100 protein-coding genes (2 of these 100 running past the window's edge) are annotated in these 115,343 nt (G+C 56.6%); 62 read left to right on the top strand and 38 right to left on the bottom strand.

From position 1 onward, the window contains the following. The 4 genes from gyrB to FDK21_RS09475 form a co-directional block, all read left to right on the top strand. Positions 1-590, top strand: the final stretch of a protein-coding gene (gene gyrB, locus FDK21_RS09490) for a DNA topoisomerase (ATP-hydrolyzing) subunit B (protein WP_114008078.1). It extends 1,840 nt beyond the left edge of the window; 590 of the gene's 2,430 nt are visible here — the last part of the coding sequence; its start codon lies off the left edge, out of view; the stop codon is at positions 588-590. A gap of 12 nt (positions 591-602) precedes the next feature. Continuing rightward, complete coding sequence (locus FDK21_RS09485; RefSeq protein ID WP_138148304.1) at positions 603-1,028, top strand: cupin domain-containing protein; 426 nt, start codon at positions 603-605, stop codon at positions 1,026-1,028. 362 nt (positions 1,029-1,390) lie between these two features. Further along, positions 1,391-2,488 (top strand): ribosome small subunit-dependent GTPase A, encoded by a 1,098-nt coding sequence (gene rsgA / locus FDK21_RS09480; protein WP_246657536.1) that lies wholly within the window; start codon positions 1,391-1,393, stop codon positions 2,486-2,488. Beyond that, entirely contained in the window at positions 2,478-3,056 is a 579-nt protein-coding gene (locus FDK21_RS09475; protein WP_138148303.1) for an AAA family ATPase, read from the top strand. The genes rsgA and FDK21_RS09475 overlap by 11 nt, the downstream gene beginning before the upstream one ends. Before the next feature lie 50 nt (positions 3,057-3,106). On the opposite strand, the gene FDK21_RS09470 is transcribed toward FDK21_RS09475, so the two are convergent. Next, a complete protein-coding gene (locus FDK21_RS09470; protein WP_138148367.1) occupies positions 3,107-4,081 on the bottom strand; it encodes a quinone oxidoreductase in 975 nt (324 codons plus the stop codon). 224 nt (positions 4,082-4,305) lie between these two features. On the opposite strand from FDK21_RS09470, the gene FDK21_RS09465 reads away from it, so the two are divergent. Together FDK21_RS09465 and FDK21_RS09460 are read left to right on the top strand one after the other, a co-directional pair. Beyond that, a complete protein-coding gene (locus FDK21_RS09465; protein WP_138148302.1) occupies positions 4,306-6,633 on the top strand; it encodes a PAS domain-containing hybrid sensor histidine kinase/response regulator in 2,328 nt (775 codons plus the stop codon). A gap of 179 nt (positions 6,634-6,812) precedes the next feature. Beyond that, complete coding sequence (locus FDK21_RS09460; RefSeq protein ID WP_246657535.1) at positions 6,813-7,784, top strand: GNAT family N-acyltransferase; 972 nt, start codon at positions 6,813-6,815, stop codon at positions 7,782-7,784. 93 nt (positions 7,785-7,877) lie between these two features. Here the strand turns inward: FDK21_RS09460 and FDK21_RS09455 are convergent, their stop codons facing one another. Then, positions 7,878-10,157 (bottom strand): NADP-dependent malic enzyme, encoded by a 2,280-nt coding sequence (locus FDK21_RS09455; protein WP_245418336.1) that lies wholly within the window; start codon positions 10,155-10,157, stop codon positions 7,878-7,880. 264 nt (positions 10,158-10,421) lie between these two features. Here FDK21_RS09455 and mutS point away from each other — a divergent pair, with 264 nt between their 5' ends. From mutS to FDK21_RS09425, 6 genes are all read left to right on the top strand, one after another. Further along, on the top strand, positions 10,422-13,136 hold the full coding sequence (gene mutS, locus FDK21_RS09450) for a DNA mismatch repair protein MutS (protein WP_138148301.1): 2,715 nt from the start codon (positions 10,422-10,424) through the stop codon (positions 13,134-13,136). Between the two features lie 147 nt (positions 13,137-13,283). Beyond that, positions 13,284-16,112, top strand: coding sequence for a [protein-PII] uridylyltransferase (locus FDK21_RS09445; protein WP_138148365.1), 2,829 nt, complete (start codon positions 13,284-13,286; stop codon positions 16,110-16,112). A 160-nt stretch (positions 16,113-16,272) separates the two neighbouring features. Next, positions 16,273-17,829 (top strand): murein biosynthesis integral membrane protein MurJ, encoded by a 1,557-nt coding sequence (murJ, locus tag FDK21_RS09440; RefSeq protein ID WP_138148300.1) that lies wholly within the window; start codon positions 16,273-16,275, stop codon positions 17,827-17,829. A gap of 141 nt (positions 17,830-17,970) precedes the next feature. Next, positions 17,971-19,050 (top strand): tryptophan--tRNA ligase, encoded by a 1,080-nt coding sequence (gene trpS / locus FDK21_RS09435; protein ID WP_138148299.1) that lies wholly within the window; start codon positions 17,971-17,973, stop codon positions 19,048-19,050. A gap of 211 nt (positions 19,051-19,261) precedes the next feature. Then, positions 19,262-19,759, top strand: a complete 498-nt coding sequence (locus FDK21_RS09430; RefSeq protein ID WP_138148298.1) for a universal stress protein — start codon at positions 19,262-19,264, stop codon at positions 19,757-19,759. 150 nt (positions 19,760-19,909) lie between these two features. Beyond that, a complete protein-coding gene (locus FDK21_RS09425) occupies positions 19,910-20,467 on the top strand; it encodes a NifU family protein (protein WP_114008088.1) in 558 nt (185 codons plus the stop codon). Between the two features lie 117 nt (positions 20,468-20,584). On the opposite strand, the gene FDK21_RS09420 is transcribed toward FDK21_RS09425, so the two are convergent. Further along, positions 20,585-20,890 (bottom strand): SHOCT domain-containing protein, encoded by a 306-nt coding sequence (locus FDK21_RS09420; RefSeq protein WP_138148297.1) that lies wholly within the window; start codon positions 20,888-20,890, stop codon positions 20,585-20,587. Between the two features lie 125 nt (positions 20,891-21,015). On the opposite strand from FDK21_RS09420, the gene tsaB reads away from it, so the two are divergent. The 20 genes from tsaB (at position 21,016) to pnp (ending at position 44,157) form a co-directional block, all read left to right on the top strand. Next, on the top strand, positions 21,016-21,720 hold the full coding sequence (tsaB, locus tag FDK21_RS09415) for a tRNA (adenosine(37)-N6)-threonylcarbamoyltransferase complex dimerization subunit type 1 TsaB (RefSeq protein WP_138148296.1): 705 nt from the start codon (positions 21,016-21,018) through the stop codon (positions 21,718-21,720). A gap of 160 nt (positions 21,721-21,880) precedes the next feature. After that, a complete protein-coding gene (gene rimI / locus FDK21_RS09410; RefSeq protein WP_171022014.1) occupies positions 21,881-22,372 on the top strand; it encodes a ribosomal protein S18-alanine N-acetyltransferase in 492 nt (163 codons plus the stop codon). Between the two features lie 45 nt (positions 22,373-22,417). Further along, a complete protein-coding gene (locus FDK21_RS09405) occupies positions 22,418-22,849 on the top strand; it encodes a Fur family transcriptional regulator (protein WP_114008092.1) in 432 nt (143 codons plus the stop codon). 63 nt (positions 22,850-22,912) lie between these two features. Further along, a complete protein-coding gene (locus FDK21_RS09400) occupies positions 22,913-23,770 on the top strand; it encodes a lysophospholipid acyltransferase family protein (protein WP_198662799.1) in 858 nt (285 codons plus the stop codon). 204 nt (positions 23,771-23,974) lie between these two features. Further along, positions 23,975-25,342, top strand: a complete 1,368-nt coding sequence (gene miaB, locus FDK21_RS09395; protein WP_138148294.1) for a tRNA (N6-isopentenyl adenosine(37)-C2)-methylthiotransferase MiaB — start codon at positions 23,975-23,977, stop codon at positions 25,340-25,342. Between the two features lie 194 nt (positions 25,343-25,536). Continuing rightward, on the top strand, positions 25,537-26,643 hold the full coding sequence (locus FDK21_RS09390) for a PhoH family protein (protein ID WP_114008603.1): 1,107 nt from the start codon (positions 25,537-25,539) through the stop codon (positions 26,641-26,643). Beyond that, a complete protein-coding gene (gene ybeY, locus FDK21_RS09385; RefSeq protein ID WP_138148293.1) occupies positions 26,640-27,170 on the top strand; it encodes an rRNA maturation RNase YbeY in 531 nt (176 codons plus the stop codon). The genes FDK21_RS09390 and ybeY overlap by 4 nt, the downstream gene beginning before the upstream one ends. Before the next feature lie 184 nt (positions 27,171-27,354). Continuing rightward, entirely contained in the window at positions 27,355-28,503 is a 1,149-nt protein-coding gene (locus FDK21_RS09380; RefSeq protein WP_171022013.1) for a transporter associated domain-containing protein, read from the top strand. A 141-nt stretch (positions 28,504-28,644) separates the two neighbouring features. Then, a complete protein-coding gene (gene lnt, locus FDK21_RS09375; protein ID WP_138148291.1) occupies positions 28,645-30,252 on the top strand; it encodes an apolipoprotein N-acyltransferase in 1,608 nt (535 codons plus the stop codon). A 182-nt stretch (positions 30,253-30,434) separates the two neighbouring features. Continuing rightward, on the top strand, positions 30,435-30,848 hold the full coding sequence (locus tag FDK21_RS09370; protein ID WP_114008097.1) for a helix-turn-helix transcriptional regulator: 414 nt from the start codon (positions 30,435-30,437) through the stop codon (positions 30,846-30,848). 315 nt (positions 30,849-31,163) lie between these two features. Next, the gene (gene metK / locus FDK21_RS09365) at positions 31,164-32,336 is read left to right on the top strand and encodes a methionine adenosyltransferase (protein ID WP_138148290.1); all 1,173 of its coding nucleotides are present in this window, start codon (positions 31,164-31,166) and stop codon (positions 32,334-32,336) included. A gap of 121 nt (positions 32,337-32,457) precedes the next feature. Then, positions 32,458-33,195 (top strand): tRNA (guanosine(46)-N7)-methyltransferase TrmB, encoded by a 738-nt coding sequence (trmB, locus tag FDK21_RS09360; RefSeq protein WP_114008604.1) that lies wholly within the window; start codon positions 32,458-32,460, stop codon positions 33,193-33,195. 329 nt (positions 33,196-33,524) lie between these two features. After that, complete coding sequence (gene rimP, locus FDK21_RS09355) at positions 33,525-34,130, top strand: ribosome maturation factor RimP (protein ID WP_114008099.1); 606 nt, start codon at positions 33,525-33,527, stop codon at positions 34,128-34,130. Positions 34,131-34,142: 12 nt separating this feature from the next. Continuing rightward, positions 34,143-35,885: a transcription termination factor NusA gene (nusA, locus tag FDK21_RS09350; RefSeq protein ID WP_138148289.1), complete on the top strand. Its 1,743-nt coding sequence runs from the start codon at positions 34,143-34,145 to the stop codon at positions 35,883-35,885. Between the two features lie 181 nt (positions 35,886-36,066). Further along, positions 36,067-36,720: an RNA-binding protein gene (locus tag FDK21_RS09345; protein ID WP_171022011.1), complete on the top strand. Its 654-nt coding sequence runs from the start codon at positions 36,067-36,069 to the stop codon at positions 36,718-36,720. A gap of 26 nt (positions 36,721-36,746) precedes the next feature. Next, complete coding sequence (gene infB / locus FDK21_RS09340; protein ID WP_138148287.1) at positions 36,747-39,707, top strand: translation initiation factor IF-2; 2,961 nt, start codon at positions 36,747-36,749, stop codon at positions 39,705-39,707. A 194-nt stretch (positions 39,708-39,901) separates the two neighbouring features. After that, positions 39,902-40,324: a 30S ribosome-binding factor RbfA gene (gene rbfA, locus FDK21_RS09335; protein ID WP_114008103.1), complete on the top strand. Its 423-nt coding sequence runs from the start codon at positions 39,902-39,904 to the stop codon at positions 40,322-40,324. Beyond that, the gene (gene truB / locus FDK21_RS09330; protein WP_114008104.1) at positions 40,305-41,414 is read left to right on the top strand and encodes a tRNA pseudouridine(55) synthase TruB; all 1,110 of its coding nucleotides are present in this window, start codon (positions 40,305-40,307) and stop codon (positions 41,412-41,414) included. The genes rbfA and truB overlap by 20 nt, the downstream gene beginning before the upstream one ends. After that, a complete protein-coding gene (gene rpsO / locus FDK21_RS09325) occupies positions 41,398-41,667 on the top strand; it encodes a 30S ribosomal protein S15 (protein ID WP_114008105.1) in 270 nt (89 codons plus the stop codon). Before truB ends, rpsO begins: the two co-directional genes overlap by 17 nt. A gap of 363 nt (positions 41,668-42,030) precedes the next feature. Next, positions 42,031-44,157, top strand: a complete 2,127-nt coding sequence (gene pnp, locus FDK21_RS09320) for a polyribonucleotide nucleotidyltransferase (RefSeq protein WP_114008107.1) — start codon at positions 42,031-42,033, stop codon at positions 44,155-44,157. A 170-nt stretch (positions 44,158-44,327) separates the two neighbouring features. On the opposite strand, the gene FDK21_RS09315 is transcribed toward pnp, so the two are convergent. The 4 genes from FDK21_RS09315 to fabA all read right to left on the bottom strand — a co-directional run bounded on the left by FDK21_RS09315 (position 44,328) and on the right by fabA (position 49,069). Then, positions 44,328-45,899, bottom strand: coding sequence for a bifunctional diguanylate cyclase/phosphodiesterase (locus FDK21_RS09315; RefSeq protein WP_138148286.1), 1,572 nt, complete (start codon positions 45,897-45,899; stop codon positions 44,328-44,330). A gap of 315 nt (positions 45,900-46,214) precedes the next feature. Next, positions 46,215-47,027 carry an enoyl-ACP reductase FabI gene (gene fabI, locus FDK21_RS09310; RefSeq protein ID WP_114008109.1) on the bottom strand — a complete coding sequence of 271 codons (813 nt, stop codon included), beginning with the start codon at positions 47,025-47,027 and terminating at the stop codon, positions 46,215-46,217. A 14-nt stretch (positions 47,028-47,041) separates the two neighbouring features. Continuing rightward, positions 47,042-48,259: a beta-ketoacyl-ACP synthase I gene (fabB, locus tag FDK21_RS09305; RefSeq protein ID WP_114008110.1), complete on the bottom strand. Its 1,218-nt coding sequence runs from the start codon at positions 48,257-48,259 to the stop codon at positions 47,042-47,044. Between the two features lie 300 nt (positions 48,260-48,559). Further along, on the bottom strand, positions 48,560-49,069 hold the full coding sequence (gene fabA, locus FDK21_RS09300) for a bifunctional 3-hydroxydecanoyl-ACP dehydratase/trans-2-decenoyl-ACP isomerase (RefSeq protein ID WP_114008111.1): 510 nt from the start codon (positions 49,067-49,069) through the stop codon (positions 48,560-48,562). A 598-nt stretch (positions 49,070-49,667) separates the two neighbouring features. Here fabA and irrA point away from each other — a divergent pair. Further along, on the top strand, positions 49,668-50,102 hold the full coding sequence (gene irrA, locus FDK21_RS09295) for an iron response transcriptional regulator IrrA (RefSeq protein WP_114008112.1): 435 nt from the start codon (positions 49,668-49,670) through the stop codon (positions 50,100-50,102). 117 nt (positions 50,103-50,219) lie between these two features. On the opposite strand, the gene FDK21_RS09290 is transcribed toward irrA, so the two are convergent. Then, on the bottom strand, positions 50,220-50,741 hold the full coding sequence (locus tag FDK21_RS09290) for an SH3 domain-containing protein (protein ID WP_114008605.1): 522 nt from the start codon (positions 50,739-50,741) through the stop codon (positions 50,220-50,222). A gap of 343 nt (positions 50,742-51,084) precedes the next feature. Between FDK21_RS09290 and FDK21_RS09285 the strand changes: the two genes are divergently transcribed. Next, positions 51,085-52,074, top strand: a complete 990-nt coding sequence (locus tag FDK21_RS09285; protein WP_114008114.1) for a D-glycerate dehydrogenase — start codon at positions 51,085-51,087, stop codon at positions 52,072-52,074. A 99-nt stretch (positions 52,075-52,173) separates the two neighbouring features. Here the strand turns inward: FDK21_RS09285 and moeB are convergent, their stop codons facing one another. The 3 genes from moeB to cysK form a co-directional block, all read right to left on the bottom strand. Then, on the bottom strand, positions 52,174-52,923 hold the full coding sequence (gene moeB / locus FDK21_RS09280) for a molybdopterin-synthase adenylyltransferase MoeB (RefSeq protein ID WP_138148285.1): 750 nt from the start codon (positions 52,921-52,923) through the stop codon (positions 52,174-52,176). Positions 52,924-52,952: 29 nt separating this feature from the next. Beyond that, on the bottom strand, positions 52,953-53,696 hold the full coding sequence (locus FDK21_RS09275; protein WP_157967538.1) for a DUF2259 domain-containing protein: 744 nt from the start codon (positions 53,694-53,696) through the stop codon (positions 52,953-52,955). 217 nt (positions 53,697-53,913) lie between these two features. Further along, entirely contained in the window at positions 53,914-54,882 is a 969-nt protein-coding gene (gene cysK / locus FDK21_RS09270) for a cysteine synthase A (protein WP_138148284.1), read from the bottom strand. A gap of 662 nt (positions 54,883-55,544) precedes the next feature. Here cysK and FDK21_RS09265 point away from each other — a divergent pair. Next, the gene (locus tag FDK21_RS09265; RefSeq protein ID WP_157967539.1) at positions 55,545-56,126 is read left to right on the top strand and encodes a response regulator transcription factor; all 582 of its coding nucleotides are present in this window, start codon (positions 55,545-55,547) and stop codon (positions 56,124-56,126) included. 229 nt (positions 56,127-56,355) lie between these two features. Here the strand turns inward: FDK21_RS09265 and FDK21_RS09260 are convergent, their stop codons facing one another. Next, the gene (locus FDK21_RS09260; protein ID WP_138148283.1) at positions 56,356-56,538 is read right to left on the bottom strand and encodes a hypothetical protein; all 183 of its coding nucleotides are present in this window, start codon (positions 56,536-56,538) and stop codon (positions 56,356-56,358) included. A 232-nt stretch (positions 56,539-56,770) separates the two neighbouring features. On the opposite strand from FDK21_RS09260, the gene FDK21_RS20620 reads away from it, so the two are divergent. From FDK21_RS20620 to FDK21_RS09185, 16 genes are all read left to right on the top strand, one after another. Beyond that, on the top strand, positions 56,771-57,382 hold the full coding sequence (locus FDK21_RS20620) for a hypothetical protein (protein ID WP_171022010.1): 612 nt from the start codon (positions 56,771-56,773) through the stop codon (positions 57,380-57,382). Continuing rightward, positions 57,301-58,623: a nucleotide sugar dehydrogenase gene (locus FDK21_RS09255; RefSeq protein ID WP_138148282.1), complete on the top strand. Its 1,323-nt coding sequence runs from the start codon at positions 57,301-57,303 to the stop codon at positions 58,621-58,623. Before FDK21_RS20620 ends, FDK21_RS09255 begins: the two co-directional genes overlap by 82 nt. 11 nt (positions 58,624-58,634) lie before the next feature. Further along, positions 58,635-60,098, top strand: a complete 1,464-nt coding sequence (locus FDK21_RS09250) for a glycosyltransferase (RefSeq protein ID WP_114008121.1) — start codon at positions 58,635-58,637, stop codon at positions 60,096-60,098. Positions 60,099-60,114: 16 nt separating this feature from the next. Then, the gene (locus FDK21_RS09245) at positions 60,115-61,245 is read left to right on the top strand and encodes a hypothetical protein (protein WP_138148281.1); all 1,131 of its coding nucleotides are present in this window, start codon (positions 60,115-60,117) and stop codon (positions 61,243-61,245) included. Between the two features lie 57 nt (positions 61,246-61,302). After that, entirely contained in the window at positions 61,303-62,742 is a 1,440-nt protein-coding gene (locus FDK21_RS09240; protein WP_138148280.1) for a sugar phosphate nucleotidyltransferase, read from the top strand. Between the two features lie 314 nt (positions 62,743-63,056). Continuing rightward, the gene (locus FDK21_RS09235; protein WP_171022009.1) at positions 63,057-64,412 is read left to right on the top strand and encodes a right-handed parallel beta-helix repeat-containing protein; all 1,356 of its coding nucleotides are present in this window, start codon (positions 63,057-63,059) and stop codon (positions 64,410-64,412) included. A 5-nt stretch (positions 64,413-64,417) separates the two neighbouring features. Next, positions 64,418-65,884: an MBOAT family protein gene (locus FDK21_RS09230; protein ID WP_114008125.1), complete on the top strand. Its 1,467-nt coding sequence runs from the start codon at positions 64,418-64,420 to the stop codon at positions 65,882-65,884. Between the two features lie 9 nt (positions 65,885-65,893). Further along, the gene (locus FDK21_RS09225) at positions 65,894-67,054 is read left to right on the top strand and encodes a hypothetical protein (protein ID WP_138148278.1); all 1,161 of its coding nucleotides are present in this window, start codon (positions 65,894-65,896) and stop codon (positions 67,052-67,054) included. Continuing rightward, positions 67,041-67,811, top strand: coding sequence for a hypothetical protein (locus FDK21_RS09220; RefSeq protein ID WP_114008127.1), 771 nt, complete (start codon positions 67,041-67,043; stop codon positions 67,809-67,811). Before FDK21_RS09225 ends, FDK21_RS09220 begins: the two co-directional genes overlap by 14 nt. A 24-nt stretch (positions 67,812-67,835) precedes the next feature. After that, positions 67,836-69,161, top strand: coding sequence for an alginate O-acetyltransferase (locus FDK21_RS09215; protein ID WP_138148277.1), 1,326 nt, complete (start codon positions 67,836-67,838; stop codon positions 69,159-69,161). Positions 69,162-69,173: 12 nt separating this feature from the next. Then, positions 69,174-69,803: an alginate O-acetyltransferase AlgF gene (locus FDK21_RS09210; RefSeq protein ID WP_114008129.1), complete on the top strand. Its 630-nt coding sequence runs from the start codon at positions 69,174-69,176 to the stop codon at positions 69,801-69,803. A gap of 16 nt (positions 69,804-69,819) precedes the next feature. Then, positions 69,820-72,606 (top strand): SEL1-like repeat protein, encoded by a 2,787-nt coding sequence (locus FDK21_RS09205; protein WP_138148276.1) that lies wholly within the window; start codon positions 69,820-69,822, stop codon positions 72,604-72,606. Beyond that, positions 72,603-73,853 (top strand): alginate lyase family protein, encoded by a 1,251-nt coding sequence (locus tag FDK21_RS09200; protein WP_138148275.1) that lies wholly within the window; start codon positions 72,603-72,605, stop codon positions 73,851-73,853. The genes FDK21_RS09205 and FDK21_RS09200 overlap by 4 nt, the downstream gene beginning before the upstream one ends. A 205-nt stretch (positions 73,854-74,058) precedes the next feature. Continuing rightward, entirely contained in the window at positions 74,059-75,843 is a 1,785-nt protein-coding gene (locus FDK21_RS09195) for a polysaccharide lyase family 7 protein (RefSeq protein ID WP_138148274.1), read from the top strand. Between the two features lie 166 nt (positions 75,844-76,009). After that, entirely contained in the window at positions 76,010-77,755 is a 1,746-nt protein-coding gene (locus tag FDK21_RS09190; protein WP_171022008.1) for a type I secretion system permease/ATPase, read from the top strand. A 21-nt stretch (positions 77,756-77,776) separates the two neighbouring features. Continuing rightward, positions 77,777-79,090 carry an HlyD family type I secretion periplasmic adaptor subunit gene (locus FDK21_RS09185; RefSeq protein WP_171022007.1) on the top strand — a complete coding sequence of 438 codons (1,314 nt, stop codon included), beginning with the start codon at positions 77,777-77,779 and terminating at the stop codon, positions 79,088-79,090. Here the strand turns inward: FDK21_RS09185 and dut are convergent. The 4 genes from dut to ubiE all read right to left on the bottom strand — a co-directional run bounded on the left by dut (position 79,087) and on the right by ubiE (position 83,267). Next, positions 79,087-79,545 carry a dUTP diphosphatase gene (gene dut / locus FDK21_RS09180; protein ID WP_114008135.1) on the bottom strand — a complete coding sequence of 153 codons (459 nt, stop codon included), beginning with the start codon at positions 79,543-79,545 and terminating at the stop codon, positions 79,087-79,089. The two genes, FDK21_RS09185 and dut, sit on opposite strands and share 4 nt — an antisense overlap. A gap of 47 nt (positions 79,546-79,592) precedes the next feature. Next, the gene (gene coaBC / locus FDK21_RS09175; RefSeq protein WP_138148271.1) at positions 79,593-80,810 is read right to left on the bottom strand and encodes a bifunctional phosphopantothenoylcysteine decarboxylase/phosphopantothenate--cysteine ligase CoaBC; all 1,218 of its coding nucleotides are present in this window, start codon (positions 80,808-80,810) and stop codon (positions 79,593-79,595) included. Between the two features lie 61 nt (positions 80,811-80,871). After that, on the bottom strand, positions 80,872-82,458 hold the full coding sequence (ubiB, locus tag FDK21_RS09170) for a 2-polyprenylphenol 6-hydroxylase (RefSeq protein WP_138148270.1): 1,587 nt from the start codon (positions 82,456-82,458) through the stop codon (positions 80,872-80,874). A gap of 17 nt (positions 82,459-82,475) precedes the next feature. After that, positions 82,476-83,267: a bifunctional demethylmenaquinone methyltransferase/2-methoxy-6-polyprenyl-1,4-benzoquinol methylase UbiE gene (gene ubiE / locus FDK21_RS09165; RefSeq protein WP_138148269.1), complete on the bottom strand. Its 792-nt coding sequence runs from the start codon at positions 83,265-83,267 to the stop codon at positions 82,476-82,478. Between the two features lie 261 nt (positions 83,268-83,528). Between ubiE and FDK21_RS09160 the strand changes: the two genes are divergently transcribed. Both FDK21_RS09160 and mutM read left to right on the top strand, forming a co-directional pair. Continuing rightward, the gene (locus FDK21_RS09160) at positions 83,529-84,722 is read left to right on the top strand and encodes an aminotransferase class V-fold PLP-dependent enzyme (RefSeq protein ID WP_245418339.1); all 1,194 of its coding nucleotides are present in this window, start codon (positions 83,529-83,531) and stop codon (positions 84,720-84,722) included. 9 nt (positions 84,723-84,731) lie between these two features. Beyond that, positions 84,732-85,619: a bifunctional DNA-formamidopyrimidine glycosylase/DNA-(apurinic or apyrimidinic site) lyase gene (gene mutM, locus FDK21_RS09155; protein ID WP_138148268.1), complete on the top strand. Its 888-nt coding sequence runs from the start codon at positions 84,732-84,734 to the stop codon at positions 85,617-85,619. A gap of 4 nt (positions 85,620-85,623) precedes the next feature. Here the strand turns inward: mutM and FDK21_RS09150 are convergent, their stop codons facing one another. The 8 genes from FDK21_RS09150 to rpmH all read right to left on the bottom strand — a co-directional run bounded on the left by FDK21_RS09150 (position 85,624) and on the right by rpmH (position 94,420). After that, positions 85,624-86,532 carry a LysR substrate-binding domain-containing protein gene (locus tag FDK21_RS09150; RefSeq protein WP_138148267.1) on the bottom strand — a complete coding sequence of 303 codons (909 nt, stop codon included), beginning with the start codon at positions 86,530-86,532 and terminating at the stop codon, positions 85,624-85,626. A 321-nt stretch (positions 86,533-86,853) separates the two neighbouring features. Continuing rightward, positions 86,854-88,437 carry a bifunctional GNAT family N-acetyltransferase/carbon-nitrogen hydrolase family protein gene (locus FDK21_RS09145; RefSeq protein WP_114008142.1) on the bottom strand — a complete coding sequence of 528 codons (1,584 nt, stop codon included), beginning with the start codon at positions 88,435-88,437 and terminating at the stop codon, positions 86,854-86,856. A gap of 224 nt (positions 88,438-88,661) precedes the next feature. Next, positions 88,662-89,570 (bottom strand): acetylglutamate kinase, encoded by a 909-nt coding sequence (gene argB / locus FDK21_RS09140; RefSeq protein ID WP_114008143.1) that lies wholly within the window; start codon positions 89,568-89,570, stop codon positions 88,662-88,664. Between the two features lie 131 nt (positions 89,571-89,701). Further along, positions 89,702-90,280: a ribosome biogenesis GTP-binding protein YihA/YsxC gene (yihA, locus tag FDK21_RS09135; RefSeq protein ID WP_246657542.1), complete on the bottom strand. Its 579-nt coding sequence runs from the start codon at positions 90,278-90,280 to the stop codon at positions 89,702-89,704. Positions 90,281-90,525: 245 nt separating this feature from the next. Continuing rightward, positions 90,526-91,221: a CatB-related O-acetyltransferase gene (locus FDK21_RS09130; protein ID WP_138148266.1), complete on the bottom strand. Its 696-nt coding sequence runs from the start codon at positions 91,219-91,221 to the stop codon at positions 90,526-90,528. 329 nt (positions 91,222-91,550) lie between these two features. Then, positions 91,551-93,359: a membrane protein insertase YidC gene (gene yidC / locus FDK21_RS09125; protein ID WP_138148265.1), complete on the bottom strand. Its 1,809-nt coding sequence runs from the start codon at positions 93,357-93,359 to the stop codon at positions 91,551-91,553. Between the two features lie 345 nt (positions 93,360-93,704). Further along, positions 93,705-94,160, bottom strand: coding sequence for a ribonuclease P protein component (rnpA, locus tag FDK21_RS09120; RefSeq protein WP_138148264.1), 456 nt, complete (start codon positions 94,158-94,160; stop codon positions 93,705-93,707). A 125-nt stretch (positions 94,161-94,285) separates the two neighbouring features. After that, on the bottom strand, positions 94,286-94,420 hold the full coding sequence (gene rpmH, locus FDK21_RS09115; RefSeq protein ID WP_114008147.1) for a 50S ribosomal protein L34: 135 nt from the start codon (positions 94,418-94,420) through the stop codon (positions 94,286-94,288). A gap of 406 nt (positions 94,421-94,826) precedes the next feature. Between rpmH and FDK21_RS09110 the strand changes: the two genes are divergently transcribed. The 5 genes from FDK21_RS09110 to arfB all read left to right on the top strand — a co-directional run bounded on the left by FDK21_RS09110 (position 94,827) and on the right by arfB (position 99,422). After that, entirely contained in the window at positions 94,827-95,699 is an 873-nt protein-coding gene (locus FDK21_RS09110) for a DUF547 domain-containing protein (RefSeq protein ID WP_138148263.1), read from the top strand. A 2-nt stretch (positions 95,700-95,701) separates the two neighbouring features. Continuing rightward, positions 95,702-96,511 (top strand): TVP38/TMEM64 family protein, encoded by an 810-nt coding sequence (locus tag FDK21_RS09105; RefSeq protein WP_246657533.1) that lies wholly within the window; start codon positions 95,702-95,704, stop codon positions 96,509-96,511. A gap of 70 nt (positions 96,512-96,581) precedes the next feature. Continuing rightward, positions 96,582-98,042 (top strand): FAD-dependent oxidoreductase, encoded by a 1,461-nt coding sequence (locus FDK21_RS09100; protein ID WP_114008149.1) that lies wholly within the window; start codon positions 96,582-96,584, stop codon positions 98,040-98,042. Between the two features lie 87 nt (positions 98,043-98,129). Continuing rightward, positions 98,130-98,939 (top strand): tellurium resistance protein TerC, encoded by an 810-nt coding sequence (locus FDK21_RS09095; RefSeq protein ID WP_138148261.1) that lies wholly within the window; start codon positions 98,130-98,132, stop codon positions 98,937-98,939. 54 nt (positions 98,940-98,993) lie between these two features. Then, positions 98,994-99,422, top strand: a complete 429-nt coding sequence (gene arfB / locus FDK21_RS09090) for an alternative ribosome rescue aminoacyl-tRNA hydrolase ArfB (RefSeq protein WP_114008151.1) — start codon at positions 98,994-98,996, stop codon at positions 99,420-99,422. A gap of 11 nt (positions 99,423-99,433) precedes the next feature. On the opposite strand, the gene FDK21_RS09085 is transcribed toward arfB, so the two are convergent. Continuing rightward, a complete protein-coding gene (locus FDK21_RS09085) occupies positions 99,434-100,963 on the bottom strand; it encodes a YifB family Mg chelatase-like AAA ATPase (RefSeq protein ID WP_138148260.1) in 1,530 nt (509 codons plus the stop codon). A 217-nt stretch (positions 100,964-101,180) separates the two neighbouring features. Between FDK21_RS09085 and FDK21_RS09080 the strand changes: the two genes are divergently transcribed. Further along, on the top strand, positions 101,181-101,693 hold the full coding sequence (locus FDK21_RS09080; RefSeq protein ID WP_138148259.1) for a methylated-DNA--[protein]-cysteine S-methyltransferase: 513 nt from the start codon (positions 101,181-101,183) through the stop codon (positions 101,691-101,693). A 77-nt stretch (positions 101,694-101,770) separates the two neighbouring features. Here the strand turns inward: FDK21_RS09080 and FDK21_RS09075 are convergent, their stop codons facing one another. The 4 genes from FDK21_RS09075 to rsmI all read right to left on the bottom strand — a co-directional run bounded on the left by FDK21_RS09075 (position 101,771) and on the right by rsmI (position 105,648). Then, on the bottom strand, positions 101,771-102,967 hold the full coding sequence (locus tag FDK21_RS09075; protein ID WP_138148258.1) for a cytochrome c peroxidase: 1,197 nt from the start codon (positions 102,965-102,967) through the stop codon (positions 101,771-101,773). Between the two features lie 176 nt (positions 102,968-103,143). Next, entirely contained in the window at positions 103,144-104,106 is a 963-nt protein-coding gene (gshB, locus tag FDK21_RS09070; protein WP_114008154.1) for a glutathione synthase, read from the bottom strand. A gap of 112 nt (positions 104,107-104,218) precedes the next feature. Continuing rightward, on the bottom strand, positions 104,219-104,608 hold the full coding sequence (locus FDK21_RS09065) for a YraN family protein (RefSeq protein ID WP_138148257.1): 390 nt from the start codon (positions 104,606-104,608) through the stop codon (positions 104,219-104,221). 5 nt (positions 104,609-104,613) lie between these two features. Next, the gene (rsmI, locus tag FDK21_RS09060) at positions 104,614-105,648 is read right to left on the bottom strand and encodes a 16S rRNA (cytidine(1402)-2'-O)-methyltransferase (protein WP_138148256.1); all 1,035 of its coding nucleotides are present in this window, start codon (positions 105,646-105,648) and stop codon (positions 104,614-104,616) included. Positions 105,649-105,921: 273 nt separating this feature from the next. On the opposite strand from rsmI, the gene FDK21_RS09055 reads away from it, so the two are divergent. Further along, positions 105,922-107,205 (top strand): penicillin-binding protein activator, encoded by a 1,284-nt coding sequence (locus tag FDK21_RS09055; RefSeq protein ID WP_138148255.1) that lies wholly within the window; start codon positions 105,922-105,924, stop codon positions 107,203-107,205. A gap of 65 nt (positions 107,206-107,270) precedes the next feature. On the opposite strand, the gene FDK21_RS09050 is transcribed toward FDK21_RS09055, so the two are convergent. Both FDK21_RS09050 and FDK21_RS09045 read right to left on the bottom strand, forming a co-directional pair. Continuing rightward, a complete protein-coding gene (locus FDK21_RS09050; RefSeq protein ID WP_171022006.1) occupies positions 107,271-108,185 on the bottom strand; it encodes an MliC family protein in 915 nt (304 codons plus the stop codon). 297 nt (positions 108,186-108,482) lie between these two features. Beyond that, a complete protein-coding gene (locus FDK21_RS09045; RefSeq protein WP_171022005.1) occupies positions 108,483-108,977 on the bottom strand; it encodes an Lrp/AsnC family transcriptional regulator in 495 nt (164 codons plus the stop codon). Between the two features lie 263 nt (positions 108,978-109,240). On the opposite strand from FDK21_RS09045, the gene FDK21_RS09040 reads away from it, so the two are divergent. After that, complete coding sequence (locus FDK21_RS09040) at positions 109,241-109,648, top strand: DUF2000 family protein (protein ID WP_114008160.1); 408 nt, start codon at positions 109,241-109,243, stop codon at positions 109,646-109,648. A 48-nt stretch (positions 109,649-109,696) separates the two neighbouring features. On the opposite strand, the gene FDK21_RS09035 is transcribed toward FDK21_RS09040, so the two are convergent. The 6 genes from FDK21_RS09035 to FDK21_RS09010 form a co-directional block, all read right to left on the bottom strand. Then, on the bottom strand, positions 109,697-110,329 hold the full coding sequence (locus tag FDK21_RS09035) for a glutathione S-transferase N-terminal domain-containing protein (RefSeq protein ID WP_171022004.1): 633 nt from the start codon (positions 110,327-110,329) through the stop codon (positions 109,697-109,699). Positions 110,330-110,463: 134 nt separating this feature from the next. Continuing rightward, positions 110,464-110,883 (bottom strand): DUF4345 domain-containing protein, encoded by a 420-nt coding sequence (locus FDK21_RS09030; RefSeq protein WP_138148251.1) that lies wholly within the window; start codon positions 110,881-110,883, stop codon positions 110,464-110,466. Between the two features lie 146 nt (positions 110,884-111,029). Further along, the gene (locus tag FDK21_RS09025; RefSeq protein ID WP_210238720.1) at positions 111,030-112,001 is read right to left on the bottom strand and encodes an AraC family transcriptional regulator; all 972 of its coding nucleotides are present in this window, start codon (positions 111,999-112,001) and stop codon (positions 111,030-111,032) included. 58 nt (positions 112,002-112,059) lie between these two features. Beyond that, positions 112,060-112,275, bottom strand: coding sequence for a glutathione S-transferase N-terminal domain-containing protein (locus tag FDK21_RS09020; protein WP_281405408.1), 216 nt, complete (start codon positions 112,273-112,275; stop codon positions 112,060-112,062). Positions 112,276-112,474: 199 nt separating this feature from the next. Then, on the bottom strand, positions 112,475-113,134 hold the full coding sequence (locus FDK21_RS09015; RefSeq protein WP_138148248.1) for an outer membrane protein: 660 nt from the start codon (positions 113,132-113,134) through the stop codon (positions 112,475-112,477). Between the two features lie 349 nt (positions 113,135-113,483). Then, positions 113,484-114,104 carry a LysE family translocator gene (locus FDK21_RS09010; RefSeq protein WP_138148247.1) on the bottom strand — a complete coding sequence of 207 codons (621 nt, stop codon included), beginning with the start codon at positions 114,102-114,104 and terminating at the stop codon, positions 113,484-113,486. Between the two features lie 139 nt (positions 114,105-114,243). Here FDK21_RS09010 and FDK21_RS09005 point away from each other — a divergent pair, with 139 nt between their 5' ends. Next, a complete protein-coding gene (locus tag FDK21_RS09005) occupies positions 114,244-114,708 on the top strand; it encodes an Lrp/AsnC family transcriptional regulator (RefSeq protein WP_114008166.1) in 465 nt (154 codons plus the stop codon). Here FDK21_RS09005 and hemW read toward each other — a convergent pair. Further along, a protein-coding gene (hemW, locus tag FDK21_RS09000) for a radical SAM family heme chaperone HemW (RefSeq protein WP_138148246.1) crosses the window boundary here: on the bottom strand, positions 114,705-115,343 show its 3' portion. 573 nt of this gene lie beyond the right edge of the window; only the last 639 of its 1,212 coding nucleotides appear in the window; its start codon lies beyond the right edge, outside the window; its stop codon occupies positions 114,705-114,707. The genes FDK21_RS09005 and hemW overlap by 4 nt on opposite strands.

Genomic DNA, 115,343 nt, shown 5'->3' with positions numbered 1-115,343 from the left:
TCGTCGAGCAGGCGGCGATCAGCGGCCTGTTTGACAGCTCTACCTCGGAAAGCCCTGAAACCACCCAGGAAGCACTGGCCCGAGTCTCGCGTCGCCTTGACCGGGTGGCCGAGGAAACCGAACAGGGATGGAGCGGCCATGTCGAAGAGGATGGCAGCTATCGCTTCGAGCGCGAAGTGCGCGGCGTCAAGGAAGTGGCCTTCCTCGATACGGCGTTGTTGCAATCTGCCGATGCCATCAAACTCAACAGGCTGGGCAGTGAGCTCAAAGAGAATTTCGACTATGGCACCGTCATGCGTCGCCGCGACAAAGAATATGTGATTTATGGTCCGATGTCGCTGCTCAATGAAGTCTATACCCTCGGGCGCAAGGGCATTTCCATGCAGCGCTACAAGGGTCTTGGCGAGATGAATGCCGAGCAGCTTTGGGAAACAACGCTCGATCCGGAAGTTCGCACCCTGTTGCAAGTCCGCGTGCAGGAAGCCGACGATGCGGATGACATTTTTGCCAAACTGATGGGCGACGATGTCGAACCACGCCGCAACTTCATTCAGGACAATGCCCTGAATGTTGCCAACCTCGATATCTGACGGGGCTCGGGCGTGACCAATGCCAAGGACATCATAGCCGCCCTTGAGATGCAACCGCATCCCGAGGGCGGCTATTTTTCTGAGACCTTCCGGGATGGTGACGGTCCGGAAGGACGCGGCCATTCCACCGCCATCTATTATCTGCTGGAAGCGGGCGACCGGTCCCACTGGCACCGGGTGGATGCCACCGAGATCTGGTTCTGGCATGGGGGCGGGCCCCTGTTGCTGCGGCAATCAGCGGATGGCAAAGGGTCGGAAAGCCGGACATTGGGGCCGAATATTCTGGCCGGTGAACGCCCCCAAATCATCGTGCCGCGCCACCATTGGCAATCGGCTGAAAGCCTTGGGGACTGGACGCTGGTCAGCTGCACGGTCGCGCCGGGTTTCGTATTTGACGGCTTTGAGATGGCATCTCCCGATTGGCAACCGGGCCAATAGAAGCCCGGCTTAACTTCGAGCCGCCCGCAGGACCGTTCCTTGTCCTTCACGCCACAGTGTGTCCCCACCTATAGACGGCAGAATGGTGCATAAGCGGACGGGGCTTGAACGGAACAATCTTGTCAAAAGCCACGCAAGCTGCCTAAGATGCGCTGTCCCGATGGTCATCCATGCCTAAGATCGGCAAACCGTCCGGTCCAACAGATCGACACAGCAACCCAACCCAACAAGGAGGAAGATTATGGATCGCTTAACTTACCTCCGGGCAATGGCTGTCTGATGATAGTCCTGATCTTGCCTGGACCCACCGGCCCTGCCGAAAGGCTTGCGCCGTCGATGATCTTTTACCCATAGGCAAGACAATGATGTCTTTTGAAGACTTTCTGGGCAAGGCACCTGCCCCCAAGGCCGGTCGGAGCTTGTCCGATCTGGGCTTTGGCAGCCATTTCACACGCCAACTCGAACTTGACGAGTTGGAGACTCTGACCCCCTATCGCATCAGTGAAATTCAACGCTCCGTCGTGGTTGGCATGGGGGCAGCAGAGACCCGCACCCTGCGCACACCGCACAAAGTGCCGACCTCGGCCTTTGGTGTCGGGGACTGGGTGCTGGCGGATCATACCGACCAGATCACCCGTCGCCTTGATCCCTATAGTGCGCTCATTCGCCGGGCGGCAGGCACCGATGTGTCTGAACAGATCATGGCGACCAATGTCGACGTGCTGTTCATCGTCACCTCCTGCAATGACGATTTCAATCTGGCGCGTCTGGAGCGGTTTCTGGCGCTGGCCAAGGATGCCGAGGTGGATCCGGTGATCCTGATCACCAAGGTGGATCTATGTGACGAGCCTGACAGCTATCTCGATCAGGCCCGTGGCCTGATGAAGGGACTGGAGGTCATGGGGTTGAATGCCAAGGACGAGCATGCGGTGGAGCAATTGTCGCCCTGGTGTCGCCGAGGCAAGACCATCGCCATGGTCGGCTCCTCCGGTGTTGGCAAAACCACCTTGCTGAACGGTCTGACCGGTCGGGAAGATGCCACCCGGGCCATTCGCGAAGACGATGCCAAGGGGCGGCATACCACCACCTACCGGTCACTGCATCCGACACTCAACGGTGCATGGCTGGTGGATACGCCGGGCATTCGCGCCCTGCGGCTGCATGAAAAAAGCACCGGCATCGAGCAGGTATTCGACGATATTGTTGACCTGGCCAGCCGCTGTAAGTTCAATGATTGCCAGCATGAATCCGAGCCGAAATGCGCGGTTCAGGCGGCCATTGAAGCAGGAGAGCTGGAACCGGAACGGCTCGATCGCTGGCGCAAATTGCAGGCCGAGGACAATCGCAACAGCGAAAGCATCGCTGAAAGCCGCAAACGCACCCGCGCCTTTGGCAAGATGGTGAAATCGGCAATTCAGGAAAGCGAACGGGCCAAGGGACGGCATCGGGATGGCGACTGAGACAGAGACAACACCAAGCCAGATCCTGTTTCTGCATGGTGCGTCTTCCTCAGGCAAATCGACATTGGCAAGGGCGCTGCAAAGCGCCCTTCCTTTGCCTTTCTGGCATATTTCCATCGACCATTTGCGGGATTCCGGCGTTCTGCCCAGCGCCCGCTTCAAGGCTGGCGATTTTGACTGGCGGGCCGCCAAGCCGAAATTTTTCGATGGCTATCACCGCAGCCTCGCCGCCTATGCCGAAGCGGGCAATCATTTGATAGTCGAGCATATTCTTGATCAGGAGGGCATGTTCGAGCAGCTGGTGAAGCTGTTCGCGCCCTTTGATGTCTATTTCGTCGCACTCCATTGTCCGCCCAATCTGCTGGCCGAGCGGGAGCGTTTGCGTGGAGACCGCCCTATTGGCAGCGCGGTCGCCGACTATCACAGCATCCATCAGGGTCGGGACTATGATTTACAGGTCGAGGCCCTTTGGCCGCTTGATCAACAGGTGATTGCGGTGATGGAAAGTTGGGCAACGCAAAAAGGCCCATCGGTGTTTCGACGGGCCTTTCAAATGCGGTCTCAATAGCCAATATGTGGCCAAAATCGGCGATCGTTACGACAACGACATGATTTCCCTTATGGGATCAGGATCAATGATCCGGTGGTCTTGCGGGCTTCGAGATCCGCATGGGCCTTGGCAGCATCGGCCAGCGCATATTCAGTTGGCGGGGTGATCTTGATGCCACCTGAGGCCAATGCCTCAAAGAAATCACCGCTGGCGGCAGCCAGGTCTTCCGGCGTGGAAATGAAATCATAAAGGGTCGGGCGGGTGACCATCAGCGAGCCCTTGGCCCCGAGAATACCAAGATTGACCCCTTCCACCGGCCCAGACGCATTGCCATAGGAAATCAGGAGGCCTCGTGGTCGCAGGCACTCGAGGCCGTCCATGAAGGTATCCTTGCCAACCCCATCAAAGACCACGGGCAGTTTTTCACCACCCGTATAGTCCAGAACCCGTTCCGGAACCGATTCGGTGCGGTAATTGATGACGCAATCGCAGCCCAAGCTCTTGGCCAGTTCGGCTTTTTCCTCTGAACCGACCGTGCCGATGACTTTGGCTCCGAGCGCCTTGAGCCACTGGACCGCCAGGGAGCCGACCCCACCGGCAGCAGCATGAAACAGCACGGTCTCCCCCGCTTTGACCGGATAGATCTGACGGATAAGATATTGCACTGTTAGGCCCTTCAGCAGGGAGGCTGCCGCATCCTTGGAGGAAATCGAGGTGGGCAACAGCACGGCCACCTTTGCGTCGATCACGTGATGGGTGGCATAAGAGCCCATCGCACCGGAGCAATAGGCAACCCGGTCGCCTGCCTTGATATGAGAGACCCCTTCACCGACCGACTGGACAATGCCCGCAGCCTCGCGGCCCAACCCAGAAGGCCATTGTGGGACTGGATAAAGGCCGGAGCGGAAATAGACGTCGATGAAATTGACACCAATGGCATCATGACGGACCAGAATCTGGCCCGGCGCGAGCGCAGGAATGTCCCGTTCGACCAGCTTCATCTGGTCCGGTCCACCGGTGGCTTCGATTTCAATGCGGGACATTGTGCTCATGGCTTCCTCCATTGGCTTCGTGACAGAGCGGTTCACTAACCTATGCAGCCTGACAGAAAATGCAATGGTAGAATCCAGCAGCCGGTCCTTTTCAGACCGTTCGTTCCACTTGCCGCTACGATCAGCAGGCATAGCGGGCCAATTCGCACAACTGGAAAGACTTTGGTCACCGCCTTGTGCTAGAAAGTTCGAAACGTCACCATCGGTAAGAATTCATGCGTGCCCAGCCTTCTCACTCCCGACAGGATCGGCCCAAGCCATCAAGTCGCCTGCGTCCCGTGCTGCTTGCATCTGGCTTTCTGGCGCTGGCCATCGGGGCCTTTGCCTTGACCCTGACGGGTCCTTGGATCTGGCTGGGAGCAAGCCTCTGGGCGCTGGCTGGGATGATATTCATTGTGCATCTGGTCGGCACAGTGGGCAATCCAACACGACAACCGGACAAAGAAGCCCATCTTCAGCAGCAATTGAAGGAAATCGACCTACAATGCGAGCATTTGCAGGACCAGAATTGGGAATTGCGCGAGGCGGAGCAGAAATATCGCACCCTGCTGGATCGGCAGGACGATATCCTGCTGCATCTCGATGACAACGGGCATATTCGCTATGCCAATGATGCTTTTGAGCGGTATTTTGAGGCCAATCTCAGCCATTCACCGTTTCTTCCCGATCCCGCCAGCGGCCAATTGGTGACAGACGAGGGGGATGACCCTCACACCGGGGGACGGCATGAAGGGGAACCCTTATGGGAGCGGCAAATGCCGACCAAACAGGGCGACACCTGGTTCCGCTGGACCGAGACCCTGATGCGCACCAGTTTGCGTCAAGGGGGTGGAGACGGATTGCGCCTGCTGATTGCCCGCGACATCACCGCCTACAAACGGATGGAAGCGGCGAGCGAGGCCAAGTCGCGCTTTCTGGCGACCATCAGTCACGAAATGCGTACCCCGCTGAATGGCATTATCGGCATGGCCAATCTGCTGGATTCGACACCATTGTCTGCCGAGCAAAGCAATTACAATCAGGCTCTGCGTCAATCGGGTACCGCATTGCTGGCGCTGGTCAATGATGTGCTGGATCTGTCGCGGATCGAGGCGGGAAAGCTCACCTTGCGGTCTGAATGGACCTCGCCGGCCCGGCTGATGGAGGACGTGCTGGAGCTGCTGGCCCCGGATGCGCAGGAGAAGGGCTTGTCGGTCGCTTCCTGGGTCGGACAATCGGTGCCCGACAAGATGCTGATCGACCCGGTGCGGGTGCGGCAGATATTGGTCAATCTGCTTGGCAATGCGATCAAGTTCACGAACGAGGGCGCAATCAACCTGTCGCTCGACTGCGAAGGTCCCTTGTTGGACGGGGAGCAGGCAACGCTGCTTTTGTCGGTCCGCGATACCGGCCCCGGCATCAGCGAATCCATGATTTCACGGCTGTTCGAGGAATTCGAGCAGGCGGATCAGTCCACCACCCGCCCCCATGATGGAGCGGGGCTGGGTCTGGCGATTTCCCGGCGTCTGGCCCGGCTGATGGACGGTGATATTGATCTGGTCAGCCGGGTCGGCAAAGGATCCACCTTCACCCTGCGGCTGAAGGGTGACTGGCTGACAGGCGACGAACAGGATGCGGTCACCACGGACACCGGCGATGGTCACCCCCCTGTTGCGCCGCAGGAGGCGGTGTCTCTGCGCGGCCATCAATTGGTCGGCATTGACCTGACACAGGCCGACAGCCGTGCGCTCTATGCCTATTGTCAGGATTGGGGCATCGATTTTCATCCCTTCAGCCTTGAAGACTGGCAGCAAACCGGCACTGACATGACCCCGGACCACCTGCTGATCAATGGGGCCGAGCCGGACAAGGTTGCCTGCATATTGGCAGGATTCGATCCTTTGCGGGGCGGCAGCCTGACACGGCCCTTGCCGCAAAGCCGGATCATCCTGCTGGAGCCGGGAGAGCGGCGTGTCATTCCGCAAATGCGCGACAGTGGCATCACCGCCTATCTGGTCAAGCCAGTGCGGCAAAGCTCGCTATATCAGGCTCTGCTGGGGCATCCTGCCTTGCGGGCCCATCCCGATTTTCCTGACCAAACGGACCAGACCAAACGGACCGACCAGGCTGGAGGGGAAGAGACTCTTGCCCCTCCAGCCGCAGCGGCGCACATATTGTTGGTCGAGGACAATGAAATCAACGCCTTGCTCGCCAGCACGGCGCTGCAAAAGGCTGGCATGACCATTTCCATGGCCAAGTCCGGGGAGGCGGCCCTTGAGCTATATGCCTCGGGGGCACAGTTTGATCTGGCACTGCTTGACCTGCATATGCCGGATATGGATGGCATCACCCTGTTTGATGCGCTTGAATGTCGGGACGCGGCGCTTGGCCGCTCGATCCCAAAACTGGCTTTCACTGCTGACGCGCTGGAGGAAACCCGACAACAATGCCTCAACCATGGCTTTGGCGACTTCATCGTCAAACCCGTCGAGCCGGACACCCTTGTCGAGATCATCCGCAAAAGCCTTGGTCAGGGCGGAAACCGTCACAATTCTGTGCTTTAGGGATGCTATCGCTCCGCGAAAAGCAGCAACAACCAGTTTGCTTGCCTCGGTGACGGACATGGGCGACCATTTTGACACAAATAGTTGCAGACATCCCGAAAACAAGGCACAAATCTGATAGCGAAGCGCCGTCACCGCGAATCAAAAATGAAATGACGGAATGAAGGGGAAACGACCCAATGGCGATGCTGGACAAAGAGCCCTCAGCCTTCCCTAATGGTGCGCAGAATGGCAAATCCTCGTTTATGACGCCCGACTTGCCAAAGAAGATTCTCGCAGCCCTCAGGCGCAATCGCCTGCGTGATGGTCGACCAATCAGCTCGATGCCGATCACGCTGGGACGGGTTGGCTCGCTGGAAATTCGCCTCGCACAGACCGAGGGGGAAATCCGCAAGGCCCAACGCCTGCGTTACAAGGTCTTCTACAAGGAAATGGCGGCCAAGCCCGACAGTCACACCAAATTCACCCGTCGGGATGCGGATGCGTTTGACGCCATTTGCGATCATCTTCTGGTGCTCGATCATGAACCACCAAAGAAGAAGTTCCGACGCCAGGAACCACGTATCGTTGGCACCTATCGCCTGCTGCGACAGGAAATGGCCAATCTCTATGGTGGCTTCTATTCGGCCAACGAGTTCAACATCCAGCCAATTCTTGATGCCCATCCCGAGCATCGTTTTCTGGAGCTTGGCCGTTCCTGCGTGCTGAAGGACTATCGCACCAAACGCACCATTGAACTGCTCTGGCAGGGCATTTGGGCCTATGTCCAGATCCACAAGATCGATGTGATGATCGGCTGCGCTTCCCTGTCCGGAACGGATCCGAAAGAACTGGCCGAGCCGCTGACTTTCCTGTCCAAGGTGGGCAAACCTCCCAAAGACTGGAAAGTGGAAGCCTGGCCGCATATCCGCGTGCCACTGGCTCAGGCAGACCCGGACGCAATCAATGACAAGCAGGCGTTGCGTCAGCTGCCGCCGTTGCTCAAGGCCTATATGCGCATTGGCTGCTACTTTGGTGAAAGCGCCATGGTGGATCACCAGTTTGGCACCACCGATGTCTTCATCATCATGCCTATCGAGAATATCGATCCGAAATATGTGCAGCATTACAGCACATCCCATGTGCAGGATGCGGTTGCGCAACATAACTGAGGGCATGCCTCAATCCGGTGCTACGACACACAAAAGGCCGCTCGAACGAGCGGCCTTTTTTATTTTTGATCTCATGGACCGGTATGCCTGACATCAGGATCCGAGATTGTAGGCGGCAAGGGCTGCCATATTGACAATCTCGACGTCGGTCGCACCAAGCGGCAAGATCTGCACCGGCTTGTCGAGGCCGACCAGCAGCGGACCGAGAAGGGTCGCACCGCCCAACTCCTGCAGCATCTTGGTGGAGATGGAGGCTGCGTGGAAAGCAGGCATGACCAGCACGTTGGCCGGTTCCGACAGACGACAGAACGGATAGGCGGCCATCAAGTCGCCATTCAGAGCGACATCGGCAGCCATTTCTCCATCATACTCAAAATCGACGCGGCGACGATCGAGGATACGCACCGCATCGCGCAGATTGTCCGAGCGCTCCCCTTCCGGATGACCAAAGGTGGAATAGGCCAGCATGGCGACGCGCGGCTCAATGCCGAGCTTGCGGGCAACACCGGAGGCTTCCTCGGCAATGTCGGCCAGCTCTTCAGCGGTCGGCATGTCGTGGACGGCCGTGTCGGTCACCAGCACCGTGCGATCCTTGCAAAGCGCAATCGTCACACCGACCACCCGATGGCCGGGCCGCGGATCAATAACCTTCTGGACATCCTCGAGCACGACGGAATAGTTCCTCGTGACACCGGAGACCATGGCATCGGCATCGCCCATGGCAACGATGGACGCAGCAAAGATGTTGCGGTCACTGTTCACCATGCGCAGACAGTCGCGATAGAGATAGCCCTTGCGCTGCAGGCGACGATAGAGATTGTCGGCATAATCCTCGACGCGGGTCGACAGGCGGGCATTGACCAGTTCGATCCCCGGACGGTTGATTTCGATGCCCGCTTCCTCGGCTCGTCTGCGAATTTTGTCGTCACGCCCGACCAGCACCGCTGTGCCGAGCTCTTCATTGACGAAGGACACCGCTGCGCGGATGACCTGCTCCTCCTCACCCTCGGTGAAGACCACCCGGCGCGGATTGCGGCGCACCCGGCTATAGACGCGCTGGAGCGTGGAGGCGAGCGGGTCCCGACGGGCACTCAATTGCTGGGCATAGGATTGCAGATCGACCAATGGGCGGCGCGCCACACCGCTTTCCATGGCAGCGCGGGCCACCGCTGGTGGAATCGAAGAGATCAACCGCGGATCGAACGGCACCGGAATGATATAGTCCGGGCCAAATTTCGGCCGATTGCCCTGATAGGCGTGAGCGACTTCGTCGGGCACATCCTCACGGGCGAGATCTGCCAAGGCACGGGCAGCGGCGATCTTCATCGCGTCGTTGATTTCGGTCGCCCGCACATCAAGTGCACCGCGGAAGATGTAAGGGAAGCCAAGCACATTGTTGACCTGGTTGGGATAGTCCGAGCGACCGGTGGCGACAATCGCGTCATCGCGCACGGCCTGTACTTCTTCCGGGGTGATTTCCGGATCCGGGTTGGCCATGGCAAAGATGATCGGATTGGGTCCCATGACGGCAACCATCTCCGGCGTCAGCGCGCCCTTGACGGAGACGCCGAAGAAGACGTCGGCCCCTTTCAGGGCCTCTTCCAGAGAGCGGGCATCGGTCTTGACCGCGTGCGCCGACTTCCACTGATTCATGCCTTCCTTGCGGCCCTGATAGATGGGACCCTTGGTATCACACAGAATGACATTTTCGTGGGGCACACCCATCGCCTTGATCAGCTCGATGCAGGCGATGCCAGCGGCACCGGCGCCGTTACAGACCAGCTTGATATCCTTGATGTTGCGGTTGGTCAGGTGCAGCGCGTTGAACAGACCGGCGGCGGCAATGATGGCCGTGCCATGCTGATCGTCATGGAAGACCGGAATATCCATGACTTCCTTCAGCTTCTGTTCGATGATGAAGCATTCCGGCGCCTTGATGTCTTCAAGGTTGATGCCACCGAAGGACGGTCCAAGATGGCGAACCGCTTCGATAAAGACATCCGCGTCCTGAGCATCCACTTCCAGATCGATGGAATCAATGTCGGCGAAGCGCTTGAACAAAACGGCCTTGCCTTCCATCACCGGCTTGGAGGCCAGCGCCCCCAGATTGCCTAGGCCAAGAATTGCAGACCCGTTGGAAATCACGGCCACAAGATTGCCGCGCGCGGTATAGTCAAAGGCGGTTGAGGGATCTTCGGCAATCGCGCGAACGGGGGCCGCCACGCCGGGCGAATAGGCCAGCGACAGATCGCGCTGAGTCGCCATCGGCTTTGAGGCCACGATTTCGATTTTGCCGGGACGGCCTTTTTGGTGAAAAATCAGCGCTTCTTCGTCGGTTACGGAAACGCCTGCCTTTACATTGTCATCACCCACTGTGTACTCCTCCGGTCTTGATGCACCCGTTGTGCAAGCGGGCACTGGTCCTCCCATTTTCGAGATTCTACTTGCAGATTTTCGAAAATAGTATCACTGGCAGTTATGCACATTAACGCGTCATGGCCAACTAACAATCTGGCTATTTGGCCCAGTCTGTGGTCTCGGTCCTTGAGGATTGTTAAGTTGCCGCAATCCGTACAAAACAGAGTCGCCCTGACAACCACATTATTGAAAGCCTCAAACAGGAAGTCCAGTAAGTAGATGTCCGAAGAGACGCACAACAAAGCCGCCAGCGCCGAGACTAGCAAGTCTACCCACAAGCCAACGCCGATGATGGAGCAGTTTCTCGAAATCAAAACGGCCAATCCGGAAAGCCTACTCTTCTATCGCATGGGCGATTTCTATGAGTTGTTCTTTGAGGATGCGGTTGAAGCCTCCAAGGCACTCGGTATTACCCTGACCAAGCGCGGCAAGCATCTGGGTGATGATATCCCGATGTGCGGCGTACCGGTTCATGCGGCCGAAGGCTATCTCGAGCGACTGATTGCCCTTGGCTACAAGGTGGCCGTCTGCGAGCAGACCGAAGATCCGGCAGAAGCCAAGAAGCGCGGGTCAAAATCGGTGGTGCGCCGGGATGTGGTGCGGCTGGTGACGCCGGGCACCCTGACTGAGGACAGTCTGCTGGATGCGTCCAGCTCGAACTATCTGGCAGCCATCGCCCGCGTGAAAAAGGGGGAGGATGGACATCTTTATGGCCTTTCCTGGCTGGAAATGTCGACCGGCGATTATGGCGTTCTGGAGCTTGATCAACTGCGACTGGGGGCCGAACTGGCGCGGCTTGATCCACGCGAGGTGATTGTCGCTGACCATATGCTGGGCGAAGAGGATATCCGGCCGTTGCAGGATATGCTGCGGGCGAGCTTCTCGCCGGTGCCTCGAGCCTTTTTTGACGGGGCGAGCGCCGAACGCCGCCTGCTGGACTATTTTGGCCTGTCGACCCTTGATGGCCATGGGCACTTCGAGCGGGTCGAGCTGATGGCGGCGAGTGCCGTGCTGGCCTATGTCGAGAAGACCCAGTTGGGGGCACGACCGCCCCTGTCGCCGCCGGAGCGGGACTTGTCCAACCGGACCATGTCGATCGATGCGGCCACCCGCGCCAATCTGGAGCTGGTGCGCACCTTGTCCGGCGACAAGAAAGGCAGTCTTCTGTCGGTCATCGACCGGACGGTGACGGGTGGCGGGTCACGCCTCTTGGCGGCGCGCCTTGCTGCCCCTCTGGCGCAACTTGATGAGATCCTGGCGCGACAGGACTCTGTCGCCTGGTGTCTGGAACAGACGGGCCTGAGGGACGACTTGCGCGACGCGCTGAAAGCCACGCCGGATATGCCACGATCCCTGTCCCGTCTGTCGCTTGATCGCGGCGGGCCGCGGGATCTGGGGACCATACGCAGTGGTTTCGGGGCGATTTTCACCATTCTGTCGCAGATCGCCAGCCATGTGGGGGCTGAAGCCCTGCCCACTGAGCTGGCTGAGGCGCGCGAGGCGCTTGGCGCCATGCCGGAAAAGCTGGGTCTGCTCTTGTCCGCAGCTTTGGTCGACGAATTGCCCTTGCAAAAGCGTGATGGCGGCTTCGTTCGTGAAGGCTATGATGCCAGCCTTGATGAATTGCGCGCTTTGCGTGACCAAAGCCGGCGGGTGATTGCCTCCCTGCAGGCCCAGTATGCGGAGCAGACCGGGATCAAGGCACTGAAGGTCAAGCACAACAATGTGCTGGGCTATTTTGTCGAGGTGACCGCCAACCATGCGGACAAGATGATGTCCGAGCCAATCAACAAGTCCTATATCCATCGCCAGACACTGGCCAATGTGGTGCGTTTCACCACCACCGAGCTGGCCGATCTGGAGGCACGGATCGCATCTGCCGGGGCAAAGGCAATCGCCATTGAGCTGTCGATCTTTGAGCGCCTGCGCGATGACATTCTGGCGGCCTCGCCGATGATCCAGCAGGCAGCCCAAGCGCTGGCGGTGCTTGATGTGTCTGCGGCGCTGGCGACCCTTGCGGACGAGCAGAATTATAGCCGCCCGAAAATGGACAATAGCCTTGCCTTTCGGGTGGAACGCGGACGTCATCCGGTGGTTGAACTGGCTTTGGCGCGGGATGGGGGCGAGCAGTTTGTCGCCAATGATTGCGATCTCGGGCCCGATGACAGCCAGCAGAATGGCCGGATTTGGCTGATGACTGGCCCCAACATGGCCGGTAAGTCGACCTTCCTGAGACAAAATGCGCTGATTGCCATTCTGGCCCAGATGGGGGCCTTCGTGCCCGCAGACGAGGCCCATATCGGGCTGATCGACCGGCTGTTTTCCCGTGTGGGTGCTGCGGACGATCTGGCGCGTGGGCGCTCGACCTTCATGGTGGAAATGGTCGAGACCGCAGCCATTCTCAATCAGGCCGGGGAACGGTCCCTTGTCATTCTGGATGAAATTGGCCGTGGCACGGCAACGTTCGATGGCCTGTCCATCGCCTGGGCAACAATCGAAAGCCTGCATGAGGTTAATCGCTCGCGGGCCCTGTTCGCCACCCATTATCATGAATTGACGGTGCTGCATGAGAAGCTCGATCGGCTGATGAATGCCACCGTACGGGTGAAGGAATGGCAGGGAGACGTGGTCTTTCTGCATGAAATCGTGCCCGGCGCTGCAGACCGCTCCTATGGCATTCAGGTGGCCAAGCTTGCCGGTTTGCCCGATACGGTGATCCATCGGGCGCGCGATGTGCTGGAGCATCTGGAAGAAGGGGACCGGCAATCACCCGCCATGACCATTGATGATCTGCCTCTTTTTTCGGCACCTGCCCAAGAAGTGGTCAAGCCTCAGGTGGATGCCTTGCGGGAGCAACTGGAGACCATTGACCCGGACGATCTTAGTCCGCGCGAAGCCCATGAAGCGCTCTATCGGCTGAAAGCCCTCATCTGAGGGGATCTGACGTCCAGATCAAGGCTCCTTGCGGCTGGGAGCCTTGACGATGGTGCACGGGCGGCGCACATTGGCGCAAGACTTGCTTGACTGCACAGCTCGAAGAGAAGCGTGCAAAACCAGCCCCGCTCCGAGCCCTGTTCGGACATGCCCGCTGAAGACAAAGCCAATAAAGAGAAGGCCAAGACCATGACAGTCTCCCCCCAAAATGACGGTTTGATCGACAGTGAGGCCGCGCGCGCGCAAATGGAACAGATCGTCGCCGATGGCGGGGGAAATGCAGCCGATTTCAAGGTCCGGGGGCAAATTCTGCTGCTGCTGAAAGATATCCTCCAGACCGGCCGTCAACGCGCCGAGCAGCTTCTGAGCGAAGACGGGATGGGGATCTATTGCGCCATCCGCCTGTCCTATCTGGAAGACGAGATCATTCGGTTGATTTATCGCTTTGCGATTGAACGGGTGTTTCCGGTGGAAAATCCATCTTCGTCCGAACGGTTGGCCATTGCTGCGGTGGGAGGCTATGGTCGCTCGACGCTGGCGCCCCATTCCGATATCGATTTGCTGTTTCTGCTGCCCTACAAGCAGACCCCCTGGGGGGAAAGCGTCGTTGAATATATCCTCTATATGCTGTGGGATCTGGGCCAGAAGGTCGGCCATGCGACGCGGACACTGGAAGAATGTGTCCGGCTGGCCAAGTCGGACATCACCATCCGCACCGCAATGCTGGAAGCCCGCTATCTGGATGGCGAGAAGGCCCTGTTCGATGAGCTGATCGAGAAGTTTGACAAGTCCGTGATGCGCGGCACCAGTGCCGAATTCATCGCCGCCAAACTGGCCGAGCGGGATGCCCGCCATGATCAGCAGGGCGATTCGCGCTACATGGTCGAGCCCAATATCAAAGAGGGCAAAGGCGGGCTTCGGGACATCCATACCTTGTTCTGGATCGGCCAATATGCCTATCGGGTGCGTCGGGCCCGCCACCTGATTGAGGCCGGGGTCTTCACCGATGAGGAATATCGCCGCTTTCGCAAGGTCAACAATCACCTCTGGACCGTTCGTTGCCATTTGCACTTCGTCGCCAACCGACCCGAGGAACGGGTGTCGTTCGACGTCCAGCGGGAGTTGGCCGAGCGGATGGGCTACAAGAGCCATCCGGGCCAGAGTGCGGTCGAGCGCTTCATGAAGCACTATTTTCTGGTGGTCAAGGAAGTGGGGGAAATCACCCGCATCTTCTGTGCCGCTCTGGAAGAGGACTTTGGCAAGCAGGCGCCGGGCATCAACCGCTTCTTCGCAGCCATTCCCTTTCGTCGTCGCAAGATCCGCGATGCCCACGGCTTTATCGTGGATCATGGCCGCCTGTCCGTGGTCGGTGAAGAGGTCTTCAAGGACAATCCGGTCAATATGCTGAGGATCTTCGAGCTAGCGGACCGGGAGAATCTCTCCTTCCACCCTGATGCAATGCATGCGATTCGCCACAATTTGCGACTGATCGATCAGGACTTGCGCACCAACAAGGAAGCCAATGCAATCTTCCTGCGGATCCTGACCTCGCGCGGCGACCCGGAAAATGTCCTCCGGCGGATGACCGAGGCCGGGGTTCTGGGGCGTTTCATCCCTGAATTCGGGCGCATCGTGGCGATGATGCAATTCAACATGTATCACCATTATACGGTCGATGAACATTTGCTGCGTGCGGTCGGCATCCTGTCGGAAATCGAGAAGCAACGGCTGAATGACGAGCATCCACTGGCCAGCGAGCTGGTCCCCAACATCTATGACCGTGTGGTGCTTTATGTCGCGGTGTTCCTGCATGACATTGCCAAAGGCCGCCCGGAAAGCCACTCGCCCGCCGGAGCACGCGTGGCACAAGAGCTGTGCCCCCGTCTGGGGCTGAATGAAGAGCAGACCGAACAGGTGGCATGGCTGGTGATGGAACATCTGACCATGAGCCAGGTCTCCCAATCCCGAGATTTGGCGGATCGCAAGACAATCCTCGATTTCTGCAACGTCGTTCAGACAATGGAGCAGATGCGGATGCTGCTGATCCTGACCGTCGTCGACATCAAGGCCGTCGGTCCGGGCGTCTGGAACGGCTGGAAAGGCCAGTTGCTGCGCACGCTCTATTCCGAAGCCGAGCCGATCCTGACCGGAGGTCATTCGCAGCAAAGCCGTGATGCGCGGGAAGCCCGTGCCAAGGAAAAACTGCGTCACCGGATGGAAAGCCGGGATCCTGCGACCATCGAGGCCTATCTCAATCTGCATTACTCGGCCTATTGGCTTCGCACCGACGCGGACAGCGCCGCAGAGCATGCGGACCTGATCCTGAAGGCTGACGCAAATGGGGACAAGGTGGCCACTGCCATCAAAACTTACGAGTTCGAGGGCATCACCGAAATCACCATTCTGGCACCGGACCATCCGCGTCTGTTGTCGATGATTGCCGGGGCCTGTTCAGCCGCCGGAGCCAACATCGTCGATGCAATGGTCTTTACCACCACCGACGGGCGGGCGCTGGATACGATCCTGCTCGAACGGGAGTTTGAAGAGGACCGGGATGAGCGTCGCCGCGCCAACCGGGTGGTTGATCTTCTGGTTCAGGTCTTGAAGGGCGAAACCCGCCTGCCGCCCTTGGTCAGCCAGAAGGAAAGCCACAAGAATCGCTTCCAGACCTTCCGGCCACGCAAGAAGGTGACGGTCAACAATGACCTGTCCAACCAGTCGACCGTGATCGAGGTGGAGGGTTTGGACCGTCCGGGCCTGTTGTCGGCGCTGACCCGCACCCTGTCGGCGCTCAATCTCGACATCCAGTCGGCTCATATCACCACCTTTGGGGAGCGCGTGGTCGATGCCTTCTATGTCACCGACCTGACGGGAGCGAAAATCACCAACCCGGACCGGCGATTGATGATCGAAACCCAGATGCGCGAAGCGCTGACGGGTGAGGCAGACCCGAAAAATCCGGTCCAGCCACGTTAAGCTGTCAAGAGAGGCTCTTTCTCACTGAAAGAGCCTGAATATTGCCATCCTTGCGCGAAAGCTTCGCAGAAGCCGATTGATCCCGCCCGTCAACAGCGATAAGTCAGTCGTGGTCGGATGCGATTGCATGTTCGACACTCTGCGGAAGGAAGGGCACCCCATGTCCATGCTTAAGAATTTTGCCACCGTCGGTGTGGCGACGCTTGCCAGTCGCGTGCTTGGTTTCGCGCGCGATATCCTGATGGCAGCCAGTCTGGGGTCCGGACCGGTGGCCGACGCCTTTTTTGTCGCCTTCCGTTTGCCCAACCTGTTCCGGCGCCTGTTTGCCGAAGGGGCCTTCAATTCTGCCTTCGTGCCGATCTTTGCCGGGTCTCTGGAGACCGATGGCGAGACGGGTGCCCGCAAGGTGGCCGAGGAAATTCTCGCCGGTCTGCTGTTCGTGCTGCTGATTTTTAGCGCCTTGGCTGAGCTGGCGATGCCGCTGATGATCCACTTGCTGGCGCCGGGCTTTCAGGAAGATCCATCCAAGTTTGATCTTGCCGTGGTGCTGACACGGATCACCTTTCCCTATTTGCTCTGCATGTCGGTGATTGCCTTCCTGTCCGGCATTCTCAATTCGCTGGGTAAGTTTGCCGTGGCTGCCTTCGCACCCGTGCTGCTCAATGTGGTGCTGATTTCGACGCTGGTGCTCGTGCTCGTGAGCGGGGCGGACAACAGCCCACTTGCCGGCCACTTTCTGGCCTGGGGCGTGTTCGTGGCCGGTTTCGTACAGCTGGCAGCCCTGATTTGGGCGACGCGTCGCGCAGGCTTTCCCGTGCGCTTGAAGCGCCCACGCCACACGGACAATACCCGCAAGCTGATCCACCTTGGCATTCCGGGCATTGTGGCGGGTGGCGTCACCCAGCTCAATATCATGATCGGCACGATCATTGCCTCCTTTCAGGCGGGGGCGGTGTCCTATCTCTATTATGCGGATCGGATTTATCAATTGCCGCTCGGCGTGGTCGGCATTGCCATTGGTGTGGTGCTGCTGCCGGACCTGACGCGCCGGGTGCGGGCCGGGGATCAGGCCTCTGTTGATCAGGCGCAGAACAGGGCGATGGAATTTGCCATGTTCCTGACCTTGCCAGCCGCTGTGGCCTTGGCCGTGGTGCCCGGACCAATCATCGCGGTTTTGTTCGAGCGGGGGCAGTTTACCGCTCAGGATACCCAAATGACCGCATGGGCGCTGGCAGCCTTTGCGCTCGGGTTGCCTGCTTTTGTGCTCAACAAGGTTTTGTCTCCGGGCTTTTTTGCGCGGGAAGACACCAAGACGCCGATGCAATTTGCTGCCATCGCCATGGTGATCAATGTTGGCGGCTCGCTGTTGCTGTTTCCGTTCCTTCAACATGTGGGCATAGCGGTGGCGACCTCTTTGTCAGGCTGGGTCAATGCGCTGTTGCTTTGGTATGTTTTGTGGCGGCGGGGCAATTTCCATGCGGACCGGCTGCTGATGCGCCGCTTGGCTCTGTTCCTCTTTTCGGCCCTGTTGATGGGAGCGGGTATCTGGCTGCTGCTGGGCTGGCTGACACCTTTCCTTGCCGCCGAGCTGCTGGTCAGCCGTATAATCGGGCTTTCCCTGCTGGTGGGGGCTGGCATGATGCTGTTCCTTGGGGCGACCTTGCTCACCGGGGCCTTTTCGCTTGCTGAACTGAAGGCGCGGCTGCGCCGTCGCTAAACCTGTCTGACTGTTTGGCTTTCTGGCAAAAATCTGGCGAATCAACTTGCATATGGGGCAGGCTTGTTCGATAACCCCCTTCTAATCTCAACCCTCCCCCTTGCGCTTCCACCCGCTTGGGCAACATCATGAGGCAAAGTTATGGCCAATTTCGAGCCACGCGTTTTCTCCGGCATCCAGCCATCGGGCAATCTGCATCTGGGCAACTATCTGGGTGCGATCACCAAATTTGTCGATCTGCAATCTTCCTACAATTGCGTTTTTTGTGTTGTCGACATGCATGCCATCACCGTCTGGCAAGACCCCGAAGGGCTGCTGCGCCGCACCCGTGAAGTGACGGCAGGCTTTCTTGCATCGGGCATCGACCCTGAAAAGAATATCGTCTTCAACCAAAGCCAGGTCGCGGCCCATGCCCAACTGGCTTGGGTGTTCAATTGCGTGGCCCGGATGGGGTGGCTCAATCGCATGACCCAGTTCAAGGACAAGGCAGGCAAGAACCGTGAGAATGTGTCCTCAGGTCTGTTTGCCTATCCGAACCTGATGTCTGCCGACATTCTCGTCTACAAGGCGACCCATGTGCCAGTTGGCGAGGACCAGAAGCAGCATCTGGAACTGGCCCGTGACACGGCGCAGAAGTTCAACATTGACTATGCCGAGCGCATCGCGTCGCTGGGATATGGTGTCGAGAATATCGGCCGTGATGTGACGACCGATCCCGAACTGGTTTTCTTCCCGCAGCCAGAACCACTGATTGGCGGCCCGGCTCCGCGTGTGATGTCCCTGCGTGATGGCTCGAAGAAAATGTCGTCGTCCGACGCCTCGGACAAGGCCCGCATCAACATGACCGACGATGCAGACACGATCGCACTGAAGATCCGCAAAGCAAAGACGGACCCCGAAGCGTTGCCTAGCGAAGTTGAGGGTCTTGAAGGTCGGCCGGAAGCCTCCAATCTGGTTGGCATCTATGCTGCCCTGTCCGGCAAGGCAAAAGCCGACGTGCTGGCCGAGCATGGGGGCTCTGAATTCTCGAAGTTCAAGCCAGCCCTGATCGAGCTGTCCGTCGACAAGCTGTCGCCGATCACCAACGAAATGCGCCGTCTGATGGATGATGAAGCCTATATTGACGGGGTTCTGTGCAAGGGGGCCGAACGAGCCGCCGCCATTGCCAACCCAGTCCTCGATCAGGTCAAGGATATTGTTGGCTTCGTCCGCAAGCGCTGAAGCGAATCACAATGGCTTTTGACATTGTGGAACGGCAGAGATGCATAATTCACAACAAACCCGGCGGACCGTCTGCCGGGTTTTCTTTTGGCTGCCGCTTGTCCAATCCACCTTTGCGCCGCTGCGTTGATACGTTGCAACTGTCCCGCATACCTGAACTGGCACATGGAAGCTCTTGCTCAATGGGGCGCGGCATGGCAGGCTCTTTTCCATGATTATCAAACGCACAATTCATGACGAAGGTCACTTTCGGAAATTTCTCGTTGTCGTTGACGATACCGAGGAATGCGATCGCGCCATCACCTATGCGGCCCATCGGGCGTCGGCGACCGGTGGTGGGTTGACCATGATGGTTTCCATCGAGCCGACCCATTTTCAGCATTGGCTCGGGGTGAAGGAAATCATGCATGCCGAGGCGCATGATGCGGCGCAGGATCGGCTTGAACGCTTCAAGGAGCGGGTCGAGAAGACCATTTCGGTTCCGATTGAATGCGTTATTCGCGAGGGCAAGGTGGCCGAACAAATTGTTCAGCTGATCGACGAAGACAAGGATATCGGTATTCTCGTGCTGGCCTCGGCCGTGGGCTCGAGCGAAGGTCCCGGCCCGCTGGTCGCATCCATTTCCAGTCAGTCCGGCAACAGCTTCCCCATTCCGGTGACCATCGTGCCGGGCAATCTGGGGGATGAGGACATCAAGGCCCTGTGCTGAGCCCTTTGGGTTTGACCCTTGGCTCTGATTGTCCCCGCTTTTCATCTTGATCTTTGTCGCAGAAGCGTTATCTGACATAGTAAAGGCAGAAATGTGCATATCGCGGCTGAGAGAACAGCCTCTCGCGCGATGGCTTGAAAAGGATCACATATGTTCATTCAGACAGAAGCAACCCCCAATCCCGCGACCCTGAAATTCCTTCCGGGCAAGGTTGTGCTGGAAGATGGCACAATGGATTTCCGTTCGGCAGCAGAAGCCGAGCAGTCGCCTCTGGCGGAAAAACTCTTCACCATTGACGGGGTTGAAGGGGTTTTCTTCGGATTTGACTTCGTTTCCATCACCAAGGGCGACACCGACTGGCAGCATATCAAGCCGGCCATTCTGGGTGCGATCATGGAACATTTCATGTCCGGCGCATCCATCGTCAAGCAGAGCAGCGAGACCGGTTCTGTGGGCGAGGATTTCGATGAAGAGGACGCGGAAACCGTCGCGACCATCAAGGAATTGCTGGAGACCCGTGTGCGTCCGGCCGTGGCTCAGGATGGCGGTGACATCACCTTCCACGGCTTCCGGGATGGTGTGGTCTTCCTGCAGATGCGTGGCGCCTGCGCTGGTTGCCCGTCTTCGACGGCAACCCTGAAGCATGGCATCGAGAATCTGCTGCGTCATTTCTTGCCAGACGTTCAGGAAGTGCGCGCGGTGCAATAAGCCGACGCGCGACCCGTAAAGACATGCAAAAGCCGCCGCTGGAGATATCCGGCGGCGGCTTTTTTTGTTGCCTACGCTTTGCACGATGTCCCTGCCCCCACAGGGATCCGAACCCGGTCAACCGGGAGCGGAACCGATCAGTTCGGTCTTCTTGCGAGAAAATTCCGCTTCGGAAATGATGCCTTCCTTATGCAGATCACTCAGCTTGCGCAACTCGTCGGCGACATCGGTTTTCGCTGGAGCTACAAACTGAATGCCCGGACTTGTCGCCGTTTTTCCCGGCACGATCAGAGCGATGATCAGGCCGACAATCGGACTCAGTACCAGAGAAACCAAAAAATAGAGAATGAAGGAATTGCCCTTCCCACTGGCGACGAAACCGGGGATCAGGGCAAAGAGCAACCAGAGCACCACCAAAATCATTTTGACCTCGACCAATTCTTACCTATCAATTCAACACTTATTGCATTTATTTTTATTTTATGCAACCTCAAGTTTATTTCGATTAATCGATTGACAAAATCGCCGCAATTGGGGAAAGGACAGCCATGACCCAATTGCCTGAAATTTGCCTCGCGCTCGATACCGCTCTTGATGCCTGTTCCGTTGGCCTTGCCATCCGGGAGGGCGGCAAGACACGCCTTGTTGGCCGCTCGCTGGTGCTTGGGCGCGGCCATGCGGAACATTTGATGACCGAGCTTGGCCATTTGCTGGCCGACGCTGATCTGACCTATCAGGATCTCACCCGGCTGGCGGTGACGGTTGGACCGGGCAGTTTCACCGGCCTCAGGGTCGGGTTGGCGACAGCGCGATCGCTGGCGCTGGCGCTCGATATCCCGCTGGTCGGGGCTTCGACCCTCGAAGCGTTGGCGCTTACGGCCATGCCGGAGACAAAGAAGCCACTGGCAGTGCTGGTCGATGCACGACGCAATCAGGTCTATGGTCAGCTGTTTGCCATGAAGGCGCACAGGCCGCATCCCCTGACAGAAGCCGCTGCGCTGAGCGCTGAAGACTTTGCCGCGCTGTGCATCGACCATCAGGTGGCGGGTTTGATCGGATCAGGTGCCGCTCTGGTCAAGGAAGAGGATCGACAGCTGGCTGCCCTGCCCATTGCCGCGGCAACGGCACCGGACATGCGCGAGCTTGCCCGTTGGGCATTGGATCAGCCAGAGCCCCGGACCAGCCCCGCCCCGCTCTATTTGAGAGGACCGGATGCCAAACCGCAAGCAGCCAAGGCCATTGCCAGACGCTGACCCCCTTTGGATTGCCTTTCCTTTTGCCGCTGGTCTTTTTCCACCCAACGCACATCTTCGACAATAGACCATCTGGTCCTGCAACCCGATAGATGGAACGATGACTTGTTTCGGGAGAGAATCAAACAGTGGATGTGGCAGTGGATTTGGGAGGCACATGGTGTTTTTTTCGAAGAAAGCCTCTTCGATCGTCGAAGAGGCAAGTATGGAGGATCTGTCGAACCTGACAGATATCCACCGCCGGTCCTTCACCCATAGCTGGAACGAAGGCGACTTTCAGAAATTGTTGCAGGACGAAACCGTTCAGACGCTGGTACTCAAGCGCTCCTCCCTGCTGGCCAAGGAACAGGTGGTGGGCTTTGTTCTGGTGCGTATCGTGGTGGATGAGGCCGAGATCCTGACCATTGCAGTGGACCCGGATAGTCGCAAATCGGGTGCAGGCCGTATGCTGATGGAGGAAGTCTTGCGCCGTCTTTATCGAGATCGGATTGCAAAACTCTTTCTTGAGGTGGACGCGACCAACAAACCTGCGCTATCTCTGTATCAATCACTGGGCTTTCGGAAGGTTGGCGAACGCAAGGGATATTATCGCACTGCGTCCGACGCCGCTTCTCTGGCCTGGATCATGCAGATCGACGTCGCCGGATCCTGAGCATCCGTCAGGCGACCCCGGAAAGAAGTGTGGGGATTCATCGCAATGGCATTGACCAAGAAAACAAAAATTGAGGATCTGTGCACCGATGCGGGCATGCGCATGACGGAGCAGCGCCGGATCATTGCGCGCGTTCTTGATGATGCTGAAGATCATCCCGATGTCGAGGAGCTGTATCGGCGCGCCTCGCGGATTGATGGCAACATTTCCATTTCCACGGTCTATCGAACCGTCAAGCTGTTCGAGGATGCAGGCATCATTGAACGCCACGATTTCCGTGATGGCCGATCACGTTATGAGACCATCAATGAAGAACATCACGACCATCTGATTGATCTGAGAAGCGGCAATGTCATCGAATTCCGTGACGAGGAAATTGAACGGCTGCAAGTCGAGGTCGCCCGTCGTCTGGGCTTCAAGCTGGTCGATCATCGACTGGAACTCTACGGCATTCCACTCGATGACAAGGATAACTGATCCGCAACGGCACGGGATCCGGGGCGTGCCACGTGTATATGCATAACAGTTCGGGGTCCTTTCATGGAACCATTGTCTTCAAAGAACACTTTGGCATCAATCCGCGCCAGTTTGGCCACAGCACTGATCACAGTGGTTGCTCTGATCCTGATCCCTGTCCAGTATCTCTCGGTCACCTTGTCTCTGCCGACCAAGCGCTGGATTCCGGTGCTGTTTCACCGCATTGTCTGCTTCGCGCTTGGGGTGCGTGTCACCGTGCATGGAGCATGCGTACGCGACGGGTCTGTCCTGATTACCGCAAACCATTGCTCATGGCTGGACATTTCGGTGCTGAGCCGGGTGCAGCCCCTATCCTTCATCGCCAAGTCGGAAGTGGCCTCTTGGCCGATTTTCGGCCTGTTTGCCAAGCTGCAACGTTCGATCTTCGTCAATCGCACCAAGCGGACCGAAACCGGCGATATCGCCAAGGAAATCGCCAAGCGCCTCAAGGAAGGCGACGCGATGGTGCTGTTTGCCGAGGGCACGTCATCGGATGGCAATCGGGTCCTACCGTTCCGCACCGCGCTGATTGGTGCGGCCAAGGCGGCGATGGTGGCCGACATGCGCGACGCCCGCAAGAAAGGCATCGAGCAAGAGGAGCAACCGGTCTGGATCCAGCCGCTTTCGGTTGCCTATAACGGCTTGCAAGGCATGCCGATGGGGCGTCAGCACCGCCATCTTGCTGCATGGTACGGGGATATGGACCTGGTGCCCCATCTCTGGACGATCATGAAAGAAGGGGCGGTCGATGTGACCCTGACCTTCGGCGAGCCGATCCCGTTTGGGGCGGACGCCAACCGCAAGCAGGTGGCGATCAGGGCCGAAGAGATTGTGCGAGCCAACATGCTGCGCGACCTGCTCAACTACAAGTGCCCTGCCTAGCGGTGTCACCCACCCTGTCAACGGCCACCTGAGGGCAGCAAACCGTCTCCCGCGCCCCGGTGGCCTATCCTCGGCTTTCACGCCTTTCATGCTGCCATCTTTAGGCCTTTTGCCTTTGCAAAATGCGGGAAAAAGGTTTAAAGGGGTGCGCTATCGCTAACGCCAGCCCTTCCAGCCATTGATACCTGACCGGATAGAGACCTGATGACCGCCTTTGAAAATAAGAAAGTCTTTGTGAAGACCTATGGATGCCAGATGAATGTCTATGATTCCGACCGTATGGCGGATTCGCTGGCAACCAAGGGCTACAGCCAGACCAACGATATGAGCGAGGCGGATCTGGTCATTCTCAATACCTGTCACATTCGTGAGAAGGCCGCCGAAAAGGTCTATTCCGAGCTTGGCCGTATCCGCAAGGTCAAGCAGGAAAAGGCCGAAGCCGGCAAGGGTGACATGAAGATCGGCATTGCCGGTTGCGTGGCGCAGGCCGAAGGTGAGGAAATCATGCGCCGTGCGCCGGTGGTTGATATGGTGGTCGGGCCGCAGGCCTATCACAAACTGCCGGATTTTCTCGACCGCACCGACAGGGGCGAGCGGGTGGTCGAGACCGATTTCCCGGTCGAAGACAAATTCGCCGCTTTGCCCAATGCCAAAAAGGAAGTCACCCGCAAGCGTGGTGTCAGTGCCTTTCTCACCGTTCAGGAAGGGTGCGACAAATTCTGCACCTTCTGCGTGGTGCCCTATACACGCGGCGCTGAAGTGTCCCGTCCGGTGGCGCAGATTGTCGACGAGGCCAAACGGCTGGCCGATGCCGGGGTGCGTGAGGTCAATCTGCTGGGCCAGAATGTCAATGCCTATCACGGGGTTGGTCCGGATGGCGCGGATTGGGGCCTTGGGGAGCTGTTGTTCCATCTGGCTGAAATCGATGGGCTGGATCGCCTGCGCTATACCACCAGCCATCCACGCGACATGGATGATGTGCTGATGGCCGCCCATCGCGACCTCGATTGCGTGATGCCTTATTTGCATCTGCCGGTGCAATCCGGGTCTGACAAAATTTTGGCGGCCATGAACCGTCAGCATAGCTATGACGATTATGTGCGGCTGATCGACCGGATCCGCGCGGTGCGCCCTGACATTGCCCTGTCTGGGGATTTTATCGTCGGCTTCCCTGGCGAGACGGAAGCGGATTTCGAGGATACCATGCGCATTGTGCGCGAGGTAACCTATGCCTCCGCCTTCAGCTTCAAATATTCACCACGCCCGGGCACACCGGCAGCTGACAGTGATGAGCAGGTGGCCGAAGCGATCAAGTCAGAGCGGCTTTACCGGTTGCAGGCCCTTTTGGCCGAGCAGCAGAAAGCCTTTAACGCCTCCAAGGTCGGCACCGAGATGACCGTGCTGCTGGAGCGCAAGGGGCGCGAGCCAGGGCAGCTGGTTGGCAAGTCGCCATGGCTACAAGCTGTGCAAGTTGACGCACCAGAAGAGTTGATTGGTGAAATTGTCACAGTTACCATCGATAGTATGGGCACCAACAGTTTGTTTGGTACCATGCTGGCGAAACAAGGCTGACGATGCGACCCTCGCGAGCCCTTGACCGACGTCCTGTCGGAGATGGTTTGATGCAGGCGGGTCGCCAAGGTGCAGTTGAGGATAGTTGAAGGGATAAGCGTTTGAGCGATCAACGCCGCGACAAGGGAAAGGGCCGTAAGGGCCACCCGGACCGGGATCAAAAAGCCAGCAAGGCTTTGTCAGCCGCCTCCGACATGGGGCATATTGTTCTCTCCTATGACGACAATCGTCTCGCCGCCGATTTGTTTGGCGAATATGACCAGAATCTGGCGCGCATCGAGCAGAAACTGAATATCGAGGCAATCGCCCGTGGCAACCGCGTGACCATCAAGGGGCCGGGAGATCTGTGCGATCAGGCCAAGATGGTGCTCGATAGCCTGTATCATCGTCTGCAGGACGGCGACCTGATCGAGCAGGCCGATGTTGACGGCGCCATCCGCATGGCGCAGGCCGCTGATGAACAATTGATGCTGCCTGATGTGGTGCCCAATGGGGGCGAGGGCGCAGGCAAAATGAATTTTGCCCAGATTGCCACCCGCAAGAAAAAGCTGACCGCCCGAACAGCGACGCAGGATGCCTATATCAGGGCGATGGATCGTGCCGATCTGATTTTTGGCACCGGCCCCGCCGGGACCGGCAAGACCTATCTGGCGGTTGCCTATGCGGCGGCCTTGCTGGAACGCGGTGTGGTCGAGCGAATCATTCTGTCCCGCCCAGCGGTGGAAGCAGGCGAACGGCTTGGCTTTCTGCCCGGTGACATGAAGGAAAAGGTCGATCCCTATTTGCGGCCCCTTTATGATGCGCTCTATGACATGATGCCGCCGGACAAGGTGGAGCGGGAGCTGGATGCCAAGGTGATCGAGATTGCCCCTTTGGCCTTCATGCGTGGCCGGACCCTGTCCAATTCGGTGGTCATTCTTGACGAAGCGCAGAATACCACTTCGATGCAGATGAAGATGTTTCTGACGCGTCTGGGTGAAAATTCGAAGATGATCATCACCGGCGACCCGAGCCAGATCGATTTGCCCAATGGCGAGCAATCGGGGCTGGTGCAGGCCATGGATCTGCTTTCGGATATTCCCTCGATTGTCCGGGTGCAATTCACTGCAGAAGATGTGGTGCGCCATGAACTGGTGATGCGGATCGTCAATGCCTATGACGAAGATGCCCGCCGCAGGGCACTGGCCCGCCGCCTGCTTGATCGTGAAGCGGTGCGCACCCGGCAGGCCGAGGAGCATTTGCCACCAATGGAAGAGGTCGGCGATCCGGTTTATGCTGAAGATGGTGAGGGCGAGGCATGAGCGTCGTGGTCGAGCCAGCAGTCTCGCTGATCAAGGACCGGCTCATCGAATCCGAGCTTTGGCAGGAGTTGGATGATCTGGAAAGGGTCATCGACCGGGCCATCGAGGCAGCCAAGCTTTTTGCCATCAAAGAGGAAGGCATCGCCTTCCGGCCGGACTGCGAAGTGTCGCTGGTCTTTACGAATGACGCGGCCATTCGTATTCTGAATGGGTCTCATCGCGGCAAGGACAAGGCAACCAATGTGTTATCTTTCCCGCAGGATGAAGATGCCGACATTTATGGGCCTATGCTGGGCGATATCGTCTTTGCCTATGAGACCGTCGAACGAGAAGCAGCCGAGTTGGGGCTTGCATTCTCCGATCACCTAACCCATCTGTGTGTTCATGGTTTTTTACATTTGCTGGGCTATGACCATATAGAAGCGGACGAGGCCGACAAGATGGAGAGCGTCGAAATCGCGATCCTCGACAGACTTGGTCTCGCCAACCCATATGCGGGCACAGTGCCGCTTGATATGCCAGACTGAGTTTGGCTGAAATTTTCGTTGGCCAGTCTCTGCAAAACGCACTGGTCCTGACCCTTTTGTTAGATTGAGAGCGCAAGCTGTTGCCGAGCGCCGAGAAAAAATGAACGACCCCGACCCTTCCGAGCCAAGCAGGCTTGAGCCGCCAATTCAGATCGCAGCGCAACCGGAGAGCCGGCCAGAAAGCATGTCCGAAGTACATGAGACAACCAATGGTCATGGCAGCTGGCTGAAGCGCCTGACCAATGGCTGGCTATCGCGCCTCTCCAATACCACCCTGCGATCCCAGATGGAGGGCGCACTGGCCGAGGATGACGGGGAGGACGAGACCTTCTCAGCCGACGAAAAAGCGATGTTGCGCAACATTCTGGCCTTGCAGGAAATGCGGGTTGATGACGTGATGATCCCGCGGGCCGAAATCAACGCGGTGGAAGATGACGTCACGTTGGGCACATTGTTGGCCATCTATAGCGATGCGGGGCATTCTCGCCTGCCGGTCTATCGCGAAACCCTCGACGATCCGGTCGGCATGGTCCATATCAAGGATGTGGTCGATCTGATGACACGGGAATCGAGCCTTGTCGAGGACGGTGCGGCGTCGGAACCGACGGCCGATCTGGTGGCCGAAAATACCGAAGCGGTGCGTCTGCTGGGCGAGGATCCTGCGGATCTGCTCGAACCCGATGCACTGAGCAACCATCCGCAGAATCTTACAGCTGTCGATCTCGAACGCCCCTTAAAGGAACTGGGGGTGATCCGGGATATTCTGTTTGTCCCGCCTTCAATGCCTGCGGTTGACCTGATGGCAACGATGCGGGCGGAACGCACCCAGATGGCGCTGGTGATTGACGAATATGGCGGCACGGACGGTCTGGTCTCCCTTGAAGATGTGGTCGAAACCGTGGTTGGAGACATCGAAGACGAGCATGACGATGAGGATGAAATCCATATCGTCAAAGCCGGAACCAATCTGTTCATCGCAGATGCAAAGGCCGAACTCGATGATGTGATGGCGACAATCGGCATGCCGCTGCCATTGGATGATGAATCCATGGAAGAAGTTGATTCCCTTGGAGGTTTCATCTTCACTCTGATTGGCCGCATTCCGGTGCGCGGGGAATTGATCGCTGTCAGTGACGGCTTGGAATTCGAGATCATGGAAGCGGACAGACGCCGTATCCGTCGTATCAAGATCCGCCTGAAGCCGACCAAGAAGCCTATCAAGCGATCCTTCACTCTGGGCCGCGACAAAGAGGGTGGCTTAGAGCCTGCGGCTGACGCATCTCTGGCTGAGTCCCGCCCCGAGAGCCCTGAGCCGGGTTCGCAGAAAATGTAAGGCGGCAGATGAGGCTGCGTTGCCAGCTCAGCCCTGCCCAATAGGTCAAAGCCATGCCCGCAATTCGTCTTGACCTTTGCCGCCTATCCAGATTTCTGGTGTCTGGAGCGCGATTCGTCTGATTCGGGAGACATTTCCGGCATGCAACTTTTCATTTCCAATCTGATCCTGCTGGCTGGCTGGCAACGGCTGGGTCTGGCCTTTGCCGCAGGCGCTCTGGCCAGTCTGGGGCAGGCCCCTCTTGGGTGGTTTCCGATCCTGTGGCTAAGCCTTCCGCTGCTGATCTGGCTCATGGATTCCGCCTCGCTGGCCAAGCGCGGCCGGTCTGCCTTCTGGTCGATGGCGCGGGTCGGCTGGATGTTCGGCTTCGGATTTTTTCTCCTCACCTTCTATTGGTTGGGGGCTGCCTTTCTGGTGGAAGCAGACAAATTCGCCTGGGCAATGCCGCTGGCAGTGCTGGTCTTGCCTGCCGGGCTGGCTCTGTTCTGGGCGGTTGCCTGCGGTCTTTGCTCCCTTGTCTGGTCTGCTTCGCCCCTGCGCATCTTGTGGCTCGCGCTTGCATTGTCGGCAGTGGAATGGCTGCGCGGCTTTGTGCTGACCGGGCTTCCTTGGGGGGGATTCGGCATGGTGCTCGGGTCCAATGACATCACCATGCAGACCCTGTCGCTGGTCGGGCCGGATGGCTTGACGTTGATCGCACTGCTGGTCTTTGCGCTGCCCGCCTTGTGGTTCTCCAACCGCGACGCCGCTGCCCCACGTCTTGGCCGCATTTTGAGCCTGCTGGTGGGGCTGTTGTTTGTTGGCCAGCTCGGCTATGGCACGTATCGACTGAGCCTGACGGGTAAAGAGAGTGCATTGCAACCGGTTGCCAGACTGGTACAACCCAATATTCCACAGAAAGAAAAATGGAAATTTGAAAATCGCGCGTGGATTTTCAACAAGCTTCTGGCGCTTACGACCATAGATGGTGAAGAAACCCCTTTAAAATCGGTCAATTTGGTGCTGTGGCCGGAATCCTCCCTACCCTTTTTTCTGATGGAACAGCCCGGCGCATTGGCGGCAATTTCGCAAAGCTTGCCCGAGGGAGTTGATCTGCTGACGGGAGCGCTGAGACGGGAACCGGGCCAGGATGCCGGGATCGGGCATGGCGATTCGGTCTATAACTCGATCTATCATCTGAATGCCGACGGCACCATTCTCGATTCCTACGACAAGGTGCATCTGGTGCCGTTTGGCGAGTTTCTGCCCAAGCAAACTTGGCTCGAAGCCATTGGACTTGAACAGCTTACGGCGCAGAAATCCGGCTTTAAGGCCGGTTCCAAGCGTTCACTGCTGACGATCGAGCGTTGGGGGAACCTGCTTCCGGTCATTTGCTATGAAGCGGCCTTTTCTTCCGAACTTCTTCGCTACCCGGACGGTGCCGACTGGATCCTCAATGTCACCAATGATGCCTGGTTCGGTGCAACTTCTGGTCCATGGCAACATTTGCAACTGGCGCGCATGCGCGCGGTTGAAACAGGCCTACCTGTGATACGTGTCGCCAATACGGGCATATCAGCCATCATTGACGGGCGCGGCCAGCTGATTGCACAACTTTCCCTCGAGCAAGAGGGCATTCTGCAGGCAAAGCTGCCTTCAAAACTAACAAAAACCCCTTACGCTAGGTTAGGAAGTGTCGTTTTTTTAGGCATTTGGGTAATTTTGTTTCTTACAACGGTAGGTATTGGAAGAAAACCAAACATCCCTTGACAGGATGAATTGACAGAAGTGGTCCCTACACGGCAGTATTGCAATATCCCTATCGCAAATTGAAAGGCGCACAGTAAGCGTCACAGGGAAAACCACGAGAAGCGGAACTCGTTTTCAAACCAGTCAGGCATGCATAATTGTTGCCACAAAGAGCAACGTGCCAAACAATAAAAGAGAGCCAAATGGCCAGTAAAAAAGCACCAAACCCGATCGATATCTATGTTGGAAGTCGTGTACGACTTCGCCGCATGATGCTCTCCATGAGCCAGGAAAAACTGGGTGAGCATCTGGGCATCACGTTTCAGCAGATTCAGAAATATGAAAAAGGCACCAACAGGATTGGCGCCAGCCGTCTGCAGCATATTGCAACCGTGCTGGAAGTCCCTGTCTCCTTTTTCTTCGAAGACGCACCGGGCAGCCCTCAGGAAGCCGCGGGCCTTGCTGAATCCAAGTCTGAAAATTACGTCATCAATTTCCTTTCCTCGTCCGAAGGGCTGCAGTTGAACCGCGCCTTCGTTCAGATCAAGGAGCCAAAGGTGCGACGCAAGATTGTCGAACTGGTGCGGGAAATTGCAGGCGACAATGCAGACAATTAAGACATGATCCTTCAGCCTATCGGTCCTTCGACCTGAAAGGCGGGATTATTGCAACAAGCCAAGAGGTGGTAACATCTCTTGGCTTTTTTATTTTCTGGACCGTTTTTTCTGGACCGTTTTTTCTGGACCGTTTTTTCTGGGCTTTTGTTTTCGGAATAGGTCATTGGTTCCATTCTGTTTGTCGTTGGGGCAACGCTCTTTGGGATTCGTTCACTTTGAGCGGCCTAGTGGAAGGGTTAGGATTGCGTCTCAAGGAGTGATGTGATAACGACATATAGAAACCTTTATATCCCAGTTAAAAGAAACCTATCTGACATGGCCAGAAAAGAATATTTGTTCACCAGCGAGTCCGTTTCCGAAGGGCACCCTGACAAAATCTGTGACCGCATTTCCGACGCGATTGTCGACGCTTTTCTAAAGCTCGACCCTTATGCGCGCTGTGCCGTTGAGACCATGGCTACCACCAACAAGGTCATCTTGTCCGGTGAAGTGCGTGGCCCTGCCAGCATCGATGCTGACGTGATGGAGCAAACAGCCCGCCGCGTTATCAAGGAGATCGGTTACGAGCAGGACGGCTTCCACTGGGAAAATGCCGACATCGACATTTATGTGCATGAGCAGTCCGCTGACATTGCGCAAGGTGTGGATGAGGCCGATGGCAAGGATGAAGGCGCGGGCGATCAGGGCATCATGTTCGGATACGCCACCAATGAGACGCCTGAGCTGATGCCAGCACCGATCCTGTATGCCCACCGCATCCTGCGTCTGATCGCAGAAGCCCGGCATGCAGGCACCGAAACACGTCTTGGACCAGATGCCAAGAGCCAGCTGACCCTGCGCTATGTCGATGGCAAACCGGTTGAGGTCACCTCTCTGGTTCTGTCCACCCAGCATTATGATCCAAGCCTGACATCTGCCGATGTCCGTGCGATCGTCACCCCTTACATCGAAGCCGCTCTGCCGGAAGGCTGGCTGACCGACAACACCGTCTGGCACGTCAACCCAACCGGCAAGTTTGTCATTGGTGGCCCGGACGGCGACGCAGGCCTGACCGGGCGCAAGATCATCGTTGACACCTATGGTGGCGCAGCCCCCCATGGTGGTGGTGCCTTCTCCGGCAAGGATCCAACCAAAGTGGACCGCTCGGCGGCTTATGCCGCGCGCTATCTGGCCAAGAATGTGGTAGCGGCCGGTTATGCTGAGCGCTGCTCGATTCAGTTGGCCTATGCGATTGGCGTGTCCGAACCATTGTCGCTCTATGTTGATTGCTACGGCACCGGCACGGTGAAGGAAAGCGTGATCGAGAAGGCTCTCTGGGAGAGCATGTCTCTGACCCCGCGCGGCATTCGGACCCATCTGGGCCTGAACAAACCAATTTATGAACGCACCGCGGCCTACGGCCATTTCGGGCGCGCACCATCTGACGATGGCGGCTTCTCGTGGGAGAAGACCGATCTGGTTGACAAGCTTCGCTCGCTGATCGGCTGATCGATCCTTTTGCCACGGTGTCTTGCGACATCACAAAGGCCCGCCTTGTCAAAGGCGGGCCTTTATGCATTATGGCGCACATCTTGTCTCTGCTCCTTTCACTTTCAGACCACCGACTGTCATGACCGAATCTTCTTCTCCCAAACCGCGCTTCCGCCCTTCCAAATCCCGCCTGATAGAAGAACAGGTCGCCACGGCCTTTTTTGGACGCCGCAAGGGCAAGCCCTTGAGCCCGACCCAGCTAAAGCTGGTCGATGACCTGCTGCCAACAATCAGCGTCAATCCGTCTGAACCGATCAGCGACATTCAATCGATCTTTTCGCACGCGCCCAAGACCGTCTGGCTGGAAATCGGCTTTGGCGGCGGAGAGCATATGGTGCGGCAGGCGATGGAGAATCCCGCTGTTGGCATCATCGGCTGTGAGCCTTTCATCAATGGTGCGGTCAAGGCGCTGGGCCAGATCGAGAAGGAAGGCATCGAAACCATTCGGATGTATGACGAAGATGCAGCCCATGTGCTTGACTGGCTGCCGGACGCATCAATTGACCGGATTTTCCTGCTCTATCCAGACCCATGGCACAAAAAGCGCCACTGGAAGCGCCGGTTTGTCTCGGATCGCAACCTCAAACGCTTCGTGCGGGTATTGAAGCCCGGCGGGATCTTCCGCTTTGCTTCCGATATTGAGGATTATGTGGAATGGACGCTCGAGCATGTGGCAGCGGTGCCCGAGCTGGTCGAGCAATGCCAGAACCCGGCTGAACGACTGGAAGCCTATCCGGACTGGAAGCGGACGCGCTATGAAGAAAAAGCCTTTCGTGAGGGGCGTAAACCGCAATATCTCAGCTTTCTGCGTATTTGATCCAAGACTTGATCCGGACAAAACCGATGTGGACTTGCAATTTGCTGCTAAATCGGTGTATAAGTCCTCCAAAATCTAGACAAGCTGTTTAGAGTGGGCCCACCGGACCCGCTCTTTTTTATTGGCGGCTCTCCGCTCGGGCAGCAAAATCTGGTACAAGTAAGATCGGCACGCGTTTCGTTTCCGGCCTGTTGCAGGCTTGAAGGCGGCTCGCCCGGTCCGAGGGGGACGAGAAAGGCAGCAAGCCGTGCCAAGCATGTCCCAGAATGATGATGACGACGCAGCCTGACCAAATAGGGGCTGCGATCAGATACGGAGACTGGCTTTCCATGGTTGAAAGCACTGAAATGCAAGCCGGAACTGAAGCCCGCCTTTTTAGCGAAAAAGGCCTTGAGGCCCGTGTTGCCAGCATTGTTGAACCGGTGATCGTCGATCTCGGTTTCGATCTGGTGCGGGTTCGGATCACCGGAGACAATGGCTGCACTGTCCAGATCATGGCGGAGCAGCCGGACGGCACCATGACGATTGATGGCTGCGAGACCGTGTCGCGCGCGGTGTCGCCCGTGCTCGACGTGGAAGACCCGATCGACAAGGAATATTATCTCGAAGTGTCCTCGCCGGGCATCGACCGGCCGCTGGTCCGCAAGCGTGATTACATCGCATGGGCCGGCCATGAGGCAAAGATCGAGTTGAGCCAGCCGATTGACGGTCGGCGCCGCTATCGTGGCATGCTGGACGGTGTCGAAGGAGAGGATCTGAAACTGATCCTGCCAGACGCGCCGAAAGACACCGACCCAAATGTAAAAGTTCCGCTTTCCCAACTGGGCGAAGCCAAGCTGGTGATGACCGACAAACTGATGGATATGGCAATGAAAAGCCAGTCCGCTGAAGACGCTGAAGTGGTTGAGGCCCCTTCTGCCGACGCACAGGAATAGGAGACGCTGAGAATGGCAATCAGTGCAAACCGTCTTGAACTTCTGCAGATCGCAGATGCCGTGGCGCGTGAAAAGTCAATTGATCGGATGATCGTGATCGGGGCCATGGAGGACGCCATCCAGAAGGCAGCGCGCTCCCGCTATGGTCAGGAAACCGAAATCCGGGCGACCATAAACCCGCGCACTGGCGACACCCGTCTTGAGCGTCTGCTGGAAGTGGTCGAAGTGGTCGAGGATTACGCAACCCAGATCGCGCTGGTCGATGCACAGGACAAGCATCCGGACGCCAAGATCGGTGATACGGTGGCTGATTTGCTGCCGCCACTGGAATTTGGCCGCATCTCGGCTCAGTCCGCCAAGCAGGTGATCGTGCAGAAAGTGCGCGAAGCCGAGCGTGATCATCAGTATGAAGAGTTTAAGGACCGTCAGTTCGAGATCGTCAATGGTCAGGTCAAGCGTGTCGAATATGGCAACGTGACCGTCGATATTGCCGGCAGCGAAGCGATTGTCCGCCGCGATGAGCTGATTGCGCGCGAAGCCTTCCGTCCCGGCGACCGCATCCGCGCCATCATCTTTGATGTGCGCCGTGAGCAACGTGGACCGCAGGTCTTCCTGTCGCGGACCCATCCGCAATTCATGGCCAAGCTGTTTGCTCAGGAAGTGCCGGAAATCTATGATGGCATCATCACCATCAAATCCGTTGCCCGTGATCCCGGATCCCGCGCCAAGATTGCCGTGATTTCCTCGGACAGCTCGATCGATCCGGTCGGCGCCTGTGTCGGTATGCGTGGCTCTCGTGTGCAGGCCGTTGTGAACGAGTTGCAGGGCGAGAAAATCGACATCATTCCCTGGTCTGAAGATCCTGCGACCTTCATCGTCAATGCCTTGCAGCCGGCCGAAGTGGCCAAGGTGGTTCTGGATGAAGACAGCGAGCGCATCGAAGTGGTGGTGCCGAATGATCAGCTGTCGCTGGCCATTGGCCGTCGCGGTCAGAATGTGCGTCTTGCTTCCCAGCTGACCGGTTGGGACATCGACATCATGACCGAGGAAGAGGAATCCGAGCGTCGCCAGAAGGAATTCAACGAGCGCGCCGAACTCTTCATGGAAGCGCTGGATGTGGATGATATTGTGGCCCAGCTGCTGGCGTCCGAAGGCTTCACCTCGATTGAGGAAGTCGCCTATGTGGATGCAAGCGAAGTGTCCGACATTGAAGGCTTTGACGAGGAAACCGCGCAGGAACTGCAGACCCGTGCCAACGAATATCTCGAAGCACAGGCCCAGCAGCTCAATGAAGAGCGCATCGCGCTTGGCGTGTCCGACGATCTGCTGGAAATTTCAGGCCTGACCCTGCCAATGCTGGTGGGTCTTGGCAAGGACGGCATCAAGACCATTGAAGATCTGGCCGGTTGCGCAACCGACGATCTGGTGGGTTGGTCCGAACGCAAGGATGGCGAAGTCAAGCGCTTCAAGGGTGCTTTGTCCGATTACGACATTTCCCGTCAGGAAGCCGAAGACATTATCATGCTGACCCGCGTTGCGGCTGGCTGGATCGAGCCTTCCGAACTTCTGAGCGAAGAAGAAGCTGCGGAATATGAGCAGCTGGAAAGCGAAGACGAAGACAGTCTGGCGGATTTCGACGGCGTAGACACTGAAACCGAAGGTGATGTGGAAGACGAAGCGGAAGACGACGCCGAAGCGGAAGACGACGCCGAAGCGGAAGACGAAACCGACTCTGAAGAACAAGAAGAGCGGTAAGCAGGCAACCGGCGATCCGCCTGCGCGGGTCGCCCGTTCCAAATGCGTTCGGAATGAACTCGTTTAAGGTTGTTTTTTGGCATTTTCGGCGGTTGAAGGACCTCCGGAGGGGCCAAAGAGCAAAAAAACACGTCTGAAGGCCCGACAGGATTTGACATCATTGGTCCGGAAAGGATAAATCGTGCCGCGTAAGAGCGAACAGACCACGCGACAATGTCTGGTTACACGGGACATTTTGACCAAGGACGAGATGATCAGATTTGTCCTCGCTCCTGACGACAGCGTGGTGCCGGATCTCAAAATGCGGTTACCCGGACGTGGGGTCTGGGTGACGGCGCGCATGGAATTGGTGCAGCAGGCAGCTCAGAAGGGGTTGTTTGCGCGCGGTTTCAAACAGAAAGTCACGCTCCCTGACAGGCTGGCAGAGCTGGTCGCGGAGCAACTGGAACTGGGTTGCCTGTCGGCCCTTTCGATGGCGCGCAAGGCCGGACAGATTGTCACTGGCTTTGCCAAGGTCGAAACGGCTATTGCGCAGGGCTCTGCAATTGGCCTAATACATGCGTCAGATGCCGCAGAAGATGGCCAGAAAAAATTGGCTCAGGTCGTGCGACGCCATTTGGGCAGCGACGGTGAACTTCCTCTTGTTCGCCGGTTCAGCGCCGAGGCACTCAGCACAGCCCTTGGGCAGGGAAATGTGGTACATGGCGCGTTGCTGGCGGGATCCGCTGGCAAGGCGGTTCGCAACCAGGTTGCTAGGCTTGATGCCTATCTGCAGCCAGACATACGAGATTCGGACAGCGGCCAGGATGATCGGCACGCTGCAGACGCCTCCTAGAGGCAGCGAAGGATATTGACCGAGACATGAGTAACGAAAACAACAACGACAACACCAATGGCCCAACCGAGAAGAAGACCCTGTCTCTTGGTAAGAATGTCGGCCAAGGCACCGTGAGACAGAGCTTCTCCCATGGGCGCTCCAAAGCGGTGGTTGTCGAGAAAAAGAAACGCCGCTTCACCGCACCAGGTGATGCCGGGAAACCTGCTGCCAAGCCAGCTGGCGACACGCCCGCCAAGGAGGCCGCACAGCCAAGTGCTGATGCTGCACCGAGCAAATCGGGTGGTGGACAGGCCCCTGCGGCTGGCGGCAAGCCAAGAGCCGGTGGCGGTGGCAAGGGCCAACGTCAGGGCCAGCGCAACCGTCAGGGCAATGGCGGCGGTGGTCAGGGCCAGGGTGCTTCTTCTCAGCGCAATCTGACTTCTTCGGAAAATGCAAAACGCCTCCAGGCGCTTGAAGCTGCGAAAGTTCGCGCTCGCGAAATGGAAGTGCGCAAGAAAGAAGAAGAAGAGCGCCGCAAGATTGAAGATGCCCGTCGCAAGGCTGAAGCCGAAGCGGCTGCCAAGCGCAAGGCTGAAGAAGACGCCGCGCGGGCAGTGGCAGAAGCAGAAGCCCAAAAGGCCGAAGAAGAGCGCAAGGCACGCGAAGCCGCAGAAGCCGCGGCCTCTGCCCAGGCCAAGCCGGAGAAACCCGCAGAGCGGGCCCCTGCCCGTTCAGACGAGCGCTCTGGCGACCGTCCACAACAACGCACAGGTGACCGTCCGCCGCGCACGGGAGATCGCCCGCCACGCACAGGTGACCGTCCTCCACGGACCGGTGATCGTCCCCCGCGCACAGGAGATCGCCCACCACGGACCGGTGACCGTCCTCCACGCACAGGGGATCGCCCGCCACGCGCTGGTGGTGACCGTCCAGGCGGTGCACGTCCAGCAGGCGCCCGCCCTGGTGGTGCGCGTCCGGGAGCTGGTGGTGGTTTTGCCCCGGCAGCGCCAGATCCGACTGCGGAAGGCAAGCCAGGTGCAAAAACGCTCAAGCCAGCGCCAAAACGTGTGCGTCCGGAAGATCCGAACCGCCAGCAGCCAGCCAAGCCGAAGAGCGATGACCGTCGTCGTGGCCGCCTGACGCTGAGCAACGCGCTGAATGAGAATGAACGGGAACGCTCGCTCGCTTCCATGCGTCGCCGTCGCCAGAAGCAGAAGGCTGCAATGGTGGATACGCCGCGCGAGAAGGTCTTCCGCGAAGTGGTCATTCCTGAAACCATTACCGTTCAGGAACTGGCCCAGCGCATGACCGAACGGGCCGTTGACGTGATCAAGATTCTGATGAAACAGGGCCAGATGGTCAAAACCGTCGATCTTCTTGATGCAGACACCGCACAGCTGGTGGCCGAAGAACTGGGCCACAGTGTAAAACGTGTCGCCGCGTCGGATGTTGAAGAAGGTTTGTTCAACAAGAGCGATAGCGAAGAAAGCCTTGCATCCCGTCCGGCCGTGGTGACCATTATGGGTCACGTTGACCATGGTAAGACGTCGCTGCTTGATGCGCTTCGCGAAGAGAATGTGGTCAAGGGTGAAGCCGGTGGCATTACCCAGCATATCGGTGCTTATCAGGTCGAACAGAATGACCAGAAAATCACCTTCATCGATACGCCAGGCCACGCTGCCTTTACCGAAATGCGTGCCCGTGGTGCCAAATCGACCGATATCGTGGTTCTCGTGGTCGCTGCCGATGACGGCGTGATGCCGCAGACCATCGAAGCGATCAACCATGCCCGTGCCGCGGACGTGCCAATCATTGTGGCGGTCAACAAGATCGACCTGCCTGCCGCCGACCCAAGCCGTGTGCGCAACGAATTGCTGCAGCATAATGTGTTTGTCGAAAGCATGGGCGGTGACGTGCTCGAAGTGGAAGTGTCTGCCAAGCAGCGCCTCAACCTCGACGATCTGCTCGAAGCCATTCTGATGCAGTCCGAAATCCTTGAACTGCAAGCCAACCCGGACCGCGAAGCCGATGGCATCGTGGTTGAGGCCAAGCTCGACAAGGGCCGTGGTCCTGTGGCCACCGTACTGGTGCAAAATGGTACCCTGAAAGTCGGCGACATTGTCGTGGCTGGCGAACAATGGGGTAAGGTTCGCGCGCTGATCGATGACAAAAACGACAAGGTTGACGAAGCAGAGCCTTCCAAGCCGGTCGAAATTCTCGGCTTTGATGCAGCCCCTGACGCTGGTGACCAGTTTGCGGTTGTTGAAACCGAAGGTCGGGCACGAGAAATCACCGACTACCGGATTCGCAAGAACAAGGATCTGGCGGCGGCGAAAGCCAACAAGGGCTCGCTTGAGCAGATGCTCAGCAACCTCAAGGCCAGTGGCGATTCCCAATCCTTCCCGCTTGTCATCAAGGGTGACGTGAAGGGCTCGGTGGAAGCCATCATCGGTGCGCTGGACAATATCGGCAACGAGGAAATCTCGGCGCAGGTGCTGCATTCCGGTGTCGGCGGTGTAACCGAATCGGACGTGACCCTGGCCGCGGCCTCCGGTGCGCCGATCCTGGCCTTCAACGTGCGTGCCAACGCACAGGCGAAACAGGCTGCTGAACAAAAAGGCGTCGAGATCCGCTATTACAACATCATCTACGATCTGACCGATGATGTGAAAGCGGCGATGTCCGGTCTGTTGTCGCCAGAAGTGCGCGAGACCTTCATCGGTTACGCCGAAATCCTGGAAGTGTTCAACATCACCAAGGTTGGCAAGGTCGCGGGTTGCCGCGTTACCGAAGGCACCGTGGAACGCGGCACGGGCGTCCGTTTGCTGCGCGACAATGTGGTCATTCATACTGGCAAGCTGTCGACCCTGAAACGCTTCAAGGACGAAGTGAAGGAAGTCAATGTTGGTCAGGAATGCGGTATGGCCTTCGAGAATTATCAGGACCTGCGTGCGGGTGACCAGATCGAGTGCTTCCGCGTTGAAGAAATTGCCCGCTCGCTGTAAGGCAGGGCGTGGACATAACAAGCCAACGGTCACTGACAGATTGGCTTAACCAAGTTCGGCAAAGGTCGAAGCGCAAGCTTTGACCTTTGCGCATTTTGCCGTAAAGACTGACAGAACCGGTTTGATGACCGGGTCTGATATCCGGCAGGGTCGGTCCAATCCCGGTCCCTGTCCTCAACTTTTTGGAATAGATCATGGGACGTGGTTCTCACAAAGGCGGTGGCATGCCATCGCAACGCCAGCTGCGCGTCGGCGAGCTGGTTCGCAAATCCCTATCCGAATGCCTGACCCGAGGCGAGCTGATTGACCCTTTCCTGGAGACCCATGTGATCTCCATTCCAGAGGTGCGCATGAGCCCGGACCTGACGCTGGCCACTGCCTTCGTCATGCCGCTCGGTGCAACCGGGCAGGAAAAGGCGATTGTCGATGCCCTCAACGGGCATAAAAAATATCTTCGCGGCAGGCTGGGCCGCGATCTGGCGATGAAACATACACCGGATCTGCGCTTCCGCTATGACGAGACCTTTGATGAAGCCTCTCGGATTGATGCGCTTTTGAGCTCCCCGCGGGTGGTTCAGGATCTCAAGCGTGACGAAGATGACGGCGAAGACGAGTGAGGGTGATCCAGTGACTGACGACCAGATCGAAGGCGCAGCATCCCGCTCTGACGAGGACGCGCCCCGCAAGCCGCGCAAAAAGAAACAGCAATTCCGCGCCAAGCGTCGCACGGACGTGCATGGCTGGATCGCACTCGACAAGCCGCTCAACATGACCTCAACGCAGGCCGTTGGCGCCATCAAGCGGATCTTCAACGTCAAGAAGGTCGGCCATGCGGGCACCCTCGATCCATTGGCGACCGGTTGTCTGCCGATTGCCATAGGCGAAGCGACCAAGACCGTTTCCTTTGTCATGGACGGGGTGAAGGAATATGAATTCACGGTGCGTTGGGGTGAGGAAACCGCAACGGATGATGCGGAAGGGGAGCTGACCGACAGCTCGGCCCATCGCCCGACCGAGGACGAGATCGACGCCTGTCTTGACCATTTTACCGGTACCATCATGCAGGTGCCACCCGCCTTCTCGGCGATCAAGGTCAATGGCGAACGCGCCTATGATCTTGCGCGCGATGGGGAAGAGGTGAAACTGGCCGCCCGGCCAATCACTGTGCATGAGCTGGACCTCGTGGAAGTCATCGACGAGGATACCGCCGTTTTTGTCGCCGAATGTTCCAAAGGAACCTATGTGAGGTCCTTAGCGCGGGATATTGGGCGGCATCTTGGAACGCGAGGCCATGTGATTGGCCTGCGTCGGCTCCTTTCCGGCCCATTTCGTGAGGAAATGCTAATTTCGCTGGACGATTTGGAACGGTTGAGCCATAGTGCGCCCGACGAGCCAGGGCCAAAAACCGGGCTCGCTGATGCCTTGCTTCCTGTGGAGACCGCGCTGGACGACATCCCGGCACTGGCCATAAACAGGAACGCCGCAGCAAGACTACGCCGAGGTCAATCGGTGCTGCTGCGAGGACAGGATGCTCCCATCGAAGGGTATGCCGCTGCCATGAATGCCGGCATGCTGGTCGCAATTTGCGAAATCATCGAGGGAGAACTCTGGCCGAGGCGCGTTTTCAATCTGCCTGATCATCCACCCGTTTTCAACAATGGGGATCAGCAAAACAATCAAGGAGAAAACGATGTCGATCACTGCTGAACGCAAGCAAGAACTGATCAAAGAATATGGCACCAAAGAAGGCGACACCGGTTCCCCTGAGGTTCAGGTTGCTGTGCTTACCGAGCGTATTGTCAATCTGACTGAGCACTTCAAGTCTCACAAGAAAGATAATCACTCGCGTCGTGGCCTTCTGAAACTGGTTTCCCAGCGTCGTAAGCTGCTTGACTATGTCAAAGCAAAAGACGAAGCGCGTTATCAGGATCTGATCAAGCGTCTGAAGCTGCGTCGCTAATCCAAAAAAACGCGGCAGCCACATGGTTGCCGCGTTTTTGATATTTGTTGGTCCGCAAGATGCTTACCAAGCATTCACCGAGCGGACCCTGTTTCCTCCGCAATAGATGCACTCCTTTTGCAATCGGCTTGCATGCGGGGAAAGTCCATCGGTCGCTCTGGTTCTAAGTCACCAGAGACGCTAAACACAGAAAGTGAATCAGTGCCGAAACGGATATACTGATTCAATGTCTCACTGGCAGGATTGCCAGCAGCTTCTTTCCCCTTGCCGCAAAAAAGCTGCTCGTTGTCTTGCCCGTGAGTGAACTCAATCACGCTCCACCTTTGTCCGTATATTGGAGCAGTATGCAAAGAGGACATTTAAATGTTCGATATTCAACGCGAAGAAATTGAATGGGCCGGCCAAACGCTGACCCTCGAAACCGGCAAGGTTGCCCGTCAGGCTGACGGCGCCGTCGTCGCCTCTCTGGGTGGCACCACCGTTCTGGCCACCGTTGTTTCGGCCAAACAGCCAAAGCCGGGCCTCGATTTCTTCCCCCTGACCGTCAATTATCAGGAAAAAGCCTACGCGGCTGGCAAGATTCCTGGCGGTTATTTCAAACGCGAAGGTCGTCCAAGCGAGAAGGAAACCCTTGTTTCCCGTCTGATCGACCGTCCGATCCGTCCGCTGTTCGTCGAAGGCTACAAGTGCGAAACCCAGGTCATCATCACCGTGATGAGCCATGATATGGAAAATGACCCGGACATCCTGGCGATGGTTGCGGCTTCTGCTGCCCTGACCCTGTCCGGCGTGCCTTTCATGGGCCCAATCGGTGGTGCGCGCGTTGGCATGATCAATGGCGAATTCGTGCTCAACCCACCGGTTGACCAGATGGATGAATCCACCCTGGACCTGATCGTTGCCGGTACCACCGACGCGGTTCTGATGGTGGAATCCGAAGCGCAAAATCTCTCCGAGCAGACCATGCTCGACGCTGTGATGTTCGGTCATCGTGGCTTCCAGCCAGTGATCGAAGCGATCATCCGTCTGGCTGAAAAAGCAGCCAAAGAGCCTCGCGACTTTGTCACCCCTGACAATAGCGAGCTGAAAGCCAAAGTGCTCGAGATTGTCGGCTCCGAGCTGGCAGACGCTTACAAAATCACCTCCAAAACCGAACGCCGCGATGCGGTTGATGCGGTGAAGGCGAAAGTGGTCGAAGCCCTGTGCGACGAAGAGAATGAAGAAGCGCCTGCCAAATCGCTGGTTGGTGACGTCTTCAAAAAGGTCGAAGCCGGCATCGTTCGTGGTCAGATCATCGAAACCAGCTCGCGCATCGATGGCCGTGATCTCTCCACCGTCCGTCAAATCGTGTCTGAAGTCGGCACCCTGCCACGCACCCACGGCTCTGCCCTGTTCACCCGTGGTGAAACGCAGGCAATCGTTGTTGCGACCCTTGGCACCGGTGACGACGAGCAGTTTGTTGACTCGCTCGAAGGCACCTACAAGGAAACCTTCCTGCTGCATTACAACTTCCCTCCATATTCCGTTGGTGAAGCTGGCCGCATGGGGTCCCCAGGGCGTCGTGAAATCGGTCACGGCAAACTTGCTTGGCGTGCGGTTCGTCCAGTTCTGCCTGCTCATCATGATTTCCCATACACCCTGCGTGTTGTGTCCGAGATCACCGAATCCAACGGGTCTTCTTCGATGGCCACCGTTTGCGGCACCTCTCTGGCGCTGATGGATGCCGGTGTGCCTCTGAAGGCTCCGGTTGCCGGTATCGCCATGGGTCTGATCAAGGAAGGCGACAAGTTTGCCGTCCTCAGCGACATTCTGGGTGATGAAGATCACCTCGGCGACATGGACTTCAAAGTGGCTGGTACCTCTGAGGGCATCACCTCGCTGCAGATGGACATCAAGATCGACGGCATCACCGAAGAGATCATGAAAGTCGCTCTGGAGCAGGCCAAAGGCGGTCGTCTCCACATTCTGGGTGAAATGGGCAACGCTTTGTCCGAAGCCCGTCCGGAAGTTGGTGAGCATGCTCCACGCATCGAAACCATCAAAATTCCGGTCGACAAAATCCGTGAAGTCATCGGCTCCGGCGGCAAAGTCATCCGTGAAATCGTCGAGAAAACCGGCGCCAAGATCGACATCAACGACGACGGCACCATCAAGGTTGCTTCTTCCGACGGCGCAGCCATCACCGCTGCTCTTAACTGGATCAAGTCGATTGCGGCCGAGCCGGAAGTTGGCGAGATCTACAAGGGCAAGGTTGTCAAAACCGTCGATTTCGGCGCGTTCGTCAACTTCTTTGGTGCCCGCGACGGCCTCGTACACATTTCCCAGCTGACCCCGAAACGCACCAACAAGGTGACCGACGTGGTCAAGGAAGGCGATGCCGTCTTCGTCAAGCTGCTGGGCTTTGATGAGCGTGGCAAGGTTCGCCTGTCGATGAAAATGGTCGATCAGGAAACCGGTGAAGAAATCAAGGAAGAGAAGAGCGAAGACTAAGCGCTTGGCGCTTACCGTTCTCTGAAAATCAGAAAGCCCGTCAGATCTGCTCTGACGGGCTTTTTTTGTCGCGTGATGCGAGATGTCATTCGAAGGGAAACTTGCCGCTCAGGGCCCCTCAGGGGACAGGTGACGGCACGAAAAGCGCTCGGCAAGCCCTTAACGCCTTGTCACGCGCAGAGATGGGGGTTGCGGATCAGCTTGAGCCCGTGCATCTCGCTTTCATGGTTCGGTTCCGGCTCGGTCATCTCGAACCCCGGCGCCTGTGCCAGATCGTGCGGCCGATCGAGCAGGAAGCCCTGTGCATGATGACAGCCAGCGATCCGCAGCATTTCCATGGTTTCCTTGTCCTCGATGCCTTCGGCCGTGATCGAGATATCGAGGCTCTTGCCAATGCCGATGACGGCGGAAATAATCGCCATGTTGCCGTTGCTCTGATTGAGATCACGAACAAAGGAACGATCCAGCTTGATCTTGTCGATCGGGAAGGCGGACAGGTAGCTCAGCGAAGAATAGCCGGTGCCGAAGTCATCCAGTGCAATGGAAATGCCCATGGCCCGCAGCTGGTTGAGGGTTTCGATGGTGCGCTGACTGGTCTGGATGAATAGACTTTCGGTCACCTCCAGCTCCAGCCGTTCCGGCGGCAGGCCGGTTTCCTCGAGTATACGGGCCACATTGGGCACCAGATCGGATTTCTGGAACTGGATCGGCGACAGGTTTACCGCAACTTTCAGCGGCTGGCGCCAACTGGCGGCGCGGCGGCAGGCCTCTCTGAGCGCATAATCCGAGAGCGGCAGAATGAGGCCATTGCGTTCAGCAAGGGGAATGAAGGTGCCCGGCGAAATCCAGCCTCGGGTCGGATGGTTCCAACGCATCAGAGCCTCAAAGCCCACCTGCCTGCCGGTCTGCAAACAGAACTGGCCCTGATAATGAAGGCAGAATTCACGATTGGCGATGGACTTACCCATTTCCTGCGACAGCTCATGGTCGATATGGGCGCGGACATCCTGACGTTGCTCAAACATGCAGACCTGATCGCGCCCTTCCTGTTTGGCGCGCAGCAGAGCCATTTTGGCATGCTGAAGCAGATTGGCCGTGCGGTAGCCATGGTCCGGAAACAGCACAAAGCCGCCAGAGACAGTGATGTCAATCGGGCGGCCATGAAAGCGGTAGGACTGTTTCAGATAGGCATGCAGAATCTCGATACGGTTGGGAAAATCGCTGCTTGCCCCAATATCATCGAGCAAAATCGCAAATTCGTTGCCAGAAAGACGAGCGACCAGCTTGGGATCCCTTTGGAAATGCTGCAGGCGGATCGCAAATTCCTGTAACAGCAGATCCCCGTTCTCGGTACCGAGGATCGTATCGAGCTCCTTGAACCGGTCTATGTCCACCAACACCAGCGCAAAAGGGGTGTTTTGATATTCCGGCGATCGTGCGCGACTGTAAAGTGTGGAGAGAAAGAGTTGGCGATTAGACAGACCGGTCAAATTGTCCTTGGTCTTCAGCTTCTCCAGATGGCAGCGGTCGCGCTCACCTCGATTTTTTGCCCCTTGTGTTGCAATGAGGAAGGAGTAGGCGCCCAGCATTCCAAGCAGCAATATCGGGATCTGACGGATCAGCGGATCGCTGTATAGAGATAGACCCAGGGCCACAAGCATCATCACCCCGAGGGAGAACAGTTTGACGCTCGTATTGAGGTTCGGATCGCGCTGCAAGTAAGGACCTGACGATTCGGACATGATGACTCTCGGAATTATCCAACACGTCGCTAGCCTAGAGCCCGTTAGTTAAAGAAAGTCGCAACGGCTTTGGTTAACTGAGTCTAAAATGGATCCAATTGAATTATTTTACACAAAAGAGTGTTGGGGACATCAAAAATAGCAACACAGCTTGTCATCTGGTCTTCACAAAATCGCCTTTGGAACAGGTCGAGCCGCATGGCCCCCCTTCATAGATGCCCTTTATCCTGTATCCTGTTTCTGTCTGGGATACTGACACAAAAAAAGAGGGCCATGCCCTCTTTTTCAATCTTCCAAGACTGTTCGCTCAGCGGATCATGCGCCGTTTTTTTCCATGCTGAACAATGTCTCAAGCGTTGGCATGGAAATGCAGTTATAGCCTGCATCAACGAAATGCACTTCACCGGTGACTTTCTTTGACAGATCCGAAAGCAGATAAAGCGCTGTGCCGCCAACATCCTCGATGGTGCAGACTTCGCGCAGCGGATTGTTGTCACGCTGGTAATTATACATCACGCGTGCATCGGAGATGCCCGCACCCGCCAGCGTGCGCACCGGACCGGCGGAAATCGCGTTGACGCGGATGGCCGATGGACCGAAGTCATAGGCGAGATAACGAACCGATGCTTCAAGCGCCGCCTTGGCAACACCCATGACATTATAGTTCGGCATCACACGGATCGACCCTGCATAGGTCAGGGTGATCATTGATCCACCCTCGGTCATCAATTCCGCTGCCCGCTTTGCCACTTCCGTGAAGGAGAAGCAGGAAATGACCATCGTGCGAGAGAAGTTGTCCCGACTGGTATCGGCGTAACGACCCTTGAGCTCATTCTTGTCGGAAAAGCCAATGGCGTGGACGATGAAGTCGATCTTGCCCCAACGCTCCTTGAGCGCATCAAAGACGGTGTCGACCGACGTCAGATCCTCGACATCACACGGCAAAACAAAGTCCGACCCCAGCTTTTCCGCCAGTGGCTTGACCCGCTTGCCCAATGCTTCCCCTTGATAGGTGAAAGCCAGCTCTGCCCCTTGATCGTGCAACATCTGGGCTATGCCCCAAGCAATTGAATTGCTGTTGGCAACACCCATGATGAGGCCACGTTTCCCCTGCATCAGACCTGTCATGCTTCTGGACGCCCTTATCCGTTATATCGCTGGAAAATAAGGGTGGCATTGGTGCCACCGAACCCGAATGAGTTGGATAGCGCCACATCGAAGCTCTTGTCAATGCGCTGACGGACAATGTTCATGTCGGTCATTGCAGGATCCAGTTCGAAAATATTGGCGGACTCACCGACAAATCCAGACTGCATCATCAACAAGGAATAGATGGATTCCTGAACACCAGCACCGCCCAGACAGTGACCGGTCAGGGATTTGGTGGACCCGATATACGGCTGGTCGTCACCAAAGACTTCACGGATGGCACCGATTTCGGCAGTGTCGCCAACCGGCGTCGAAGTGCCGTGACAATTGATGTAATCAACCTTGCCATCAAGGGTCGCCAACGCCTGACGCATGCAGCGTTTGGCGCCTTCACCGCTTGGAGCAACCATGTCATAGCCATCCGAGGTGGCGCCATAGCCAACCAGTTCGGCATAGATCTTGGCACCACGGGCCTTGGCATGTTCCAGTTCTTCCAAAATCAGCACACCAGCACCACCGGCAATCACAAAGCCATCGCGGTTGGCATCGAACGCACGGGACGCGGTTTCCGGCGTGTCGTTGAAGTTGGTAGACATGGCGCCCATGGCGTCAAACAGGTTCGACATGGACCAGTCGATATCTTCATGGCCACCAGCAAAGACGACATCCTGTTTGCCCATCTGGATCAGCTCATAGGCATTGCCGATGCAGTGTGCCGACGTGGAACAAGCCGAAGAAATGGAGTAGTTGACGCCGTGGATCTTGAAATAAGTTGCCAGAGTTGCAGAGGCAGTCGAAGACATCGCCTTTGGCACTGCGAAAGGCCCGATGCGCTTTGGCGAGCCGTTTTTGCGGGTGATGTCTGCGGCATTGACCACGGTTTGGGTGGATGGACCACCTGACCCCATGATAATGCCGGTGCGCTCGTTGGTGATGTCATCCTGCTCGAGGCCGGAATCTGCAATCGCCTGCTTCATGGCGACGTGGTTCCATTCACCACCGGTGGACAGGAAGCGCTTGGCGCGGCGGTCCACGAGGTCGGTCGTGTCAATGTCTGGGCGACCCCAGACCTGGCTGCGGAAACCATGTTCGGCAAAGTCTTCGGAGAAGGTAATGCCGGCTTTTGCGGTCCGCAGGGATTCGGTTACGGCTTCTGCATCGTTGCCGATGGAGGAAACAATTCCCAAGCCGGTGATGACAACACGTCTCATAATCTAGGCCTCACTATCAAATTCGGGGCGCTGCTGTTTCAGGGCCAGACATACTGCCTTGTCGCATCCGTCTCACCCGCATTTGCTTGTCTGTTGGTTTGGTTTTCCGACCGCAGGTCCGATCTTTTCGTCACCCGGCCTGCCGAAAAACCCGTCCTTGCACCGCATCATCCGGAGCTGGCCGATCCGAACAGGTAGCAACCGGGTGGGCCGGTCATACCTGTCTGAGGCCATCCCCGCAACATGGGGGCTTGTATGCGCGCGGACAAGCCGCGCGCGAAAGTTCAATGGCTGTCTTACCTAGCTGTCCTTGAACAGGCCAACGCGCAGATCCTTGGCGGTGAAGACCACTTCACCATCAGCCTTGACCCAGCCATTGCCAATGCCAAGATTGAGACGGCCCTTCATCACGCGTTTGAAGTCAACACCATATTCAACCAGCTTGGTGTCAGGGGTGATCTGACCGGCAAACTTGATCTCGCCAACCGAAATAGCGCGACCCTTGCCTTCCAGACCGAGCCAGCCCAAATAGAATCCGGTCATCTGCCACAGCGCATCCAGACCCAGACAACCCGGCATCACGGGATCGCCTGCAAAGTGACAATCGAAGAACCAGCGCTCAGGGGTGATGTCGTAGGCCGCCAAAATCTGACCCTTGCCATGCTCACCACCATCTTCGGAAATGCTTGTAATTCTGTCCAGCATGAGCATCGGCGGCAGAGGCAATTGCGGGTTGCCTGGTCCAAACATGTCGCCGCGGCTGCAAGTCAAGATTTCTTCATAGCTATAGCTGGATTGGCGCTGTTCCATTCGGTTTCCACTCTTATCCTTCTTGAGTCTACCTGTCTTCAGGTCAGGCTGTCCGTACTCATTGGCCCGATATGGTCCTGCGGCTGGCCTTGCGTCATCAGGACGACCTTCAGGATGCCAAATCTTCGTGTCGGGCGTCTACGAACAAACTGCTAAGTCTTTTTGTTGATCTGCCTTCTGCCTATATAGCGTGTTCTTTTGGCAAGCACTAGGCGTGCAAATGTTTAAGTTAACATCTGTTCGCCGGAAAAATGCCGCAGAATCCGTGCGTTCCGATGGCGTTTCGTCGGTCTCTCCAACCTGCCGTTTCCGTAACGTAATCACCAAATTGCACAGTTCCGTAAAGGGTGTCTGAGTGCAGGAGAATTTTGACCATGTCAAGGCACGTGGTTCGTGATGAAAGGAAAAACCGTCTCCAAGGCTGCGAAAACATGAACATTACTTGCCGTTTCGGCCAAAAGGCACTATATCTGCTTGAGTAAAGACGCGTTGCATGACCAATTTTGCGCCTCGATGGACGATCACATTTGGGTGATGACACGGAGGGTTTGCATGGGTGGATTGCAACAGCGAAAGTGACTTTTCGAGGACAAGCTGCATGAAGCAAGAGCTGCACAACTTTGACAAGCGTTCCGCACGGGATTTGCTGGTGAAAGCGGGGCTGCGCCCGACCCGACAACGATTGTCTCTGGCTGAACTGCTGTTCGCCAAGGGTGATCGTCATGTTTCGGCCGAGCTGCTGCACGAAGAAGCTGAAAGTGTGAATGTCTCTGTCTCGCTTGCAACTGTCTATAACACCTTGCATCAGTTCACGCAGGCTGGCTTGCTGCGTGAAGTGGCTGTTGAAGGCACCAAAACCTATTTCGACACCAATGTTTCTGATCACTACCACTTCTATCTCGAAGAAGATGGCAAGGTCGTCGATATCCCCGGCGGCCTGCATGTGTCGGAATTGCCTGAAGTTCCCGAAGACATGGAGATCACCCGTGTCGACGTGGTGGTGCGTCTGCGCAAGAAACAGGATCACGCCTGATCAAGGCCTGACCTTGGCTTTCAAGCCCCTCTGACAGGTTCAAATGGTTCAAATGGAATGGTTCGATGACGGATCGTCGGCGCCAGTTTTTGCGCGCCTTGTCTGATCATCTTCAGCCTATCGGATCTTCTCGTCGGGATAGACACCCCAGAGCAGATTGGATTTCAGCCAACCTTCATACTCACCGGCACGCACTTCACACCATCCCTGATCGCACAGAGTGATATTGACCTGAACACCGACCTGCGCCTTCAGCGCGATCGGGGCTTCTTCCTGTGGTGCCTTGCGCAGGGAAATGATGGTGCCTGTGCGTTGCCATGGGCTGACAAGGGCCGTCCGACGACCGGACAGCAGGGAATGATAGACCCAGCCTTCTTCGCCTTCGGAATCGCGAATGCGGCGCCAGTTCTCAAATTCCTGAACGATCTCCACCGGCAGGCCTGCGCGACGGAAGACCCACTTGACCCGATGGTCGGTCGAAGGACCACCACGGACATTGACGCGGTCGGACTTGAGCGAAACAAAGCGGGGCACCTTCAGCCCGGACGGGCCAACGCTGGTGCCTTGGGCAGCAACGGGAGCGGCGGCAAGGATCCAAAGCGCCATCACCAACAGAAAAACTGCAGTGCCTGGTTTCATCAATGTCATCCGAATCTGCATCCCATCCCTTTGTCTGTGTTGCATTGCGATATATCTGACCAAACTAGCATTTCCGGATAAAGATTCCTTTAACCAATGGCGCAAATCCCAAGTCCACCGGGTTTCGTCTAAAACCATGGAATGACTGGTCAACCTGTTGCCTTTGCCTATAGCATCGGAAGCGGAAACGACCTTGGCGCATGTTTTTATGCGCTGCAAACCAAAGTCGGCCACCGGGAAGAAACCAACCAGCCTGATGCTGCGGAAAAGATCTGGAAAGGTTTTGCGTGGATCAGAGCCAATGCAAACCGGTGCCGCTATGAGGCATGAATAGGGCAAAGCTATGGCGAAAACCAAGCCGATTGTTGTTGTGACGCGGAAGCTTCCCGACGCTGTGGAAACACGCATGCGCGAACTGTTCGACACGCGCTTGAACATCGAAGACAAACCGATGAGTCAGGCCGAGTTGGTCGAGGCGGTGAAATATGCAGATGTGCTGGTGCCCACCGTCACCGACCGAATTGACTCCCATGTCATTTCGCAAGCGGGGGAGAATTTCCGATTGATTGCCAATTTTGGCAATGGCGTCGACAATATCGACGTGGGAACGGCAAGCAATCACAACATCACCGTTACCAATACGCCAGGCGTGCTGACGGAAGACACGGCGGACATGGCGATGACGTTGATTTTGGCGGTGCCGCGCCGATTGGCCGAAGGCATCGAGGTGATGAAGGATCAGAAGAATTGGACCGGCTGGTCACCAACCTGGATGCTGGGCAACCGGATCTGGGGCAAGCGCCTCGGGATCATTGGCATGGGCCGGATCGGGCAGGCAGTTGCACGCCGCGCCAAGGCCTTTGGCATGCAGATCCACTATCACAATCGCCGTCGGCTGCCGGAGGCCATCGAGCATGAGCTGGAGGCGACCTACTGGGAAAGCCTTGATCAGATGCTGGCCCGGATGGATGTCCTCTCGATCCACTGTCCGCACACGCCAGCCACCTATCACTTGCTGTCGGCCCGGCGTTTGAAGCTGATCAATCCAAACACCTATATCGTCAACACGGCGCGGGGCGAGGTGATTGACGAGAATGCACTCGCCCGGATGATCCAGAATGGGGAGATTGCCGGTGCGGGGCTGGATGTGTTCGAGCATGAACCAGCGGTCAATTCCAAGTTGGTCCAGTCGAATCGCGTGGTGCTGATCCCGCATATGGGATCGGCCACCAAGGAAGGGCGCGCCGATATGGGCGAGAAGGTCATCGTCAATATCAAGACCTTCATGGATGGCCACCGCCCACCGGACCGTGTGCTGCCATCGATGCTTTAGAAAGCCCGAAATCCAAGCCAAAGCCCGGCTGGCCACCATCTTGCACGGGGTCAATCGGGCTTTGTTCCGGATCCGATTCGGTCCCCGGGAAAGCGTGTCTCAATCCGGCCGCCGCCTATAGCGGATGGTCTCAAAACGCATCGCACGGGCATCATAGAGGACAAGGCGCCCCACCAGCCCCTCGCCAAGGCCGACAATCTCCTTGATCACTTCCACCGCCTGCATGGACCCAATCACCCCGGTCAAGGCACCGAGCACCCCGGCTTCAGCACAGGAGGGAATGCTGCCCGGCGCTGGGCGATTGGGGAAGAGGTCGCGATAGCGCGGGTTCGGATTGCCCTTCTCGTCCGTCTCAAAAGGCTTCAGCGTTGTGATGGAGCCATCAAACAGGCCCACTGCGGCTGTGATCAAAGGCTTTTGGGCTGCTTCGCAAAGATCGGCGGCAAGATAGCGTGTATCGAAATTGTCCGAACCATCAACCACCAAATCATAGGCCGCCACAAGCTTCGCCCCCGTGTCGGCATCAAGCCGGGTTTGATGGGCAACCACCGTCACATGGGGGTTGATGCGCGCAAGGCTGCGGGCGGCACTCTCGACCTTGGGCAGATCAATCGCGTCACTATCATGGACGATCTGGCGTTGCAGATTGGACAGGGAGACGACATCGTCATCCACCACGCCGAGCGTTCCAACGCCAGCGGCTGCCAGATAGGCCAAAAGCGGAGAACCGAGCCCGCCTGCACCAATCGCCAGCACCCGGGCAGCTTTCAGCTTTTGCTGCCCCGGCCCACCGACATCCCGCAACAGGATATGGCGGGCATAGCGTTCAAGCTCTTGCTCTGACAGCATGGTATGTCCTTGTCTTTCAATGGATTGACTTAGAATGCGAACGGCACCGCAATATACCGCATAGTCGGGCCTTCAAATCCCCGACTGAAGACGCCGACCAGCGCAACCGCATAGCTTTGTACCCTGTAACGGTCTGGCGCGAAGACCGCAACCAAATGATAACGCTGAGGGCAGCCGCGAGACTTGGGGGCAGAGGCTTCATCATGAATGTCGACATGGCTGCCGTCCGGTTTGGTCATGCTCAGCGCAAAGCCCATCACCCGATTGTCGGCAAAGCCGCAATCATTGAGGTCCATCACATCAATGTTGCTCAGCTGCAGCTTGTAGGGCGCAGGTTGGCCGGAGAGCAGCGGATTGATGGCCTGATGGAAGGACAAGGTCGATTTGTCGCTCACCTCATTGAGCGGAGAGGCGGCCATCATTACACCAGCACGGGTGATATCATATTGTTGCATAATGCTGGTGGCCTGCTGGAAGGCGCTGACGCGGGCCGCCAAGGGGGTTTGGCTTTCATCCTCGATCAGCACCCGCACCGGGGTGCCGGGCACCCACTTATCCTCTTTGAGATCAACAATATAAATGTTGGAGAAGGGAAAGCCCGAGCCATCTTGTGCACCAAATTCCTCAAAGGCAAAATAGCGTCCGGCTTCATCGGAGGAAAAGCCGTGCGCTCGAAACTCGGCAGCATCCCCGGCAAGACTTGGCGTCAGTCCGACTTGAGGTGCGAGCAGCAGCGCCCCGATCAGAAGCAGGCAGGATAGGGAGGTTTTCACTTGATGAATCATTTGAGCAACCATGAGGCCAGACCCTTCAAACACGAGAAAAGCAAATCTTACAATCAGGAAGGGACATCATGCCGTGCCTATCGGAAAATAAAAAGGCAAAGTCTTATGCGTCAGGCAAATTGGTGACAAGTCTGCGCCAGCCACAAAAAAACACCGCAAGACGAAGCTTGCGGTGTGAAGAATAGTTGGCGATTTCGGCAGCGACTCAAATGCCTTCGAACAAGGCAGTCGAGAGATAACGCTCTGCAAAGCTTGGGATGATGATGACGATATTCTTGCCGGCCATCTCGTCGCGCTTGCCCACTTCGATGGCAGCGGCCAGAGCGGCACCGGAAGAAATACCCGCTGGCACGCCCTCGGTGCGGGCCAGTGCACGGGAATAGGCAAAGGCGTCCTCATTGGCGATGGTCACCACTTCGTCATAGATTTCGGTATTCAGAACGCCGGGAACAAAACCTGCGCCGATCCCCTGAATCTTGTGCGGACCAGGATTGCCACCCGACAGGATCGGGCTGTCGGTGGGCTCGACCGCGACGATATGGACGCCCGGCTTACGCTCCTTGAGAACCGTGCCAACGCCAGTAATGGTGCCGCCCGTTCCAATGCCCGAGATCAGCACATCCACTTCACCGGCCGTGTCGTTCCAGATTTCTTCTGCGGTGGTGTTGCGATGGACTTCCGGGTTGGCGGCGTTCTGGAACTGTTGCGGAATGACCGCATTCTCGATTTCACCGACCAGTTCTTCAGCCCGCGCGATCGCGCCCTTCATACCTTTCGGCCCTTCGGTTAGATCCAGCTCGGCCCCCAGAAACGCAAACATCTTGCGGCGCTCGATGGACATGGTTTCCGGCATCACCAGAATAAGACGATATCCCTTGGCTGCAGCGGCAAAGGCCAGTGCAATGCCGGTATTGCCAGAGGTTGGCTCGATCAACGTGGTTTTGCCCGGCTCGATCTTGCCGTCCGCTTCCATGCTCTCGATCATGTTGACGCCGATGCGATCCTTGACGCTGGCCAGCGGGTTGAAGAATTCGAGCTTGCCGATCAGATTCGCCTTGACGCCATGTTCCTTGGCAATCTTGTCGAAACGCACCAGCGGCGTATTGCCGATGGTGTCGAGAATGGAATCATAGATGCGCCCGCGCCCTTCGGTCTTAATTGGAGACTGTGCCATGCTGTTTTCCTCAGGTGATTAAGATCGTGCCGCGCCCGTCCCGAACATCAAGTGCTGGGGATCGGCGTCTGGCCGATCAGATATGAAAATGCCTTTTTCCTGTCTAATGTAGGTTGTTCCGCTTGAAAGTGCGAGGAATGCAATGCCAACTTTTCGAACATTCAGGAAATAGACAACCAAGTGTGTTGCGAAAATCAAAATGCCTTCGCCGAGACTGACAAGGCACCGGGTTAAGTTGAAAAATTATTCTACGACCGGCACCGGTCACTGCCGCTGGACCAGCTTCCAAATTGTGTCGATCTGTTGCCGGTCAACGATGGGGTGTATCCATGGCACGGGACGTCTTTGACTGCACCCTAAATAGTAATACGTCGGATTGACTAAAAACATCAGTGCAATCAATGCCCTGTTTGATGCACCTGTACAAACCAGATTTGGTGTGATTTAATTTTATCGCAATTGCTGGTCAAATATTTTTGTAACTGTACGACATATATACCATTTAGGATTGCATTGAGGACTTTTTGTCGATGGCCAAAAGCGCCGATTCCTTACATGAAAGCGCGAAGCGCAAGAGAGTTGCTTTTGTTGATGCCGATCCTCTGTTATTCGATTCAATCCGCAGCTTGCTGCTGGATTTGAATTTGGTTGCGGTTCGATCATTGACCGCGGACGCCACGAAGCTGGACCAAATCGAGGCGCTGGTCCCCGACATCATTCTCATGGAATATGATGGCCGGATCGAAGAGATTGAAGCGCTGGCTGATCAACTGAACAACAAGAGTCGAACCATGCCGATGGTTCTGATGCGCGTCCCGCCAGAGCAGGTTCATGATCTCAAGCGTCTGTGTTCATCCCATGCATTGCTGGGCAGGAATGTGACGCCGGAGGAATTTTCGCGTGCCATGAATATCGTTGCTCTGGGCGGCAACTTCATCGACCCTGTGCTGATAGATGAATGTCCCGATGACAATGATGCTGACCAGACGGCCGCCTCTGGCGCTGCAAAGGATGATGAAGACGATCCCTTAAGCGAACGGGAGCAAGCGGTGCTCTATCAGATTGCCCTTGGCCATTATTCAAAAGAAATTGCTGCCAACCTCGACGTCAGCACCAAGACCGTGGAAACCTACAAAACCCGCGCCATGAAGAAACTCAGGCTCGGTGACAGAACCGCTGTGGTGCGCTACGCCGTCGTCAATGGATGGTTCGAAAAACTGGCCGCCAAAAGCAAGGTCACTTGAGGGCCCTTTTCGGCGCGCGGCCTGCCAGACCTTGGCCTTCAGCCTCCCTTTCACGCTCCGCTTTCCTGTCATGCATTGCACCTGCGCTCAATGCGGCGCAGGCTGCTGCATGCCTGTATCGGACCGGTTGCGGCAGCACGAAAGACCCCGACAGCTTCGCAGTCAGGGCATCTTGCCGGATAGGGAATCGAAGAGGAAGAGAGAGGGGCCAGGGAGGGGTCAGAGAGGCTCAGGCCACTTTGCGGTTGATCCCGCGGGTTGGGAACGCGATCACATTGCTGGGCTGTTCAGGCAACATGTGACGCTCGGTCTCGGATTCGACACGCGCCTTCAACTGGTCGATATCCAGTGCCTGACCATCCAGGGACTGGAGGATATCTGAGATGCCTTCTGCGAGTTTCATCGAATCCATATGGGTAACCTCACAAGTCGATCTTCGGGCTGTGCTTCGAGCCGATTTCGGGGCCTGTCTTTGGAGCCACACTGCGTCAAACTGGGTCAACAGTGCGGCCCAAACGTTAACAAAGTGCAAAGATCGCCCCACCGCCTTCAGCGCTTCGCAACTTGGCATAAGCTGCCAAACCTCACCATGATGCCGATCAAACAGAAGTTTATGCGATCCTCTAGCCAATAAATGACAAGACATGAATTTTTCACATCGAGTCGCAACTTCCGAAAAACCTGTCATCGGGGCGCAGACTATATTGTCATTTTTGGGTCAAAACAAGACGATTCTTGGCCTTTTCTTTGATCATTTCGTACGCATCTTTCCAAAAGCGAGCCGGAAGCCGCTTTTTACTTGCGGGTTGACAGAAAAAACGAGGAAATCAAACGGTTTCGATATGCCGCGGCGGCAATTGGTAAATTTACTTATTTCGCCTTCTTTTTCGCCACGCTTAACAAATAGGCAGCGACCGAATAGTTCCTATGCAGGAAAAATCAAAATTGTGCATCGCAATATACCGACATCTGCGCGACACATTAACTTTACAACTGAATTTATTGAAAAATTCCCTTTCCACCTTTCCTTACAAGCGTTCCAAATTTTCCGACTTTGCTGCAGCGCGAAAATATCCTTAGGTCTTAAGTATAAGTTAATGGCCCGCGGATTTTTCGGGCTTTTGAACAAGAAACTTACTTCTTCTTTTTTGGTTCATGCGGTGAGAGATTTGCTATGGCTAGAATTAGTATTTTCGGAATTGGTTATGTTGGAACCGTTGCGGCGGCCTGTTTGGCGAAGGACGGGCATACAGTGATTGCTGTGGATATCGACGAATCCAAGGTCGATTCCATCAAAAGGGGACAAACGCCAATCGTCGAGGACGGACTGGCCGAGCTGGTGGCCGATGGGGTTGCGAGCGGCAAATTATCCGCAACCTCGGACGTGGCGGATGCCATTGAGAATACCGACGCCTCCTTTGTATGTGTCGGCACACCGAGCGCTCCCGATGGTTCGGTGGGTCTGGATTATGTGGTTGGGGTCTGCACCGCGATTGGTGGCGCCCTGGCGCGCAAAGACAGTTTCCATTCAGTCGTCATCCGCTCGACGATCGTGCCCGGCTCGATGGAGGGGATCTGCATTCCGGCACTGGAAGCCGCGTCCGGCCTCGTTGCGGGCAAAGAGTTCGGTGTTGGCTATTTCCCAGAATTCCTGCGCGAAAGCACCGCAATCCGGGACTATTACGATCCGGGTTTGATCGTCTTTGGTGCTTTGGATCATCCAACCAATGCCATTCTCGATGAAATCAATGGCGGGCTGAATTGTGAAATCAATCACGTCGATATCAGAACCGCGGAAATGATCAAATATACCAGCAATTGCTGGCGGGCCGTCAAAATCACCTTTGCCAACGAGATTGGCAATATTTCCAAGGCTGTCGGGCTGGATGGTCAGGAAGTGATGCGCGTCCTTTGCTCGGATCTCAAGGTCAACATGTCGCCCACCTTCATGCGGCCGGGCTTTGCCTTTGGTGGCTCATGCCTGCCAAAAGACTTGCGCGCCCTGCGTTTTCTGGCACGCAGCAACAATGTTCCCTCGCCGATGCTTGATTGCGCCCTGAGCGCCAACGAAGAGCAAATCCGTCGGGCCGAACATCTGGTGGACAATCTGGTTGGCCGCTCGATCGGCATGGTGGGGGTCAGCTTCAAGGCCGGCACGGATGATTTGAGAGAAAGCCCGCTTGCAACGCTGGCGGATCGGCTGATCAAGAAGGGATACAACCTCAAGATCTATGATCCATATGTCAAGGAAGCCTTCGATGAGAAGCTCAGCGGTGCTGGTCGGGGCAATGATTATATCGACAATCTCGAAGGCCGCCTTGTGTCCGGTATCGGGTCGTTGATCGATCAATCGGAAATCCTGCTGATCGGCAACACATATGACGAGGCGATCGAGCCGTTGTCTCAGGCCGCTCAAAAGAATCTGCCCATGGTCGATCTGGCCCGCCTCAAGCCCGGCATGACATCCCGGGACAATTATGAAGGCATCTGCTGGTAGGAATCTGGGCGATGTCACACCTGATCTATCTTCTGATCATGATGCTGCTTGCATTCTCTGTACCGCTCAGCACCGCAGAGAATGCATCCGGTGCACTGATTGTCTTGGGCGCCATAGGGATTTGGCGATATTCATGGGCTGCCATCAATTTCTCCCGTGCCCTCTATTTCGCGAAAATCGCCTTTCCGCGGCGTCGTGCCCGCGTAGAGGCCGCCTATGGCGCACTGCCTTATCGCAGCCACGCCTTCTTTCTGACGACCACCTTCAGGATCGAACCGGAAATCTCGCTGCGGGTCTACCGGTCGATCTTTGAGGCGGCGGCTCTGTCCGAAGGGGGCGCAACTGTTGTGGCCTCCGTGGTCGATGCGTCCGATGTTCGGCTGATCAAGGGCGTGTTTGCCGCCATGACCCGGGACATGTCGCGCGTTCAGCTGATTTTTGATCGCATCGATGGCACCGGCAAGCGGGATGCTTTGGCAACATCGCTGGCAACCATTGCCAAACAATGCCCCACCCGGCGGGACATCGTCATCTTCGTCGATGGCGACAGTTGCGTGCCGGTTGATATCGTCGCCCGCTCGGCCCCCTTCTTCACCAATCCGCAATATGGGGCGGTGACGACCGATGAACGCTCAGAAGCGGTTGGCAGTCGGATGTTCCGCGACTGGTTCGATCTTCGGTTCGCCCAGCGTCAAATGATGATGTGCTCGATGGGTGTTAGCGAACGGGTTCTGACCCTGACGGGACGGATGTCGGTCTTTCGCGCCGATCTGGCCACCAATCGGGCGTTTATTGAAGCGGTGCGCAAGGATCATATCGATCACTGGCGCCTTGGTCGGATCGACTTCTTGACCGGCGATGACAAGTCCACCTGGTACTGGTTGCTCAGCCAAGGCTACAAGATGGGTTACATGCCCGATGTCTCGACCCTGTCGATCGAGACCCAGCCGCGCGAAGGCTTCGTCGATAGCGCTGTCACCTTGATGGTGCGCTGGTTTGGCAACATGCTGCGCACCAATGGACGGGCGCTTGGACTTGGACCAGCCAGGATCGGTTTCTTCACCTGGTGGTCGCTGCTTGATCAGCGCATATCGATGTGGACCACCATTGCTGGCCCGATCAGCTTTCTCCTCGTCGCCCTGTTTGTCGATCCCCTCGTGCTGGCGCTGTATCTGTCGTGGGTGATGTTCACCCGCTACCTCTTCTGCACCGCCATCTCCCTGTTTCGCAAAGGTGGGTTTCCCGTCACCTATCCGGTTCTTCTTTATTTCAGCCAAGTCTTCGGAGCCATCGTAAAGACTTACATTCTCTATCGTCTCGATAAACAGAAATGGACGAGGCAAAAAACCACCGGACGCAAGAGTAATAGATCGAATTTCGTCTTTTTGAAGTCAAGTTTTGTTTCGTGGCATATGCAATTACTGACAATCGGCTGGTTGGCAGTGAGCGTATCCTGGATGACAGGTCTAATCTAAAGCGAGAATTTATATCATGTATTCAACGCCAAACACTGCGACCCAACAAGAACAGCTGGATGATATCAGCCACCTTGAAACCGCGTCCCTCTCCGGGGACAGCAATGCAGAACATGCCTATTTGCAAATGCCCTTCATGGTCTCCATTGATGGCCGCCAGTATGAAGGCAATGGTATTTCGCTGGTCAATGCCTTTGTCACCGGGCTTGCGGCGCGTGAATATAGCGGTGTCAGCAAACTGGCAACCTTCAAGTTCCCGTTTGAGGGCTTCACCTTCACCCTGCAGATTGAAATTCTGATGCTGTGCGTCGATGAGAAGATCGGCAAATACCGGCTGGACTTCCTCAAGCCGACCGGCTCGCACCTTGCGCATTTGCGCTATGTGGTCAATTCCTATGTCGCTGGCGAACTGGTCACGATGAATGACCTGCTCAGTATCAATGAAGACAAGCTGCAAACCGGCAAGAAATCGGCTGAAACGGGTAGTCATCCTCTGGTTCGGATCACCAAACGCATTGTCGGCACCGCTTTTGTCTTTGCCGCGACGCTTGGCCTTGCCCTGTTTGTTGGCACTTTGGTGCAAAATCGCCTGTTTGTGTTTGACGTGCCTGCGCTTGCGACGATCGCACCGGATGGTTCGGCCATCACCGCACCCAAGGGCGGGCGGCTGATTTTCTTCAATCCGGCCGCGACCTTCAAGGAGCCGTTGTTCGCGATCCAGACCATCGAGGGCGAGCAGTTCACCGCGATCAATCCTTGCGACTGCAAATTGCTGATTTCAGAGACGGTTGATGTTGGTGAGATCGTCAATGAAGGCACGGCCCTGGCGATTGTTCCCAGTGACCGCACCGAACCGCTGATCAAGGCCCAAGTGCCGGACAAAATTGCCAAATCGCTAATCTATGGCGGCGTTGCTGAGGCCCGCATGCCTGATGGTCGCCAAATCGCACTGTCGGTCACCAAAGCCAAGCCAAGTGCTAGCTCCGCCACCGATGCGCAAACGGAAATTACCTTTGCTTCTGCAGAGCAGGCCTTCACCAAAGAAGACATTGGCAAGCTTGTCTCGCTGCGCGTCCTTAGCGGACATTACTTCAATATCACCCAATATATTAGCGATCTTTATGGCCAGGTTCGAAGTAAAATCTGAATATAAATATTAACATTACTACTGAGCAATCCAATTTAATTGGGAAAGGTTCGTAAAATGAGTAATATTTACCCCCTTATTCTTTGTGGCGGTGTGGGCACCAGACTCTGGCCCCTGTCCCGGTCGAGCAACCCGAAACAGTTTCAGCCGATCGATGGCTCCGACAGCACCACCTTCTTCCAGACAACGATCTTGCGCCATGTGGCCGAGGGCTTTGAGAAGCCACTGGTCAGCGTCAATCGCACCCATTTGGGGACCGTCAAGCAGCAGCTCAATGATATCGATGTAACCGCATCGATCCTGTCAGAACCGATCGGGCGCAATACCGGACCGGCGGTGCTGGCTGCCGCGATGCATCTGGTCGAGCGGGATCCGGATGCCATCCTCGCCGTTCTGCCGTCGGATCATGTCATCAAGGGCGACCTCAATGGTGCCCTTCGCCGGATGATCCCGGCAGCGGAAGCCGGCAAGATCGTCCTGTTTGGAATCGAGCCGCGTTATCCTGAAACCGGCTATGGCTATATCATCGACAATGGCCCGCATAGTGAATTGCTGGATGCCCATACAGTGTCCCATTTCGTCGAAAAGCCCCCATTTGAAATTGCCGAGCAGCTGATCACGGATGGCAATGCCTATTGGGCCTCGGGCATCAGCCTGTTTCGTGCCGATGTGATTATTGCCGATTATGAAAAATACGATCCGGACAGCTATCAGGCGGTGATTGAGGCCTATGCAGAGGCAGAATATTTCCCTGATCGGATCGAGTTGTGCGGCAAGGGGTTTGCCAAGGCTTTCAGCGGGCCGACGGAATCGATCATTTTCGAGAAGACCGAACGGGCCGTGCTGTCGCCCTCTGACATCGACTGGAATGATGTGGGTGCCTGGAAGGCGTTTCATGCAGTTAGCGAAAAAGACAGCCATGGCAATTATATTTGCGGCGACGTGGTCTGCATTGAATCCAACAATTCCTACATTCGCGGCTCCAACAACCGGCTGGTCGCCGCGCTGGGGGTCGATAATCTGGTGATTGTTGACACAGACGATGCCTTGCTGGTGACCACCCATGAGCATAGCCAGAAGGTCAAGTCCGTGATCCAAGCCCTCGAACAGGATGGGCGCAAGGAAGTGGTCACCCACGCCACCAAGCAGTTTGCATGGGGACAGTTTGTCGAGCTGCAATCGGGCAATCAGTTCAATCTGGCCATGTTGCGGGTGGAGCCGGGCAAGTCGCTGCTGTTTGATGACAAGGCAGACTGCCATCGTCTTCTGTCCTTCTCGGAGGGGCAGGGTTCGTTCAGCAAGGGTGCAATCATCACCCCCGTTATCCCCGGTGAAGTGCTCGAAATCAAGGAGAGCGAGGTTGCCACCTTCCGAAATACCGGCACCGAAACCGCTGTTCTGATCGAGATCGAATATCAGACCGCTGGTCTGGAAAGCTTTGAATTCCAGCCCTCTCCGGCTCTCGGCTTTTCCAATCGCAAGGAAGAGGTGGCGTGATGAGCCTCCCCGGACTTTCGTCCCCACTGTCTTCAAGGCGACTTGCAGGTCTCTGCATGGGGCTGAGCATTGGATTGTGTGCGAGCCTCGTGACAGCGCCATCGGCGCAGGCTGGCTTTAATGGTGGTTACCTTCTGGAGACTGAGACAAAGCGCTTCATCCGCGCCATGAAGACAGAATTGGCGGCGGCCGGATCTCACGGCCAACGCCTGACCGCCAGTGCGCACATCGCCTCACAGCTTGTTCCTTCTTTCAGATCCGGGGCGAAACCGACTGGGATGAAGCAAACTGGGGTGAAGCAAACTGGGGCGACGATGGTCACAGCCATCGAAAAGTCCGACAAGGCGAAACCGGGGCAAGCAAGAGATGTCACGCTGGTGCCGCTGGAGCTGGCGCTATCGCAAGTCGCGATGCAGGTGGGTAGCAATCATTTTGATGAGATCAAGGCAGCTCAGGCATCCGGCAATGGTCAGGTTCTGACCCTGCGCAAGGGCCACTTCACGATGGCTCATCTGTTCGCCATGACCCGGACAGATGAGCTTCGGAAGGCCGTTACCAGGAGGCCGGATGGATATGGACTCCATCTGCCAGTCCTGATCATGCCTGCGGCCCATTTGTCCATCGCCGACGAGCGGATTGCCCTGTCATCGACCAGCGGCGCCTTCATCATCAATCTCGGCACGCTGGGCATTGAGAAGGCGGTCATCGCAGGAATGGCTGAAAAGAGCGATCAAGCAAGGGGCGACGGTGCTTTCAAGCCGTTTCTCATGACGGCCCTTGGCGGCAGATTTGCAGCCCGCGACAGCCAGTTCTCCCATCTTGGCTTCGGTGATCGGCCCAAATTTCGGGGACTAAGCTTCATTTCGGGGCATTTGTTTCCAAAACAGAGCTTTGTCTTCCTGTCCAACAATCGTTTTGACCATGTGGGTACAGTCGAGCTCAAGGGCATGCGCGACTTCACCCTGTCAAACAACAGTTTCAACGCCAGTGGCGAATCCGCCCTGCGAGTCGAAGACAGCATGTCCGGTCAGATCATCGGCAATCTGGTGATGAAGAGCCAGAAGCATGGCCTGCGTGTAACCAACAATTCTACCCGCATCACCATCCGCAACAACATCATCTTTGGCAGCAAGGAAGCTGCGATCTTTGTCGGCGGCGGGGCGACAGCAACGAACATCGTCGACAATATTCTGCTCGACAACAAGAAAAGCGGCATCATTTCCAAGAGCGCCGCCTGCCCGACCATTCATGGCAATGCCATTCTGCGCAACGGGGTGAGAGGCATCTTGTCGGAGAACACTTTCCAGTTGAGCCTCAAGAGCAATGTGATTGCCCTGAATAAGGGACCGGGCATTTCCCTGCTTGGTGGGGCGGTGCAGACAGATCACATCATCGTTGAAGGCAATCGCTTCGAGCGCAACGCATTGGGTCTTGGTACGTCGGACATTTCGAATATCACGCTGAAGAACAATGATTTTTCCAAACAGTTGCCAGCTCTTTTCTCAGGCGAAATGACCTTCTATCTGGCGGACTATCTCAAACGGGCCGGCACGCTGGTCAAAGGCAATCTTTCCCCGTTCATCATTTCCAAGCCATCGCATGTTGCCGACAACGGGGTCAGCAATTCCGGCCTGCTTCTGTCCAAATTTCAATATTGCAATGATGGGTGACGATTATGGTTTTTTCTTCAGAGCAATTTATATTCCTGTTCTTGCCCCTGTTTCTGGCGGTTTATTATCTGACACCGGCGAAGCTGAAATCCTGGGCGCTGGTCCTTGGCTCCTATAGCTTCTATGCGTGGTGGCGGATTGATTTCCTGTTCCTGTTGATCGCCGTGACCTTGTGGACCTACTGGTTCGGCCTGCGAATCCAGCAGCGGACAGTCGAGAGCGAAAGGCAGCTATACTGCACGATCGGTGTGATTGGCTGCCTGTCGGTGCTGGGCGTCTTTAAATATTTCAACTTCTTCCTCGACAGTTTTGCCGTCGCTTTCGGCACCACATCTGACGCGCTGGGTGTCCATTGGCAGTTGATCCTGCCAATCGGGATTTCCTTCTATGTCTTCCAGTCAATCAGCTATCTGGTCGATATCAAGCGCAAGGATGCGCCTGCCACCAGGAGCTTTGTGGATTTTGCCGCTTTCATTGCCCTGTTCCCGCAGCTGATTGCCGGGCCGATCCTGCGCTTCAAGGATCTGGCGGACCAGATCACCAGCCGGGAGCACAGTTTCGAGAAATTCTCGAAAGGCATGACGCTTTTCACCGTTGGCCTTGCAAAGAAAATCCTGCTGGCCGATGCGATTGCGCCGATTGCCGATTCGGCCTTTGCCGCCACCGACCCGAGCTTTGCCGTCGCCTTTCTGGGCATGTTTGCCTACACGCTGCAGCTTTATTTCGACTTCTCGGGCTATTCGGACATGGCGCTCGGCCTTGGTCTGATGATCGGCTTCCAGTTCATTCAGAATTTCGACCGTCCCTATATCAGCCGCTCCATCACCGAATTCTGGCGCCGATGGCATATCTCCCTGTCGGTCTGGCTGAGAGACTATCTGTATGTTCCCCTTGGCGGCAACCGGGTGGGGCCAACCCGCACCTATGTCAATCTGTGTTTGGTAATGCTGCTGGGTGGCCTTTGGCACGGCTCCAACTGGACCTTTGTCCTCTGGGGGGCATGGCATGGCGGCTGGCTGGCGCTGGAGCGGGCCACCGGCTGGGGTGCCAAGGCGAAAGATCACTGGATCTCTCTGCCCTTTACCTTTGTGCTGGTCATGCTGGGTTGGGTGGTGTTTCGCGCCGAAACGGTCTCCAGCGCCTTTGAAAGCTATGCCGGGCTGATCGGTCTGAACGGCTTTGCCTTGCCCGACGACTATCTGGTTGGCCTGCCACAGGATGCTTTCCTGTTCCTGATGCTCAGTGCCGCCATCGTGGTGCTGGAAGGCCGGATCCGGTCTTTCTATCTGGCCATCACAGACAGTTCAGACCCGGTCGGACAGCAGGCTGGCAGTCCGGGTGGCGCAATTGCTGCGGCCTCAAGCCTGGCCATGCCGCTGGTCAGTGCGACTGCCGTCAGTGCTCTGTTTTTCCTCGCCATTGCCAAGCTGGCGGAACAGAGCTTTTCACCCTTCCTGTATTTCCAGTTTTGAGGATTTGTCATGAAACAGCGGATTGAGTTTGTATCGAAATTGATGCTTCCCGGCCTCTTTTTGTGTTACGCGGCCTTTGCCAATGTCAGCATGCTGGTCGATGGGGAATTCTCTGGTGTGAAAGAGGCAGATCAGCCCCTGCTGGCTGGTGGCCTGACCAAGGGCATGGACAAGGTTTACAAGGATAACCTGCCACACATGACCCCGGCGATTGGTCTGCTGGGGGCCGTGCGCTATCAGTTGCTGGGCATTGGCAAGCCCGGTGTGGTGGTCGGCAAGGACGAATGGTTCTTCACCAAAGAGGAATTCGCACCCAAGACCAACGCACCATCCCAGATTGATCGGGCGATCCGGGAGATTGAAGCGGTCAAGGACGAGTTGGACGGAGCGGGCATCAAGCTGGTTGTCGTGCCCTTGCCCTACAAGACCGATATCTATGCCGACGTCTTGAACAAACGGGTCAGCTCGCAAGAGGCCACGCTGCATTATCGCAATTTCATTGACCGGCTGGCGGGTGCCGAGATCCCCTTCATTGACACACGGGACAGTCTGATCAAAGCCAGAGCGAAGGGCGAGGTCTTTTTCAAGACCGACACGCACTGGACCCCGCTGGGCGCTGAAAGCGTCGCACGCGAGATTGCCGGTTCCGTGGCTCTGCCTGAGGGAATTGAACCATCGGACTTTGAGCTGATTGCCACCAAACATCGCACATTCTGGGGCGATCTGGTGCGTTTCGTCACCAACGAGGATTTTGGCGAATGGGCAGGGCTGAACAAGGAATCCGCCACGCTTTGGCAGGCAGAACAGACAATGCCGCAACAGGCGGTGCTTGACCTGTTTGCCTCGGACGACGCCTTTCCGGTCATCCTGGTGGGTACCAGCTACAGTGCCAATCCGAACTGGTCCTTCGCGGAATTCCTCAAGCATCACATGAAAGTCGATGTAATCAACCATGCCAAGGAAGGGCAAGGTCCCGGCACGCCGATGTATGACTATCTCAAGAGTGACGATTTCCAACAAACCCCGCCACGGCTGGTGATCTGGGAAATACCGACCCGCTACATCGCGCAAGACGATATCTGGGCACAGGCTCCCAAGAAAGCCGCCCCGCAAACCCAGCCATCATCAACCGCCAAGCACACAACAGGAGGCAAAGATGACGTTTCATAAATTCAAGCTTGTCGCCCTTTCTCTGGCCATTCCGATTGTGGGCATGTCACAAACCCTCGCCCTGCCCGCGATTTCCAGCCCTGTCGCGCAGTCCGCTTGTGCTTCGTGCAGCGAGGAAGACCGGTTCCGCGATCATCTGATGCTGGTGGCGGCCAGTTCAAACACCCAGTCGCTGAAAGACATTCGCAAGCGCTTGGTCAAGAAGAAACGGGTCCGTTTCTCAGAACTTCGCCGCCTTGCGGATTCCGGAGACAGTCTGGCCGCCTACTTTATTGCCGACCGGATCATGTCGATGCAGAAGGAGCGTCTGCTCACGGATGCGGCGCTATATTATTCGATCGCAGCCATGGGAGGGCGCGACTATGCGGTGCGCCCATGGCTCTCCATCATGGAAAATCAGACCGTTGAGCACAGCGACAAGCGTCTGGAATATTTCGAGAATGCTCTCAATGAGCAGGCATCGAAAGGCAACATCCGGGCGATCCGGGCACTGGCGAAATTCTACGCAGCGGGCGAACCTTTTGGCCACGATCCGGCACGCGCCAAGCGGTGGCAGCGCCGGGAGATTGAAACCAGCGGTGACGGTGAGGCCGCTCTGGGTCTTGCGGCTGCGATTGCCTCCAAGCCGTCCCTGTCAACAGACGAACATGATGAAGCCTTGTCGCTGATTGCGATGGCAGAACGCAGTGAGGATCTGGGCGTCCGCACAGCGGCCTACAATTTGCGACTGATGATGTCGGCAAAATCGGACGAGTAACTCGCGCAACAGAGGACCTAATTCATGATGATTGCTTCACGATATATTCTGGCCTGCCTTGCTTGCTCTGTGGCCTTCGGAACCCAAAGTCGGGCGGCGACCGATACAGCGACGCATGATTTCGGATGCAAGTTTCTCGAACAGAAAGCAGAACCTCAGTCGATCATCGGGCAAGACGGGTTTGTCTTTCGCGTTCACACCGACTTGCGGCTCCATCATACCTTCACCGATCAGACGGTCACCAATCTGGCTCACCTGTCGAAATGGTTGAAGCAAAATGGGACCACGCTGATTTATGCACCCGTGCCGACCAAGAGTCAGGCCATGCCTGATTATCTGCCACAGACTGCCAAACTCTATGGCTATGATGACCGGATCTCGCAGGTGGTCTATGAAAACATTATCGGTCGCCTAAAGGCTGCCGGAGTGGTGACCGTCGATTTGATGACAGCCTTGCGGGCAGCAGAGCCCGGCAAGGAACCCTTCTTCAAGGCAGACTTCCACTGGAGCCCGGAAGGTGCCCGACTGGCGGCCAAGGCGATCAGTGAGACCATCAAGGCGCAGCCCGATTACCAGCAAGTGACGAAAACCAGTTTTCAGACCGTTGCACGGCCCAAAACGCCACTTTTCTCGAAAATGCGCGACAATCTGCAGCGCTATTGCAAGGAGAGCCTGCCTGCCATCAATAGCGTGACCTACCAGACACAGGAAACGGCTGGCGCGTCACAGGGTGCGACCCTTGATCTGTTCGGTCCGCAACAGGCTGATCCGATTGCCTTGGTCGGGACCAGTTTTTCCGATGCGCAATATTACAATTTCGCGGGTTTCATTCGTCAATATAGCTCCCTGCGCCTGACCAATTACTCGGTCACCGGGGGCAACCAATTCGGCTCGATGCTGTCCTACCTCACGTCGAATGACTTCAAGACCAGCCGACCCAAATTCATCGTCTGGGAAAATCCCATCTACAACAATCTGGGGCAGTTTGGTGCAGCGCCGTGGGTGGAATTGTGGGCCTCGGCACGTCAGGAATGCGTCTCGACCGCAGCCAACCTCGAGGATGGGGGCAAGGAAGCCTTCCTTGATAATCTGTCCCGCCGCTCGCTGCAGGAAGACCTCGCCATTCTGGTGGATTCCGACGATACCAGCATTCGCTCGGTCAATGTGAAGGTGGATTATGCATCGGGCCGCAGTAGGAATATCACGATTGAACGAAACAGTCGCATTCGCTCCACCGGGCGCTTTTACATGCCGGTCCGCCCCATTGCGCATGAACAAATTTCCCAACTCACCATCGATTTTTCCAAACCATCGGACGGCGTGCCGATTGTTCAACTCTGCTCTTACTAGGAGGGTGATCTCATGTTCAAGAAAACCATTTTTACCGTTGTAGCCCTGATCGTTGGCCTTCATTCCATTCCTCCGGCCACAGCCAATGATGCCGCCCTGTATGACAAGGGGTTTGATCCCAATGCTGCCTTCATCCGCATTGTCAGCTCAGGGGAAAGCGTTTTGCGTATCGGCTCAAAACGGCTGCAGAAGGGACAGAATGTGTCGCCCTATGTGGCGGTCGATGCAGGCAGAATTGCCGTTGATATCGATGGTCAGGCGAGCGAGATCGAAGCGGCTTCAGGCAAGTTCTACACCGTCGTGGGGCTGTCGAAGGGGCATGTCATCTTTCTCAAGGACAGCATTGCCATCAGCCCGGCCAAGTCGAATCTGAGTTTCTACAATCTGACGGGCGACAAGTCGGTTGATCTGTTTGTCATGCAGGCCAAGGCAAACGTCATTTCCAACCTGCCATCGGGGCAGGGCAAGACCGTGCAGCTCCGGGCGCCTCTGACGCTGGATTTTGCCGCCAATGTCGATGGTCAGACGGAAGCGGCCGTATCCGGCGTCAAGCTGCAACGCGGCGGCGGCACCACGCTGATTGCCATGCGGGTCAATGGCGCAATGACCTTGAAGGCCATACAGAACGAAATCGCAAAGTGAACAGGAGAGGCGTAAAATGATGATCCGGAAACACACCCATCTGAAATACCTGCTGGTGACAAGTGTAGCCCTGCTTGCAGCGTCCGTATCAGGCATGACGGAAGGCCATGCGTCACCGGTATCGGTCGATTTTGCTCCTCCAAAAATCAATCTCGGCAAGATTTGCAAGGCCCGACGCAGCGATGCCCAGATCAAGGCAAGCTGGGCGGGGTGGGATGGCAAAAGCCTGCCGCGCGACATGTCCAAGGATCAGGTCGCGCGGGAAATGGCGCGGCTCTTCTATGCGGATTCCGAAACCTATTTTGCCGCGATTAAATCCGGTTATGGCCTGCTGCTGGACTCCGATCCCAATTTCAAGGAAAGCCGCTATCTGATCGCCATGATCGAGCTGTATCTGGAAACTGGGCGGTATGACGCGCTGAAAGAAGAGAAGCTGCTCGAAAAACTCGAGCAGCATGCGACTTCTTCCGATCCGAAGGTTCTCAACTTTCTGGCGGATCTACATCTGAATGGACAGATCGCCGACAGCGACGAGGAAAAAGGCCTGTCGCTGAAGGTTCAGGCTGCCCGATTGGGCAATCCGCAAGCCCTGCTGGACGTGGCGCAGCGCGCCAATGACGGGGCTGATATCGAAGGATGGGACGTCGCACCCGACGTCGCTGTCACGTTGGCCTTCGGTGCCCTGCTGGGCAAGCTCAATGGTTCGGTCTGTGACCGGATCGGGCGGATTGCGCGGGAATATTCAAAAGGTGAGATCGTTGTCCAGAATTACGCCCTCAGCGAGGAGTGGCATCGATTTGCCGCTGACTTGGGGGACGATGATGCAGCGTGGAAAACGGCACAAATGCATCTCAGCGGCGATTATCTGCAAAAGAATAATGACCATTTGCTGAAATATCTCGAACAGGCATCGGATTCCGGCATCCTGTCGGCGCAATTGGAATATGCGCAGATCCTGATCGAAGGGGCGCTGGTGTCGCGCGATCTGGCAAAGGCCCGACAGATCTATGATGCGGTGGAGAAAAGCCAACCACGCATTGGCCTGATTCGGAAAATCTCCTTGATGGAGGCAGGCAATCAAGACGAAGGTGCGTATTTTGACGACTATTCCGCAACCCTCTCCCGGCTGGCAGCCCTTGAGGATGCACCGGCCTGGGTCTTTCGCAAAATCGCTCTGATCACCCTGGATCGCTCGCAGACACCGACGGCACGCAATACGGCGCGTGCCCTGCTTGAAAAAGCCATCAGCCACGGTGACAAGGATTCCGAGCTGCATCTGGCCACAATGCTGTTGGAGGGAGCCAAACAGGCTGACAATCTCGACCGGGCGCTGGATCTTCTCTATTCCGCCTCGTCCAACCGCGGAAAAACCAACTCCCTGACCGAGCTGCAGCGCACCCATCGCTGTTTTGGACAACTTGATTCCGACCTGTCGATTGCCTCATTCTGGAAGGAAGCCAACAGGGGAGCGGGCAATGAAAGTCTGTTTCTGACGTCCAAGGAAATCCGGTCTCTTAATGCCCAGAATGATCCGTTGGACATCGCAACCCTGCAATCCACCGCCATGTATGGCAGGGCCAGCGCGCTTACCAATTATGCCGAATATCTGGCCAGCACCGAACAGGCTGGAAACCTAGCGCAATTGACCGCCCAGCTGGCTTTCTGGCGGACCTTCTCCGAACAGTTTGACGGAGGACGGGCGGCCATCGAGGTCGGCATCTATCGTGGAGCCCGTTCCGAGCAAATGAAGCAGGCTGCGCTGGACAATCTGGAGGCGCTGTCGCAGGCAAAGGACCCGCATGCGGCAATCGAACTGGCCGAATTGTATCTTTATCGCTCCAAGGGTCAGATGGCCCAGATCCGCAAGGCAGAGCAGTTGATGCAGATTGGCAAGGACGAGATGACCGGTAAGCTTCTCAAGCTTTATAACCGGGTCAATCCCGATCCCGAAAATCAGAAATTCACACTCTGGAACAGCACCGTATCCGGCATCAGGAAAACCAACGACACCGGCATTCTGCTCAAGGCAGCGCTGGCGTCCGAAGAAGCGGATACGAAAGAACGGCTGTTCAACACTGCGGTCAGCGTCATGACCTGTAATCTCGACAATGTTCTGCAGATTGTTCAGTATTTGCAGACAATCGGGGATCGTGCCTCCCAGGACCATTGGCTGAAGGTCGCCTCGCAGTTGGTCACCGAGCCTTGGCAGATGATCAAGATCGGCGACATTTACGCCTCGTTCGGGAGCGAAGAAGCCAGCAAGAAGGCTTATGACCACTATATGGCGGCCTTCGAGGCGGGGTCACAAACCGCTGTGTTTCGCCTGATGGATCGCGTGCCGGTTCCCGACAATCCCTTCTATGACCCGGCTCTGGCGGTTGAAGTGTTCGATGCCGCAATCGAGCGGGCCGACGGCGATCAGATGTGGGGCATTCTTGCCCATATCAAGCGCAGCGAGGAGGCCATTCAAAGCCATGTTCTGAAACGGCACAGTCTCGAAAAGCTCTATCGCATTTCGGCAGAGGCCGAGCAGCCTGCCGCCATGCGGGAACTGGCGAAACTTCTGCGGCAAGACAGACCGAGTGCCGCCGAGGTCAACGAATCGAGTCAGTGGTTGAAAAAGGCGGCTGAACAGCGGGATGTGGAAGCCATGGTTCTGCTTGCCAACTCCTATGCGTTTGGCATTGGTATGGAACCATCTCAGGAACTGGCTCACAAGTGGTTGGCCGAGGCCTCCCAGAGCGGTGACGAAAAATCGCAAATCATGCTGTCGCTGTTCCGTGGCAAGGAGGCCGCGCAATGATTGTCAGTCATTCCCCATTTCGGGTGCGCAAAAAGGCGCGCTTGCTCGGCCTTTTCACATTGCTGCTTTGCACCAGTGGATCGGCATCCCTGACCCGTCAGATAGACGTGGAGGCGGCCCCTGCCGACCCAACCCCTGCGCAGACCTTCGATCAAGTCAGCGCCCTGTCCAAGTCTGATCAAAGCCCGCTGCTGCTGCCCGCTGATCTCGACGCCGATGACATTTCAGAATTGCCTGCGGCCAAGCAGGAGGCTCCTGACGCCTCTGAAGAGTCGGACGAAGCCGACGAGCAGAATTCCTATGACTGCCCGGACTTTCCCGAGCCGGTCATCACACTGGATTTCGAAAGCCCTTACAAGGCCGAGAGCAAATCCCGGTCGGAACTCGACAAGGAAAACAAGGCAAAGGCTGTTGCCGCCCTCAAGCCATCGGACGATTTTGTTCGCCTGCTCTCCAGAGCCAGCCGGACTGCAACCAAGGGAGATGGCAATCTTGCCGCGGTCGATTGTGTCCTGTCCGGCATCAATCGCTGGGCCGAAGCAGGGGCTTACAGCGCAATCGAAAGCATGACCGCAAAGATAACCTACCCGTCTCGGGTGGGTGGCATCGCCATTGCCTATGGGCAAGTCAAGCCCTTGATCCAGCCCGATGATCAGAAGCGAGCCGAGACGATCGAAACATGGCTTCGCAGTCTGGCTCACGACATCATCGATTATTGGAATTTCGACGCCCCGGTGCTGGCATCTCAGGGCAATTTGCGCGCGTGGGCGGCCTTGTCGGTTGTTCAGATCGGTCTGTTGCTCGATGAGCCTGTCTTTCTGGAATGGGGACTGGAAAGTCAGCGGATCATTCTTGATACCCAGGATCCCGATGGAAGCCTGCCGATTGAAATGCGCCGTGGTCAGTTTGCCTTGCATTATCAGATGCACGCAGTGGCGCCGATGGTCACAGCAAGCGCCTTGCTGAAAGATGTCGGGCTGAGCAACTCCAAACCCTATGAAGAGAAGCTCTTTCTCGCGGCCAAATTCTCGATCAAGGCAGTCGATGACCCCAGCATCGTTGAGACGAAGGTCAACAAGGTGCAAACGGTCAAGCAAGGGTTGCTGAAGCAGAAGAAACACACCATCGCCTGGCTCGAGCCTTATCTGTTTCTCAATCCAGACTTTGAACTGGAGCAGCGTATCGCCGAGATCAGACCGTTGAGCAACTCAAAATTGGGAGGGAACCTGACAAAAATTTTTAAGTAAACCTAAATATAGTTTACGCACATGCTCATTTTTTCACGCATTGCACAAATATATATCATATATAGCAATTTCATAATTCAAACAAAATTCATCGCAAATCATTAAAACGTGAAGATGATTCGATCATTCTCCAACCTTTTAACTTCCACAAGATCAACATCAAAAAGTCAATCCCGTCCATAATACCGAATATACAGGAGTTATCATGGCTACAAATTCTGACAATTTTGATCTGACCGGCTGGAAAATGAATATTCCAGTCGACCATAATGGAGGAACGAGTGGCCGAGCCAAAACGGTTGTAGACCTTACCGGTTATGAAGAGGACTTCTTTTACGATGCGGACGATGGTGCGATGGTCTTTCGTGCGTCGGTGGATGGTGCCCGCACTGGCAATGCGCGGTATGCCCGTACCGAATTGCGGGAGAAAGACGGAAGCGAAAGCGCAGCCTGGCGGCTGGATGAAGGCGGTACGCTGACCGCGACATTGCGCGTCGACGAAGTGCCCAAATATAATGACGGCACCGATGGGCGGATTGTCATTGGCCAATTGCGCGGCACCGTCGATGAGTTGGTCCGGCTCTACTGGAACGATGGCCGGATCTATTTTATGAGCGAACATAGCGGCCCCGATGACAAGGTGCTGACCTATGTGCCCACCACGGATAGTGGTGAAGAACCCCATGTCGAACTCGGCGAGACCTTTTCCTACAAGATCGAAGCGCGGGACGAGACATTGACCATCGTCATCTATGCCAACGGCAAGGTCTATGAATCGGTCACCGAGATCCAGTCGCACTGGCATCACGAAGATCTCAATTTCAAAGCCGGGCTTTATCTCGGGCTGAACGACTCTCAGGGCTCCGGGACCGGGCAGGTATCCTTCTATGGGCTGGACTATTCACACACTATCGGCGAAGGGCTGGACGGTCTGGTCGGGTTGGATGACGGCTCTGGCGATAACACCGATGAGGAGACGGATGGGGAGACGGATGGGGACGAGGGCGATCCAGATACGCCACCGGACACTCCGATCGATCCTGACATTCCGGTCGATGACGGCGAGGTGCCCGAGGTGACCGCCGAGCAGATTGGCACCGGTGGAAGTGACAAACTCTATGGCACGGCAAGCAACGATCTGTTGTCCGGATTGGATGGCCATGACAAGCTGTATGGCCGGGAAGGCGATGACATTCTCAAAGGTGGGGAAGGCAAGGACCGGCTCTATGGTGAGGCGGGCGATGACTATCTGTTCGGTGGGGAGGACCGGGACAAGATCTATGGCGGCGAGGGAGAGGATCACCTGTATGGCGGGGGGGACACCGACAAGATCTATGGCGGTGAGGGTGACGACTATATCGAAGGCGGGGACGGCAAGGATCAGCTCAGAGGGGAAGATGGTGAAGACACCATTTTCGGCGGTGAGGGTGATGACAAGCTTTATGGCGGGGATGACAACGACTTCCTCTCCGGCGATGGAGGAGAGGATCGCATTGATGCCGGCGCGGGAGATGATGTGGTTCTGGGCGGCGATGGGGAAGACGACCTCAGGGGCCGCCAAGGCAATGACACCCTTTATGGCGGCAACGACGATGACCGGCTGATGGGCTATGAGAATGATGATGTTCTGTATGGTGGGGAAGGCAGCGATCTGCTCTATGGCAATGATGGTGCGGACCGGTTTGCCTATACAGCCCTTAGCGAGTCCACCGCCCATGCCAGTGGTCGCGATATGATCGCCGACTTCGATCAAGGTGAAGGCGACAAGATCGATCTGAGCGCCATTGATGCCAACAGCAACCTGTCCGGCCATCAGGATTTCGATTTCATCGGGCAGGCCGCCTTCTCCAAAACGGAAGGCGAACTGCGCTATGGCATGATGTCTGGCTATCAAGTCGTGGAAGTGGATGTTGACGGCGACGGGGCCGCAGACTTTTCCATCGAGGTCAAGGGGTCCATGGCCTTGAGCGATGATGATTTCATTCTTTAACCCTCACATGACTTGCCTCTATTTGCGCTTGTTCGGGCAGGACCAGAACGCATGTGTTCTGGCCCCGCCTTCCCAATGAAGGCTGCGTTTCATGGATGCTGATACACTCCGGCTGGCAGGCAGGTCACCCCTATCCCAACCTGCTCATATGAACTTGAACGGTTACATGCGATGGCTCGCGGTCTTTTCCGTTGCAGCCAATCTTCTGTTGCTGGCGATGCCGCTTTATCTGTCGCAGATCTATGACCGTGTTCTGCCCAGCGACAGTCCGGACACGCTGCTCTATCTGTCGCTGTTCATTCTAATGTGTCTGGCGCTGTTTGGCATGATGGAAGTGCTGCGCAACAAGGTGGCGCAAAAGATGAGCGCTTGTTTCGAACTGCGCCTGGCGCCTCGATTGCTCCATCACGCCCTGCGGACGCGGGCCAGCAACAAGGGGGACTATGCCCTGTTGCTGCAGGATGTGGCCAACATTCGCCAGATGCTGGCCAGTCGTGCCTTCATTGGTCTGTTTGACCTGCCCTTCACACCTTTGTTCCTCTGCTTGCTGTTTCTGGTCCATCCGGTTCTGGGCGTGTTGGCGACCTTGGGGGCGGGGCTTCTGGTTCTGCTGGCGCTGGCCAATGAAATGCTGGCATCGGACAAGCAGGGCAAGGCCACCGACCAGCACAAACAGGGCACTGCCAAAAGCAACGAAATCCTGACCCATCTGGATGATGTCTGTGCCATGGGTATGGGAGAAGCCTTGCGAGGCCGCTGGCAGGACACCATGCTGCAGGCCGCGCATAGCGCAGACGATGTGGCGCAGGTCAATGGTGCCTTTTTTGGATTGGTCCGTTTTTTTCGACAGATGATACAGGTCGCCATGCTCGGCTTCGGGGCTTATCTGGTGCTGACGTCCCACCTGTCAGCCGGTCTTATTTTTGCCGCCAGCATCGTGTCGGGACGGGCCTTGATGCCAATTGAACAATTCATCGGCGCGTGGCGCGGTCTCGCCTCCTCCCGTGCGGCTCACCGACGGGTCCGAGCCCAACTGGATCGGATGGAAGACGCGGAACGCGACGCCGCACCACGCCTCGAATTGCCACAGATCGAAGGTCGGCTCTGGTGTCAGGGGGTGACGGTCATTCCCGAAGGAGAACAATTCGACAAAGCCATTCTGAAGAACATCAATCTCGAGATCGAACCGGGGCATGTGGTGGCCATCATCGGGGCCAGTGGGGCCGGGAAAACGGCCTTGTTGCGGGTGCTCGCAACTGTCAGTCGGCCCGATCTGGGACGCTACTTCATCGATGGCTTTGAAACCACCCAGTGGGATGCGGATCAACTGGGAGCCAATATTGGTTACTCGGCTCAGGAGAGCCATTTCTTCCGCGGCACCGTGGCCCAGAATATCGCCCGCTTCTCCCCTACCGCCGACGCCAGAGCGGTGATTGCGGCAGCCAACATGGCCGGAGCACACGACTTTATTGGCACTCTGCCACAAGGCTATAACACGCTTCTGGGGTCGGAGGAGATCCGTCTCTCCGGTGGGCAGAAACAGCGAATCGCACTGGCTCGGGCCTTCTTCGGTGACCCGCAAATCCTGCTGCTCGATGAGCCTGATTCCCATTTGGACTTTACCGGGGAACAGGCCCTGCGCAACGCCATCAAGGATGCCAAGACGCGAGGCAAGACCGTTATTTTCGCAACCCAGCGCAATCTGCTTGTCACCTCGGCCGACAAGGTTCTGGTGATGGAGGCTGGACGGATTGCCAATTTTGGTGAGCGGCAGGAGCTGTTGCCCATTCGGGCCCAGTCTGCGGACAAGCCACAACAACTCAATGCACCCGATGAACCGCTTGATCCGTCAGATGTTCCTGACATTTCGGATGCTTCAAATCCCAGCCCTTCAATGAAGCGGTCTTCATAGAAGGGCGGAAAAGGAATGAACATGTCCCGGGAGCCCATTGACGATAGAGTTGCCGATCTGATCTCTTTTGAGCGATCCAAGCGTCTCGGCGCCTTCTTGCTGGTGGCCTTTTTTGTCGGCTTCGGATCATGGGCCAGCCTTGCCCCCTTGCGTGGGGCGGTGATTGCCACAGGGCATGTGGTCAAGGAAGGCGACACCCAGACCATCACCCACGAAAGCGGCGGGGTTGTTTCGCGCATTCTGGTGCGCGAGGGGCAGACGGTGAAAAAGGGCGATCCGTTGATCCTGATTGACGATGTCGAACGCTTTGCCGAACTGGAACAGATCGAAACACAATTGACCTATCTGATCGTCCGCGAGGCCCGTCTGGTGGCAGAGCAGACTGACACGGATTTCCCACCGACAGATCATGACTTTGCTGAGAAAGCTCTGACGAATGACCAATTCCAAAGGTTCGTTTCGGATCAGAAAGAAGAATATTCAGTCCGACAGAGACTTCGAGCCAAAGAAGAGGACATTGTTGCTCAGCAAAGGCAGGCTCTGCTGTCCGAATTGAAAGGGCTGAAGGCCGAAATCGAGGCACAGCAATCCTGGCGCTCGATCCTCAAGGAGCAGGTCGAGACCCGCACAAAGCTCTTGAAGAAAGGGGCGGTCAGCAAGCTGGCAGTTCAGGAGACAAAGAAGAGCTTTGCCGAGGTTGATGTCGCCTATCAGAAGATCAAGGGCCAAATCGATAGCCTGCCGCACAGGATCGCGGAACTGGATGCACGGTTGGCGCAGATTGGCCAGACTTTCGCCGAGCAGGTAGCCAAGGATCTGTCATCCATCCGGGCCGAAAAGCTCGTCCTGCAGAAAAAACTGGCCGCCGCCGAGAAGGCCTTTGCCCGGGTTGAACTGGTCGCCCCGAAGGCGGGCATCATCAACAAGCTGCATGTCAACACGGTGGGCAGTGCGGTCGCCGCCTTCCAGTCGATTGTCGAGATTGTGCCTGAAGGCGAGCGGCTGTTGGTGGAAGTGGAACTGAACCCGGCCGACATCGAGCAGGTTGCCGTCGGTCAGCCAGCCAAACTGGTGCTGAGCGCCTTTGACGCGTCCGAAGTGCAGCCGGTCAATGCACGGGTGGATTTTGTCTCCCCGGACCGACGGATCAATCAGCGCACGCAGGTCGCCTATTTCGTTGCGCGGATAGAGGTGATCATTGATGAAACCACGATGCTGCCCGATTTGTTTCCCGGCATGCCGGTGGAGGCCTATATGCAGACGGAAGAACGGACCTTTCTGCAGATCCTGCTCGACCCGCTGACCAAGAGCATCCGGCGCTCTTTCCGCAGTTAGTGGCCGGTGGAGCCGAACCCGCCCGCACCGCGATCGGTGTCGTCCAGCACATCCACCTGTTTGACCTTCATATGCAGGACCGGTGCGATCACCATCTGGGCGATGCGCATGCCGCGCTCGACAGTGAAATCCTCGTCGCCATGATTGATCATCAGAACCTTCACTTCACCGCGATAATCGGAATCGATGGTGCCCGGGGTGTTGAGCAGGGTTACCCCATGCTTGTGGGCAAGGCCAGAGCGCGGGCGGATCTGGGCCTCAAAGCCTCGTTCGAGCGCCATGCAAAAACCGGTCGGCACCAAAGCGCGACCGCCATGGGCTTTGAGCAGCATCGGCGCATCCGCCGGGTTGGCGGCTTGCAGATCAAGGCCTGCAGCTTCCTTGCTCTTGTAACTTGGCAGTTCCAGACCGTCGAAATGCGACAAGGTCTTGATCAAGAGACGCGGTTTGGCCATTGGATGTCCTTTCCCTGACTGGTCTTGGGGCTGATGCCACCGGTTCATCAGACTTGCGCCATGCCGTCCAGTGCTTGGGCAATGCGTTCGATCAGGCGTTTGGCAACGTCACCCTTCTCCATGTCCGGCCAGGCTTCGATGCCATCGACCCGGACGATCTTCACGCTGTTGCGATCGCCGCCCATGATACCGGTCTCAGGTGACACATCGTTGGCAATGATCCAGTCAACGCCCTTTTTCTTCAGCTTTGCCCCGGCATTGGTTTCGAGATTTTGTGTTTCGGCAGCGAAACCAACCACGAGGGTCGGGCGTTGGCTGGGATGGGTGCCAACGAAACGGGCAATGTCAGGATTTTCAGAAAAATGCAATTCCGGCAGGCTGCCATCGGGCTTTTTCTTGATTTTTTCGGTGCCCTGATTGGCGACTTTCCAGTCGGCGACGGCGGCGGCCATAATAGCAACGTCGCTAGGCAGATGGTCGCTCACTGCATCATGCATCTGCTGGGCAGTTTCGACTTTGATGCATGTGACGCCTGCGGGCGGATCGAGATTGACGGGACCGGAAACCAAGGTCACGTCGGCACCGGCGGCGCGGGCGGCTGCCGCCAAGGCATAGCCCTGTTTGCCCGACGAGCGGTTGGCGATATAGCGGACCGGATCAATCGGTTCATGGGTCGGGCCGGCGGTGATCAGCACATGTTTGCCAGAAAGCGGCTTATCGTGTTCGGCGAGCAAGGCATCAATTGCCTCGATGATGGCGTCCGGTTCGGCCAGACGGCCCGGACCTTCCTCGTTGCAGGCCATCATACCGACATCGGGGCCAACGAAATGGATGCCGTCGGCCTTCAGTTGGGCGAGATTGCGCTGGGTGGCCGGATGCTGCCACATGCGTACATTCATCGCCGGGGCGACCAACACCTCCTTGTCGGTCGCCAGCAAGGTCGTGCTGGCCAGATCATCGGCAATGCCATGGGCCATCTTGGCCATCAGATTGGCCGTGCAGGGTGCCACGACCACCAGATCGGCGTCGCGGGACAATTCAATATGGCCGATTTCCTGCTCACGCGTGAGGTCGAACAATTCGGTGATCGCCGCTTCACCGGTCAAGGCCGCAAGGGTCAGGGGCGAGACGAACTCGGTTGCATTGCGCGTCAGGATGACCTTGACGCTGGCGCCCTGCTTGATCAACAGGCGGGCAATGTCGGTTGCCTTGAAGGCGGCGACGCTGCTGGAAATGATCAACAGAATGCGTTTGTTGGCAAGCATGGCAAAAAGCCCCCGATGGTTAGACCCAAATGTGATCTGATGTGACCCGTCTGATGCGGGATTAGCTCCAAAGATGGATGGCAATGGCACTGAGCGCAAGGGCGATAACCCAGAGCGCAGCACGCCCTGAGCGGCTTTCGCGGGCTTCGGCCCGACCGATGGCCGCCACGGTTTCGGCATCCAGACGCATACCATTTCGGCCCATCTGATCAAAGCTCTCCGAAAGGCTCTGGGCGCGGCGGGCCATTTCCGGCAGACCTGCGGACAAGGTGCCAAGCGTGGCGAGGCCGGAGGCCATTTCCTTGACCTTGGCGGTGGGGCCGAGATTGGCCTCCATCCATGTCTTGACCACCGGTTCCGATGTATTCCAGAGATTGAGGCTGCCATCCATCATCCGGGCAACGCCCTCGACGACGACCATGGTTTTTTGCAGCAGGATCAGTTCGGTGCGGGTTGCCATGCCGAACAATTCTGTGAATTCGAACAATTGGCTGAGCAGGCCCGCCATGGAAATTTCGGCAGACTCCCGCCCATGGATCGGCTCACCGATGGAGCGCAGGGCCTGGGCAAAGGTGTCGACATCCTGATGAGAAGGCACATAGCCCGCATCGAAATGAACCTGAGACACCCGGCGATAGTCTCGACTGATGAAGCCATAGAGGATTTCGGCCAGAAAGCGCTGCTCATTGGGGCCGATGCGGCCCATAATGCCGAAATCAACGGCGACCAGACGGCCTTGCGGGTCGAGAAACAGATTGCCCGGATGCATGTCCGCATGGAAAAAGCCTTGCCGCAGGGCATGGCGCAGGAAAGACTGAATGACCGTGGTGCCAAGCTTGGAGAGATCATGGCCGGAGGCTTTCAGCGCCTCCATGTCATTGAGCTTGATGCCGTCGATCCATTCCATGGTCATCACGGACTTGGTCGATTTGTCCCAATGGACGTCCGGCACACGGAAGTCCTCGTCGTTACGGCAATATTCGGCCATTTCGCTCATGGCGGCGGCTTCGAGGCGGAAATCCATTTCCAACTCAATCGAGCGCGCCAGTGTGTCGACAACGGCCACCGGTCGCAGGCGGCGCGAAGGCACATGGACGGCTTCGATCAACCGGGCGGCAAGGTAAAAACCAGCCAGATCGGCCTTGAAGCGCTCGGCAATGCGCGGGCGGAGCACCTTGATAGCGACGTCTTGCTTGATGCCTGCCTTGTCGACATAGCTGGCTTTATGGACCTGCGCGATGGAAGCGGCGGCAACGGGTTCGGAAAAGCTGTCAAACAGCTTTTCGACCGGCTTGCCCAAGGCCTCCTTGATGGCAACCTTGGCCTCTTGCATGCCAAAGGCCGGGACACGGTCCTGCAGGCTGGACAGGGCTTCGGCAAGCTCCGGGCCGACCAGATCCGGGCGAGTGGCCAGAAACTGGCCCATCTTCACATAAGACGGTCCGAGGCGATTGAGGGCGGCGCTCATCCGTTCGCCCTTGTTGCGAGTGGAAATCCCGCGCCGTTCGATCAGGCGCAAAGCCGACAGGCCAAGCCGGGGCACAAGGGGCAGCTCCGCAGGCGGTTCGATGATCGAGAAGACCCCTTCACGCGCCAGAATGTAGCCTGCCCGCATGAGGCGGATAAGAGAGGAAGACACACCAATCATGATCTCTCTGCTTTCCCTTACAATTTCCAACCCGAATGCATGGTGGTGATGCCACCAGACATGGCCCGATAGGTCACCTGCTTGAAACCGGCCTCTTCTATCATCAGCTTGAATCGCGCCTTGTTGGGGAATTTGCGGATCGACTGGACGAAATATTCGTAGCTCTCGCGATCACCGGTCACCATGTCACCGATGGCGGGAATGGCGTTGAAGGAAAACAGATCATAAGCCTTGTCGAGCACAGGCATGTCGACATCGGAAAATTCAAGGCACATGAAGCGACCGCCGCGCTTGAGCACCCGAAAGGCTTCACGCAGGGCCTTGTCGATGCGCGGCACATTGCGGATGCCATAAGCGATGGTATAGGCGTCGAAGCTATTGTCCTCAAATGGCAGCTCTTCGGCATTGCCTTCGACGAAATCGAGATAGTCGATCAGGCCATTTTCCTTGGCGCGATCCTTGCCGACCGCCAGCATGGACCCATTGATGTCGAACACCGTGGAATGGGCGGTCTTGCGAGAGCGTTCAATCACCCGGAAGGAAATGTCTCCCGTCCCACCGGCTACATCAAGCAGCTTGAACGGCTTGGTCGAGCGTTGGGGCGGATTGAGCCAGGCAACGAAAGCATCTTTCCAAAGGCGGTGCATGCCACCGCTCATCAGGTCATTCATCACGTCGTAACGGTCTGCAACCTGATGAAACACCTTGTTCACCTTGGGCTGTTTTTCCCCTTCCTTCACGGCTTCAAAGCCAAAGGAAGTGGCCATTTCGGATACGTCTTCGGTGCGCTGTTTGTTTTGTGCCGACATGTCTTCGTCCTGCCAGCCGCCCTCTCGGAGCGGCCCTGTTCCAACTTTGGCGCGACCTTAGCCCATCTTTTCGACAAATGCCATTGGCCGCCACCGCTTTTAGTATGCGGGTCTCTAACGCTTTCGTTTGGCGAGCGAGAGGCATGATCTTGACCGGCGAAATGATCCGGCCAGAACGCGCCTTGCCACGGGCGGATGCCATTGATACGGTGTCGCCCTTACAAATGGGGCAATAGCATCGTCAGAGGATGGGAAACAATCATGAATCTAATCATGGATATCGAGAGAGTTCGCGCCGACACACCCGGAACCCGCCATGGCATTCACTTGCTGGCCTGCGGCGCTGCGTTGATGCCCCAGCAAGTGGTCGACGCCATCGTCGCGCATACTGAACTTGAAGCCCGGATTGGCGGCTATGAAGCCTATCGGGCGCGAGCGGAAGAGCTGGACGCCACCTATGACAGCGTGGCGCGGCTTCTCAATGCCAAGCCACAGGAAATCGCTCTGGTGGAAAATGCCACGGTCGGCTGGTGCATGGCCTTTTATTCTCTGCCTTTGAAGGCTGGAGATCGGATTCTCACCTGTGAAGCGGAATATGCTGCCAATTACGTCGCTTTCCTGCAACGGGCCAAGCGCGACGGGATCATCATTGATGTGGTGCCGAGTGATGCCTCTGGCGGGCTGGATGTGGTGGCACTCGAAGAGATGATCACCGAGCAGACAGCTCTGATTGCCACGACATGGATTCCAACCAATGGCGGTCTGATCAATCCGGCAGAGAAGATCGGTGCGATAGCCAAGCAACACGACATTCCCTTTCTGCTTGATGCCTGTCAGGCGGTGGGGCAGATGCCAGTGGATGTCGAGGCGCTGCAATGCGACTTCCTGTCGGCCACGGCCCGCAAGTTCCTGCGCGGACCGCGTGGGTCTGGTTTTCTCTATGTGCGGGAAAAGTGGCTCGAGACGCTGGAGCCGGTGATGATCGACCATTTTGCCGCCCCGTGGGTCTCCCGCGATGCGTATGAGCTGCGACCGGATGCGCGGCGCTTTGAAAACTGGGAAAACAATTATGCCCTGCGTGCCGGCCTGAAAGCAGCCTGCGACTATGCGCTCGAACTCGGCCTTGATGCGATCCAGCAGCGCTCTTTTGGCCTCGCCACCCTGTTGCGCGAGCAGCTTTTGACCTTGCCGGGTGCTCAGATCCGCGATATCGGTGCCGAGCAATGCGCCATTGTCAGCTTCACCATTGAGGGGCTCGATCCGGCGGTAACGGTCAACAAATTGCGGGAAAATGGCATTGCCATCGGAACATCCACCCTGTCCAGCACACGCATTGATGGGGAACGCCGCCAGTTGCCGCTGATGTTGCGGGCCGCACCCCATTATTACAATACCGAAGAGGACATCTTCGCCCTGATCGCTGCCCTTAAGGCGGAAATGCAGGCGGACTTGTAGGGAGCTTTCATGCCTGAATTGCCTGAGGTTGAAACCGTGCGCCGGGGTCTGGCCCCGGTCATGGAAGGGGCGACCATTCGACAAGCCGATGTTCGGCGCAAAAATCTGCGCTTTGACTTTCCAGACCAACTGGCCGAGCGGCTGCTAGGGCGACAGGTCATTTCCCTTGGCAGGCGGTCGAAATATCTGCTGGCCGATCTGGATGATGCGCAGGTGCTGGTGATGCATCTGGGCATGTCCGGCTCGTTCCGGGTGGTGGAGGCGGAAGACGCTCATTTGATCGGTGAGGAGAGCTTTCACCGGGCGCGTGGCAAGCTGCCACAGCATGATCATGTGGTGCTACACCTGACCTCTGGCGCGTCGGTGCTTTACAATGATCCACGGCGCTTCGGCTTTTTCGATCTGATCCCACGCGCGGTTCTGGCCGAGCATCCCTATTTTGCCAAATTGGGGGTCGAACCGGTGGGCAACATGCTGGATGCGACCTATTTGGCGGCGCGGTTCTCTGGCAAGAAGACGCCGCTGAAAACTGCCCTGCTCGATCAGCATATCATTGCGGGCCTTGGCAATATCTATGTTTGCGAGGCGCTCTATCGCTCAGGGCTCGATCCGAAACGCGCGGCGGGCAGCCTTGTCACCAAGGCTGGCAAGGCATCCGCCAAGCTTCAATTGCTGACCGACGAGATCCGCGCCACCATCGCCGAAGCGATTGAGGCGGGCGGATCAACCTTGCGTGATCATACCCGCGCGGATGGATCGCTAGGTTATTTCCAGCATCGTTTCAAGGTCTATGACCGGGAGGGTGACCCGTGCCAGAATGAGGCTTGCTCGGGGACAATTGAACGCTTCACCCAAAGCGGGCGGTCGACCTTCTTTTGCCCCAAATGCCAGAAATGAAGCCCTAAACGCGGTCGCTACCCCATTGTTGCAGCGAGTCTTCCAGCTCCCTGATCAGCCAGCAGCGGAATCGCTTGACCGCCTGATTGGTTTCGGCCTGTTTGCTGGTAACGAACCAGTAGCTCGACCCAACCTCGGACCGGAGGGCAAAGGGCGAGGCGACCAGTCCGCGCTCCAGGGCATCACAGGCCAGCGTTTCCCACGCCATGAAAATCCCCTGCCCGGTCATTGCCGCATCAAGGCAAAGGGAGCCGTCAGGATAAGTGGGGCCGGGTTTGAGCGCTGTATCCTTCACCCCCATATCGGACAGCCAGGCATCCCAGCCGATATAGTTTTCATTCTCACGGATCACAGGGAACGCCAGAAGGTCGGCGGGGCTTTTGACTTGCGCAGCAATTGCCGGAGAACAGACCGGAAAAACCCGTTTGTCCAGCAGCTTCGTCGCACCTTCGCCTGCTCCCATATCAGGGCCGACGCGAATGCCGACATCAGCTTCGGAATTGTCGAGATCCACCACATCATTGGCTGGCAGAATATGCAGGGAAATATCCGGATTCTGGTCGGTGAAATGCTTGATCCGCCAGATCAACCAGCGGCTGGCAAAAATCGTTGCGACGGTCACCGTCAGACTATTCTTCCGGGTTTGCTGCAAATCGGCGACAATGCCCGACAAGTCCCGAAAGGTTGCTGTCAGTCTGGACGCGACCGCGCGGCATGTGTTCGTTGGTTCGAGGCCGGTCGAGGAGCGGATGAACAGTGTTTGGCCCAAGGCGGCTTCTGCCTTTGCCAGTCTTTGGCTGAGCGCACCGGGCGTGACGCCAAGCTCATCAGCCGCCCCGCGCAATGTGGCATGGCGGGCGAGCACCTCAATGGTCCTGAGCGTCGACAGCGAGAGCGAGTTTAGGTTTTGCATTTAGCAAATCTAAACGCCACGCCTCCAGAAGTCGATTCCCAAAAACCGCAAGTCTCGCCATAAGGAGGGCATGACACATGTATTTTCGACATTCTTCGCCTGTTTTTGGATGCGATTGCTCCAGAGGGGGCGTTTATTTTGCGATTGCAGACATCAGGAAATGGACTATGCAAGAGATCCACTGGCCCACCCTGATATCCTGCGGATGAGCGAACAACAAAAGGCAGATCTGCCCTTCACACCAGCTAAGAACGAGGCCGGCTGAGCCAATCGAATGGTGGTTGACGGCTGCCTGATCTGCAGGCAGCCGTCAAACGAGGCTCATTTTTTGTTCAGCTTGATGGCCGGTTCCTGCTGGGGTGGGGATTTGGGGTTCCACTCCACCCGGTATAGGTCAAACCTGCGGTCCTTCAGATTCTGAACCGTGCCAGAATTGCGGCTGACATTGAGTTGATCAATCACCAGATCCGAGAAAATGATGGTTTCGGTGTTGGTATCGGCCAGTGCCGCAATGCCATCGCGGGCAAAGGGAAAATCACATGGGGTGAAAATGCCGCTCTCGGCATAATGCACATCCATATTCTCCACGTCCGGCAGGTTGCCGACCATGCCGGAGGTGACCACATAGATCTGGTTCTCCACCGCTCTGGCCTGACAGCAATAACGCACACGCAGATAGCCCTGCCGCTCATCGGTGCAGAAAGGCACAAACAGGATTTTCATGCCCTGATCCGTCAGGTGGCGTGTCAGTTCCGGAAATTCGGAATCGTAACAGACCAGCACCCCGATCGGGCCGCAGTCTGTCTGGATCGCCTTGAGTTTGTCACCACCCTCAATATTCCACCAATAGCTCTCGTTTGGTGTCGGATGGATCTTCGACTGGGTATGGACCGCACCTGTGCGCAGAAAGACATAGGCCAAATTTTCCAGACTGTCATCCTTCATCAAGGTGGGATGGCTGCCACCGATGATGTTGATATTGTAGGAAATCGCCAGATTCTGCATGAAGGTGACGAACTTCTCCGTATAGGTCGACAGTTTTTCGATCGATTCCTGCGGCGACAGGCGTTTGCGTTCAATCGACAATAACGGGATCGTCAGCATTTCGGGGAAGACGACAAAATCGGATCGATAGTCCGCCGCAACATCGACAAAATATTCAAGCTGGGCAGCAAAATCCTCAAAAGAGGACACTTTGCGGGCCTGAAGCTGCACCGACGCCACACGGACCGAATCCCGCGACAGGCCGCGCATGGAATGAGGCTTGGGCTGATCCCGATCGATCTTGGGATTGTACCAGACCATATGGGTCGCATAGCCCAGAGATGGCTTGTCACACGGCAGATAGCCCTTGAGCAGGCCAATCACCTCGAAGCCATTGCGCATCTGGAAACCGATCACCGGATCCTTCTGCTTGCCGCTCAGGACCTGCTCGAGATAGTTCTCCGGCGACCCCCATCTTTTCACCCGCTTTTTCAGATTGGGCATACGGCCGCCAAAAACAATGCCCTTGAGCTCATATTCCTCACACAAATGCTTGCGGGCATCATAGAGACGCTGACCAATACGCAGTCCGCGGAAGCGCTCATCCACGATCACTTCCATGCCATAGAGATAGTCACCGTCCGGATTGTGTCGGGAGGCAAAGCCATAGCCAGTGATGCCGTGCCATGTGTGGGGCTTGAGCGCGATGTCGCCGGAAATGATAAAGGTGGCGCAATGACCAATGACCTCACCATTGTAGGTGGTGACAAACTGGCCTTCCGGGAAGGTTGAAATCTGGCCGCCGAGCATCTCTTCCTGTATGGCATCGTCCCCATACACTTTCACGCTCAGGCTGGTAATGGCGGCAATATCCTCATGGGTTGCCAGCCGGACGATCACGTCGATGTCCTTGGTTGTCATGTTTCACTCTCAAGTATCACCTGCAAATTGGGCAGGTATTTCCCTTTGACAATGCCCCAACCATCTGTCTTTGCAAGCGAAATAAGCAGTTTTCCGGGGAGATATGTGATCAATGCACTGTCAAGTCATGCGGCAATCCGTTTGCGAGACGCTGTCTGGCAAAGTTTGAAACGCAAAAAAGGGAGCCAGAGGCTCCCTTTGATGATTTCGCTCAATCGACCCACTCAGTGGGTCAACAGGGTGCCCGCGCCACCTTCGGTGAACAGTTCGAGCAGCACCGCGTGCGGCACCTTGCCATCAAGGATGACAACCCCTTCGACGCCCTTGTTGAGGGCTTCGATGCAGGTTTCTACCTTGGGGATCATGCCGCCATTGATTGTCCCGTCGGCGATCAGCGCGTGGGCCTCTTTGATGGTCAGTTGCTTGATCAGCTTGCCGTCCTTGTCGAGCACGCCGGGCACATCCGTCAGGAACAACAGGCGCTTGGCATCGACCGCTCCGGCGATGGCACCGGCAAAGGTGTCGGCATTGATGTTGTAGGTATAGCCATCAGCACCGGGGGCAACCGGCGCAATAACCGGGATGAGGGCATCACGGGCCACCATGTCGATCACGGACCGGTCAACCTTTTTCGGCTCGCCGACAAAGCCGAGATCGACCACTTCCTCGATGGCACTGTTCGGGTCACGGATGGTGCGGGTGAGCTTTTCCGCCAACACCATATTGCCATCCTTGCCGCAAAGGCCAACGGCGCGACCGCCCTCAGCATTGATGTTGCTGACGATGGATTTGTTGATCGAGCCAGCCAGCACCATTTCGACAACTTCCACGGTGTGGGCATCGGTGACGCGCAGGCCGCCCTTGAATTCGGACTGAATGCCAAGACGCTCGAGCATGGTCTTGATCTGCGGCCCACCGCCATGGACGACCACCGGTTTGACGCCAGATTGTTTCAGCAGCACGATATCTCGGGCAAAAGCACGGCCCAGTTCCGGGTCTCCCATGGCATGGCCGCCATACTTGACCACCACCGACTGACCATCATAGCGCTGCATGTAGGGAAGTGCTTGGGAAATGGTTTTGGCGCGGTTGGCGGCCTTGGTCAGAGCGTCGGGTTGAGCGGTGTCAGACATGGCAATGATCTCATGCTTTGGGATTACATTCTGACAAAGCTCTATAGACCTTCCGACACTCGGAGGCAACTATGCTGTATAGAGGCATGCTTAAAGAATAAAATTTTCCAAAGCCAATTGCGGTCCGCGGCTCAGAAGCCCTCGGCCAAGAGCTGCATTTCGGCCCGCAGGCGCTTGATGCCGATCTTCTTGTCTGATGACGTGAGCAGGATTTCCGGGTGGGCAGCAGGGCGTTTTTTCAGGCCCAGACGCACCTTGTCGATCACCTTGTTCAGGTCGGAGAGCTTGGTCTTGTCGACCTTGGTCAACACCACCTGATAGTTGACCGCCGCCTTGTCGAGCGTCGTCATCACCTCGGTATCATTGGGCTTGAGCCCGTGGCGGCTGTCGATCAGGACATAGACACGGCGCAGATTGGGGCGACCACGCAGATAATCGAGGATCAGCTCGTTCCAGGCGGCGACTTCTTTCTTGGACGCCTTGGCATAGCCATAGCCGGGCATGTCGCAAATAACCAAGGTAGGCTCTTTTTCCGGGCGGAAGAAGTTGAGTTCCTTGGTCCGGCCCGGTGTGTTGGAGGTCCGGGCCAGTGCCTTGCGGCCCGTGATGGCATTCAACAACGAGGATTTGCCAACATTTGAGCGCCCAGCGAACGCAATTTCGACGCCTTCGATGGGTGGCAGCTGGTGGAAGAATTTGGTACCCCACATGAAATCCCATGCCTGAGCAAACAGCAATCGGCCGCGCTCTGCAATCTCTTCCTCGACCTCATCATCGCCGACAAGCGCCGCAAGGGAGGCGTCCTGATTGTCTTCGGGCATAGGGGCGGTCTGGTCGTGGTCAGTCATGATCGGCTTCCGGTTGAGGGTGAATGCACCAAGGCAGGCCATCGTTAGCTTGCCTTGGGGAAAGACTCAAGGGAAATCGCGGCAAAAGCGCTTCACTGATCGCCAGATTACGCGTCCGGAGGACCACCGAATTCATCGGACCGCAGCGTGCGGGCGGCCTGTTCCAATGCATCGATGTCCGCACCCTGAATGCGTGTGCGATAGCGGGTGATCATCGCCACCGGCCAATTCCACCAACCGATCGCCAGCAGACGATCGATCTCCTCGGGCGCGAAACGGCTTTTGACCAGTTTGGCTGGATTGCCCGCAACGATGCCATAGGCCGGGACGTCACGGCTGACCACCGCATTGGAGGCAATGATGGCACCGGAACCGATCGTCACGCCGGGCAGGATCGTGGCCTTGCGGCCAATCCAGACATCATGGCCAACCACGGTGTCTCCCCGGGATTGCGCCTTGAAAATCTCGATGTCGAAATCCGCGTCCCAACCATTGCCCATCACACCGAAGGGATAGGTCGAGATGCCGGTCATGTCGTGGTTGGCCCCATTCATGATGAAGGTCGCCCCGGTGGCAATGGCGCAGAACTTACCGATGATCAACCGGTCGCCAAGGAAATCATGATGATGCAGCACATTTCGCTGCTCGAATTTTTCCGGCCCGTCGGGATCGTCATAATAGGTAAAGTCGCCAACCGAAATGTTCGGGTTGGTGATGAGCGGTTTCAAAAAGGCGAAGCGTTTGAATTCGGCCTTCGGATAGGGATAGTTCGGGTCGGGATGCGTGCGTGTCTGATCTTGCATGGATGTCTCTCTGTTTCGTCTGGAAAGGGATCAACGAAAGACAGCAGCCGAGCCATCGTGCGCGAATATGAAGGCCACCCCGTCAAAGAAGGCGGAACGGATGCGCGGGCGAAAAGGCATAAAGGGCTGCTGTGGTCAGAGAATCACGACACGGGTCCTTGTTCGGGAGGCTGGATGCAATAGGGTCGATGAGAACAGCATATCAAACTGGGTGGACAGTGCAACAGCAGCCAAACACCCGCGCTTCCTTCCCTCATGCTTAGTGGCATCGACGCAACAAAAAAGGCGACCCGGTTGGGTCGCCTTTTCAGTTGTTTTTGTGTCAGGCCCTAACTCTCGGCTTTTTTGCGCGAGAAGGTGTCCTTGATATTCTTGAAGATCTCAACCTTGGCACCATGACGACGCATGATGGCTGCCTGCTGGAGGATCGACAGGGAGTTGTTCCATGCCCAGTAGATCACCAGACCAGCCGGGAAGGTGGCCAGCATGAAGGTGAAGATCACTGGCATCCAGTTGAAGATCATCTGCTGGGTTGGATCCGGCGGGGATGGGTTCAGCTTCATCTGGACGAACATGGTGATACCCATGATCAGTGGCCAAATGCCCAGAACGAGGAAGCTTGGCGCATCCCACGGTATCAGACCAAACAAGGTGAAGATGTTGGTCGGATCCGGCGCGGACAAATCCTTGATCCAGCCAAAGAAAGGCGCATGACGCATTTCGATGGTGATATAGAGGACCTTATAGAGCGAGAAGAAGACCGGAATCTGAATCAGGATCGGCAGACAACCGGCAAGCGGATTGACCTTTTCTTCCTGATAGAGCTTCATCACGGCCTGCTGCTGGCCCTGCTTGTCGTCGCCAAACTGCTTCTTGATTTCTTCCATCTTCGGCTGCAACAGCTTCATCTTCGACATGGAAGCATAAGACTTGTTGGCGAGCGGGAAGAAGATCAACTTGACCAGAACAGTGATCAGCAGGATCGCGATACCGAAGTTGCCAACCAGACCATAGAGTTGGTCGATCGCCCAGAACATCGGTTTGGTGATGAAGTAGAACCAGCCCCAGTCGATCATCAGATCGAAATTCAGCGCTTCGGTCTTTTCCTGCACCGCTTCAAGAGTGCTGACTTCCTTGGCACCGGCAAACAGAGCCGAGGTATAGGAAAGCTCACCCCCGGCCGGGACACTGACCTGATCACCCAGATAATCGGACTGGAAGGCCGGTTTGCCCGCGATCTCATTGTAGCGGAAAGCAGGCTGGAAAGCATTCTTCTGGCTTGGGATCAGCGCGGTCGCCCAATATTTGTCGGTGATGCCGACCCAACCACCAACGGATTTCACCGGTTGAACCAAACGGTCTTCCGTGATGTCCTTATAGTCGACTTCCTGCAGACCTTCTTCGCCGGCAACGCCGATCAGGCCTTCATGCAGAATATAAAGCCCCGCAGTTGCTGGCTGACCATGACGGGATACAAGACCGTAAGGATAAAGGGCAACGGCAGCGTCGGTGTTATTCTTGACGGTCTGCTCGACCGTGAAGAGATAGTCATTGTCAACGCTAATGGTGCGCGTGAAGGTCAAGCCTGCGCCATTGTCCCAAGTGAGAACCAGTGGGGTCTCGGGGGTCAGTGTCGCGCCGTCTTCTGCGGTCCATTCGGTCTTGCTGTTTGGCAAGCTGGCTTTGCTGCCACCATCCACCCAACCGAACTCGGCATAGTAAGGCTTCGTGCTACCCGATGGAGACAACAGCGTGATGGTCGCGCTGTTTTTATCAAGGGTCTCACGATATTTGCTCAGATGCAGATCGTCGATGCGTGCGCCGGTGAGATTGATGGAACCGGTCAGATTTTCGGTCTTGATATCAACCCGCTTGGACGGCTGCATGTCCGTTTCGCTGACCTGCGGCACGGTGCCCGGAACGGCCACATTGCCTGCAGAGACGCTTGGCACCGTGCCCGGCTGGGCTTCGGTTGGTGCAGCTGTCTGGCTCTGTTCGGCAGTCTGCTTCTGCGCTGCCAATCGTTCTTGCCGTTCCTGTTCTGCCTGCATCTGTGGTCCGGCGACAAAATACTGCCAGCCGAACAAGACGACAAACGAAAGAGCAATGGCAAGGAAGAAATTGCGATTATTTTCCATCGACTTTCTTCATCCCGTTTTCTCAAACTCCCGGTCGAACCCAATGTCGCCGTGAGCCTCTCGATCTCTCAGATGATCAATCCCGCCGCCATGTCCTAAGTCAATTTCCTAGGTTAATTGACCCAGTCAGTGACCCGGCCAATCGGTCGGCGGTCTGATCTCTTGCGAACCGGAGCGCCTTCAAGGTGCTCGCCGCTTCGCTCTCATGGTGATGCACTTGGCTTCTGACCTTTGCCAGTTCAAGTGCGCGGATGGTTCCATGCTGCCAAAAACAACCGTTTGAGGCGTCGCTCACAAAAGCCATCCGTCGAATTGGCCCTGTTTTGCGGCAATGGATGCACAAAATCAATGGCTCTTTTGTGCGGATTGCTCTTTGGGACCTGCCCCGGGGTCCGGTCTTGTCGGTTTGTTGGACTTTTGTCCCCGATCTGACCCGTCTTTCGGGCGCCGCTTTCGTTGTGGCTCGGTCTTCCCGCGCGCCAGATCGCGTGTGCATCCCTTGAAGTCGGCGATCATCCCCTCAAAGGGAAGATGCAGGCCACCCAGCTTGCCGATCAGAACATAGTCCCACCCATTGCTCAGATGATCAGGGCCATGCAACCGGGCCAATTCCCGCAATCGGCGCTTCACCCGGTTGCGCACAACCGCATTGCCAACTTTCTTGGTGACGGTGAAGCCGACTCGCGCCGGTTTGTCATCTTCAGGCAATCGGCGAACCGCTTGAAGCACAAAACCGCGACGCGAGAGACGAACTCCCTTGGCCGCGGTTAAAAATTCACTGCGCTTTTTCAATCGAAGCATGTCTGCCACCTGGAAGCGCTGTGTGCCGGGGTTTGACTTCCGATTTTCATTTTCCAGAGCCCAGACACACAAAACCGCCAGATCGAAGCCGGTAAGCTCAATGCTGGCGGTTGTTGCTGTTTGCCTTAGGCAGAAAGACGCTTGCGTCCCTTTGCACGGCGGCGAGCCAGAACCTGGCGGCCATTTTTCGTTGCCATGCGTGCCCGGAAGCCGTGACGGCGCTTACGCACCAGACGGCTCGGCTGAAAAGTCCGTTTCATGGGCTCATACCGCTTTCGCGGCCCCTATTCTTGATTTTTTCAAATCCCATCAGGGCGGGTAAAAAAGAGCGCCTCGAACGAGACGCTTTCCGCGAACCTGATACACTTGCGTCGGCTTATACGGAGATGCGCGTCGCGAGTCAATCATGATTGGCGAGAAAAAGCCAACTTTTGCGTTTCTTTACCCGTAACTCGCATCCAAGCGAAGCTTCATGCGTCCGTGGCAGCCCTTTGAGTTCATAACAGGGCCGTGAGGCGGGCTTGAAGGCAGATCAAATGACGGTGAGAGCCGTCACAAGTCCTGAATTTCCTTCTATATAAGATTGGAAAGGCGGATCGCAAACGGGCCTGATCCAGCCACACGACACTATCGACACCTGTTTCACAGATTAACCCGAAGAGAATCATGTCCCAACACACAAACACAAGCCAGCCCCAAACAACAGCCAAACAGCTGCAGCCACAGGCCGTGACACTGAAACTGGCTTTCAGTCTGTTGGCTGCTGCGGGCATGATTGTCGCCCTCTCCCATGGTCCCGCCCATGCGTCAGCGCTGTCCAGGCATTTTCAGCCACAGGGCAATGGAAGCGTGGATCATTCGGGCTTCAGCACCTTGTTGGCACGCTATGTGGTCAAGACCGGGGATGGTTCAACACGGGTGAATTACCGTGGCTTGCAAGCGGCTCGGCCGCAATTGCAGGCCTATCTGGCGCAAATGCAGAAGGTTTCCGTACCAACCCTGTCAAACAACGCGGCCAAGGCTTACTGGATCAATCTCTATAATGCCAAGACACTGGATGTGATCCTCGAGCATTATCCTGTCCAGTCGATCCGCGACATCAAACTTGGCGGCCTGTTTTCGTCCGGCCCGTGGAAAAAGGAGCTGGTGACGGTCGGCGGCAAGGCTTTGTCGCTTGATGACATCGAGCATGAGATTGCCCGCGCGACATGGAAGGATCCACGGCTCCATTATGGGTTCAATTGTGCCTCCATCGGCTGCCCGGATTTGCGTCAGGAGGCCTATCGCGGCAAGGCCATCGACAAACAGCTGGATCAGGCGGCCCGCGCCTTTGTCAATCATCCGCGCGGCATCAAGGCTGGCGGAACCGGAGTGACCGTCTCCAGCCTTTACAAATGGTACAAGTCGGACTTTGGCTCTGCCAATCAAATGCGGGCCCACTGGCTCAAATATGCCAATCCAACCCTGCAAACACGACTTCAGAAGAATAGCAAAATCAATGACTATCGGTATGACTGGTCGTTGAATGAGGCACGATAACCATGGCAGAACAGATGACACACAGCGCACAGAATAACAGCAGTGGCTCCGGCCTTGCTGGCAAGCTGAAAAAATGGGGTCCGCTGATTGCCATTGGCGGGTTGATGGCCTTTGGCTTCTCCCAGGGCTGGCATCACTATCTCAGCCTTGATTCGCTGGTCCGACATCGCGAATGGCTGGCAAGTCAGGTCAGCGCGCATTATGGACTGATGCTGGGCGGCTATATGCTGGCCTATATTCTCGCAGTGGCCTTGTCCTTTCCCGGCGCCTCCTTCCTGACCATTGCCGGGGGCTTGCTGTTTGGCTGGGCCATTGGCGGGGCAGCCACGGTGTTGGCGGCGACGGTGGGCGCATCGGTGATCTTTCTGGCCACACGTTCGGCCTTCGGCGCATCGCTGCGGGCACGGGCTGGCGGCTTTGTTGACCGGTTCAGCGAAGGATTTCGAGACAATGCCTTCAGTTACCTGTTGTTCCTGCGTCTCGTACCGGTTTTTCCCTTCTGGTTGATCAATGTGGTGCCGGCGCTTTTCAATGTGCGGCTCGGCGTCTATTTCCTTGCCACGCTTGTCGGCATCTTGCCGGGCACCTTTGCCTATGCCTTCATTGGGGCGGGGCTCGACAGCATCATCGCGGCTCAAAAGGCGGCCAATCCAGCCTGTGCCACCGACCCCAATTGCAGTGTGACGCTGGACACCTCAGCCCTCATCACGCCGGAGTTGATTGCCGCCTTTGTGGCGCTGGGTGTCGTATCGCTGATCCCACCCGCCCTCAAGGCGGTCAAAAAATGGCGCGGTAGCAAAGAAAGCTCTTGAAAGACCGGGCGTTGAACACGCAAAACTAATAAGCATGGCGAGCGAGTGATTGCGCCCGAAAGGAAGACTCATGACTGAACAGATCAAAGCCGACATTTGCGTCATCGGAGCAGGCTCGGGCGGATTGACCGTGGCGGCCGCAGCCGCTGCTTTCGGGGAAAAGGTCGTCTTGTTGGAAAAGGGCAAGATGGGGGGCGATTGCCTGAATTATGGCTGCGTGCCGTCCAAAGCCATGATCGCCGCAGGCAAGCAGGCCCATGGGATGCGCAATGCCCATCCGTTCGGTATCAGTTCGGTCGAACCGCGCGTCGACTATCAGGCGGTGCATGATCACATCCATTCCGTCATCGCGGCGATTGAGCCCAATGATTCGGTCGAGCGGTTCGAAGGGCTGGGTGTGCAAGTCATCCAGCAGGCCGGGCAGTTCAAGGATGCCAAAACGGTTGTCACCGCCGATGGTGAAACCGAGATCACTGCGCGCGCCTTTGTCATCGCCACGGGGTCGTCGGCCGCAAAATTGCCGATCCCCGGTCTGGACGCGGTCAACTATCTGACCAATGAGACGATTTTTACCCTCACCGAAAGACCGGAAAAGCTTGTCATCATTGGCGGCGGGCCGATCGGTATGGAGCTGGCACAGGCTCAGCGTCGACTCGGCGCCGAGGTGACCGTGCTCGAAGCGTTCAATGTGCTGGCGAAGGACGACCCGGAGCTGACCGCAGTGGTGATCGACCAGATCCGCAAGGATGGGGTGGAACTGCGCGAGGGCGTCAAGATTGCCCGCATCGAGCCAGCAGCGGACCCCGAAACCCATCCTCATGGGGCGCGCATCATTCTCACCACAGGAGAGGACGAAGCGGGCGAGGAAGAGGTGGTGGAAGCCACCCATTTGCTGGTTGCTGCCGGGCGCAGCCCCAATGTCGAAGGGTTGGCGCTGGAGAATGCCGAGATCGCCTATGATGCAAAAGGCATCAAGGTCAAACCGACGCTGAAAACAACCAACCGACGGGTCTATGCCATTGGCGATGTGACCGGTGGGCTGCAATTCACCCATGTTGCGGGCTATCATGCGGGTCTTGTCATTCGCTCGGTCCTGTTCAAGATGGGGGCCAAGGAAGATCGCTCGATCATTCCGTGGGTCACCTATACCGACCCGGAAATGGGGCATGTGGGGCTGAATGAAGATCAGGCCCGCGAAAAGCATCGTGGCTTTCAGGTGCTGCGCTGGCCCTATGGCGAGAATGACCGGGCGCAGGCAGAGCGCAAGACAAGCGGCCTGATCAAGGTGATTGTCGACAAGAAGGGCGTTGTGCTCGGGGCGTCTGTGGTGGGTGCCAATGCGGGCGAGATCATCAATATGTGGTCGCTGATCGTCAGCCAGAAAATGAATATCAAGGCCATCACCGGCTACATATCCCCCTACCCGACTTTCTCGGAGATTGGACGACGGGCGGCAATCACCTATTATGGCGATCTGCCGAAGAAGTCCTCGATTCGGCGTGTCATTTCCTTCTTCAAATCCTTTGGATAGAAGGCGCCATCGACCAACATTACCGAGCCCAAGATAGTGGTCATGGAGTCTTTTATCGCTGCCTATTGCACCGGATAAACTGACCCCATGGCTGAACTTTTCTCCCTCGACAATCTCTTTACCCTCCTGATGCTGACCCTGCTGCAAGCGGTGCTCGGCTTTGACAACCTGCTCTATATTTCCATCGAATCAAAACGGGTCGCGCCAGAGAAACAGGCGATGGTCCGAAAGGTCGGCATCGGGTTGGCCATCGGACTGCGGCTTTTGCTGCTATTTGCCATCATGTCGGCCATTTCCTACTTCCAGACACCGTTTGTCGCCTTCCATTGGGACGGTATTCTGGAGGGGGACGTCAATGTCCATGCATTGATCGTGCTGATCGGGGGCGTCTTTATCATCTATACCGCCTTCAAGGAAATCATGCATATGCTGAGCCTTGATGATCTGGAAAGCCATGGTTCGGAAGCCAAGCGATCTGCGGGTACGGCGATTGCCTGGATCGTGGTGATGAACCTGGTTTTCTCCTTCGATTCCATTTTGTCGGCCATGGCGCTGACCAATGTTTTTCTGGTGATGGCGGCTGCCATCGTCGTCTCCGGGCTTGGCATGATCTATCTGGCGGATACGGTGTCGGACTTTCTGCAAAAGAACCGCATGTATGAGGTGCTTGGCCTGTTTGTTCTGTTCATTGTCGGCATCATGCTGTTGTCCGAAGGCGGACATCTGGCGCATCTCTCCTTCTTTGGCTATCACATCGAGCCGATGGCCAAGAGCACCTTCTACTTCGTTCTGGCGGTGTTGGTGGTTGTCGATATCGTCCAAGGGCGTTATCAAAGGAAGCTGATTGCCAAGCGCGAGCTGGAACTGAAACGCGGCCAGATGAAGCATCCCGCCTGAAGGCCGTATCCCGAGAGCCATCGGGAAAAGCCGCCCGAAGAAAGCAGAAAGACCATGTCTGATCGCATCATCATCAAGGAAGGCTTGAGCCTTGATCCGGACGAGTTGGAGGAACGCTTCATCCGCGCCTCCGGTCCCGGCGGTCAGAATGTCAACAAGGTCTCGACGGCGGTGGAGTTGCGGTTTGACGTGCGCAATTCCCCCTCCCTGCCCGGTTATGTCAAAGCCAATCTGCGCCAGCAGGCCTCGCACTTGATGACACAGGACGGGGTTTTGGTGATGCAGGTGCAAAGCCATCGCACGCAGGCGCGCAACCGCGAAGAGGCGCTCGAGCGATTGGTGGCCCTGATCGACAAGGCAACCTACCGCCCAAAACGGCGCATTGCCACCAAGCCGACCCGGGCCAGCAAAAAGCGCCGGGTGGATAGCAAAACCAAGCGCGGTGCCCTGAAGAAAATGCGCTCGTCAAAAAGCTTCGACTGACCCTGCAGCCTTCACCCCACCAACGAGGTTTCTGCCGTCATGCGATAGCTCAGCGCTTCGGCTATGTCGGTTTTGCCGGGTTGGGTGCGTCCTGCGAGATCGGCCAGGGTTCGGGCAAGCTTCAATATGCGGTGATAGCCACGCGCCGACAGGGCCATGCTTTCGGCTGCATGAGCCAGCAGCCTGCGGGCTTCGCCCTTGACGTCACAGACTTGTTCAATGACGCTTGCCGGGCATTGAGCATTGGTCATGGTGGCAGAAAGACCAAGCGCCACAAAGCGCTGGCTTTGCAACAGCCGCGCATTGGCGACCCGCTCGGCCACCTGTTTTGAGCCTTCTTTCGACGGCGGCAACATCAGATCACTGGCGGAGACGGCAGGCACTTCGATGCGTAGATCGATGCGATCAAGCAAGGGACCGGAAATCCGGGCCTGATAATCGGCGGCGCAACGATTGCCCCTTTTGCAGACATAGCCCGGCTCACCTGCATGACCGCAACGACAGGGATTCATCGCCGCGATCAGTTGAAAGCGGGCTGGATAGGTCACCCGGTGGTTGGCGCGGGATATAACCGCCTCGCCGCTTTCGATCGGCTGGCGCAAACTGTCGAGCACTTGGGGCGAGAATTCCGGCAGTTCATCGAGAAACAATACCCCATTGTGCGACAAGGCCACCTCGCCCGGCTTGGCCTTCATACCGCCACCGACCATTGCCGCCATCGAGGCGGAATGATGGGGCGCCCGGAAGGGACGGGCGGGCGACAAGCGTCCCTGAGGCAACAGGCCGGCAATGGACTGGATCATTGATACATCGAGCAGTTCCGCCGGAGACAAGGGCGGCAGGACGGTCGGCAGGCGTGAGGCCAGCATGCTCTTGCCCGAGCCCGGCGGGCCGACCATCAGCATATTGTGGCCGCCCGCGGCAGCGACTTCGAGCGCCCGCTTGGCCAGTTCCTGGCCCTTGATATCCTTGAGATCCATCACTGCAACATCATTTTGGCGAATGCCTGCCCGGGGACGCGCCAAAAGCTGGCTGCCCTTGAAATGGTTCGCCAGCGAAATGAGACTGTCAGGCGCGAGTATATCCATGTCCGCATCGGCCCATGCGGCTTCCGGACCGCAGTCTTTGGGGCAAATCAGGCCACGGTCATCGGCATTGGCCGCCATGGCTGCCGGCAGAACCCCGATCACAGCCGCGAGCCGCCCATCAAGCGCCAGTTCCCCCAATACCGTGTAGGTATCAAGACAATCGGCCGGAATGGCTCCGATTGCCGCCATCAGGCCCAGAGCGATGGGCAAGTCAAAATGACTGCCTTCCTTAGGCAGGTCGGCAGGGGCAAGATTGATGGTGATGCGTTTGGGTGGCAGGGAAAGACCCGAAGCGGTCAATGCAGCACGCACCCGTTCGCGGCTTTCCGCCACTGCCTTGTCCGGCAACCCCACAATGGTAAAGGCAGGCAGGCCAGAGGCAACATGAACCTGCACATCCACGGGCCGGGCAGCGATGCCCTGAAAAGAGACCGTCTGAACATGAGCCACCATGGCTGCCTCGAAAACCTGAAATAGATGAAGAAAGAAATGCAACTTCTTGCAATCATAGAGGGAGCATTTGTCAGGATCAAGAACAAATATCGAACAATCGGCGACCTGTCCCCTTGGCCGTATGGGAAAAATCGGTGTATTAGGAAAGGTCAGGAACGAGAGCAAACCGGAAGGGAGCGGCAGGGTGATGCAGGATGCAAGAATAGGGAAAGCACCCATGCTCTATTGTCATCACGACAGTCCGATTGGACCGCTGACCTTTCATGGCATCGGTGACAGGCTTCATGGGTTGCATTTCGCCAAACAGGGCCAGCCAATCAAGCCTGAACCGGATTGGGTGGAGGAGGACCGTGCCTTTGGCGAGGCCCGGCGACAGGTGGATGCCTATTTTGCCGGAGATCTGACCCATTTCAGTCTCGACTATCATCTGGACGGCTCGCCCTTTCAGCTTGAGGTCTGGCATGCGCTTGAGGCCATTCCCTTTGGAGAATTGCGCTCCTATGGGGACATTGCCCGTGCGGTGGGGCAACCGGGTGGCGCGCAGGCGGTGGGGATGGCCAACAATGCCAATCCAATCCCGATCATCGTGCCCTGTCATCGGGTGATCGGCGCGGACGGCGCTCTGGTGGGCTTTGGCGGTGGATTGCAGACCAAAATCTGGCTTCTGGAGCATGAAAAGATCACTCCCAGTCAGGTCCATAGCCCCAACCAGATGGGGTTTGATTTTTAATCACCCCACACAGAGCATATGAAAAAACCGTCGCGCAGAGGCTGCACGACGGTTTGGTTGTCTGGATGCAGTCGGCCCTATTGCTCCAGCAGATGCTCATAGCGCTGGTCAGTCAGGGTCTTGAGGAAAGCGACGAGGGCCTTGATGCGGTCCTCTTCAAGGGCCGGGCCTTCGGTCAACTTCTTTGTATCAACGGTTTCAGACACTTCCGGGTCACCCCAAGGCTTGCCGGTTTCGGGGTTGATCTGGGACGCAGCCGCCTTGGAATTGTAGCGATTGTAGAAGCGGACGACGGTTTCAAGATCCTCGAAAATACCATTATGCATATAGGGACCGGTCACTGCCACATTGCGCAGGGTGGTGGTTTTGTATTTGCCATCCTCTGCCTTTTTGTCGACCTTGGCGTTGCTTGCCAGACCATGATCGATGCTGCCGACACCCACCCCGTTGGCGGCCCGAAGCGCTTTGTTTTCCGGCACACCAATGTTGAAATATTGGTGGTTGGTGAAGAGCTCCTTCTCGACACCGGGGCGCTTATGCAGCTGGTGGCAGAGATTGCAGTTGGTGAATTGCTGGGAGAAGAACAGGGTCCGGCCCAGTTCCTCCTCACGAGTGAAGTCCGCTTCGCCGCGCAGATAGCGATCATATTTCGAATCAAACGGGCTGAAATAGTCGGTCCGTTCAAAGGCGGCAATCGCCTCGGTCATGGCCCGATAGGCTTTGTCACTGTCAGCAAAGATATCCTCGCCATAGAGCAGCTTGAAGCCGCTGACATATTCGTCATTCTCCAACAGGCGCTCGACAACAGCCTGTTTGCTTTCCATGCCCATTTCCAGCGGATTGAGCGGCGGGCCACCCGCCTGACCTTCAAGATCCGGCTCGCGGCCATCAAGAAACTGGCCACCGACCCAGTGGCCGTCTTTGTTCTTGTGGAATTTCGGTGTCAGTGCCGCATAGGACGCCGTCGGGGCATTGCGGTCGCCGATGGATTGGCCGTCATCGCCAAGGGAGGTGGCGCGGCCGATGGCCCCATCAAGCCCATTGCTGCGCGGATCGGCGAAGCCCGCTTCTGGCGCATGGCAGGTGGAACAGGACATGGTCCGGTTGTTTGACAGATTTTCATCGAAAAACAGCGCCGCACCCAAGCCTTCCAGCGTGGCCTTGTCGGTGGGCAGGGTTGGCAGCTCTTCAGCCTTTGCGCTGACAAGCCCGAAGGCCAGTGCCAGTGAGACCGCCGCGACGCCTTTGGTCAGCGCCTTTGCACTATGGGACATTCTATCCTCACAAGTCACAGCTCGAGCGTTGATCGCATCCCCCAAAAAGTCGTGACCCTGCTTTCTGGTCCAAAGCAGGGTCCTTCCCCAGTCGAAAATGCGCGCTCGAAAGTCGTTACGGTCCTCTAAACGGATAAAAGCAACTTATCCGACTCTTGGCCTTGAGAAATGTCAACCTATTCGGCTTCAGCCCGTTTGGCTTCGATATTGTCCCAGATGATGGCAGCAATATCGATGCCGTCAAGGCGCTGGATGACACGGATGCCCGTCGGGGAGGTGACATTGATTTCGGTGAGATAATTGCCGATCACATCGATGCCAACAAAGATGAAACCACGCTCTTTCAGCGCCGGGCCGATGCGGGCGCAAATTTCCTTTTCGCGCTCGGTCAATTTGGTCTGCTGGGCCTGCCCGCCCTGCACCATGTTGGAGCGCAGATCGTCTGCGGCGGGGATTCGGTTGATTGCCCCGACCGGCTCACCATCGACCAGAATGATCCTTTTGTCGCCAGCCTTCACATCCGGCAGATATTGCTGGGCCACCCATGGTTCAACGAAAATCTCACCGAACAGACCCATCAGAGAGCCGAAATTCTGGTCATCCTTTCGCAACCGAAACACGGCTGCACCGCCATTGCCATAGAGTGGCTTCATGACGATATCGCCATATTTTTCCTTGAAGGCCCGCAGCTCTTTCTCGGAGCGGGTGATCAGGGTGGGCGGCATCAGGTCGGGAAATTCCGTGACGAAGATCTTTTCCGGTGCGTTGCGCACCTGAGCTGGATCATTGACCACCAAAGTCTTGGGGTGAATCCGCTCCAGCATATGGGTGGCAGAAATGTAGGCCATGTCAAAGGGTGGATCCTGACGCATGTGAATGACGTCGAAATCCGCCAGATTGGTCCGCACCGCTTCACCCAGCGTGTAGTGATTGCCCGGCTCATCGCGGACTTCCACCGGTTCGACCTGTGCATAGACCACGCCATCTTCCATCGCCATGGTGTCAACGGTGTAGTGGAACAGCTGATGGCCACGATTTTGCGCTTCGAGCATCAGGGCAAAGGTCGAATCCCCTGCAATGTTGATGCTTTCGATGTGATCCATCTGGATGGCGACTTTAAGGGGGCGGGATTGTGCCATGATTGGGCTCCGGCTGGATGAGGGGCGGGTGGGGAATACCCCGGACAGGGACTATATGTCGGCTTTGGTGCGCAATTTCAAGGCCGCAGAGCGGGCCTGCGGGCTGGTGAGGTTAAAAGGCATCAAAGGCTGCTTCCAGATGTTGCCAGTTGGGCTTGGCCCCAGTGCCCTTGGCAAAAGCCATGACATCGAACCGATAGCTATTGATGCTGTCATCGGGTTGATTGGCAATATAATGGGAAGCGGCGGCAACAATGCGCTGCTGGTTGCGCGGGGTGATCGACCATAGGGCATCGTCAAGACTGGCGCGATATTTGACTTCAAGAAAGATCAGCAAATCGCCTTGGCGGCAAACAAGATCAATCTCGCCCCCTTGCGCCTTATAGCGGGTGGCAAGGATCTGATAGCCCTTGGCCCGCATGATCAGGCCGGCCCAACGCTCGGTGCGCAAGCCCCGATCATAGCTTTCCTTCTTGTGCCGTTCCCGCGCCCGTCCGGCCATGGTGCCTAATCCTCGTCTGACAATTGATCCTTGATCGTTTGCGCCAGTTTGTAGATGTCGTTTTTCTTGGCACCAACTCTGGCTGCGATGTCGGCGGACAATTGCTTGACATGGAGCCCGGAATTCAAGCCTTCCCGGATCAAAGCCTCGACATCCAGTTCCGCTACGTCCGGCTCTGAGCGCGGCCCGATCAGCACCACGGCTTCGCCGCGCGGCGCATCACTTTCGGCGTAAAGGGCTGCCAGTTCAGTCAGGGTGCCGCGCTTGAACTCCTCGAATTTCTTGGTCAACTCACGCGCCACCACGACGTGACGCTCGCCACCCAGATGGGTTGCCATGGCGCTGAGCACCGGGGCCAGACGGCGCGGGCTTTCATAGAAAACCAAGGTGCCTGTCGCACCGCTCAGGTCCATCAGCTTGCGATCGCGCGCTCCGGCCTTCTGTGGCAGGAAGCCAGCAAAATGGATCTGGTCTGTTGGCAGACCGGCAGCCACCAGAGCAGCCAGCATGGCAGACGCACCGGGAATCGGGATGACCGCATGACCAGCTTCGATGACGTCACCCACCAGCTTATAGCCGGGGTCAGAGAGCAGCGGCGTGCCTGCGTCGGAGATCAGGCAGACCGCCTTTCCTTCAGCCAAAGCATTGAGAATATAGGGCCTTTGGCGATCGGCATTGTGCTCATGATAGGTAATCAGCCGGGTGCGGATGCCATAATGGGTCAACAGCTTGCGCGAGACACGGGTATCCTCGCAGGCGACCATATCGGCTGCTGCCAGACTTTCGAGCGCCCGGATGGTGATATCCTTGAGATTGCCGATCGGAGTGGAAACAATATAGAGACCTGCGGCAACATCCGTGGCACGCAGTTTTGTTCCGGCAACGAAATAAGACGATTTCTCGCCCTCAGCCACATCGCTGTCTTCTGCACCGAACGCATCGTCTGTTGGTGCTTCGGGCGCAAGCTTTTGCTGATTATCATCACCTTCATCGCCAGACCCTCCAAGGGAGAGGTTGTCGCTGTCTTTGTTGCCGGTCATCTTTTCATCAGTTTGGTTGGCTGATTCTGTCGATCAGACTGGAATTGAGCTGACGAATGTCAGCGTGGCGTCATTTTTTCGTGAATTCGCGACAAATTGGCCACAGTTTGGCCGAATCAGTGGCCAAATATCCATTGAAAATCCAACATACTTGTTTTGGCAGGTTATTTCTGACAAATCAAACGCACAAGTGATCACCGCAAAATCGCAACTTCATTTGCCAATGCGGGGTCCTGTTGAAGGCAAGCGGTCTGAGTCTGGAGGCCAGTATTGATGCGTTTTAATCAACAATCTCACTCCACCCCCCAAGTGAAAAACGGCAGATTTCGCCGGTTGTTGACCGGTGGCATGGTCGTTGGGTTGGGTGCTGTGCTGGCTGCATGCCAACCGGTGAGCCTCTCCGGCCCGGGCTTTGGCACCCAGAACAATTTCGACGGTCCGGTGACCGTCGCCCAGCCAACGGGCGAAGTGCTTGGCTCTGGTTCGGTGCGCGTCGCATTGCTAACGCCGCAATCGGCACAAGGTGCCTTTGGCCAGACCGGTCTGGCGATTCGCAATGCAGCAGCGATGGCGCTCGAGGACTACAGCACCGCCGATTTGCAGGTCATCGTCAAGGATGTCGGCACGGGTGCGAGTGCCGCCACCGAGCAGGCTGGCCGCGCACTCGCCGAAGGAGCTCAATTGGTCATTGGCCCGCTGCGCTCAAGTGCGGTTAAGCAGGCCGGGCTGGTGTTGAAACCGGCTGGCGTACCGATGATTGCCTTTAGCACCGATACCGGCGCCGCGGCACAGGGTGTCTATCTGATCAACTTCTCACCAGAGAATGATGTCGAGCGGATCCTGTCCTATGCGGCCATTCAGGGCAAACGCAGTGTGGCTGCGATGCTGCCAAGCACGCCTTATGGCAATGTGGTTGAAGCAGCTCTGCGCCAATATGCAGCCCATTTCGGTGTGCGGGTCGTCACCATCGAGAAATACAATGCCGGGACCAAGCCGGATCCCTTCAGCCTGCAAAAAGCAGCCGAAGAAATTGCCGGTGTAAAAGGCCAGATCGACAGCCTGTTCATTCCTGAAGCCAGTGCCGTGGTCAATGCGGTGCAGCTGCTGGCCGGTCAGGGCGTGCGTGACACGGATGTTACCTTCCTGGGTTCGAGCCAGTGGGACTCGCCACAGGTTGCCGCCGAACCAATGCTCAAGGGAGGCTGGTATCCTGCACCGCCACGTGTGCTGCGCAATCTGGACGGCCGGACCATCGGCTTTGACAGTTTTGCTTCGCGCTATACCACCAAGTTCGGCCAACAGCCGCCGCGCGTCGCCTCACTTGCCTATGACAGCGTAATCCTCGCTGCCGCTCTGGTGGCTCAGGCCGGGGAGCGGAAATTCGCGACCGAAACCCTGACCGATCCGCAAGGCTTCATCGGTTTTGGTGATGGCTTCTTCCGCTTCCGTCGCGATGGCACGTCCCAGCGCAGTCTGGCGATCATGGAGATTACCGGCCGAGCTGGCGCCAAAATCGTCGACAACGCACCGATGTCGGCAGCAGGTTTGCCAAACTGATCATCGCAACTGGATCAACAATCAAAGAAAAGGGAGCCATTCGGCTCCCTTTTTTGTTGGCGTGATCAATTGGCAAAACAGCGGTCGATCAGTTGTCCGCCTTCGATCAGCATCATCTCTGGGCCTTTGCCCTGCAATTCATGATGGCCGTTGGTGTAGCGCAAGCCCGACCCTGACTGGACCTGCGTTACGCGGATCTTTGGCCCGCTGTCATGACTGTAAAGCGCATAAGTCTCGTTGGCATCCGCAATGAAGGTGACTTGCAGTGGGATGCCTTCATTGCAGGAATACGTGACGCTGTTGCGATGGACCGTCTGGTCAGGCTGTTGCGGTTGCTGCTGTTGCTGGCCTTGCCCTTGCAGGCTGGCGCGGAAATTGGCGCAGCTATCAAACGTGCCCTGAAACGGAGTGTGTGTGGAGCAGATGATGCCGCCCCACATGAAGCCGTTTCGATTGCCACGATACTGGATGGTGAACCAGGGATAGCCATTGAACATCACACCCGTTGAACCGGTTACCGTGATGGGAGCAAATTCCGGCAAGGATGTCAGGCGCCGAAACTGGGTGCCCGGCCCGCCGCGCACAATGCCGCCACCGGTTGCTGCCTGCAAGGGGAATGGGCCTCTCCTGCCCTGCATTTGCGGATCGGACTGACGCGGCGCGGCAGCGGGGCGCAGAAACCGGTTGTTAACCCAGCCCTGCATGTTCCGACCACGCGAAGAGCCACGCACATAGGTCCAGTTGCCATCCACCGCTTCCACATTCATGTGACAATCATTGGAATCGAAGAAGCCGATGCGCTGACTATGCCTGCTGGGCTCGGCACGCACATTCAACACATCACCACGACCGACACCGGCAACACAGACGGGATCCGATCCGCGATACCGCGCCGCAGCCGGGTCCATTGTCACGGGGATTGCGACGAGACCGAGGGCCAGCGCGACCCATTTCGCCTTTGCTTCAACTATTTTTGCCAATTCTCTCTCCAATATTGCACAGGTAAGCATGATAAAATTTGGTAAAATGTCGGCTGTTCAAATGGTCTCAAGTAAAAAGCGACCCGACTCTTGCCATCAAAGCAGAACAACAGACCTCGCGAAGAGAGTAAGTCTTTCTCCTGATATCGCAAAGCTGTTTCTTCTTGGAGCGCTGTTTTTGAAGGCAAATACAGTGTGGTTGCCACTAGTGGCAGGGAGCTCCTGCGGCACACTACGTGGCGGACTTTCAACGCGAACAAAATGCTGCAAAACGGGCAAAAGGATGTAATGCCGCTGTCAGACGTTGACCGACTGGCCTTCCTCGATCAGTTGGAGGGTTTCGGACAGGTCATTCTGAACCACACTATCAAACACGATAGAGGTTTCTATCCGGCTGATCTCTGGGCGCGACGAGAATTGTTCCACCACCAGCCGATGCAAATGAGTGGTGTCTGTTGTGACCACCTCTACCACCGCATCAAAGCGACCGCTGATCATCCATCCGGCACGCACTTCCGGAATTTTCAAAACCTCACGGAGCAGCCGGTCCAGATCCTGCTTTTTGTGTTCCGACAATTGAATGAACAGCATGGCCTTCAAAGACAGGCCAATTTGCTCGAGCCGGACATCGGTATGAGCCCCTGCAATCAGTCCGCTCTCGTGCAATCGTTTCAGACGTTCATGAACACTGGACGCCGCCAAACCGACCTCAAATGACAGCTCTTTGTTGGTCATCCGAGCATTGTTCGACAGAAGCGCCAAAATGCGTCGATCCGTTCGGTCAATGTTCATTTTTTCACCTGGCATCCGAAATGGTTTCGATAGAAGCGGTCCTTGCAGAGTGATACACGAGTCTATCGACCAATCACAGAACTTATTTCCTCTGATGAGACAATCTATCGAAGAAAAATAGGTCAAAACTGCATATCACTTTCCTTTCCTTCCGTCACACAAAGTTGACGAGCCGCAGGCTGCCGCGGGCTGTCTTTGGCTTGAATGAGGAGCGAAAAGAGATGATCTCCATACCAACCCGAACAGGAAAGACCCCTCAAACCATGTTTGACACAAAGATTTGCATTGTTGTTCGTGAAGACCTTGAGATCTGGCAAAAGCTAAACGTAACCGCCTTTCTGATGAGCGGTATTACCGGAGCCAATCCCGGTATTATTGGTGCGGCCTACATTGATGACCAGAATAATGCGCATCTGCCGATGTCTGTTCAGCCGGTGATTGTCTTGTCCGCCACGGCCAGTCAGCTCGCCACCATTCGCAAACGCGCTCAGAGTCGGGATGTGGCCACCGTGGCCTATATCGAGGAGATGTTCGCCACCGGGCATGACGCCGCCAACCGGGCCGTCTTTGCAGACCATGGCCCTGATGAACTCAACACCGTGGGTATCGCCTTGCGAGCAGACAAGAAAATCGTCGACAAGATCACCAAAGGCGCCAAGATGCATGGCTGACCCACAGGGGAATGGTCTGGCTTTTACCGCGACCGCTCCTTGCTTCTGTCAGGCTGTTGGCGTCGTGGCGCCAAAGGCTGGCACAGCGTCAGCAAATTCCTGCAACCATTGGGCCAAATTTGGATGTGATTCTTGCCAGCTTTGCTGCCATTTCCCCCACCAGGTTCCTTGAGTGGTGAAATCAAGATAACCAAGCGCGCTGGCCAGAAAGAGCTGGTCGGCGGATGGCAGCGGTGCGAAGTCTGTCACCAGATGGGCCTGATCCAACATGGCCAGAGCACGCAGAATTTTGCCCTCCTGACGATCAATCCATTGGGAATTCTGGCGGTCCTGATCGTGGTTTCGCGTCTCAATCGCAGCTGCAATGGTGCAGTCCATCAAACCGGCGGCAAGCGCCTGTCTGGTCAGGCCCTGATATTTGTCCGGACCGCGAAACTGGAAAACGGCCTTTCCCTTGCGTTCATAAAGACAGTCAAGGATAACCCGGCTGTCATAGAGAACCTCTTCATTCTCCAGAATCAGTGTCGGCACCTTGCCCAGTGGATTGCGTACCAGCAGGGTTTCGTCATGGCCTCGATGATTGACAGTCTGGATGGTGACCTCCTTGTCCAGCTCAAGAACAGACACGGCCATTCTGGCGGTCCGCGCATAGGGAGACGTGGGGCTGATCAGAAGTTTCATCAAGGTGATCCTGGATCCAAGTGGGCAAGAGATGTCTGCGACAGGAGGGAAGCAAGGCATGATATATCTGTGCAGGCTAGGGGAGGACAGATTGTGCCGATCCTCGATCCCACGCAAGCTTTATCAAACGGCAATCACAGTCTGTTGGGGGCCTCGTGCATTTGGCTTTTGCGTCGGGGGCCGAAAGCCAGAAGCAACAAAAGGGCAATAACAACTTCAATGGCGAAGGCACCGAGAATGCCGCTCGAGGGCATGCCATCAAGCACCAGACTGACAATCCGGCCAATGGGAAAAGCGCAATAAACCGACAAGGCAGCGATCAGGGCGAACGGTGTCCATGCCGCGCGCCACGCACCCGCCAGCATAATACCGCCAAGGCTGGCAAGGCCTGCACCGGGGGCGCGCAAGTCGCTCAACAAACTAGGGTCTGTGCCAAGGGCTACCCCGTAGCTGGCATAGAAGGCTTGCGGGTCGAGCAGCAAGAAGCAGCCAATGGCAAGTGCGATAAGGCCGCCAAGGGCCAAGGTCACTTTCTGAAACAACGTAGTCTGCATGATTTTGCCCTTCGATTGGTTCGCTCAAATGCAGTCTGGCTGCATGGATGGCGATGGATAGCAATCGAGGAGCCTGTTGCCTTGGCTCAGAGCGCCAATTTTTGGGCCGGTCGCGTCAGATGGCGGGGCCAGTCGCCAGTCGGGTCTCACATGCCGCGGCGAAAGCTGGCCGGTGTGCAATCATGCCAGCGCTTGAAGGCACGGGTGAACGTGCTCTGATCCGAAAAGCCCGCAAGGAAAGCGATTTCAGCAAGCGCATAGTCGGTTTCACGCAACAACTGCTCGGACAGTGTCTTGCGGGCCTTGGAAACCAGATCCTGATAGGCCAGCCCCGCCGCTGACAGCCTGCGCTGCAGGGTGCGACGGCTCATGCCCAACCTGTCGGCCATGTCAGCCAAACTCGGGGCGCCTTCGCTGAGGGCTTTGCCAACATGGTCCAAGATCTGGCTTTCGAGCGCCGTCTGGGCACTGAAAGCCGACAGTTCCTGTTCGAGATGCGTCTCGAAAAACTGCGCCATGCCCTGATCCGCCAAGCGATTGGTCCGAAGCGCGTCGGTGGTGGCAAGTTCCAGCGTGTTGTGGCCAGCGGCAAAATGGACCGGCCCTTGAAAATGGGTCTGGTAGGCGGTTTCATCCGTGGGTTTTTCCCGCGCCAGATGGATTGCGAGAGGCACAAAGGATACTTGGCTCACCTCGCGGGTCAAGGACCAGGCAGCGGCCAGAGCCAGTTCATTGGTCATGGCCAGACCCAAACGCTGGCTCGGTGCGGGGATCACCGATAACAGAAGGATGCCATCCATGGGTTTGACCTGAAAATTGGCAATCGATGTGACGACCTTGCCAAAGCGCTCCACCCGGCGATAGGACCCCATCAAATCGGGAGCGGATTTGAAGGCCAGACCGAAAGCGCCATAATCATCGCAGCGCATCGACGCGCCGATTTTGATCGGGATCGCATGGCCCTGCTCAAACTCTGCTGCCAGATGTTCGAGCAGATCAAAGAAACGATCATCGGCTACCATCTGTCTGGGGTCACTTGGCGCGTCCGGATCAACATCCACCAGCCGATAAAGCGCCTGCCGAACCGTCCTTGAGGCGGGCGCATCTCCGACGGCCAAGTCTATCGCCTTGTGAACAAAGAGTGTCGATATCCATCCCATCTGGCGACGTGATCCTTCAGGTCCCTGCAGTGCCTGTGATGCATTTGCCGCTCGCCCACATCCGGGCAAGCGCCTGTCTGATCAGGCCCTGATACTTGTCCGGACCGCGAAACTGGAAAGCGGCCTTTCCCTTGCGTTCATAAAGACAGTCAAGGATAACCCGGCTGTCATAGAGAACCTCTTCATTCTCCAGAATCAGTGTCGGCACCTTGCCCAGTGGATTGCGCACCAACAGGACTGGGTCGCAGACGGTGGAATCCGAGACTGATCCAATCGCGCCATTCTGGCAAGCGCATTCCTTCGCTCATCCCGCTTGCTGGCATTGGGATGCCAGCAGGGTCAGGCGGGAGCGGTGTCGCAAGCCGAACGGCGAGACGAACAAAAAAGCCTGCTGAAAAGCAGGCTCTTTTGATTGTCAGGTGATCAATTGATCAGAAGCTCTTTGTCAGGCCAACGCGGAAGATATTCAGGCCATCAAATTTGTCGGTGTTGGTGACACCGCCAATGGTGACCTTCTGATCTTCGATCGAGGCATAGAGATATTCGGCCCGCAGGCTGAAACCATCCTTGAGGGCATAGTCGACACCGGCACCAACCGCAAAACCGGTTGACCAATTGTCATAGTCAAAGCCAGCCACATTGCGGTCTTTCTTGACATGGGCCAAGGCCAGACCACCGGTCACATATGGCATGATGCTGTCAAAGGCCACACCAACGCGTGCGCGGGCGGTCAGCAGGGCATTGACTTCCTGATGACAGTTTGGCGTAGCGACAAAACAGGTTTTGCCAGCAGCAGCAGCCGAGCTGCCTTCAATATTGGCCAGAGAGGCATCGGCTTCGACGCCGAAGACGAAATTGTTGGACTGGTAATTATAGCCGACAACCACACCGCCAATGGCACCGCTCATGTCGAGGCTGTTTCTCAGGCCACCGAAAGTAGAAGACTGATCCACATTGCCGAAGCCATAGCCAGCGGACAAACCAGCATAGATACCGCTCCAGTCATGGGTCATTTCCATCTGCATATCAGCAGCGGAAGCCGCCTGCAGGCTGGCAAGCGAAACGGCCAAGGCGCAAAGAATTTTCTTCATATTCAAATCCAATCACAAACAAAAGAGGCACATTGTTGTGGTTTCAGGATTGCTCCGGAGGCCGACGACAAGGTCCAAAAACTAGATTTTCAGGTAACACATCCAAAGCACAACTTCAAATCAATAAAAGACAAGTAAAGCTAGCATTTCTATTTGTTGCAAATATATCTCTGGACTCTTGACGGCACTCTAGAAGCCCTTAAATCCGCCAATTACTTGATAAACATAGAGAAAATGAGTAATCATGTACACTTCCCGCATTGGTGGAGATGGGGGGCCGGAGAGAAGTGACTTAAAGCGCCATAAAATTGCAGCTTACCACCCCCCGCTCTGTCTGCTCCGGTTGCCTTCAGCTTAGAAACAGCCAGAGGCCGACGCCCATCATGAGGGAACCGGAGAGGCGGTTCATCAGGCGAACATTTCTGGCATTGCCCAACAGGCTGCGCAGGCCCTTGCCGCCGGCTGCATAAATGCTCATGCAGATGAATTCAAACAGCAAGATGATCGCCACCAAAATCGTCAACTGGCTGGCCAGCGGCCGAGAGCTGTCAATGAAGGGCGGCAGAAGCGAAATCATGAAAGCCCAACCCTTGGGATTGGCAATGGCGGTCATGAAGCCTTGCGCCATCAGATCCCAATTCCGTCCAAGCTGCATCTCGCTTTGGCTGCTGCTCAGGGCCATTTTGCCCTTTGAGCGCCACATGGAAATGCCGAGATAGAAGAGATAGGCCGCGCCCATCGTCTTCATTGCCAGAAACATCCACGGATAGGTCAGCATCACACTGGCAATGCCGAGCACCGCAGCGACAGAGACCAGTCCGACGCCAAGCACTTCACCCAGCATCATCCACAGGGTACGGCGATAGCCGATGCTCATGCCAAGGCTGAGCGCCAGGGTCATGCACATGCCCGGGGTAAGCGAAACAAAGAAGAAGGTGGGAATGAAGACAGTCAGGGCCGTCATGCTCATGGGCAGGATCATCCAGATTTAGACTTAGAATTGGCGCCAATCTATCTCAAAGGGATGCGCATATCTTAGCAAAGTTGCCTTGTTACACCGGCTCTTTTGCAAAATTGTCGATGAAAATTGCGCTTTAGTGAGAGAAATCATGCACGATACGGCTCTAGATAGACATGATGTGCGCATTCTGAATCTGTTGCTCGAAGACAGTCAGATTCCGCGACTTGATTTGGCGGACAAGGTTGGGCTGTCTTCGTCGCAAGTTTTTCGCCGTCTCAAACGGCTTGAGGAAATCGGGGTGATCGCGCGCTATGCCGCCATTCTCAACCGGGAGAAAGCCGGGCTTGGAGTGGCTGCGTCGATCATGGTGCAATATCGCAGGACCGAAATGGACGCCCGGCAAAAAACACTCGAACTGATCGAGCGAACACAGGAAATCCATGAATGCTATTCCATCACCGGAGAGTATGATTTCATGGTCCGGGTCTATTGCAAGAGCATGAAGGAATTCAACAAGCTGGTGAATGAGACCTTGCAGGCGCGCTTCATTGCCGGGATCCATTCCTACATGCTGCTGGCCTGTTTCAAGGATCAGCCGAGCCTGTTGGCCTAGCAGGCCAATTCTGCCACCAGACTGTTGAGCATCAAAAAGCCTTGGCGGGTGGCGCGGATGCGGGTTGGGCTGGTTTGCTCCAAAAAGCCACCTTCCACCAGCATCGCTATCTTTTTGGCGTCGAGCGGCCTGCCTGCAAGGCGCTCATAGCGGGCGGTATCGATGCCCTCTTTGACGCGCAGGCCCATAATCAGAAATTCGTCGCTCTGGGCTTCGAGACTGAGCACTTCTTCGCTCAGCGCTCCGGTGCCGTCGGCCTCGACCCGTTTCAGCCAGCTTTCTGGATGGCGTTCATTGGCGGTGGCGATGCGGCCGTTGGACAGGCTCAGTCGCCCATGGGCCCCGGCCCCGACGCCGACATAATCGCCATAACGCCAATAGGTCAGATTGTGACGGGATTCGCTGCCCGGGCGGGCATGGTTGGAAATTTCATAGGCTGGCATGCCGTGGCGCTCCAGCTCTTCATGGGTCATTTCATACAAAGCCACCGAGGTGTCTTCATCGGGCAGCTCGAATTTGCCATTGCGATAGAGTTTGAAGAAAGGCGTGTCCTGCTCGATGGTCAGCTGATAGAGCGAGAGATGATCCGCCGACAGGGCGATGGCTTCGCGCAATTCCTTCGCCCAGAGGTTTGG

This window comes from Cohaesibacter sp. CAU 1516, assembly GCF_005771485.1.
Classification (GTDB): Bacteria; Pseudomonadota; Alphaproteobacteria; order Rhizobiales; family Cohaesibacteraceae; genus Cohaesibacter; species Cohaesibacter intestini.
This window is presented reverse-complemented; position numbering and strand designations above follow the sequence as displayed.

Excerpts from the sequence above, each read along its gene's own strand:
- FDK21_RS09260 (WP_138148283.1), bottom strand. The coding sequence starts at position 56,538 with ATGGATTCGATGAAACTCGCAGAAGGCATCTCAGATATCCTCCAGTCC.
- murJ (WP_138148300.1), top strand. The coding sequence starts at position 16,273 with ATGTCCATGCTTAAGAATTTTGCCACCGTCGGTGTGGCGACGCTTGCC.
- trmB (WP_114008604.1), top strand. The coding sequence starts at position 32,458 with ATGACCGAATCTTCTTCTCCCAAACCGCGCTTCCGCCCTTCCAAATCC.
- FDK21_RS09250 (WP_114008121.1), top strand. The coding sequence starts at position 58,635 with ATGTCACACCTGATCTATCTTCTGATCATGATGCTGCTTGCATTCTCT.
- FDK21_RS09085 (WP_138148260.1), bottom strand. The coding sequence starts at position 100,963 with ATGGTGGCTCATGTTCAGACGGTCTCTTTTCAGGGCATCGCTGCCCGG.
- pnp (WP_114008107.1), top strand. The coding sequence starts at position 42,031 with ATGTTCGATATTCAACGCGAAGAAATTGAATGGGCCGGCCAAACGCTG.
- FDK21_RS09420 (WP_138148297.1), bottom strand. The coding sequence starts at position 20,890 with ATGATTTTGGTGGTGCTCTGGTTGCTCTTTGCCCTGATCCCCGGTTTC.
- trpS (WP_138148299.1), top strand. The coding sequence starts at position 17,971 with ATGGCCAATTTCGAGCCACGCGTTTTCTCCGGCATCCAGCCATCGGGC.
- rsmI (WP_138148256.1), bottom strand. The coding sequence starts at position 105,648 with ATGACCGGCAACAAAGACAGCGACAACCTCTCCCTTGGAGGGTCTGGC.
- arfB (WP_114008151.1), top strand. The coding sequence starts at position 98,994 with ATGTCTGATCGCATCATCATCAAGGAAGGCTTGAGCCTTGATCCGGAC.
- FDK21_RS09215 (WP_138148277.1), top strand. The coding sequence starts at position 67,836 with ATGATGATTGCTTCACGATATATTCTGGCCTGCCTTGCTTGCTCTGTG.
- rpsO (WP_114008105.1), top strand. The coding sequence starts at position 41,398 with ATGTCGATCACTGCTGAACGCAAGCAAGAACTGATCAAAGAATATGGC.
- FDK21_RS20620 (WP_171022010.1), top strand. The coding sequence starts at position 56,771 with ATGAATTTTTCACATCGAGTCGCAACTTCCGAAAAACCTGTCATCGGG.
- FDK21_RS09075 (WP_138148258.1), bottom strand. The coding sequence starts at position 102,967 with ATGTCCCATAGTGCAAAGGCGCTGACCAAAGGCGTCGCGGCGGTCTCA.
- dut (WP_114008135.1), bottom strand. The coding sequence starts at position 79,545 with ATGGCCAAACCGCGTCTCTTGATCAAGACCTTGTCGCATTTCGACGGT.
- FDK21_RS09130 (WP_138148266.1), bottom strand. The coding sequence starts at position 91,221 with ATGCAAGATCAGACACGCACGCATCCCGACCCGAACTATCCCTATCCG.
- FDK21_RS09035 (WP_171022004.1), bottom strand. The coding sequence starts at position 110,329 with ATGAAACTTCTGATCAGCCCCACGTCTCCCTATGCGCGGACCGCCAGA.
- cysK (WP_138148284.1), bottom strand. The coding sequence starts at position 54,882 with ATGGCACAGTCTCCAATTAAGACCGAAGGGCGCGGGCGCATCTATGAT.
- FDK21_RS09255 (WP_138148282.1), top strand. The coding sequence starts at position 57,301 with ATGGCTAGAATTAGTATTTTCGGAATTGGTTATGTTGGAACCGTTGCG.
- yihA (WP_246657542.1), bottom strand. The coding sequence starts at position 90,280 with ATGTGGGGTACCAAATTCTTCCACCAGCTGCCACCCATCGAAGGCGTC.
- FDK21_RS09425 (WP_114008088.1), top strand. The coding sequence starts at position 19,910 with ATGTTCATTCAGACAGAAGCAACCCCCAATCCCGCGACCCTGAAATTC.
- fabA (WP_114008111.1), bottom strand. The coding sequence starts at position 49,069 with ATGGAACAGCGCCAATCCAGCTATAGCTATGAAGAAATCTTGACTTGC.
- FDK21_RS09315 (WP_138148286.1), bottom strand. The coding sequence starts at position 45,899 with ATGTCCGAATCGTCAGGTCCTTACTTGCAGCGCGATCCGAACCTCAAT.
- FDK21_RS09245 (WP_138148281.1), top strand. The coding sequence starts at position 60,115 with ATGTATTCAACGCCAAACACTGCGACCCAACAAGAACAGCTGGATGAT.
- FDK21_RS09475 (WP_138148303.1), top strand. The coding sequence starts at position 2,478 with ATGGCGACTGAGACAGAGACAACACCAAGCCAGATCCTGTTTCTGCAT.
- FDK21_RS09110 (WP_138148263.1), top strand. The coding sequence starts at position 94,827 with ATGTCCCAACACACAAACACAAGCCAGCCCCAAACAACAGCCAAACAG.
- FDK21_RS09465 (WP_138148302.1), top strand. The coding sequence starts at position 4,306 with ATGCGTGCCCAGCCTTCTCACTCCCGACAGGATCGGCCCAAGCCATCA.
- FDK21_RS09095 (WP_138148261.1), top strand. The coding sequence starts at position 98,130 with ATGGCTGAACTTTTCTCCCTCGACAATCTCTTTACCCTCCTGATGCTG.
- moeB (WP_138148285.1), bottom strand. The coding sequence starts at position 52,923 with ATGCTGTCAGAGCAAGAGCTTGAACGCTATGCCCGCCATATCCTGTTG.
- FDK21_RS09200 (WP_138148275.1), top strand. The coding sequence starts at position 72,603 with ATGATTGTCAGTCATTCCCCATTTCGGGTGCGCAAAAAGGCGCGCTTG.
- FDK21_RS09230 (WP_114008125.1), top strand. The coding sequence starts at position 64,418 with ATGGTTTTTTCTTCAGAGCAATTTATATTCCTGTTCTTGCCCCTGTTT.
- FDK21_RS09045 (WP_171022005.1), bottom strand. The coding sequence starts at position 108,977 with ATGAACATTGACCGAACGGATCGACGCATTTTGGCGCTTCTGTCGAAC.
- FDK21_RS09220 (WP_114008127.1), top strand. The coding sequence starts at position 67,041 with ATGACGTTTCATAAATTCAAGCTTGTCGCCCTTTCTCTGGCCATTCCG.
- yidC (WP_138148265.1), bottom strand. The coding sequence starts at position 93,359 with ATGGAAAATAATCGCAATTTCTTCCTTGCCATTGCTCTTTCGTTTGTC.
- FDK21_RS09160 (WP_245418339.1), top strand. The coding sequence starts at position 83,529 with ATGAATCTAATCATGGATATCGAGAGAGTTCGCGCCGACACACCCGGA.
- rimP (WP_114008099.1), top strand. The coding sequence starts at position 33,525 with ATGGTTGAAAGCACTGAAATGCAAGCCGGAACTGAAGCCCGCCTTTTT.
- FDK21_RS09080 (WP_138148259.1), top strand. The coding sequence starts at position 101,181 with ATGCTCTATTGTCATCACGACAGTCCGATTGGACCGCTGACCTTTCAT.
- mutS (WP_138148301.1), top strand. The coding sequence starts at position 10,422 with ATGTCCGAAGAGACGCACAACAAAGCCGCCAGCGCCGAGACTAGCAAG.
- FDK21_RS09105 (WP_246657533.1), top strand. The coding sequence starts at position 95,702 with ATGGCAGAACAGATGACACACAGCGCACAGAATAACAGCAGTGGCTCC.
- FDK21_RS09030 (WP_138148251.1), bottom strand. The coding sequence starts at position 110,883 with ATGCAGACTACGTTGTTTCAGAAAGTGACCTTGGCCCTTGGCGGCCTT.
- FDK21_RS09405 (WP_114008092.1), top strand. The coding sequence starts at position 22,418 with ATGGCATTGACCAAGAAAACAAAAATTGAGGATCTGTGCACCGATGCG.
- FDK21_RS09445 (WP_138148365.1), top strand. The coding sequence starts at position 13,284 with ATGCCCGCTGAAGACAAAGCCAATAAAGAGAAGGCCAAGACCATGACA.
- FDK21_RS09190 (WP_171022008.1), top strand. The coding sequence starts at position 76,010 with ATGCGATGGCTCGCGGTCTTTTCCGTTGCAGCCAATCTTCTGTTGCTG.
- FDK21_RS09235 (WP_171022009.1), top strand. The coding sequence starts at position 63,057 with ATGGTCACAGCCATCGAAAAGTCCGACAAGGCGAAACCGGGGCAAGCA.
- rbfA (WP_114008103.1), top strand. The coding sequence starts at position 39,902 with ATGGGACGTGGTTCTCACAAAGGCGGTGGCATGCCATCGCAACGCCAG.
- truB (WP_114008104.1), top strand. The coding sequence starts at position 40,305 with ATGACGGCGAAGACGAGTGAGGGTGATCCAGTGACTGACGACCAGATC.
- mutM (WP_138148268.1), top strand. The coding sequence starts at position 84,732 with ATGCCTGAATTGCCTGAGGTTGAAACCGTGCGCCGGGGTCTGGCCCCG.
- tsaB (WP_138148296.1), top strand. The coding sequence starts at position 21,016 with ATGACCCAATTGCCTGAAATTTGCCTCGCGCTCGATACCGCTCTTGAT.
- FDK21_RS09010 (WP_138148247.1), bottom strand. The coding sequence starts at position 114,104 with ATGAGCATGACGGCCCTGACTGTCTTCATTCCCACCTTCTTCTTTGTT.
- gshB (WP_114008154.1), bottom strand. The coding sequence starts at position 104,106 with ATGGCACAATCCCGCCCCCTTAAAGTCGCCATCCAGATGGATCACATC.
- lnt (WP_138148291.1), top strand. The coding sequence starts at position 28,645 with ATGCAACTTTTCATTTCCAATCTGATCCTGCTGGCTGGCTGGCAACGG.
- FDK21_RS09015 (WP_138148248.1), bottom strand. The coding sequence starts at position 113,134 with ATGAAGAAAATTCTTTGCGCCTTGGCCGTTTCGCTTGCCAGCCTGCAG.
- FDK21_RS09205 (WP_138148276.1), top strand. The coding sequence starts at position 69,820 with ATGATGATCCGGAAACACACCCATCTGAAATACCTGCTGGTGACAAGT.
- infB (WP_138148287.1), top strand. The coding sequence starts at position 36,747 with ATGAGTAACGAAAACAACAACGACAACACCAATGGCCCAACCGAGAAG.
- FDK21_RS09225 (WP_138148278.1), top strand. The coding sequence starts at position 65,894 with ATGAAACAGCGGATTGAGTTTGTATCGAAATTGATGCTTCCCGGCCTC.
- FDK21_RS09400 (WP_198662799.1), top strand. The coding sequence starts at position 22,913 with ATGGAACCATTGTCTTCAAAGAACACTTTGGCATCAATCCGCGCCAGT.
- FDK21_RS09100 (WP_114008149.1), top strand. The coding sequence starts at position 96,582 with ATGACTGAACAGATCAAAGCCGACATTTGCGTCATCGGAGCAGGCTCG.
- argB (WP_114008143.1), bottom strand. The coding sequence starts at position 89,570 with ATGTCTGACACCGCTCAACCCGACGCTCTGACCAAGGCCGCCAACCGC.
- metK (WP_138148290.1), top strand. The coding sequence starts at position 31,164 with ATGGCCAGAAAAGAATATTTGTTCACCAGCGAGTCCGTTTCCGAAGGG.
- miaB (WP_138148294.1), top strand. The coding sequence starts at position 23,975 with ATGACCGCCTTTGAAAATAAGAAAGTCTTTGTGAAGACCTATGGATGC.
- FDK21_RS09285 (WP_114008114.1), top strand. The coding sequence starts at position 51,085 with ATGGCGAAAACCAAGCCGATTGTTGTTGTGACGCGGAAGCTTCCCGAC.
- FDK21_RS09430 (WP_138148298.1), top strand. The coding sequence starts at position 19,262 with ATGATTATCAAACGCACAATTCATGACGAAGGTCACTTTCGGAAATTT.
- FDK21_RS09460 (WP_246657535.1), top strand. The coding sequence starts at position 6,813 with ATGGCGATGCTGGACAAAGAGCCCTCAGCCTTCCCTAATGGTGCGCAG.
- nusA (WP_138148289.1), top strand. The coding sequence starts at position 34,143 with ATGGCAATCAGTGCAAACCGTCTTGAACTTCTGCAGATCGCAGATGCC.
- FDK21_RS09240 (WP_138148280.1), top strand. The coding sequence starts at position 61,303 with ATGAGTAATATTTACCCCCTTATTCTTTGTGGCGGTGTGGGCACCAGA.
- FDK21_RS09195 (WP_138148274.1), top strand. The coding sequence starts at position 74,059 with ATGGCTACAAATTCTGACAATTTTGATCTGACCGGCTGGAAAATGAAT.
- fabI (WP_114008109.1), bottom strand. The coding sequence starts at position 47,027 with ATGACAGGTCTGATGCAGGGGAAACGTGGCCTCATCATGGGTGTTGCC.
- rsgA (WP_246657536.1), top strand. The coding sequence starts at position 1,391 with ATGATGTCTTTTGAAGACTTTCTGGGCAAGGCACCTGCCCCCAAGGCC.
- FDK21_RS09380 (WP_171022013.1), top strand. The coding sequence starts at position 27,355 with ATGTCCGAAGTACATGAGACAACCAATGGTCATGGCAGCTGGCTGAAG.
- FDK21_RS09145 (WP_114008142.1), bottom strand. The coding sequence starts at position 88,437 with ATGACAACCAAGGACATCGACGTGATCGTCCGGCTGGCAACCCATGAG.
- ubiE (WP_138148269.1), bottom strand. The coding sequence starts at position 83,267 with ATGTCGGCACAAAACAAACAGCGCACCGAAGACGTATCCGAAATGGCC.
- FDK21_RS09185 (WP_171022007.1), top strand. The coding sequence starts at position 77,777 with ATGTCCCGGGAGCCCATTGACGATAGAGTTGCCGATCTGATCTCTTTT.
- FDK21_RS09210 (WP_114008129.1), top strand. The coding sequence starts at position 69,174 with ATGTTCAAGAAAACCATTTTTACCGTTGTAGCCCTGATCGTTGGCCTT.
- rpmH (WP_114008147.1), bottom strand. The coding sequence starts at position 94,420 with ATGAAACGGACTTTTCAGCCGAGCCGTCTGGTGCGTAAGCGCCGTCAC.
- FDK21_RS09390 (WP_114008603.1), top strand. The coding sequence starts at position 25,537 with ATGGGGCATATTGTTCTCTCCTATGACGACAATCGTCTCGCCGCCGAT.
- ybeY (WP_138148293.1), top strand. The coding sequence starts at position 26,640 with ATGAGCGTCGTGGTCGAGCCAGCAGTCTCGCTGATCAAGGACCGGCTC.
- FDK21_RS09370 (WP_114008097.1), top strand. The coding sequence starts at position 30,435 with ATGGCCAGTAAAAAAGCACCAAACCCGATCGATATCTATGTTGGAAGT.
- irrA (WP_114008112.1), top strand. The coding sequence starts at position 49,668 with ATGAAGCAAGAGCTGCACAACTTTGACAAGCGTTCCGCACGGGATTTG.
- ubiB (WP_138148270.1), bottom strand. The coding sequence starts at position 82,458 with ATGATTGGTGTGTCTTCCTCTCTTATCCGCCTCATGCGGGCAGGCTAC.
- FDK21_RS09470 (WP_138148367.1), bottom strand. The coding sequence starts at position 4,081 with ATGTCCCGCATTGAAATCGAAGCCACCGGTGGACCGGACCAGATGAAG.
- FDK21_RS09005 (WP_114008166.1), top strand. The coding sequence starts at position 114,244 with ATGCACGATACGGCTCTAGATAGACATGATGTGCGCATTCTGAATCTG.
- FDK21_RS09055 (WP_138148255.1), top strand. The coding sequence starts at position 105,922 with ATGCGTTTTAATCAACAATCTCACTCCACCCCCCAAGTGAAAAACGGC.
- coaBC (WP_138148271.1), bottom strand. The coding sequence starts at position 80,810 with ATGCTTGCCAACAAACGCATTCTGTTGATCATTTCCAGCAGCGTCGCC.
- FDK21_RS09065 (WP_138148257.1), bottom strand. The coding sequence starts at position 104,608 with ATGGCCGGACGGGCGCGGGAACGGCACAAGAAGGAAAGCTATGATCGG.
- fabB (WP_114008110.1), bottom strand. The coding sequence starts at position 48,259 with ATGAGACGTGTTGTCATCACCGGCTTGGGAATTGTTTCCTCCATCGGC.
- rnpA (WP_138148264.1), bottom strand. The coding sequence starts at position 94,160 with ATGCTTCGATTGAAAAAGCGCAGTGAATTTTTAACCGCGGCCAAGGGA.
- FDK21_RS09040 (WP_114008160.1), top strand. The coding sequence starts at position 109,241 with ATGTTTGACACAAAGATTTGCATTGTTGTTCGTGAAGACCTTGAGATC.
- FDK21_RS09150 (WP_138148267.1), bottom strand. The coding sequence starts at position 86,532 with ATGCAAAACCTAAACTCGCTCTCGCTGTCGACGCTCAGGACCATTGAG.
- FDK21_RS09290 (WP_114008605.1), bottom strand. The coding sequence starts at position 50,741 with ATGAAACCAGGCACTGCAGTTTTTCTGTTGGTGATGGCGCTTTGGATC.